This is a genomic window from Poriferisphaera corsica (genome assembly GCF_007747445.1).
Classification (GTDB): Bacteria; Planctomycetota; Phycisphaerae; order Phycisphaerales; family Phycisphaeraceae; genus Poriferisphaera; species Poriferisphaera corsica.
On the sequence record NZ_CP036425.1, the window covers coordinates 2,018,503 to 2,133,845 of the forward strand.

General features: G+C 47.7%; 114 protein-coding genes, 2 tRNA genes and 1 pseudogene (1 of these 117 running past the window's edge). 52 read left to right on the plus strand and 65 right to left on the minus strand.

The features are described 5' to 3' along the window. Positions 1–107: the beginning of a hypothetical protein gene (locus KS4_RS08190; protein WP_145076903.1), read on the minus strand. 1,429 nt of this gene lie to the left of the window's left edge; 107 of the gene's 1,536 nt are visible here — the first part of the coding sequence; it begins with the start codon at positions 105–107; its stop codon lies beyond the left edge, outside the window. A gap of 36 nt (positions 108–143) precedes the next feature. Continuing rightward, a complete protein-coding gene (locus KS4_RS08195; protein WP_145076905.1) occupies positions 144–1,016 on the minus strand; it encodes a menaquinone biosynthetic enzyme MqnA/MqnD family protein in 873 nt (290 codons plus the stop codon). A 111-nt stretch (positions 1,017–1,127) separates the two neighbouring features. On the opposite strand from KS4_RS08195, the gene KS4_RS08200 reads away from it, so the two are divergent. The 3 genes from KS4_RS08200 (at position 1,128) to ispF (ending at position 4,160) form a co-directional block, all read left to right on the plus strand. Next, a complete protein-coding gene (locus KS4_RS08200) occupies positions 1,128–2,522 on the plus strand; it encodes a sigma-54-dependent transcriptional regulator (RefSeq protein ID WP_145076907.1) in 1,395 nt (464 codons plus the stop codon). A 34-nt stretch (positions 2,523–2,556) separates the two neighbouring features. Beyond that, positions 2,557–3,603 carry a hypothetical protein gene (locus tag KS4_RS08205; RefSeq protein ID WP_145076909.1) on the plus strand — a complete coding sequence of 349 codons (1,047 nt, stop codon included), beginning with the start codon at positions 2,557–2,559 and terminating at the stop codon, positions 3,601–3,603. 77 nt (positions 3,604–3,680) lie between these two features. Further along, positions 3,681–4,160 (plus strand): 2-C-methyl-D-erythritol 2,4-cyclodiphosphate synthase, encoded by a 480-nt coding sequence (gene ispF, locus KS4_RS08210; protein ID WP_234698870.1) that lies wholly within the window; start codon positions 3,681–3,683, stop codon positions 4,158–4,160. 76 nt (positions 4,161–4,236) lie between these two features. Here ispF and KS4_RS08215 read toward each other — a convergent pair whose 3' ends face one another. Beyond that, positions 4,237–7,050 carry a family 20 glycosylhydrolase gene (locus tag KS4_RS08215; protein WP_145076911.1) on the minus strand — a complete coding sequence of 938 codons (2,814 nt, stop codon included), beginning with the start codon at positions 7,048–7,050 and terminating at the stop codon, positions 4,237–4,239. 130 nt (positions 7,051–7,180) lie between these two features. Continuing rightward, entirely contained in the window at positions 7,181–7,828 is a 648-nt protein-coding gene (locus KS4_RS08220) for an acetyltransferase (RefSeq protein ID WP_145076913.1), read from the minus strand. 245 nt (positions 7,829–8,073) lie between these two features. Between KS4_RS08220 and KS4_RS08225 the strand changes: the two genes are divergently transcribed. Together KS4_RS08225 and KS4_RS08230 are read left to right on the plus strand one after the other, a co-directional pair. Beyond that, positions 8,074–8,799 (plus strand): NAD(P)H-hydrate epimerase, encoded by a 726-nt coding sequence (locus tag KS4_RS08225; RefSeq protein ID WP_200761709.1) that lies wholly within the window; start codon positions 8,074–8,076, stop codon positions 8,797–8,799. Positions 8,800–9,016: 217 nt separating this feature from the next. Beyond that, complete coding sequence (locus KS4_RS08230) at positions 9,017–9,334, plus strand: hypothetical protein (protein ID WP_145076917.1); 318 nt, start codon at positions 9,017–9,019, stop codon at positions 9,332–9,334. Positions 9,335–9,447: 113 nt separating this feature from the next. On the opposite strand, the gene KS4_RS08235 is transcribed toward KS4_RS08230, so the two are convergent. From KS4_RS08235 to KS4_RS08245, 3 genes are all read right to left on the minus strand, one after another. Then, a complete protein-coding gene (locus KS4_RS08235) occupies positions 9,448–10,197 on the minus strand; it encodes a class I SAM-dependent methyltransferase (RefSeq protein WP_145076919.1) in 750 nt (249 codons plus the stop codon). A 105-nt stretch (positions 10,198–10,302) separates the two neighbouring features. After that, positions 10,303–12,309 (minus strand): methyl-accepting chemotaxis protein, encoded by a 2,007-nt coding sequence (locus KS4_RS08240; protein WP_200761710.1) that lies wholly within the window; start codon positions 12,307–12,309, stop codon positions 10,303–10,305. Between the two features lie 195 nt (positions 12,310–12,504). Further along, on the minus strand, positions 12,505–13,371 hold the full coding sequence (locus KS4_RS08245) for a hypothetical protein (protein ID WP_145076923.1): 867 nt from the start codon (positions 13,369–13,371) through the stop codon (positions 12,505–12,507). Between the two features lie 807 nt (positions 13,372–14,178). Here KS4_RS08245 and KS4_RS17575 point away from each other — a divergent pair. The 4 genes from KS4_RS17575 to rplI all read left to right on the plus strand — a co-directional run bounded on the left by KS4_RS17575 (position 14,179) and on the right by rplI (position 17,443). After that, on the plus strand, positions 14,179–15,372 hold the full coding sequence (locus KS4_RS17575) for a lipoyl synthase (protein ID WP_200761711.1): 1,194 nt from the start codon (positions 14,179–14,181) through the stop codon (positions 15,370–15,372). Positions 15,373–15,629: 257 nt separating this feature from the next. Beyond that, positions 15,630–16,088: a 30S ribosomal protein S6 gene (rpsF, locus tag KS4_RS08255; protein WP_145076924.1), complete on the plus strand. Its 459-nt coding sequence runs from the start codon at positions 15,630–15,632 to the stop codon at positions 16,086–16,088. 148 nt (positions 16,089–16,236) lie between these two features. Next, complete coding sequence (locus KS4_RS08260) at positions 16,237–16,785, plus strand: single-stranded DNA-binding protein (protein ID WP_145076926.1); 549 nt, start codon at positions 16,237–16,239, stop codon at positions 16,783–16,785. A gap of 142 nt (positions 16,786–16,927) precedes the next feature. After that, entirely contained in the window at positions 16,928–17,443 is a 516-nt protein-coding gene (gene rplI, locus KS4_RS08265; RefSeq protein WP_145076928.1) for a 50S ribosomal protein L9, read from the plus strand. Positions 17,444–17,539: 96 nt separating this feature from the next. On the opposite strand, the gene KS4_RS08270 is transcribed toward rplI, so the two are convergent. The 3 genes from KS4_RS08270 to gyrA form a co-directional block, all read right to left on the minus strand. Further along, positions 17,540–18,151: a PEP-CTERM sorting domain-containing protein gene (locus KS4_RS08270; RefSeq protein ID WP_145076930.1), complete on the minus strand. Its 612-nt coding sequence runs from the start codon at positions 18,149–18,151 to the stop codon at positions 17,540–17,542. A gap of 310 nt (positions 18,152–18,461) precedes the next feature. Next, a complete protein-coding gene (locus tag KS4_RS08275; RefSeq protein ID WP_145076932.1) occupies positions 18,462–18,803 on the minus strand; it encodes an STAS domain-containing protein in 342 nt (113 codons plus the stop codon). 141 nt (positions 18,804–18,944) lie between these two features. Next, positions 18,945–21,611, minus strand: a complete 2,667-nt coding sequence (gene gyrA, locus KS4_RS08280; protein ID WP_145076934.1) for a DNA gyrase subunit A — start codon at positions 21,609–21,611, stop codon at positions 18,945–18,947. A 735-nt stretch (positions 21,612–22,346) separates the two neighbouring features. Here gyrA and KS4_RS08285 point away from each other — a divergent pair. Next, entirely contained in the window at positions 22,347–23,813 is a 1,467-nt protein-coding gene (locus KS4_RS08285) for an aldehyde dehydrogenase family protein (protein ID WP_145076936.1), read from the plus strand. A 75-nt stretch (positions 23,814–23,888) separates the two neighbouring features. Here KS4_RS08285 and KS4_RS08290 read toward each other — a convergent pair whose 3' ends face one another. Beyond that, positions 23,889–24,242: a DUF488 domain-containing protein gene (locus KS4_RS08290; protein WP_145076938.1), complete on the minus strand. Its 354-nt coding sequence runs from the start codon at positions 24,240–24,242 to the stop codon at positions 23,889–23,891. A 20-nt stretch (positions 24,243–24,262) separates the two neighbouring features. Next, positions 24,263–25,279: an adenosine deaminase gene (locus tag KS4_RS08295; protein WP_145076940.1), complete on the minus strand. Its 1,017-nt coding sequence runs from the start codon at positions 25,277–25,279 to the stop codon at positions 24,263–24,265. A 150-nt stretch (positions 25,280–25,429) separates the two neighbouring features. On the opposite strand from KS4_RS08295, the gene KS4_RS08300 reads away from it, so the two are divergent. The 3 genes from KS4_RS08300 to ychF all read left to right on the plus strand — a co-directional run bounded on the left by KS4_RS08300 (position 25,430) and on the right by ychF (position 29,866). After that, a complete protein-coding gene (locus KS4_RS08300; protein ID WP_200761712.1) occupies positions 25,430–27,196 on the plus strand; it encodes a tetratricopeptide repeat protein in 1,767 nt (588 codons plus the stop codon). Between the two features lie 16 nt (positions 27,197–27,212). After that, positions 27,213–28,595 carry a tetratricopeptide repeat protein gene (locus tag KS4_RS08305; RefSeq protein ID WP_145076944.1) on the plus strand — a complete coding sequence of 461 codons (1,383 nt, stop codon included), beginning with the start codon at positions 27,213–27,215 and terminating at the stop codon, positions 28,593–28,595. A 182-nt stretch (positions 28,596–28,777) separates the two neighbouring features. Then, positions 28,778–29,866, plus strand: coding sequence for a redox-regulated ATPase YchF (gene ychF / locus KS4_RS08310; protein ID WP_145076946.1), 1,089 nt, complete (start codon positions 28,778–28,780; stop codon positions 29,864–29,866). A gap of 122 nt (positions 29,867–29,988) precedes the next feature. Here ychF and KS4_RS08315 read toward each other — a convergent pair whose 3' ends face one another. Genes KS4_RS08315 through KS4_RS08330 form a run of 4 tightly spaced genes read right to left on the minus strand, consistent with a single transcriptional unit; the run spans position 29,989 to position 35,170 of the window. Continuing rightward, complete coding sequence (locus KS4_RS08315; protein ID WP_200761714.1) at positions 29,989–32,121, minus strand: ArnT family glycosyltransferase; 2,133 nt, start codon at positions 32,119–32,121, stop codon at positions 29,989–29,991. 19 nt (positions 32,122–32,140) lie between these two features. Next, complete coding sequence (gene hemA, locus KS4_RS08320) at positions 32,141–33,514, minus strand: glutamyl-tRNA reductase (RefSeq protein WP_145076949.1); 1,374 nt, start codon at positions 33,512–33,514, stop codon at positions 32,141–32,143. Beyond that, entirely contained in the window at positions 33,515–34,495 is a 981-nt protein-coding gene (gene ccsA, locus KS4_RS08325) for a cytochrome c biogenesis protein CcsA (RefSeq protein ID WP_145076951.1), read from the minus strand. Positions 34,496–34,525: 30 nt separating this feature from the next. After that, a complete protein-coding gene (locus tag KS4_RS08330) occupies positions 34,526–35,170 on the minus strand; it encodes a precorrin-2 dehydrogenase/sirohydrochlorin ferrochelatase family protein (protein WP_145076953.1) in 645 nt (214 codons plus the stop codon). 154 nt (positions 35,171–35,324) lie between these two features. Between KS4_RS08330 and KS4_RS08335 the strand changes: the two genes are divergently transcribed. Continuing rightward, positions 35,325–36,677, plus strand: a complete 1,353-nt coding sequence (locus KS4_RS08335; protein WP_145076955.1) for a replication-associated recombination protein A — start codon at positions 35,325–35,327, stop codon at positions 36,675–36,677. Between the two features lie 389 nt (positions 36,678–37,066). Then, the gene (locus KS4_RS08340; RefSeq protein WP_145076957.1) at positions 37,067–38,293 is read left to right on the plus strand and encodes a L,D-transpeptidase family protein; all 1,227 of its coding nucleotides are present in this window, start codon (positions 37,067–37,069) and stop codon (positions 38,291–38,293) included. 67 nt (positions 38,294–38,360) lie between these two features. Here KS4_RS08340 and KS4_RS08345 read toward each other — a convergent pair whose 3' ends face one another. Next, the gene (locus tag KS4_RS08345) at positions 38,361–39,149 is read right to left on the minus strand and encodes a phosphoadenylyl-sulfate reductase (RefSeq protein WP_234698871.1); all 789 of its coding nucleotides are present in this window, start codon (positions 39,147–39,149) and stop codon (positions 38,361–38,363) included. A gap of 282 nt (positions 39,150–39,431) precedes the next feature. Here KS4_RS08345 and folK point away from each other — a divergent pair, with 282 nt between their 5' ends. The 4 genes from folK to upp all read left to right on the plus strand — a co-directional run bounded on the left by folK (position 39,432) and on the right by upp (position 42,072). After that, positions 39,432–39,986, plus strand: a complete 555-nt coding sequence (gene folK / locus KS4_RS08350) for a 2-amino-4-hydroxy-6-hydroxymethyldihydropteridine diphosphokinase (protein ID WP_200761716.1) — start codon at positions 39,432–39,434, stop codon at positions 39,984–39,986. Continuing rightward, positions 39,979–40,671, plus strand: coding sequence for a radical SAM protein (locus KS4_RS08355; RefSeq protein WP_145076963.1), 693 nt, complete (start codon positions 39,979–39,981; stop codon positions 40,669–40,671). Before folK ends, KS4_RS08355 begins: the two co-directional genes overlap by 8 nt. Before the next feature lie 206 nt (positions 40,672–40,877). After that, positions 40,878–41,240 (plus strand): 6-carboxytetrahydropterin synthase QueD, encoded by a 363-nt coding sequence (gene queD, locus KS4_RS08360; RefSeq protein ID WP_145076964.1) that lies wholly within the window; start codon positions 40,878–40,880, stop codon positions 41,238–41,240. A 202-nt stretch (positions 41,241–41,442) separates the two neighbouring features. Then, positions 41,443–42,072 carry a uracil phosphoribosyltransferase gene (upp, locus tag KS4_RS08365; RefSeq protein ID WP_145081543.1) on the plus strand — a complete coding sequence of 210 codons (630 nt, stop codon included), beginning with the start codon at positions 41,443–41,445 and terminating at the stop codon, positions 42,070–42,072. 165 nt (positions 42,073–42,237) lie between these two features. Here the strand turns inward: upp and KS4_RS08370 are convergent, their stop codons facing one another. After that, positions 42,238–42,771, minus strand: coding sequence for a shikimate kinase (locus KS4_RS08370; RefSeq protein WP_200761717.1), 534 nt, complete (start codon positions 42,769–42,771; stop codon positions 42,238–42,240). A gap of 55 nt (positions 42,772–42,826) precedes the next feature. Between KS4_RS08370 and KS4_RS08375 the strand changes: the two genes are divergently transcribed. The 3 genes from KS4_RS08375 to KS4_RS08385 all read left to right on the plus strand — a co-directional run bounded on the left by KS4_RS08375 (position 42,827) and on the right by KS4_RS08385 (position 44,708). Further along, positions 42,827–43,198, plus strand: coding sequence for a DciA family protein (locus KS4_RS08375; RefSeq protein ID WP_145076966.1), 372 nt, complete (start codon positions 42,827–42,829; stop codon positions 43,196–43,198). A gap of 194 nt (positions 43,199–43,392) precedes the next feature. Beyond that, the gene (locus KS4_RS08380) at positions 43,393–44,205 is read left to right on the plus strand and encodes a hypothetical protein (protein ID WP_145076968.1); all 813 of its coding nucleotides are present in this window, start codon (positions 43,393–43,395) and stop codon (positions 44,203–44,205) included. 269 nt (positions 44,206–44,474) lie between these two features. Next, entirely contained in the window at positions 44,475–44,708 is a 234-nt protein-coding gene (locus KS4_RS08385; RefSeq protein WP_145076969.1) for a hypothetical protein, read from the plus strand. Positions 44,709–44,809: 101 nt separating this feature from the next. Here KS4_RS08385 and KS4_RS08390 read toward each other — a convergent pair whose 3' ends face one another. Continuing rightward, positions 44,810–45,376, minus strand: coding sequence for an FHA domain-containing protein (locus tag KS4_RS08390; protein WP_145076972.1), 567 nt, complete (start codon positions 45,374–45,376; stop codon positions 44,810–44,812). A gap of 65 nt (positions 45,377–45,441) precedes the next feature. Between KS4_RS08390 and hemW the strand changes: the two genes are divergently transcribed. Next, positions 45,442–46,656: a radical SAM family heme chaperone HemW gene (gene hemW / locus KS4_RS08395; RefSeq protein WP_200761718.1), complete on the plus strand. Its 1,215-nt coding sequence runs from the start codon at positions 45,442–45,444 to the stop codon at positions 46,654–46,656. 91 nt (positions 46,657–46,747) lie between these two features. Here the strand turns inward: hemW and secA are convergent, their stop codons facing one another. Continuing rightward, positions 46,748–50,785 (minus strand): preprotein translocase subunit SecA, encoded by a 4,038-nt coding sequence (secA, locus tag KS4_RS08400; RefSeq protein WP_145076976.1) that lies wholly within the window; start codon positions 50,783–50,785, stop codon positions 46,748–46,750. 299 nt (positions 50,786–51,084) lie between these two features. After that, positions 51,085–51,426 (minus strand): hypothetical protein, encoded by a 342-nt coding sequence (locus tag KS4_RS08405; protein WP_234698872.1) that lies wholly within the window; start codon positions 51,424–51,426, stop codon positions 51,085–51,087. A 564-nt stretch (positions 51,427–51,990) separates the two neighbouring features. Here KS4_RS08405 and sucC point away from each other — a divergent pair. Next, complete coding sequence (gene sucC, locus KS4_RS08410; protein WP_145076980.1) at positions 51,991–53,193, plus strand: ADP-forming succinate--CoA ligase subunit beta; 1,203 nt, start codon at positions 51,991–51,993, stop codon at positions 53,191–53,193. A gap of 134 nt (positions 53,194–53,327) precedes the next feature. Then, on the plus strand, positions 53,328–53,531 hold the full coding sequence (locus KS4_RS08415; RefSeq protein WP_145076982.1) for a hypothetical protein: 204 nt from the start codon (positions 53,328–53,330) through the stop codon (positions 53,529–53,531). A 492-nt stretch (positions 53,532–54,023) separates the two neighbouring features. On the opposite strand, the gene KS4_RS08420 is transcribed toward KS4_RS08415, so the two are convergent. Both KS4_RS08420 and KS4_RS08425 read right to left on the minus strand, forming a co-directional pair. Further along, positions 54,024–54,992 carry a mechanosensitive ion channel family protein gene (locus KS4_RS08420; RefSeq protein ID WP_145076984.1) on the minus strand — a complete coding sequence of 323 codons (969 nt, stop codon included), beginning with the start codon at positions 54,990–54,992 and terminating at the stop codon, positions 54,024–54,026. A gap of 104 nt (positions 54,993–55,096) precedes the next feature. Further along, positions 55,097–55,306: an NINE protein gene (locus KS4_RS08425; protein WP_145076986.1), complete on the minus strand. Its 210-nt coding sequence runs from the start codon at positions 55,304–55,306 to the stop codon at positions 55,097–55,099. 131 nt (positions 55,307–55,437) lie between these two features. On the opposite strand from KS4_RS08425, the gene KS4_RS08430 reads away from it, so the two are divergent. Then, positions 55,438–56,727: a glycosyltransferase gene (locus KS4_RS08430; protein ID WP_145076988.1), complete on the plus strand. Its 1,290-nt coding sequence runs from the start codon at positions 55,438–55,440 to the stop codon at positions 56,725–56,727. Here the strand turns inward: KS4_RS08430 and KS4_RS08435 are convergent. The 3 genes from KS4_RS08435 to KS4_RS08445 all read right to left on the minus strand — a co-directional run bounded on the left by KS4_RS08435 (position 56,721) and on the right by KS4_RS08445 (position 59,834). Continuing rightward, positions 56,721–57,986: a hypothetical protein gene (locus KS4_RS08435; RefSeq protein WP_145076990.1), complete on the minus strand. Its 1,266-nt coding sequence runs from the start codon at positions 57,984–57,986 to the stop codon at positions 56,721–56,723. The two genes, KS4_RS08430 and KS4_RS08435, sit on opposite strands and share 7 nt — an antisense overlap. 23 nt (positions 57,987–58,009) lie before the next feature. After that, positions 58,010–58,852 (minus strand): type II secretion system protein, encoded by an 843-nt coding sequence (locus tag KS4_RS08440; RefSeq protein WP_145076992.1) that lies wholly within the window; start codon positions 58,850–58,852, stop codon positions 58,010–58,012. A 169-nt stretch (positions 58,853–59,021) separates the two neighbouring features. After that, positions 59,022–59,834 carry a PEP-CTERM sorting domain-containing protein gene (locus KS4_RS08445; protein ID WP_200761719.1) on the minus strand — a complete coding sequence of 271 codons (813 nt, stop codon included), beginning with the start codon at positions 59,832–59,834 and terminating at the stop codon, positions 59,022–59,024. Between the two features lie 296 nt (positions 59,835–60,130). On the opposite strand from KS4_RS08445, the gene KS4_RS08450 reads away from it, so the two are divergent. Beyond that, positions 60,131–60,742: a LysE family translocator gene (locus KS4_RS08450; protein ID WP_145076995.1), complete on the plus strand. Its 612-nt coding sequence runs from the start codon at positions 60,131–60,133 to the stop codon at positions 60,740–60,742. Positions 60,743–60,747: 5 nt separating this feature from the next. Here the strand turns inward: KS4_RS08450 and KS4_RS08455 are convergent, their stop codons facing one another. The 3 genes from KS4_RS08455 to KS4_RS08465 all read right to left on the minus strand — a co-directional run bounded on the left by KS4_RS08455 (position 60,748) and on the right by KS4_RS08465 (position 62,951). Beyond that, on the minus strand, positions 60,748–60,993 hold the full coding sequence (locus KS4_RS08455) for a TM2 domain-containing protein (protein WP_145076997.1): 246 nt from the start codon (positions 60,991–60,993) through the stop codon (positions 60,748–60,750). Between the two features lie 235 nt (positions 60,994–61,228). After that, entirely contained in the window at positions 61,229–61,936 is a 708-nt protein-coding gene (locus KS4_RS08460) for an ABC transporter ATP-binding protein (RefSeq protein WP_145076998.1), read from the minus strand. Between the two features lie 88 nt (positions 61,937–62,024). Continuing rightward, complete coding sequence (locus KS4_RS08465) at positions 62,025–62,951, minus strand: AAA family ATPase (RefSeq protein ID WP_145077000.1); 927 nt, start codon at positions 62,949–62,951, stop codon at positions 62,025–62,027. Between the two features lie 408 nt (positions 62,952–63,359). Here KS4_RS08465 and cdaA point away from each other — a divergent pair, with 408 nt between their 5' ends. The 8 genes from cdaA to polA all read left to right on the plus strand — a co-directional run bounded on the left by cdaA (position 63,360) and on the right by polA (position 75,165). After that, entirely contained in the window at positions 63,360–64,268 is a 909-nt protein-coding gene (gene cdaA / locus KS4_RS08470) for a diadenylate cyclase CdaA (protein ID WP_145077002.1), read from the plus strand. Positions 64,269–64,282: 14 nt separating this feature from the next. After that, positions 64,283–65,326: a YbbR-like domain-containing protein gene (locus tag KS4_RS08475; RefSeq protein ID WP_145077004.1), complete on the plus strand. Its 1,044-nt coding sequence runs from the start codon at positions 64,283–64,285 to the stop codon at positions 65,324–65,326. A 78-nt stretch (positions 65,327–65,404) separates the two neighbouring features. After that, positions 65,405–66,679, plus strand: a complete 1,275-nt coding sequence (locus KS4_RS08480; protein WP_200761720.1) for a glutamate-5-semialdehyde dehydrogenase — start codon at positions 65,405–65,407, stop codon at positions 66,677–66,679. A gap of 46 nt (positions 66,680–66,725) precedes the next feature. Further along, positions 66,726–67,334, plus strand: a complete 609-nt coding sequence (locus KS4_RS08485) for a hypothetical protein (protein ID WP_145077006.1) — start codon at positions 66,726–66,728, stop codon at positions 67,332–67,334. 80 nt (positions 67,335–67,414) lie between these two features. Then, positions 67,415–68,110 carry an HAD-IA family hydrolase gene (locus KS4_RS08490; RefSeq protein ID WP_145077008.1) on the plus strand — a complete coding sequence of 232 codons (696 nt, stop codon included), beginning with the start codon at positions 67,415–67,417 and terminating at the stop codon, positions 68,108–68,110. A 72-nt stretch (positions 68,111–68,182) separates the two neighbouring features. Next, the gene (locus tag KS4_RS08495; RefSeq protein WP_145077010.1) at positions 68,183–68,992 is read left to right on the plus strand and encodes a hypothetical protein; all 810 of its coding nucleotides are present in this window, start codon (positions 68,183–68,185) and stop codon (positions 68,990–68,992) included. Between the two features lie 96 nt (positions 68,993–69,088). Then, positions 69,089–72,187 (plus strand): phosphoribosylformylglycinamidine synthase subunit PurS, encoded by a 3,099-nt coding sequence (locus tag KS4_RS08500; RefSeq protein WP_200761721.1) that lies wholly within the window; start codon positions 69,089–69,091, stop codon positions 72,185–72,187. Between the two features lie 104 nt (positions 72,188–72,291). After that, positions 72,292–75,165 carry a DNA polymerase I gene (gene polA / locus KS4_RS08505; RefSeq protein WP_145077012.1) on the plus strand — a complete coding sequence of 958 codons (2,874 nt, stop codon included), beginning with the start codon at positions 72,292–72,294 and terminating at the stop codon, positions 75,163–75,165. A 2-nt stretch (positions 75,166–75,167) separates the two neighbouring features. Here polA and KS4_RS08510 read toward each other — a convergent pair whose 3' ends face one another. The 4 genes from KS4_RS08510 to KS4_RS08525 are packed head-to-tail and all read right to left on the minus strand — an operon-like array spanning position 75,168 to position 82,672. Next, positions 75,168–76,298, minus strand: coding sequence for a type II asparaginase (locus KS4_RS08510; protein WP_200761722.1), 1,131 nt, complete (start codon positions 76,296–76,298; stop codon positions 75,168–75,170). 39 nt (positions 76,299–76,337) lie between these two features. Beyond that, positions 76,338–78,011, minus strand: coding sequence for a hypothetical protein (locus KS4_RS08515; protein WP_145077014.1), 1,674 nt, complete (start codon positions 78,009–78,011; stop codon positions 76,338–76,340). Continuing rightward, on the minus strand, positions 78,008–81,325 hold the full coding sequence (locus tag KS4_RS08520) for an efflux RND transporter permease subunit (protein WP_145077016.1): 3,318 nt from the start codon (positions 81,323–81,325) through the stop codon (positions 78,008–78,010). The genes KS4_RS08515 and KS4_RS08520 overlap by 4 nt, the downstream gene beginning before the upstream one ends. A 27-nt stretch (positions 81,326–81,352) precedes the next feature. Next, positions 81,353–82,672: an efflux RND transporter periplasmic adaptor subunit gene (locus KS4_RS08525; protein ID WP_145077018.1), complete on the minus strand. Its 1,320-nt coding sequence runs from the start codon at positions 82,670–82,672 to the stop codon at positions 81,353–81,355. 185 nt (positions 82,673–82,857) lie between these two features. Here KS4_RS08525 and rlmN point away from each other — a divergent pair, with 185 nt between their 5' ends. Further along, positions 82,858–83,952: a 23S rRNA (adenine(2503)-C(2))-methyltransferase RlmN gene (rlmN, locus tag KS4_RS08530; protein ID WP_145077020.1), complete on the plus strand. Its 1,095-nt coding sequence runs from the start codon at positions 82,858–82,860 to the stop codon at positions 83,950–83,952. Positions 83,953–83,974: 22 nt separating this feature from the next. Here the strand turns inward: rlmN and KS4_RS08535 are convergent. Continuing rightward, positions 83,975–84,048, minus strand: a tRNA-Arg gene (locus KS4_RS08535). A gap of 462 nt (positions 84,049–84,510) precedes the next feature. Here KS4_RS08535 and KS4_RS08540 point away from each other — a divergent pair. Then, positions 84,511–85,230 carry an RNA polymerase sigma factor gene (locus tag KS4_RS08540; protein ID WP_145077022.1) on the plus strand — a complete coding sequence of 240 codons (720 nt, stop codon included), beginning with the start codon at positions 84,511–84,513 and terminating at the stop codon, positions 85,228–85,230. A 153-nt stretch (positions 85,231–85,383) separates the two neighbouring features. Here KS4_RS08540 and KS4_RS08545 read toward each other — a convergent pair whose 3' ends face one another. The 26 genes from KS4_RS08545 to KS4_RS08670 form a co-directional block, all read right to left on the minus strand. Beyond that, a complete protein-coding gene (locus KS4_RS08545; RefSeq protein WP_145077024.1) occupies positions 85,384–86,973 on the minus strand; it encodes a hypothetical protein in 1,590 nt (529 codons plus the stop codon). Continuing rightward, positions 86,970–87,608, minus strand: coding sequence for a hypothetical protein (locus tag KS4_RS08550; protein ID WP_145077026.1), 639 nt, complete (start codon positions 87,606–87,608; stop codon positions 86,970–86,972). The genes KS4_RS08545 and KS4_RS08550 overlap by 4 nt, the downstream gene beginning before the upstream one ends. A 9-nt stretch (positions 87,609–87,617) precedes the next feature. After that, the gene (locus KS4_RS08555) at positions 87,618–88,397 is read right to left on the minus strand and encodes a hypothetical protein (RefSeq protein ID WP_145077027.1); all 780 of its coding nucleotides are present in this window, start codon (positions 88,395–88,397) and stop codon (positions 87,618–87,620) included. A 196-nt stretch (positions 88,398–88,593) separates the two neighbouring features. Then, a complete protein-coding gene (locus tag KS4_RS08560; protein WP_145077029.1) occupies positions 88,594–90,144 on the minus strand; it encodes a phage tail tape measure protein in 1,551 nt (516 codons plus the stop codon). 3 nt (positions 90,145–90,147) lie between these two features. Continuing rightward, on the minus strand, positions 90,148–90,342 hold the full coding sequence (locus KS4_RS08565; protein WP_145077031.1) for a hypothetical protein: 195 nt from the start codon (positions 90,340–90,342) through the stop codon (positions 90,148–90,150). 167 nt (positions 90,343–90,509) lie between these two features. Next, entirely contained in the window at positions 90,510–90,800 is a 291-nt protein-coding gene (locus KS4_RS08570; RefSeq protein WP_145077033.1) for a hypothetical protein, read from the minus strand. Between the two features lie 48 nt (positions 90,801–90,848). Beyond that, positions 90,849–91,268 (minus strand): hypothetical protein, encoded by a 420-nt coding sequence (locus KS4_RS08575; RefSeq protein WP_145077034.1) that lies wholly within the window; start codon positions 91,266–91,268, stop codon positions 90,849–90,851. Beyond that, positions 91,268–91,660 (minus strand): DUF3168 domain-containing protein, encoded by a 393-nt coding sequence (locus KS4_RS08580; protein WP_145077036.1) that lies wholly within the window; start codon positions 91,658–91,660, stop codon positions 91,268–91,270. Before KS4_RS08580 ends, KS4_RS08575 begins: the two co-directional genes overlap by 1 nt. Continuing rightward, positions 91,653–92,108 carry an HK97 gp10 family phage protein gene (locus KS4_RS08585; RefSeq protein WP_145077038.1) on the minus strand — a complete coding sequence of 152 codons (456 nt, stop codon included), beginning with the start codon at positions 92,106–92,108 and terminating at the stop codon, positions 91,653–91,655. The genes KS4_RS08580 and KS4_RS08585 overlap by 8 nt, the downstream gene beginning before the upstream one ends. Further along, entirely contained in the window at positions 92,086–92,427 is a 342-nt protein-coding gene (locus KS4_RS08590; RefSeq protein WP_145077040.1) for a hypothetical protein, read from the minus strand. Before KS4_RS08590 ends, KS4_RS08585 begins: the two co-directional genes overlap by 23 nt. After that, positions 92,424–92,978, minus strand: coding sequence for a head-tail connector protein (locus KS4_RS08595; protein ID WP_145077042.1), 555 nt, complete (start codon positions 92,976–92,978; stop codon positions 92,424–92,426). Before KS4_RS08595 ends, KS4_RS08590 begins: the two co-directional genes overlap by 4 nt. A gap of 74 nt (positions 92,979–93,052) precedes the next feature. Then, the gene (locus tag KS4_RS08600; RefSeq protein WP_145077044.1) at positions 93,053–94,150 is read right to left on the minus strand and encodes a hypothetical protein; all 1,098 of its coding nucleotides are present in this window, start codon (positions 94,148–94,150) and stop codon (positions 93,053–93,055) included. Between the two features lie 102 nt (positions 94,151–94,252). Next, positions 94,253–94,849 (minus strand): HK97 family phage prohead protease, encoded by a 597-nt coding sequence (locus tag KS4_RS08605; protein WP_145077046.1) that lies wholly within the window; start codon positions 94,847–94,849, stop codon positions 94,253–94,255. Between the two features lies 1 nt (position 94,850). Beyond that, complete coding sequence (locus tag KS4_RS08610; protein ID WP_145077048.1) at positions 94,851–96,311, minus strand: phage portal protein; 1,461 nt, start codon at positions 96,309–96,311, stop codon at positions 94,851–94,853. Positions 96,312–96,345: 34 nt separating this feature from the next. Beyond that, positions 96,346–97,998, minus strand: coding sequence for a terminase large subunit (locus KS4_RS08615; RefSeq protein ID WP_145077050.1), 1,653 nt, complete (start codon positions 97,996–97,998; stop codon positions 96,346–96,348). A gap of 14 nt (positions 97,999–98,012) precedes the next feature. Further along, positions 98,013–98,441, minus strand: a complete 429-nt coding sequence (locus tag KS4_RS08620; protein WP_145077052.1) for a hypothetical protein — start codon at positions 98,439–98,441, stop codon at positions 98,013–98,015. A gap of 161 nt (positions 98,442–98,602) precedes the next feature. Further along, on the minus strand, positions 98,603–98,998 hold the full coding sequence (locus tag KS4_RS08625; protein WP_145077054.1) for an HNH endonuclease: 396 nt from the start codon (positions 98,996–98,998) through the stop codon (positions 98,603–98,605). Between the two features lie 10 nt (positions 98,999–99,008). Beyond that, positions 99,009–99,278 (minus strand): hypothetical protein, encoded by a 270-nt coding sequence (locus KS4_RS08630; protein WP_145077056.1) that lies wholly within the window; start codon positions 99,276–99,278, stop codon positions 99,009–99,011. 19 nt (positions 99,279–99,297) lie between these two features. Beyond that, entirely contained in the window at positions 99,298–100,014 is a 717-nt protein-coding gene (locus KS4_RS08635) for a LamG-like jellyroll fold domain-containing protein (RefSeq protein WP_145077058.1), read from the minus strand. Next, complete coding sequence (locus KS4_RS08640; RefSeq protein WP_145077060.1) at positions 100,011–100,445, minus strand: hypothetical protein; 435 nt, start codon at positions 100,443–100,445, stop codon at positions 100,011–100,013. Before KS4_RS08640 ends, KS4_RS08635 begins: the two co-directional genes overlap by 4 nt. 61 nt (positions 100,446–100,506) lie before the next feature. Then, positions 100,507–100,971 (minus strand): hypothetical protein, encoded by a 465-nt coding sequence (locus KS4_RS08645; RefSeq protein ID WP_145077062.1) that lies wholly within the window; start codon positions 100,969–100,971, stop codon positions 100,507–100,509. A gap of 288 nt (positions 100,972–101,259) precedes the next feature. Further along, the gene (locus KS4_RS08650; RefSeq protein WP_145077064.1) at positions 101,260–101,577 is read right to left on the minus strand and encodes a HigA family addiction module antitoxin; all 318 of its coding nucleotides are present in this window, start codon (positions 101,575–101,577) and stop codon (positions 101,260–101,262) included. 15 nt (positions 101,578–101,592) lie between these two features. Then, positions 101,593–101,871 (minus strand): type II toxin-antitoxin system RelE/ParE family toxin, encoded by a 279-nt coding sequence (locus KS4_RS08655; RefSeq protein ID WP_145077066.1) that lies wholly within the window; start codon positions 101,869–101,871, stop codon positions 101,593–101,595. A gap of 135 nt (positions 101,872–102,006) precedes the next feature. After that, complete coding sequence (locus KS4_RS08660; protein WP_200761724.1) at positions 102,007–102,258, minus strand: hypothetical protein; 252 nt, start codon at positions 102,256–102,258, stop codon at positions 102,007–102,009. 23 nt (positions 102,259–102,281) lie between these two features. Further along, a complete protein-coding gene (locus KS4_RS08665; RefSeq protein WP_200761725.1) occupies positions 102,282–103,220 on the minus strand; it encodes an exonuclease domain-containing protein in 939 nt (312 codons plus the stop codon). A 347-nt stretch (positions 103,221–103,567) separates the two neighbouring features. Beyond that, positions 103,568–103,777 carry a helix-turn-helix domain-containing protein gene (locus KS4_RS08670; RefSeq protein WP_145077070.1) on the minus strand — a complete coding sequence of 70 codons (210 nt, stop codon included), beginning with the start codon at positions 103,775–103,777 and terminating at the stop codon, positions 103,568–103,570. A 149-nt stretch (positions 103,778–103,926) separates the two neighbouring features. Here KS4_RS08670 and KS4_RS08675 point away from each other — a divergent pair, with 149 nt between their 5' ends. From KS4_RS08675 to KS4_RS08715, 9 genes are all read left to right on the plus strand, one after another. After that, positions 103,927–104,340, plus strand: a complete 414-nt coding sequence (locus tag KS4_RS08675; RefSeq protein ID WP_145077072.1) for a hypothetical protein — start codon at positions 103,927–103,929, stop codon at positions 104,338–104,340. Between the two features lie 547 nt (positions 104,341–104,887). Further along, positions 104,888–105,220 (plus strand): hypothetical protein, encoded by a 333-nt coding sequence (locus KS4_RS08680; protein ID WP_145077074.1) that lies wholly within the window; start codon positions 104,888–104,890, stop codon positions 105,218–105,220. Beyond that, the gene (locus KS4_RS08685; protein ID WP_145077076.1) at positions 105,220–106,068 is read left to right on the plus strand and encodes a hypothetical protein; all 849 of its coding nucleotides are present in this window, start codon (positions 105,220–105,222) and stop codon (positions 106,066–106,068) included. The genes KS4_RS08680 and KS4_RS08685 overlap by 1 nt, the downstream gene beginning before the upstream one ends. Then, complete coding sequence (locus KS4_RS08690) at positions 106,061–106,414, plus strand: hypothetical protein (RefSeq protein ID WP_145077078.1); 354 nt, start codon at positions 106,061–106,063, stop codon at positions 106,412–106,414. The genes KS4_RS08685 and KS4_RS08690 overlap by 8 nt, the downstream gene beginning before the upstream one ends. Further along, entirely contained in the window at positions 106,398–106,787 is a 390-nt protein-coding gene (locus KS4_RS08695) for a hypothetical protein (protein WP_145077080.1), read from the plus strand. Before KS4_RS08690 ends, KS4_RS08695 begins: the two co-directional genes overlap by 17 nt. A 33-nt stretch (positions 106,788–106,820) precedes the next feature. Next, positions 106,821–107,555 carry a hypothetical protein gene (locus KS4_RS08700; RefSeq protein WP_145077082.1) on the plus strand — a complete coding sequence of 245 codons (735 nt, stop codon included), beginning with the start codon at positions 106,821–106,823 and terminating at the stop codon, positions 107,553–107,555. Further along, positions 107,552–108,034: a hypothetical protein gene (locus KS4_RS08705; RefSeq protein WP_145077084.1), complete on the plus strand. Its 483-nt coding sequence runs from the start codon at positions 107,552–107,554 to the stop codon at positions 108,032–108,034. Before KS4_RS08700 ends, KS4_RS08705 begins: the two co-directional genes overlap by 4 nt. Before the next feature lies 1 nt (position 108,035). Next, the gene (locus KS4_RS08710) at positions 108,036–108,512 is read left to right on the plus strand and encodes a hypothetical protein (RefSeq protein WP_145077086.1); all 477 of its coding nucleotides are present in this window, start codon (positions 108,036–108,038) and stop codon (positions 108,510–108,512) included. 113 nt (positions 108,513–108,625) lie between these two features. After that, positions 108,626–109,804, plus strand: a complete 1,179-nt coding sequence (locus tag KS4_RS08715) for a DNA cytosine methyltransferase (RefSeq protein WP_234698880.1) — start codon at positions 108,626–108,628, stop codon at positions 109,802–109,804. Between the two features lie 15 nt (positions 109,805–109,819). On the opposite strand, the gene KS4_RS17580 is transcribed toward KS4_RS08715, so the two are convergent. After that, on the minus strand, positions 109,820–109,987 hold the full coding sequence (locus KS4_RS17580) for a hypothetical protein (RefSeq protein WP_200761726.1): 168 nt from the start codon (positions 109,985–109,987) through the stop codon (positions 109,820–109,822). Between the two features lie 92 nt (positions 109,988–110,079). Between KS4_RS17580 and KS4_RS08720 the strand changes: the two genes are divergently transcribed. From KS4_RS08720 to KS4_RS18150, 6 genes and pseudogenes are all read left to right on the plus strand, one after another. After that, positions 110,080–110,490, plus strand: a complete 411-nt coding sequence (locus KS4_RS08720) for a hypothetical protein (RefSeq protein ID WP_145077090.1) — start codon at positions 110,080–110,082, stop codon at positions 110,488–110,490. 66 nt (positions 110,491–110,556) lie between these two features. After that, positions 110,557–110,691 carry an SEC-C metal-binding domain-containing protein gene (locus tag KS4_RS18145; RefSeq protein ID WP_390620476.1) on the plus strand — a complete coding sequence of 45 codons (135 nt, stop codon included), beginning with the start codon at positions 110,557–110,559 and terminating at the stop codon, positions 110,689–110,691. Next, entirely contained in the window at positions 110,691–111,143 is a 453-nt protein-coding gene (locus KS4_RS08730; RefSeq protein ID WP_200761727.1) for a hypothetical protein, read from the plus strand. Before KS4_RS18145 ends, KS4_RS08730 begins: the two co-directional genes overlap by 1 nt. Then, entirely contained in the window at positions 111,121–111,312 is a 192-nt protein-coding gene (locus KS4_RS08735) for a J domain-containing protein (RefSeq protein WP_145077096.1), read from the plus strand. Before KS4_RS08730 ends, KS4_RS08735 begins: the two co-directional genes overlap by 23 nt. A gap of 23 nt (positions 111,313–111,335) precedes the next feature. After that, positions 111,336–111,536: a helix-turn-helix domain-containing protein gene (locus KS4_RS08740; protein ID WP_145077098.1), complete on the plus strand. Its 201-nt coding sequence runs from the start codon at positions 111,336–111,338 to the stop codon at positions 111,534–111,536. Between the two features lie 591 nt (positions 111,537–112,127). Beyond that, positions 112,128–112,667, plus strand: a pseudogene (locus tag KS4_RS18150) (tyrosine-type recombinase/integrase); the annotation flags it as partial. A 306-nt stretch (positions 112,668–112,973) separates the two neighbouring features. Here the strand turns inward: KS4_RS18150 and KS4_RS08750 are convergent. The 4 genes from KS4_RS08750 to KS4_RS08765 all read right to left on the minus strand — a co-directional run bounded on the left by KS4_RS08750 (position 112,974) and on the right by KS4_RS08765 (position 115,318). Beyond that, a tRNA-Asp gene (locus tag KS4_RS08750) sits at positions 112,974–113,047 on the minus strand. 209 nt (positions 113,048–113,256) lie between these two features. Beyond that, positions 113,257–114,417 (minus strand): Gfo/Idh/MocA family protein, encoded by a 1,161-nt coding sequence (locus KS4_RS08755; protein WP_200761728.1) that lies wholly within the window; start codon positions 114,415–114,417, stop codon positions 113,257–113,259. Positions 114,418–114,545: 128 nt separating this feature from the next. After that, positions 114,546–114,968 (minus strand): 3-hydroxyacyl-ACP dehydratase FabZ family protein, encoded by a 423-nt coding sequence (locus KS4_RS08760; RefSeq protein ID WP_200761729.1) that lies wholly within the window; start codon positions 114,966–114,968, stop codon positions 114,546–114,548. A gap of 173 nt (positions 114,969–115,141) precedes the next feature. After that, positions 115,142–115,318 carry a histone H1 gene (locus KS4_RS08765; RefSeq protein WP_145077114.1) on the minus strand — a complete coding sequence of 59 codons (177 nt, stop codon included), beginning with the start codon at positions 115,316–115,318 and terminating at the stop codon, positions 115,142–115,144. Positions 115,319–115,343 lie beyond the last annotated feature (25 nt).

Here is a 115,343-nt window from a genome sequence, read left to right on the forward strand (position 1 = left end):
TTTAGCGTTTCTAATTCTCTGCAAAGAAACCCTTTGTTGCCAGATGCCGCGATACGCTGTCTACGCGGATGTCCGATATTATCTTTTGCGTTTTTCGCTTTCGCCATACCCGTTTCCGCTATCCATCATGTCGCTACTTGGCGCTAAAAGCGTTCGCCCGCATAGATCGTCATTTTCTTAAGCTCAGTAATTAAACCTAATTCGTGTGCATACTCCGCAAACATTTTTATCCCCTCTAGTTCTTTTTGGCCAATTGGATATTTCAAGATTTCTCCTAAGTATCTTTCAGCCCAATCCATAGGCCAACCATGTGGTTCAGCATATTTTTCAGCAAGTTCCTTGATACGTCCGCTATTTTTGATCTGGATCTCAGACAAGATCAAGGGCAATTGGCCAAGCGATTTATTCTTCTTAGTCATCCACAAAGCAAAGACAAATGGCTTGCCCGTCATCTCCCACCATGCCTGCCCAAGATCTAGTTGGTGTTTATAAGCGCATCCGCATGGCGCATCATTGACCACCTTGTCTCCAATCAGCAGCATGGCCTCAGGATCAATAGCATCTTTCCCATCTGCCTTCCGGTCTTTCGCAATATAACTAACTAGCTTGGGTTTGATATGAAACGTTTTTTGTAGAATTACTTTAAGCAGCGCAACACTCGTGTGGCTTTCCGTGTCCGCATACACTTCCGTAATCTCTGGAATGGGGACACGACTAAACAGCCTTACTGTCAGTGTTTGCCCAGCACATCCAATCCCACTACTAGGCACCATGACCAGATCCTCCTGCGAGCGGAAATAGTCAATCACCGGGCATAGAGCAATATCCACCTTATCTTCTTCTAATTCCTCAATCAGGTCAGCAGGAACACGATATGAAACTCCTACCCCCGTAATATCCTCTAGCCCTTCGATCAGCGGCTTAGAATTGAGATAACTCACGCAACCCACGCGACATATCTGTGCACTCATTTCCTCTTTCGTCGCCCCGACTGTCTGCAAATTAGGCTCAGTCATGATATCCTCTGTATACTTTGGGAGTCCTTTGCAGCTCCTATTGACTGCTGCTGACACCCAGCATAACACGAACCCTTCCTGCACGTAAGGGCATCACAGAATCAACCGATCATGAACACAAAAGATGAAAATCCCACCGCTCAGATACTTGTAGTCGATGATGAAGTCGGACATGCGGAAGTCATGGCTGAAGGCCTACGCCGTCTTGGTCACGTCTGCACCATTGTCCATGACCTTCCTTCAGCCAAAGATGAACTCAGTCACGGCCAGTTCGATCTCATCGTCACCGATCTCTCAATGGATGGTGAAAAAGATGGCCTTGACGTTCTAGCAGAAGCGCGCAAAACCCAAAACAACGCTGAAACCATCATGGTCACAGCTCACGGTGATGTGCCTACCGCGAAAGCTGCGATCAAAGGCGGCGCCTTTGACTTTATCGAGAAACCCATCGATTTAGATGTTCTTCGCACTTTGTGTTCAAATGCCATTAATACAGTTTTCCTTCGTGACGAGAATACCTCACTTCGTCAACGCATTGACGAACACTACGGCTTCGAAGGCATCATCGGCCACTCCCCTGCCATCCGTAACCTGATCCAAACCATGCGTCAGGTCGCGCCGTCCAACATCCCTGTTCTCATTACCGGCGAATCAGGCACAGGTAAGGAACTCGTAGCTCAAGCGCTTCACAACAACTCCAAACGCGCAAAAAAACAATTCGTTCCTCTCAACTGTGCAGGCCTCTCCGAATCCATCCTCGAAGACGAACTCTTCGGCCACGTTCGCGGTGCATTTACCGGTGCCGATCGTGAACGCGAAGGCCGTTTCGAGTACGCCAACAACGGCACACTTTTCCTCGATGAAGTCGGCGACATGCCACTTCCAATGCAAGCCAAACTTCTTCGTGTGCTTGAGTCCGGCGAAGTCGTCCGTCTCGGTTCAAACAAAGTCCTGCATGTCGATGTCCGTCTCATATCTGCAACCAACCGCGATCTCACGAATAAGGTTAAAGAGGGTACATTCCGAGAAGATCTTTACTTCCGCATCAAAGGCGTTGAACTTCACCTCCCCTCACTGCGTGAACGCCGTGAAGACATTCCGCTTCTTGTGAGTCACTATGCGAATCAGTTCGCACAGCAACTCGAAAAACCAGCACCCGAGATCGCAGAAGATCTCAATATGATGCTTATGCAATTCGATTGGCCCGGCAACGTTCGTCAACTCATCAATGTGGTCCAGAATATGGTCATCATAAACACCGAAAACCGTCTTGATCCTCAGCACCTTCCACAAGAAATCAAGCAAGCACTCGGCTCGGATTCATCCTCAGATACCACATCATCCATCATTAACGATTCAGCCGGCCTTCGACTCGATCAGATCGAAAAACAAGCGATCCGCAATGCACTGCGCATTAACGCAGGCAACCGCGAACAAGCCGCAAAAATGCTCGGCATCGGTGAACGCACCCTCTACCGTAAACTCAAAGAATACGGTTTGAAATAACGATACCATTTTTACAAATATTCAGAAAGATATTATGGGGCAATCAACTGAAGTGGATAGATCAGGTATTTATTTTACCTCATCAGGTAAAGCGGCGTTTACATCACTTATAGTCATATTTGGTTTGGGATACGTGGGTATTATTTCCAAAGGTGAATATGATGAGTTGTTTAAAATGACATTATCCGTCGGAATGGTTTTTGCAATATTACTTGTTCCATTATTTTTAGCTGGTAAGGTTTTTGGCAGCAACAAAGTATTTAACAAAACTTTTGCATCACTTACTGCAATACTCTGGATTATTTTTGGAATTTTAGTAATTGTAACACTCTTTACTCGGGTTTATGACCGAGATTATATTAATCTAGAGATCCAAAGTTTTTTAAGTAAAGAAGAAGAACTTCATAGTGTTGTATCTAATTTGCATTTCAAAAACTATGATGAGCAAAAAGTAACTATGCACATGGATACATTGCATAATTTACAGCGTAAAAAATACAAATTGATAATGCAACAAACAAATAGCTTCGATGAACTATCGAAAGTTGTATTCTATGATTTGCGCAATGAAGTTAAGATTTTTACTTCTCAAATAGACCCGATTGGTAAAAGTCTGTATCCCAACAAAAACTCAGGACTATTTGATCATTGTAATACACAAGAGAAATTACAAGTAGTCATTGATAGAATTACAATGATTGACCATCTTAATACCACTTCTATTAATTTGATTGAAAATTACCAAAAAGATTTTGAAGTACGTTTGTTGGATCTCGGGCTATCACAAAATGAAGTTGATTATCAAAAAACCAATTTATTCGATGAGCAGATGAATAGTGCGCTCGATCTAGTAACTGGTCTTTTAGAGCTTGATCATAAAATTACAATGGAGCTATTGAGTCTAGCTAGAAAATTGAATCTAGATTGGAAAAAATGGCGGTATGATAACAGTTCGAATATATTAATATTCGATGATAAATTATTACAAATGATTTATATTGGATCATTAAGGCAAGTTGATTCATTTCATCGTGATAAAGATGACTTGCAGTTAATTTACGACAAAGAAAACGGAAGCTAAATTTTCATAGATACCTTGGATGATCGAGGTAAATTCAGCTATATATTCTTTATAACACCATGGCATACGGAAATGTTATGAAAATCAGAATCGGACACGGCTTCGACCTGCATCGCCTCGAACCCGGCCACAAACTTATCGTTGGCGGCGAGCACCTCGAACACGACCGTGGTTGCGACGCACATTCCGACGGCGACGTTGTCTATCACGCCGTCACAGATGCCATCCTTGGTGCTCTTGCTCAGCAAGACATCGGCCAGCTTTTCCCTGATAACGATCCAAAGTGGAAAGGTGCTGATTCATATATCTTTGTCGAGGAAGCCGTGAAACGCATGCAGCAAGCTGGCTATGCAATCGGCAATATGGATATCACCATCATCCTGCAACGCCCAAAGCTTTCGCCCCATAAAGATGAAATTCGAAATAACCTTGCAAAGCTTCTTCAATGCAATCTTGATCAGGTTAACATCAAAGGCAAAACTCATGAAAAGGTCGATTCTCTCGGTGAAAACCGGTCAATCGCTTGCCATGTTGTGACGACATTGATTGCATCCTAATTTCCCATCAAATCAGAATAATAAAAGGCTTGCTGAATCATCAGCAAGCCTTTGTTTTTTACGATCTAACGCTTAATTACTCGACAATCGTCATCCCCGCCAATATCCAACCCACCTGTTTCGAGCTTGGAGCAAACTTTATGGACTTCACTTTTTTGCTCGGCATTTCATTCACCCAGCTTGAGATAAACAGCACCATACGGCCGCCCTCACCTCCTTTACCCATCCACCCCGCATTCAGCGTCGTTGATGTCTTACCAGCGATCAAACCACTTGTGTTTACATCCGACATCAATGGATAAACCACTTCATTGCCATCCTCGAACACAACTGTCATCTTCGCGATCTCTGTGCCAGGCATCACATTCGATGCGCCAGCATTCAAGAGTGCAATTTCCTTCGCTGCGACACCACCAAGATCAAACGTTACGTCTTCATAAGCTTTAGCAGAGGTTGCTGAACTATTACCGATCATCAGTAATTTCTTGCCGCGCATATCAAACGAGTAGCCTTTCATGTTTACCACATCGTCCGGCAACACACTCAGATTATAACCCGTACCCGCCATCGGCCAGGTCGCACGCGAGACATTACCAACTTGACTCATGTCAATCAGTTTACCACCTTTGACCTCAACAGCTTTCGGTGCATACAACTGATTAAACACATCGCCTTGCGTGTAAGGCAACTCAGAAGGCTTCTCCTTACGATTGCCCCACGCATACTCAGCGGTTAGCACATGACCCGCAAATTGATTGAATGCAGCTTTGATTGTCGCTTCATTCGGGAAGAAGCCGCACCACATGGTCTGCAATTGCCCCAGATTGCCAGCAGCTTTCACATCCATCGCCATCTGATAAATATTTGCGGGTGTCGCCCACACGCAACCAACAGTATCAGCACCAGTTTCTTTGAAGATCCACTGACTCTGATACTTTTTAGCCGCCGCATAATGCCAATCGCCAATGATCACATTCTCAGGCAAATTCTCCCGGCAATAATCTGCTTCCTCTTGCGATTCTGCATTCGTAGCATCCGGACTTTCACCTTTAAACAGCATCATGTCACTCCACACCATCGAACGAATACCACGCTCTTTAAGATATGAAGCACTCTTATTCATGAAATCCATGAATAGTTCAGCAACCTTGTCATCACTTGAATATTGCGGACATGCAGGATTCGGGAATATGCCCGCAGCATCAACCTCATCATGCCCGATGTGCATGATCTTAGGTTGGAACATTTCAATCGCTTCATCGAAAATCGAGAAGACAACTTCAAATGTTTTCGGATTCTTTGTACAGACCGCATACTTTGCATCCCAGTCTTCACAAATATCTTTGTTCTGATCATTATTGAACAGCCATCCACAATGCCCCGGCACATTGACCAACGGCATCGGCTCAAGAAAATTCTCTCTTGCTAACGCAACCAATTCGCGTACCTGAGCTTTTTCCATTGAGTCCGGATACGCCATCGCAGGATTTGTATCCCACTTTATTTTGTCGATTTCGATCACAACCACATTCATTTTTAGCGGTGCAAATACGCGCTCAATTAATTTGCGATCCATCTCATAACCAGATTTTGCCGGGAAGAAAAGCGCTCCTCTAAACTTCATGTCTGGCCAGTCAGTTACTTCAATTGCAGGCAACTCCAAGCCTTGTTCATCAATACGAAGTAACTGCTTCAAACTCTGCAAGCCAAAGAACGCGCCACGCATCGTCGAAGATACGATCTTCACTTCATCGCTTGTCGCTTGAAGCATGTAGCCTTCTTCGTTTTGATACCAACGGCTACTCGTTTGGCCTGCAATCGCTGTTTTTCCTAGTTTTTTGCCAGACAAGCGAATCACGACACTGTCATCAGCACTCTTAACCCACTGTGTTTCTGATAGCTCAATTCCATCAAACATCGCAATGGTGCGAGCAACCGCACGATCCAAACGCTCATCACCTTCAGGACGCTGTATGGCGCAGAATACTTGATCACCCAAAATGACCGTCCCATGACCTTGTTTCATTTTCTTAGGCTTAGGCACGATCAACTCACCAGTTTTCGCATACCCTTTCACCGCTTCCGATTGAACGCCGTCTAACTTTCCACTGTACGATTTGCGTTCAGTAGTTTGTTTGTGAGCATCAAGCGTTAGACGCATCGACCATTTCAGATTCTTCGCATCCTTCATTCCTGCCGGCTCAACGTTGTAGCCACCCCAGAACAAAGGCATTACTTTCGACCAGCCTGATGTATAGTTTCTTGCGTCAAAAAATAGCACGCGTTGCGGCGCATCAAAATCAATGGTTAATTCGCCAAGTGTACTGTCGAATACATATTTTTTGGCACCATTAACCAAGTCAGATTCCCACATCCCGCTTTTCGTAGGATATACATCGACTTTGCCTTTGAATGAAGACCCATCTTTTTTCTTGCCCCGATACTTCTTGCCACCGATCAGGTTCGCATTGAAATACCCCATGTTAAACTCAGCTTGGCAAGCCTGATTTGTTGTCAACTTGCCAGAAAATGTAATCTCAACGGTTCTCGCATCCACCACAGTCATGGTGTACTCCGCGGTGAACGCATCAGATTTCCCAACAGCTTTCACAACCTGTTTACCGTTCGAGTCTAATCGCTCGATAGTTGTTTTATGGGCACCTTCGCCGTAAAGCGTTCCCAACCAGCCCGGCTTAACGACATACAACGATGACTTCCAAATCACCGGCACCCCGTCATACGAAACCGACAACCCCGATTTCTGATTGAAATCGATCGCCCAACCTTCTCCCTCAGCCGCAACCGCTTGGCTCATGACATTAAAAAAGCACGCCATTGCCAATATCGGCAATATGACATGCGACCAGACGACTCGTCTCTCTAAATTCATCAGTTATCTCCAGCGCGTTCAGCGCAATGCATAAAGCACCTTCTCGGATGCTGCAGGGAACAAACAATCCAAGGAACCCACTGGTTAATAACGATTTAACTAGTTTTTCACCCCTCCGTCAACCCGATAGTCAGCTCGCACTCACTTGAGACAATTCTTTTGCTGGCATCCCCACAACACGAGCGCTCTCTCGTACATCCGTTGTGACCACTGCCCCCGCACCAATTGTCGCATACGCCCCAATCTTGACTCGTGGTAATACCCTGCTGCCAAGCCCTACCATTGCGCATGTTCCTACACTCACGCCACCGCCCATCACACATCCCGGCCCTACATGCGCGTATTCATTCACTTGGCAATGATGCTCTACCACAGCTCCGCTATTGATCACCACGCCATCTCTTAAAAATGCACAGCTATTGATGATCGAGCCCGCTCCTACAAATACGCCCTGCCCCATACCAACGCTCTCGCTCACCATCGCACTTGGATGGACCACATTGGCAAGATGCCGCCCCGAAGCAACCAAATCACTCGTGATCCGTCTTCTCGCCAGATTGTCTCCCACCGCCACAATAATCGCTGCTCCCACAACCCGCTCATCATTCAGCTGAAATAGCGGCAAACTCATCTCATCACCCAGCTTTGCTTCATCATCCACAAAACCCAAAACCTGAAACCCCGCCAACTTTGCCGCCTCTGCGATCACATGGCCATGTCCACCAGCACCATAAATCAGCAGCGCCCCCTGACCCTTTTCTTTAATCTGATCTGTCATCGCTTCATTCCTCGTTCTACGTGATCCTTTTCATACCAACTCTCAGCCAATTATCGGCTCATCCCACACACGCTCATCATAACCCTCTCCTAAACATAACCACCATCCCGCATCCCAATCCCTTTATATCCCCCAAATCCTACAACCCACACCTTACCTGCAAGAATCATTCATCCACATCCATCCATTGCCGCGATATCATGTATTGTCGCAATCATACTTCCAGTTTTTCACGGACCGCATCCATGACCTATCTCACACGCGCCCAAGTACGTTCTGTTGATCAGCTCGCCATCTCCCAACTAGGCATCCCTTCCATCGTCCTGATGGAAAATGCCGGCCGCAATGCCGCCAATATCATCCGCAAACTCATACTCCCTGAGCATGACATTACCCCATCTGATGCCCAGATTGCCATCATTTGCGGCTCTGGCAACAACGCTGGAGACGGTTACACCATCGCTCGCCATCTCCACAACAACCAACTCAATTTAACCCTCTACGCAGTAAAACCGATCAAAAAGCTCACCGGCGACGCCCTGACCAATGCCAAAATATGCCAAAAAATGGACATTCCCATCATCCCTATTCAATCCAAACCCCAGATTGAAGCCGCTCGGCCAACCTTCGCCCATGCTCATATTGTCATCGATGCCATCCTCGGCACCGGTTTCACTGGCTCCGTCCGATCTCCAATCGACACGCTCATTAACACCATCAACTCTCTACAGCACCCCACCATTATCGCCATCGATACCCCTTCAGGCCTTGAAATCGATGCCGGGGCCCCCTCAAACGCCACCATTACCGCTCATCACACCATCACCTTCGTGGCACCAAAAATCGGCTTTAAACAACCCTCCGCCACCCCTTTTCTTGGTCATCTACACGTCGCGCCCATCGGCGTGCCACCGCAACTCGTTGCGTATATTCTGCAATCCACCACCATCCCCCCAAACGCCGCCTCTTAACCCCCCAAACTTGACGACCCTTCCTCCTTCTGCCAAAATACCCCGCTCACTGGCTTTACATACATCTGTACAGCCTAAAATAGTTACGCTACAAACCCACGGGACGCCCCCGCCATCAGCAATCCTGATCGCCTCAGTCCCGCGTACTGACCAACAGGCCACGGCTAACCAGCCTCTAATATGGTCAAAAACACAGAATTTTCGAAAGACGCTGAAAATGTTGGAAAACATCGCAACCGGTTCGACCATCAATATTAAAGTCGTGAAGCAACCTACTTCCGAAGCCGCCCGCAAGACACTCGTTCGCATCCTTTCCAAAGACGCTGACGCTGTCGCCGACAACAAGCGCCTCAAAGACACCCGTAAGGCTAACTACAATCCACAGCCTCGTGGTGGCCGCCTTTACTCGGGTCGCATGATCAAGATCCGCAACGTTAAGGGCAACATCGGTGAAACCGGTACAATCAAAGCAACCTACGACGTCATCAAAGACCTCGGCTCAGTTGCTCGCTTCCTCGAAATCGCTTCTGCATAATCTGCAGCAAAACAGATAAATTTAAAACCTCGCAGCGTGAAGCTACGAGGTTTTTTTATGCCTTATTTCAAAATTCATCCGTGAGCAATATTCTTCATCTCTACTTCCGTTGCTCAAATCTTCTGTGCGACATAGACCCCGTAGCTATAGTACGAGTGATATTTCTCATACAACGCTATCTCTTCTTTCTCCGCCTCAACAATCGCTAGCGATTCATCATTTTGATCGTACCGCTCGATAAAACTTGGAAAACGATCACGCATCGGCATGTAATAATTTTCCAACCAACAATGTGGCTGCAAGTAGAAGTAACCTTTCGGGCAGTACCCATGACGTTCCAATGCATTTATCTTGGCTGAAGCCGTATCAATCTCAGCGTATGCGCCTTCCCAATACGCCTGTAATTGATTTGGCCGGGTTTCACTTAACCAGGTAATCTCAGAAACAACCATAATCCCGCCTGGTTTTATTAACCGCTTCCATTCTGCAATCCCATTCTCAAACCCCATGTTGTAAATCGCCCCCTCTGACCAGATCACATCAAACGCTTCATCCTCAAATTGCAACGCATCCATCGAACAATTCAACGTTTCAATCCGATCCGCAACACCATGCCCATTCGCCCGTTTCTTAAGTGCCTCGAGAAAATCCTCCAGGAAATCCACCGCAACAACTTCCGCATCTAACTCTTTCGCCAACTGAATCGTAGACGCGCCTGTGCCGCACCCAATATCCAAAATCCTTAGTGACTTTGATCGATCAAGACCAGCCAATGTCATCGCCAGATTTGTTTCCGCTTCACCGCCCGGCCCCTGTCTTGTGCCATCAATATGAAGATCAATCAACAGTTTATAGTCATCCATATGTCGCTCCATTCTCAACACAATACATTGTATAACACAAAACCTCGCAGCTTCACGCTGCGAGGTTTTTTAATGGCATACATCAAACACTGATGCAAATAAAACTTACGCAGAAATCTTGAACTGCCCAACAATACTCTGAAGCCGTTCACTCTTCTCGCTCAGCGTCAGAGCCGCTTGAGACGCCTGATTCGCTCCCTCTGCGCTCTGCTGGATCACTGCAGAAATACTCGATATGTTATTCGAGATTTGCTCGGACGCCGCCGATTGTTCTTCAGCCGCCGCCGCAATATTCTGCACCATCGCCGTTACTTGGCCGCTGCCTTCAACAATCTGATCCAATGACTGCCCTGCACGTTGCGCTAATTCCACACCACGCGTTGCGATCTCATCACCACTATTCATCCGTTCAACAGCAGAGTTCGTACCCTCCTGAATCGTCTGAATCATATTGCTGATATCATCCGTCGCCTTGGTCGTGCGGTCAGCCAACTTCCTCACTTCATCTGCCACAACAGCAAATCCTCTGCCATGCTCCCCTGCCCTCGCCGCTTCAATGGCCGCGTTCAGCGCCAATAAATTCGTTTGATCTGCTACGTCATTAATCACTTCAACGATCTGCCCAATCTTCTCGCCTTGCTCACGCAATTCCCCCACAGCAACCGAAGATTCGCTCACAACCGTTGCGATTTCATTAATCCCCTGAACCGTATCCTGTACCACACTTCCGCCCTCATCTGCCGTACGATTCGCTTCCTCCGCCAATCGATTCGCATCCGCAGCCTTCTGAGCAACCTCGATTACGCTGCTGCTCATTTCTTCAACAGCAGTCGAAACCTGTGTCACCTGATCACGCTGCTCCTGCATCCCCTGCGCCATTTCCTCAGCACTCGCAGCAATCTCCGTGGATGTCGCTGCGACATCACCCGTTGCATCAGAAACCTCAGAAACAATCCCTCTCACCTTCTCTACAAATGTATTAAACCATCTAGCCAGTTCGCCAATCTCATCCTTAGAATCAACCTCGACGCGCTTCGTTAAGTCCCCCTCGCCCTGTGCGATATCCTTAATCCGATCAACAATCGATTCGATCGGCTTCACAATGCCTCTCGTAATAACAAACGCAATCAACATCGCGATAACTGAAGCCGCAATCAAACCAATGATGTTCAGTGTATTTGCCCATTGGACTGTTTTTACCGAGTCTTTTGAGAAGGTTGTTGCTTGTGCCAGCCCACTACTTTGAGCGCCGCTAGTCAATTCCTGGATACTCACACCCGACTTCACACACATCGCTAAACCATCATTGATCAATTTCCATGCTGCAATAATCCCAGATTCCGCAGCGCGGCAATCAACCGCCGCCTTCCTCATTTTATTCAAACACTCAAGATTCTCCTTCTTCGTCGTATTATCCCGGAGCCGATCAATGTGCTTCATAATCTCGTCAAGTGTTTCGAGACCCAGTTTCATATGCTCCGGATCACGATTCGCAATACTTTCAAGATTGATAATTCTGCAAGATGCGCCCAACGCCCCGATCTCTTTCGCTTCGACAATTTTCAAATGCCGATCGTGTACTTTCTCAACACTGCCCGACGCGATGTCATCTTGAAGCCCACTCTCTTGCATCTCAAGGTATTGGTTCAACCCTCCCAAAAACGCCATATACAATGCGCCCATTGCCTGTGAATCTTCCGCAGATTTTTGCGCGCCTTCTTCAATCGTGGCTATACCCTGCATGTATTCGACCAACAAGTCTTCCGCGATATTGATCGCATCACGCAGATCTTCTGCCCCTGTTTCCTCCGCGATTTGAAGCCCCTTCTTGTTTGAAGCCTGCATCGTAGATGCTAATTCTTTCGCTTTCGCCAACACATGTTCATCAAAACTATAGGAGTACTTCATCGTTTCGAATCGCATCAACCGCGTTGTACGCTCCGCTTCTGAGCCAATATTGATCTTCGGGATCGTCATATTGGACATGATCTGTGCTTCACGTGAGATCCCGTTCATCTCGTATATGGTCAACCCGCCAAGCCCCAGAATCATTGCAATTACAACTGCAAAACCCAGAATCATTTTCTTCTTGATATTCATTTTCTTCAGCATGATGTTTGCCTCCATCCTACCCCTGATATTTAGATAAATTAGTAATGTCATCTAAAGTACTTGAGCTAATTTATATGACTTGCCTGTTCCGAATAAAGCCCACCGAAACAGTAAATCTTACGACACTCCCATCCCCGATATTTTTAAAGGCGACTCAAACAGCCCGGCCACCTCACGAATAGAAATCTTCGATTCTCAATAACTCATCGCAAAACCAATTACACCTATCGGTTTGAATGAGTCATGTCCATCGTTGTAACTACGTGGCGAATCACCAATCAAAACAAAATCCACGCCCGCATTAACTTGCCAGTTCCCATACGACTTCGGCAGCATCGTCAAAGGCATGTCTGTCGAAACCCCAAGTTTTGCAAAACCAAAACTCGAATCATTCGTTCCGTAGTAATCGCGTAAACCAAACCCAATCGTTACCGGCAAATTCAACCGCATCGGCATAGATTTGCTATCACTCAATGTAAAACCTGGTGTGATACCCAGATCGACAAACCCACTCTTTCTTTTGCCCGGGATCCCCATAAACGTGTTGTCCACTTCAATGCTTAACATCCCCCATGGCTGCAACCCATTAAACCCTTCTATCTCAACACCCCATGCCTCCCATAATCCGCTATCGTCATAGTTAAATTTACCATACAACTCCGTCGCCGCATCACGCGTACCACTTGGCCAACATATCGTGTGCACGCCGCCTTCAAGCATCCAGCCGCCATCCAGCACAAATTGCACCCCAGCAAAATAATCATTCTCATAAAACTTCTCCGGCGAATTCTTCGCCGTCGTCCGCTTCTCGTGAATGCTTCCCCATCCCATCAAGTTGATATTCACCCCCTTAACCCGATCGCCCTCGCTCCCTTGATATACGTTAAAGCTTGCCACCGCCCATGGCTGCAGGATCACACCATCATCCTCAAAAATGAGGCCGCGTAAGTGATACGCGCTCACCGTATTCGCACCAGCCATCACATGAAGTCGACCTGTATTGATAGCGGCTTCTGTATCCTGTGCGTTTAAATCGATGTCCCCGATCAAACCCGTAATCATGACCCCCAACCCTATTGCCCTGAAAATACTCTTACATGAAAAATACATCGTTATGCCTCCGAACAATGAGATAGCTGACCGTCATATAGCGGTCTAACTTACAGTTAGTTAGATAGTAATTTCTTATCTACACTACGTTGAATTATGAACGCGCATTGCCCATATATTTTTTGCGCGTGATGTTGAACACAGACGTGTAAGCATTTCCCCTACCTCTTACGCCAGCTTTTATCGTCGCATTTTCGGTTCCACATAACAGTATTAATAATTTTTACATAGTGAAACCCCGATAATATCGCTTCTGCGGCTCATTGATTCGGTATTAAATTGATACTAAAAGCCATGTTCGAATGATATTCTTAGTCGAAAATCACACATTGCTGCCTCAGCATAAAGATGTTTAGTAAAGCTGAAATTGATGCGATAGCAACAAAAGTTGCCTAGGTAAAAAAAATGTTGATGCGCAAAATCACGTTTTTCAGCCTCAAAACCTCACCATACTTGTCCATTCTTTGGTTGTTTCTTGCCAAAGTTTCTGATTTTTGACCCAAAACTTATTCGTTTTGGATCAGTTTTTATAAGGGTAAATCACCGAATTCGAGAATTCGTGCGCACAGAATCGATGAGCATACAGGCAATTGACGATGCCGTTTCCCTCTCCCCACATCAGACCTTCAATTTACCCGAGCCACTTTCGTCGATAAACTTCCATATCAAAGGCAACACGAATAACTTCCTCGGGTAGCAGTTGTACACTTGGAAGTTCAGAATGTATTTGTACTTACACACTGAGAGAGCAACATCACTGTGAAAAGCATTAATCTTTCCAGTCAGATCCTAGAAAACGGCGGCGCCGAATTTATCAAGCGTAAAAAACCCGATTGGCTTCGCGCAAAGCTCCCAGGCGGCAAGGGTTACGCTGATACACGCACCCTCGTCGATAAGTACAAACTCAACACCGTCTGTGAATCCGCCATGTGCCCAAATATGGGTGAATGCTGGGCTCGCCGCACCGCCACCATGATGATTCTCGGCGATGTCTGCACCCGATCCTGTGGCTTTTGCCACATAAAGACTGGCAGGCCCCCGGTTTATGATCTTGACGAACCGCGACGCGTCGGCGAAGCCGCCGCACTCATGAATCTCAAGCACATTGTCATTACTTCCGTGAACCGCGATGAACTGCCCGACGGCGGTGCTGAGATTTGGGCCGAAATGATCCGAGAAATCCGTCGTTACAGCCCGGAAACGCAGATTGAAGTTCTCATCCCCGATTTCTGTGGTGACTGGGATGCATTACAACTCGTACTCGATGAGCGTCCTGAAATTCTCAACCACAACCTCGAAACCGTCCCCCGCCTCTACTCGGTTGTCCGTCCGCAAGCGACATATGAACGGTCAATCGAATTGCTCAAACGTGCTAAAGTACAAGGACTTACAGTCAAGACCGGCATCATGGTCGGTATCGGCGAGGAAGATCATGAAGTGGAAACACTCATCAACGATCTTGTCGAGGGTGTCCGCATCAAAGGTATCGGGACAAGCAATCCACAAACCGATATTGCTGGCCACGCACAGCCACCGAACCCAAACCGTAACTTCCCTGAAGGAGCTAGTTTAGAGCGATCTATCTCAGGGATCGGCGCTCCCGAAGATCACCGCGATAACATCACCAAGCGTGGTGCCTCGCTAATCGAGCATACCAATCCGTATTGGAACCATTCGGGCCCTGCCCCAGCTCCAGACATGACGCAGCATATCGCAGATATTTCGTATCCAAACGCCACATATCCCGGCGTACACGAGACTTGCGACATTCTTACCATTGGTCAATATCTGCAACCGACCCGAAATCACCTGCCTATTTCGCGCTGGGTGAAGCCAGAGCAGTTTGCCGCATTTAAGGCTTATGGCGAAATGCAAGGCGTGCGTCATGTCGAATCCGGCCCATTGGTCCGCTCTTCGTACCATGCTGATGATCAGGTTTTGCAATTGAGCTAAGTACGGCTCTGGTTGATGGTTGCGATTGTCGATCTTTTCGATTTGCACGGCTGCAATCGTCAAATGGTTGCTTTTCCCCAGCTTGCCAAAATGATGGCTTCGGGGTGGTTGCGATTTTGCCCTAAAGGCTTAGTGCTGATATCATTACCCCCTCAAATTTGCCGCTCGGCAGCAGGCTGTATGTACGCATGGCCTCCCTGTCCAGGGTCCCTGAAATTGTAAAAACGGGACGACCGAGCCGCTGGAGAATATGAACGATGTCTGAAACAAACTACCTCTACGAAGGCCTTTTCTTGATGGGACAATCCGCTGGCGCAGATCTATCTGGCGCTATGGATCACATCAAGGGTTTGCTTGATCGTGCAAGCGCTGATGTTGTTGCGATGCACAAGTGGGACGAGCGTAAGCTTGCATACCCGATTGGCAATATGAAGCGTGGTCTTTACGTACAGGTGATCTTTAAGGCTGAAGGCCAACAGCTTGTTAAGCTCGAGCGTGACTGCAATCTTTCTGAGCAGGTTGTGCGTGTGATGTTTACACGTGGCGAACACCTTGGTGAAGTTGAATTGAAGAACTTCATTGAGTCTGGCAGCATTACGGCTATTGAAGCAGAGCTGACGTCTGATGACGCGGAAGCAGCACCAGTGCCAGTGAAGGAAGAAGTTGCTCCTGCGAAAGTAGAAGCTGCGCCTGCAAAAGAAGAAGCTGCTGAGTAATCTAAGCGGCGAATAGAAGCCTGATATATAGCATGCAATGAGAATTGTGTGTATGACATTGAACGCGAAACGAGATCTGAGTTTCACTGTAATCGTGGGAAAGAGAACGTACGTACTCAGGTCTAAACAATGATTTGGAGAATATCCCATGCCGAATTTGAATAAAGTCTTTCTGATGGGCAATCTGACGCGTGATCCTGAATTACGTTATTTGCCTAACAGCAATATGCCGGTTGTGAATTTTGGGCTGGCGATCAATCGTACTTGGTATAACAAGAATACGAATGAGAAGCAGGAAGAAACGACCTTTATTGATGTTGAGGGTTTTGGTAAACAGGCTGAGATCGTGAATCAGTACATAAGCAAGGGCCGCCCGATTTTTGTGGAAGGTCGCTTGAAGCTTGATCAATGGCAAGACCAGAACGGTAATAACCGTTCAAAGATCAAGATTATCATGGAGAAATTCGAGTTCTTGGGCAGCCGGGATAATAACGGCGGCGGCGGGAACCGAGGTGGCGGTGGTGGAGGTGGTGGGTATAACCGCGGCGGAAATGACGGCGGCGGTTATGGCCAGCAGGGTCAGCAGTATGAGAATCCTTCACAGGGTTACTCAGGCGGATCTAACGGTGGTGGTGGCGGAGGCGGTGGTGGTGCGGCTCCGGCTGTTGATGTCAATGATGATGATATTCCATTCTAGAGAATGGATGATGCTGGCTGCGATTAAATGTTGTGGCTGGCGTGATAACCATGTTGGTGTACCGCTGAGGCCGATGTCGGCTTAAGGCAGGCGCCTAACTCAAAGTTAGTGCGAGAGCACTGTAGAAAGTAAAGAGGACAACATGAAACAGATCGAACTATTGCTGCTCGATAATGTTGCAAACTGCGGGATTGTTGGAGACGTTGTGAAGGTGAAGGCTGGTTACGCTCGTAACTACCTGGTGCCTCGCGGTCTGGCGACGATTCCATCAGAAGGCGCGATCAAGCGTTTGTCTGCACGTCGGGCAGAAGTTGAAGCAGAGATGAAGGCGCTTCGTGAGAAACACGAAGGTATCATTGGTAAGCTTGATGGTCATGAAATCACGATGATGCGTTCTGCCAACGAGCAGGGTGTGTTGTATGGTGGTGTGACTCAGCATGAGATTGCTGAAGAGCTACGTGGTGCGGGCTTTGAGATTGAAGATCGTCACGTACGTATTGGCGACCAGATCAAGCGTTTGGATTCTTATGAAATCCCAGTTGTGATTGATAAGGATCTCAAGGTTGATATCAAGCTATGGGTTGTTTCAGACAAGCCAGCAGAAGAGCTTGAAGAAAAAGCTGAAGTTGAGGCTGAAGTTGAAGCAGATGCTGAGTAAAGCAAGCTGTTAGGCTAAGTCTCACTTTGAGATAGATAATAAAACCGCTCGGTGATTACCGAGCGGTTTTTGCATGGGTGCGTGGATTAGAGAGGTTTATCTTTTACGAGAAAGCGTGAGCAGACCGGCGAGGCTGAGCAGTGCGATTGAGGCAGGTTCTGGGATTTCGACTGCGGTGAAGGAGAAATCGTCGCCGAAGACAGAAAGGGCGCCGCCGGGTAGTTGCTCGCCAGGGTGCGTGAAAACAAAGCCGACATCAGCTTTATTGGCTGTATCGGGAGCCGCTGCTAAAAGTGAAGAGAGGCTATAGACGTTTGCGGCGGCCGGGAAATCGATAGCTGCTTCATCTGAAGAAAGAAGCGTGTCGTCGTTGAGCCAATTGATGATGAGCTTGCCCGACAGGCCAATGATATCTGCGGTGCTATCTTCGAAAAGAAAGTTGGCATCGAACTGATAGCCGGAGCCAGCTGTTACATCGACAGATTGGAAGGCGCTTGTGTTTGATAGGAAAGTTTTGATGAAAAGTGTGTTGGTGCCGGTTTTTGCCTTGTCGTCCCAAGGCTGAACTTCAGATTCAACAAGAACCCAAGGATCAGTTCCGTCCTCGAAGCCTGCATTAACAAATAGATTGCTGGCTTGTGCTGAGTGCGCGGTTAGTAGAGCGGCGGCACAAATGGCGTGTGTGATAATTGGTTTGATAGATAACATTCTGAGCCTCCATGAAGATTTGAAAAAAATAGTAGGAGAAAAAGTAGAAACGTTCGAAAGCTGAAATTAGTGATAGATCAGTTATTAAAAAGTTCTCTGCCTAGACGCATGCAAATGAAAGCGGTTACATTAATATATTTAAAATAGTATGATCGCGAGGAAAGTCAATCGTAATATCATATATAGTTATAAAAATCAGATATTTATATGATATTGTGATTCGTCGAGATGAGAATTTGGGCAGATTGAGTGGGATGTGTGACCGTGTATTGATGTAAGCGATTACAGAAAGGAGGGGGATGAAAAGGTGTTACTGTTCGAGAAGTTGCAACTCGGCGAGTGCGAGGGCACTGTTTTCGGTGAAGTTGAAAACCTTGTCGAGGCTGGTGCTGATCATGACAGCCCAGATGGCGTCAATGGGGGAAACGACGCGGAGTTTGGCGTCTGCGTCAATAAGTTGTTTACGGAGCCTAAGGAGAAGTGAAAGATTCGAACTGTTGATCGTGGTGAGTTCTGATAGGTCAATAATAAGGTTCGGTAGCTTTATCAGACGGGTGAGTTCGACTTGTAGGGATTGCACCTCTTCAGTGAAATCGGGGTCATCTTCGAGAGCAAGTATCCAGATTGTGTCAGACCAATGTTGAATGGGCATGCTGAACCTTGTGGGGTTGAAGTTGTGTTGAATCACTGCAAGGCTATACACGTATCGCCTTGTTCTCTAGTTGAGATATAAAAAAAGACAGGCTGCGTGTGCGGCCTGTCTTAGGTGTCTATTTTTTGTTAGGTTTAATGCTTATTCAGCAGTGGATTCGGTGCTGTCTGTATCGTCGGCATCATCCTCGTCAGACTCGGCGATACGTGCGATGGAGATGAGTTGATCATCTGCTTTGACATTGACAACTCGGACGCCTTGCGTATTGCGAGCGGTTTTTCGGATTGTGCCAGCGTTAATCCGGACAATCATGCCTTCACGCGTGATGAGCATCAGGTCATCTTCCTCGGAGACGAGTTGCAGGGAGACAACGTTGCCGTTTCTTGCATTGACGACGATGTCTCGGCGGCCTTTACCGCCGCGGCCTTGAGGTTTGGGGCCATCAGCGGCTTGGACGAGGTATTCAGATGTGTCGGTACGTTTGCCGTAGCCGTTCTCGGTGACGGTGAGTAATTCAGCTTCGCAATCTTTAGGAACTTTGATGAGGCCGACGACTTCATCGCCAGACTTGAGGTCGATGCCTTTGACGCCAGAGGCGGTTCGGCCCATGAGTCGTGCGTCATTTTCATTAAAGCGGATGGACATACCGTTTTGGGTGCCCAGGAGGACGTGGTCTTCGCCGCTGGTCCAGGTGACGCCGATGAGGGAGTCGCCATCTCGGAGGTTGACGGCGATGAGGCCGCCAGAGTGGACGTTGCGGTATTCTTTGAGGGCGGTGCGCTTTACGCGACCAAGCTTGGTGGCAAAGAGTAGAAAGTCTTCGGATTTTTCAAAATCGCTGATCGGCATGAACTCACGGATGCGTTCGTTGGGCTGGAGGTTGAGCATGTTGATGATTGCTCGGCCTCGTGTGGTGCGTGGTGCTTCGGGGATTTCAAAGACTTTGATCTTGAAGACGCGGCCTGTGTTGGTGAAGCAGAGAAGGTCGTCGTGGGTTGAGGCAACGAATACTTGTTCGCTGAAATCGTCGTCCTTTGATTTGGCTCCAATGACGCCTTTGCCGCCCCGTCCTTGCTGCTTGTACTGTTCAACGGGGAGTCGCTTGACGTAGCCAGCATGTGTGATGGTGACGACGACTTGCTCGACTGGGGTGAGAGCGGCGAGGTCGAGTTCGCCGACTTCACCTTCTTGGATTTCGGTGCGGCGGATGTCGCCGTACTTGTTTTTGAGTTCGAGTGTATCGTCTTTGACGATGGAGAGAACGCGCGTGTGCGAGCCGAGGATATCTTCGTAGTCTTCAATTTGCTCAAGGAGTTTTGAGTAGTTTTTGACAAGCGTTTCGATTTCGAGTCCGACGAGTTGGATGAGTTGGAGCCGGCCGATGGCTTCGGCTTGGACCTTGGTGAGGATGACGTCGTTATCTGCAGATTGTGAGAGGAAACGATCGGGGATCGTTGGTGCGGCAGGGTGGTCGGTCGGGATGCGGAAGCCGCGTAACATCAGCTTTTCGATGGCTTCGTCGCGTGTGCGTGAAGAGCGGATGAGTTTGATGACTTCGTCGATGTCGCAGACGGCGTAGATGAGGCCTTCGATGCGGTGCGCTTCTTGTTGAGCTTGCCTGAGGCGGTAGGCGGTGCGTCTACGGATGACGACGATGCGGTGTTCGACAAAAAGGCTGATGAGTTGCTTGAGTCCGAGGGTTTCAGGGCGGCCGCGTACGAGTGCGATGTTGATGATAGAGAAGGTGCTCTGGAGCGGTGTCATTTGGTAGAGCTGGTTTTCAACGGTGTGCGGGTCGCCGCCGCGTTTGAGATCGATGACAACACGCATGCCGCCACGGTTGGAAGATTCGTCAACAATGTTGGCGATGTCGGTGAGTTTGTCGTTCTTACGGAGTTGGACAATTTTGTCGACGATGCCGTTGTTTTTGGAAACTTGATATGGGATTTCGGTGACGACGAGAACATCGCGGCCGTTTTTCTTTTCTTCGTGGTGGATCTTGGCTCGGACGGTGACGCGGCCACGACCAGTGGCGTAGGCTTGTGCGATACCGGCTCGGCCGCAGATGATACCGCCAGTCGGGAAGTCTGGGCCGGGGATGATTTGAAGAAGTTCTTGGAGTGTGATGTCGTGATTTTCAATATAGGCGATGATGCCATCACAAATTTCGCTGAGGTTATGGGGAGGCATGGAGGAGGCCATGCCGACGGCGATACCGGTGGAGCCATTGACGAGGAGGTTGGGGAATTTGGCGGGAAGGACGCGTGGTTCGTCGTACTGCTCGTCGAAGTTGGGTTGCCAATCGACGGTGTCGAGTTTGAGGTCTTCGAGCATTTCGACCGCATGGCGGTGAAGACGGGCCTCGGTGTAACGCATGGCGGCTGGTGGGTCTGGGTCGATGGAGCCGAAGTTGCCTTGCTTGTCGATGAGTAGGCCACGGGTTTTCCATTCCTGGCCCATGTTGACGAGGGTTGGGTAGATGGCGCCGTCACCATGTGGGTGATATTTTTTCATGGTCTCGCCCACGATACCGGCGCACTTGGAGTGCTTTCGGCCAGGGGTGAGATTGAGGTCATTCATTGCAACGAGGATGCGGCGTTGGGAAGGTTTGAGGCCGTCACGGACGTCTGGGAGGGCGCGATCGACGATCGTGCTCATGGCGTAGGTGAGATAGCTTTCAGCGAGTTCTTGTTCGATGGGCAGGTCAACATCGTAACCGCCGATAGCACTGCCAGTGTCCTGGTTTTCTGGTGCGTCAGGGTTTTGATTGTTGTCGCTCAAATCTTCAGGTTTATTTTCATCAGCCATTGTATTGTCTCAAGGTTCTCGCTGGTGCGATACTCGGTCTTTGTCCAGCCCCATTCCCACTGATATAGACCATCTATTATACCGGAAATGACGTTGGCCTGCTTGGGTTCGGTTCAGTAAATGGATGGTATTTAAGTGTATTTATACAAAGTATTTACGATGCTTGCCGGATGGGGTTGAGAAGGTGGTGAAAGAGGGAGTGTGAAAAGAGGTTTCTACGGGCAATCAAAAGTCATCAATTGCAGTATCGATCGACACAGCAATATGGCTGGCGGCTTTGATACGGGATTCGATCTGGATTGAATGAATTGTTAGATGTGACGTTGAAGAGATGAATACGCGGCTAGATAGAGGGTAATTGGAAATTCGAGATTACATTGGGGTATTTCGCGAATGCCACACAAAATTCGGTTTGCTGAGAACGACAACATATTGAGTCAGATGGTGATGCGGCACACTATCTAGCGGGCGATTGAAAAGCATATCTAAAAACATTTGCGTCTTTTAAATATTGGGTATTAACATCGGGATTCTTCCACTTTTAGAGTGTCTTGCGTAGACACTTGCCGCGTTCACCAATAGGTCGTTGCGCATTCAATACTGTTGATGGTGGCTCGACTTCTACAGCAAGTAACGATGCAAACTGCTCTAATCCTCCGTGGTTGCTTATTTGTTCTTGTTTATAAGTATCGATTCATGTTTTCGTCTATCTAACGATAAGATAGGAATATCGCTATGACAGCAATGACAACAATTGCAATGCCAACTGTGAAACAAACGAAGAACCTGATTGATGGAAAGTGGGTTGATGCTGCATCGGGTAGGACATTTAACGCTTACAACCCATCGACATCGGAGGTTATTGCGGAGGTTGCTGAATCGGATGCAAATGATGTGGATCGCGCGGTTCGGGCGGCGCAAGATGCGTTTCAAGGGTCTTGGTCAAAGTTCACTTCGCGTGAACGAGGCAAGCTGCTTTATAAGTTGGCGGACTTGATTGAGGATAATGCGGATGAATTAGCGGCTTTGGAGACGTTGAATAATGGGAAGCCGATTTCGGAGGTGAAGGCTGCAGATGTGCCGTTGGTGATTGCGACGTTTCGATATTATGCGGGCTGGGCAGATAAGATTTACGGGGAAACTGTGCCGATTGATTCGAATGATTTTTTTGTTTATACGAAGAAGGAAGCGGTGGGGGTTTGTGGGCAAATTATTCCTTGGAACTTCCCGATGTTGATGCTTGCGTGGAAGTGGGGGCCGGCTTTGGCCGCGGGTAATACGATTATTTTAAAACCAGCAGAGCAGACGCCGTTGACTGCTTTACGGATTGGCGAATTGGCGATGGAAGCTGGTTTTCCTAAGGGTGTGATCAATATTGTGAATGGGTTTGGTGAGTCGGCTGGTGATGCGTTAGTGAAGCATCGAGGTGTCGACAAGATTGCATTTACTGGACATTATGAAACAGCTCAGCTGATTATGAAATCAGCTGCGGATACGCTCAAGCGGATAACGTTTGAGTTGGGAGGTAAATCGCCGAATGTTGTGTTTGCCGATGCGGACATGGAACAGGCGGTTCAGGGGGCGATGATGGGGATTTTCTTTAATCAGGGGGAGGTTTGTTGCGCGGGTTCGCGGCTATTCGTCGAGCAATCATCGCATGATGAGTTTATTGAGAAGTTTAAAGTGGCTGCGGAGTCACACCGAGTTGGTGATCCGTTTGATCTAAAAACGCAGCAAGGAGCACAGGTTTCAAAAGAGCAATACGAGAAAATTCTGAGCTATATCGATATTGGTAAGAATGAGGCTGAGCTTGTGACGGGTGGTGAGCCGGCTCAGGATAAGGGTTGGTTTGTAAAGCCAACGATATTTGCTGGAGTTTCGAATGACATGCGGATTGCCCAAGAAGAAATCTTTGGGCCTGTGGTATCAGTGATTCCGTTTAAGGATCATGATGATCTTATTAGACAAGCGAATGATACGGTTTATGGTTTAGCGGCTGCAGTTTGGACGCAGAATATTTCAAAGGCGATGCGCTTAGCTAATGAGGTCAGGGCTGGTACGGTTTGGGTGAATTGCTATAACACGTTTGATCCGGCTGCACCTTTTGGTGGGTATAAATTCTCCGGGCACGGTCGTGAATGCGGTAAGGATGCGATTCACAATTATGTTGAAACGAAAACAGTTTGGGTGTCGACGAAGTAACGCATATATCTGAACAGAAAAAACCGAGCTTATAAAAGCTCGGTTTTTTATTAGTAATTGGCTGATCGTTGTAGATTACAGGTTGACAAGGAAATCCTGCAAAACGTTCGCGTGGTTATGGATCTCGTCTTTGGCACCATAGACGAGGGTAAGAACTTTGTAGGGTTCGGCTTTGTTCATGAGGAGCTGAGCATCAACTTCTTTGTGTTCCAGCTCAAGGGTGTAGCGTTTTGCGAAAGAGGCGAATTTTTCGGGCTCGTGATTAAACCATTTCCGTAGTTGAGTGCTGGGAGCAAGCTCTTTGACCCATGCGTTTAGTTTGGCGGCGTCACGAGAGACTCCACGAGGCCAGAGACGGTCGATAAGAACACGGAAACCATCGTCAGGTGCTGGTGGGTCATAGATGCGTTTTATGGCGATTTCGAGCATGGTGATTTTGGATGCAAAGGTTATTGGGGCATGAGTTGAACATAATTATCGATCATATCGAGATATGTTTCAATTTCAGTATCGGGGAGAAATGAGGTTTGGAATGAGTTTTTCGCAAGTTGGATGATGTTTTGCTCATTGAGGCCGATGGGTGTGATGAGATCTGTGAAATTTTGGTTAATGTATCCACCAAAGTATGCGGGATCATCGGAATTGATAGTTGCTTTTAGGTTATGCTCAAGCATGGTTTTGATTGGATGTTCGGAGAGGTCTGAGACGACTTGAAGTTTATCATTGGAGAGTGGGCAAATCGTTAAGCCTATCTGGCGATTAGATAATTCCGTAATGAGTTTGAGGTCATCAAGGCAGCGGTTGCCGTGATCGATGCGGTCAACGTTGAGGAGAGTGAGTGCTTCCCAAATGTATTCTGCTGGCCCTTCTTCTCCAGCGTGTGCGCAGAGTTTGTAGCCTTGATCGCGGGATAGAGAAAATACTTCGGCAAATTTACTAGGCGGGTTGCCGAGCTCGCTGGAGTCGAGGCCTACAGCGGTGATGTGATCACGGTATGGGAGGGATTGCTGGAGTGTTCGTATCGCGTCGTCTTCGTCAAGATGGCGGAGGTAGCTCATGATGAGATAGCTGGAGAGATCAAGGTTTTTACGGGCATCATGAAGCGCTTCAAGAATCCCTTCGATCACAGTCTCGAATGAGATGCCGCGGTGTGTATGGGTTTGCGGGTCAAAGAAAATTTCAACGTGTTTGACGTTGTCGTTAGCGGCGCGGCAGAGGTAGGCATAAGTGAGATCGTAGAAGTCCTGTTTGTGAATGAGGACCCCTGCCCCGGCGTAATAGATGTCGAGAAATTCCTGGAGGTTATTAAAGTTGTAGGCAGCTTTGACTTCGTTGATCGAGTTGTAAGGGATAGGGATGTTGTTTCTTCTGGCGATCTCGAACATGAGTTCGGGCTCGAATGAGCCTTCGATATGGAGATGCAGCTCTGCTTTGGGGATACTCTGAGCGAATGTAATAAGGTTCATGGGATTGCGGCTCCTTGTGCATGCGGGGCTGAGGCAGTGTTGCGGTAATGCCTCAAGCTCTGAACTTTTCTATTGTTATAATGCGTGGGAATCTGTCAAATGTTTTGTGAAAACGAGCTAATTTGAGGTGCAATGACCGGAGCAAAAGTCATGAGAGATGGGTTGAGACAAGGGAACGTGTGTGGTTGGCTGGTTGTTATTTTAGTTGGCATCATGATGGGGCATTTGGGCGGTATTGCACGGGGGGATATTGTTGGCGCGAAAGAGCGATCGATTGTTGATGCTGGCAAAGTCATGATTGAGGGCGGGGAGTATACGGAGGCGAGGGCATATTTTGAAAGTGCGATTGAATCGAATCCAGAGCTTGTTGATTTGCATGTCCAATTAGGGTTGCTGCATTTGATGCTTGAGAATAAGCGGGATGCTGTTCGAGTTTTTCGTGATGGGGATCGGCTTGGCTCGATGAAATCAACGAATATGCTGGGTCGGTGCTATCAGTCAGGTTTTGGTGTTGGGATCAATTATGAGAAGGCGTCGATTGCATTTGGAAAAGCGGCTAATGGCGGTGACTTGGATGGGATGATCAATTTAGCGTATATGTATTTGCGAGGTGAAGGGGTTGGATATGATGTGCAGAAAGCGGTGGATTGGCTAGAAAAAGCGGCGGATGCGGATGAAGGCGATGCGATTTATATGTTGGGGAAGTTGAACCTTTATGGTGGGCATTTCCCAAAGAATGTTGTCAAGGGAATGATGTGGTTGAATAAGGGAATTAAGATCAAGCATACGCTGTCGATGTTGGAATTGGCGCGGTGTTACCAGGAAGGGGTGGTTGTTGAGAGGGATGAAAAGAAGGCGCTTGAGCTGATTCAGGAAGCGGCAAAATTAGGCGAAGCTGAGGCCTACAAAAAATTGGCGGATCAAGCTGCGGATATGGGGATAGATTCACGCGATACGAATGAGGCAATTATCAGCAATCTGACTGCGGCGGCAGAATTGGGCAGTTACGATGCAACATATGAGCTAGCGCGATTGTATTTGGCTGGTGAGATTGTTGTGGGTGATGTTGAGGCTGCGCGCAGCATGTTTGAATCGTTAGCAAAGCAGGAATATGCTCCAGCTTATAGCGAGTTGGGGCTAATGTACTTGAGTGGGGTCGGATTTCCGCGCGACTACAAACAGGCGGCTGAAAATTTCAGAGAAGCGGCGGAACGTGGCGATCCGAGAGGGATGCGATTGTTGGGTATGGAATACAAGCGTGGGATGGGTATGGAGCAAGACCTTGATAAGGCAAGGTTGTTATATGAGAGGGCTATTGAGGGGGGCGATGCGAAATCGTTCTATATGCTTGGAGCTTTATATCAGCATGGGGAAGGCGTTGAGCAGGATCGTGTTTTGGCGAGGAAGCTCTATGAACAGGGCGTTGCGTTGGTTGATGAGACGGCGATGTGCGGCTTGGGATCAATGTATTTGGAAGGTGAAGGAGGGGTGAATCGGGATGTAGATCGAGCGATTGCTTTGTTTGAGCGGGGGAGAGATCTAGGTGAGTATGGGGGAGCTCTACGGCTCGGCTTGATGTATTGGCAGGGTAATGGTGTTAATCAGAATTTTGCCAAAGCGCGGCGGCATATGGAAGATGCTGTGCGTTTGGGATCGGCGCGTGCGTTGGTTCTCCTGGGAGAAATGGCGGCGAAAGGGCTTGGTGGAGAGCGTGATTTTTATTTAGCGAAAGCACTGTTGAGGCGTGCTGTGCTCCTGAATGAAACTAGTGCTTATATTCTTTTGGGATCCATACATGATGGAACGGAAGGCCACCCAACGGATTATCAGATCGCGAGAAAGATGTACTACAAGGCGTATTTGTTGGGTTCCGCTGAGGCTTGTCGAATGCTGTCCAAGTTAGCGATGAAGGGGTAAAGATGCAGAGAAGACGTTGGCCTATCTAGAAGAAGGTGTTAAGCGGGGAGATGCGAAGTGTGCGACGAGTCTTGGTTACTTGTATGTGACAGGGAAATATGGCATTGGGGTTGATGCAGAAAAAGCATTGAAGTATTTGAAGATTGCGGAGAATCGTGGGGATCTGGACGCGGTTATAATAAGGGCTGAAAGTTACTTTGACGGGCAAGGTGTCGAGGAGAATAAAGGCAGAGCATTAGAGATTCTTCTGGATAATGAATACCATGAGAATGCTGCCATTTTCGAGAAAATCAGCGAGTACTACTATCACGGAGCTAGCGGGCTGCAGGATTTAGCAAAGGCGAGAGAGTATGCAAAACGTGCGGTTGATATGGGAAACCCGGAAGCATGCATGATGATGGCACGTTTGGAGCATGAGGATTTTGCACCAAACAAAGAGAAGGTTGCCTATTGGCTTAATCGGGCTTCCGAATTGGGTGAACCGAACGGTCAGTACCGGTTAGCGTTGATGTATGTTCAGGGGGTTATGTTTGAAAAATCATATCTGGAAGCTGTGAATATATTGAAAAAATTGGGGCTTAAGAATTACACACCTGCGTATCGGGCTATGGCTGATATTTATATGAAGGGTGATCAGACGCTTGAGAAGAATGAAAGGATTGCGCTTCGGTATTATCTTAAGGCTGCCCAGGCGGGTGACCTGAGTTGCGCGTATCGGCTGTATACGCTACAGCATGAATTGACGCAGTTTAAATTCACGGATGAGGAGATTGCAAAAGGGTTTGAGATTTTGAAGGCTGCTGCTGATACGGGGGATGTGATGGCGATGAGTCGTGTTGGGCGGATATCGTGGAGTAAGACGTATCGGCATTACAACATTGCCCGAAGTGTGCGGTATTTTAAGATGGCAGCTGAGCGGGGAGATATGAAATCAGCATTTGCTGTGGGCATCGTGTATGACCTGTATTTGAAGCCAGCCCAATATGAGAAAGCGAGACAATGGTACGAGATTGCAGCTAAGGGTGGTTCTCATGAAGCACTCAATCAGTTGGGGCGGATATATCAACATGGTTTGGGTGTGGAGAAGGATTTGCAACAGGCGTTGGGGATTTATCAGATGGCGATGAAGAAAGGTGTGCCGATTGCGATGGTGAATGTGGGGTGGTTCTATGAGAATGGCGTTGTGGTTGAGAAGGATGTACGACGTGCGATGACGTTGTACAAGAAGGCGGCGCATACTGGGAGTGCAGATGGGATGATGTCGCTGGGTAAGCTATATTACAAGGGTATTGGTGTGGCGCGTGATCAGAAAAAGGCGTATGAATATATCAGGCAGGCTGCCCGGTTGAAGTTGGCTGAGGCGCAGACATTTTTGACATCTAACGATGTGGCTTGGTGATATGTTTGGGTAGGATTTGACTTGCGTGGAATCTAAGGGACAATCTGCCAATCATTTAGGGGGCTGGGAGGGGGTTATCGTATATGGATTTTGTGGCATTGCGGCTACATAGAATGTTGTTTTAGATGTTAGTGCGGGCGTGAGAGCGGCTGCGTGTTAAGAATCCCTGGAAGGCAGTGATTATGGAAGCAGGCATTGTTGGCCTCCCGAATGTCGGTAAATCGACATTGTTTAACGCTTTAACGGCGGCAGGTATACCGAGTGAAAACTATCCGTTCTGCACAATTGAGCCCAATGTCGGTGCAGTTTCTGTGCCAGATCCGAGATTAGCAAGGATTCATAAACACATTGAAACAGATCGGATTTTGCCTGCAGTTCTGAAGCTGGTCGATATTGCGGGTATTGTGAAAGGGGCGAGTGAAGGCGAGGGACTTGGCAATAAATTTTTGTCGCATATTCGAGATGTCGATGCAATTCTGCACACAGTTCGTTGCTTTGAAGATGAAGATGTGACGCATGTCGATGGCTCAATTGATCCGATACGTGATATTGAGATTATTGATATGGAATTGATGCTGGCTGATATGGCAACTGTTGATACTGCTATCAGCAAGGCGCAGCGCTTAGTGAAATCGGGTGATAAAGAAACTAAGGCACGTCTGGCTTCACTTGAAAAATGTAAAGCTCATTTGGATCAGGAGAAGCCACTTCGTGGCTTGGATTTGGATGAAGAAGAGCAAAGGCTTCTGAAGAGTTATGGCTTGCTGACGGCGAAGCCAGTTCTATATATCGCAAATGTTGATGAAGATGCCATTTTAGAAGACAACGATCATGTTCAAGTGGTTAAAGCAAGAGCCAAAGATGAGGGTGGTGAGGTTGTTAAGGTTTGCGCGAAGCTTGAAAGCGAATTGGCAGAGCTTGATGCTGAAGATCGAAATGAACTTCTGGAATCGGTTGGTTTGGATGAACCGGCTTTAGATCTTCTGGCTAGAGCAGCGTATGAGTTGCTAGGGCTGCAAAGTTACTTCACCGCTGGTGAGATAGAAATTCGGGCATGGACAATCCCAGTTGGAGCGACAGGCCCGCAAGCTGCGGGTGTGATTCACAGCGATTTTGAAAGAGGTTTTATTCGGGTCGAAGTCTTTTCACTCGAAGATCTTGAAGCTCATAAAACTGAGAAAGCGATTCGTGAAGCTGGCAAGTTGCGGGTTGAAGGCAAAAACTACATTGTTCAGGATGGTGATATTTGTCACTTCCTTTTTAATGTTTAGTGAACCTGAAATAGTATGATTAAGAGCTTGGAAGAAATTCCAAGCTCTTTTCGTTTGTAGATTAATGCATGAACGAACGGAAATAAGATTCGGTTTGAGTGATCATTGAATACGATGAGTGATTATTGAATTTTGTAGAGTGTATAGATCGGTGTGTTGGTGACTATTGTCCATTTTGCTTGCTGAGCAACCTTAGTAATTGATTGTTCATTGACAGCGGGATCAAAGCCGTACGTCTCTTGTAGTCGTTTAATCTCAGGGTGGTGAACATATATATGGGTAATACCTTGAGATTTTAATGCGCTTGTTATTTGTATTGGATCATTGTTATATTTACGCATTAGCTCGCCAAGTGGGTTGATGTCGAATGCGGTGTTATATGTGATTTCAGGCTTGATAAATAGTAGTGAAGCGTTGTCAGCAATGAGAAGAACATGTGAATCAGAGGGAAGATTATTCAAAACATGATTTGGGTATAGTTCAGAATTTATTGAAGTAAAATCGTAATAACCTGTGATGTAATAAGGGGGAACTTTGACCATTCTCCCTGTTTCGTCTTTAACTTTTGTTGTTTGCGACCAAAGCGTCATTGCTTGTGTTGCAAAGAGCATGAGAATGACAATGGAAGCAGTTAGTGGGGCAATATATGCCATGCGGTGATATGTAATACGATGCAATCTAGAAAAACCTAATGCGATAATGAGTGAAATTGGGATAAGTGTTGGGATTAAAAATCTGGATTGAAGATGCGTGCCGAGGGACCAGAACAAAAACTGGCATAACAGGAGAAGCAGGAGTGTTATTGCCGGGCGGCGAGTTTGTGAAGACGAGAGGGAGAGAATACACGCTGCGAATAACAGAATTGTTAGAAGCGGTACGCCGTTTTCAACTGTAAAGCGTGCAATGTTGTTCTTTTCAGGCGGTGTGGGCGTTCCAGACCAAGAACCATAACCACGGTTGGTGATGAATTGGCGATTGAGTGCTGTTAGATAAGAATCTGATGACATAGCCAAGCTGTGGCCGCGTTCCCATCGTTCGTTTAAATCAGGAGAATTGTCTGAAACTGTTCCCCAATGAGCTTGACCAAATGTTGCTGTTGCAAAGGGAAAAACTGGATTGCCTGTCCAGATCGTATTACGGATCAGGTAGGGTGATAGCGTTAGGATTCCTGTGATTGCAACAATTGAAGCTGATTTGAGGCAGATTTTGGTTTGGCCATTATTCTTGGCAAAGCGTGGGTGAAGATACGGTATGAGGATGATTAAGCCAATCGGAATCGCAAAAAAGAAGCCTGCTGTCGGTTTAGCGAGCGTGGCGAGTCCAAGAAAAAAACCAATGGCTAGTAATGTAGACTTGTGATACTGATGGGAAAGTGGTTGACGTAATACTAACGCAAAAGCTGCTGAGCCGAATGCGGTCATGAACATTTCATTGTATGCAAGCGATGCTGTAATCAGTACCCAAGGTGTGGTTATAAAAATTGCAGTTGCGATTAGTGCATACATCCTGCCTGTGTATGGACGGATCGCAGTCGCAAGTAGTGCTGCGGTCAAGATCGCAAATGATGCATGGAAGAGTTGGATGGTATAGATCGATGTGATAACTGAATTGTTTAACGTGCCAACTAAGTAATAAAGTGATTCGCCAAGCGATGGTAAAAAAGAATATACATTGTGTGTGAGACCACTCATTTGGCCGTTCTGTAGCCATTCATTTGGTATTTGCAAATGGTATGACGTGACATCGTAACCAAAGGCTTCAATTTGCCATAGCGTACCCGGTGGGCAGGTAGCCGCGACTAGCAAAGCCCCGATCGCAGGTGCCGAAAGTAAGGCTAAATAATTGGGGATTTTGGGCTTAGCGGGTCGTTTAAAAAGTAGTGGTATTACGCCTACGATAAGAAATATATATGCGATTGACTGTGTCAGTAAGCCGAATGCCGCAAGGATGTAAGTCGTAAGTGCAATAAAGCCTAAACCAGTCACAATTTGTAATGTAAATGGGATTGAGATTGTATTTGTCGTGTGTAAACGGAGTTTAGAAAGCAGAAACGAAAATAATCTGTTATAGCCGAGGGCTGAGGCGTAGATCAGTACAATTAATGGTAATGCTGATATAGCGACCGTCATATTTTTGACGAGTGCTTCGGTATTAACAGGAATGATGCTCGTTTGCTGTACAAATGTAAGGGCTATCAGTATGACCGCTATAAAAGCTATCAAGAAAGCAAAATAGTGCGTGTATGATTTTGTCATGAGCTCATGTTGTTTGCGTTTACGATGTTGAATGCCCGTTGCGATTTGGCGTGGGTGTTTGCGAGTTGGTGGGGGTAATGTGTGGCGTAGTAGATTGCTCATCTAGATCGAAGAGCCTTCGTAGCGCGGAGGCATAGAATCCGAGTGGTGCATCGGGATTGTTATGATCTAATTGCGAAAGCGGCATATGAAGGATTTTGTTGATGAGTCGATGCGTATGCTCATCAAGTAGCTTTTGTGCATGTGCACCCTCTTCATGCGGGTATAGGGCTGAGAGTTTATTGATTGTACGTTGGGTTTCGAGTTGGCCGATGTCTTGCAAACGATGACGAAGTTGACGTACGAGTTGCCCTAGATCACGGTTATTGATTTGTGTCATACAGGTTTTAGCAACCTGCTCAAGGTAGGATTCACAGGTTTGAATATGCTCAGCTCGCAGATCATGTGTTTCTGCAATGACAGATTGTAGATCATCAACGTTGTAGAGATATACGTTTGTGAGTGAGCCGATGGCGGGGTCAATGTCTCGAGGTACGGCAAGATCCAGCAAGAATAAGGGCCTGTTGCGGCGGCGTTTCAAGAACGGCTTAAAAGATTCTAATTCGAGTATAGGCGTTGGTGATGCCGTGGATGAAATGACGATATCTGCGGTTACGAGCAGTTCATTCATCTGTTCCCAGTTTCGCACGGGGTTATTTGCTGCAGGTAAGTGGAGTTGCTCCGCTAATTTAGTAGCATTATCGACTGATCGGTTAACGATACAGATTGATTTAGGTTTGAGATGACGCAGATGAGTGAGTGTTACTTTTGCTATTTCGCCTGCGCCAATGGCCAGTACATTTTTGTCTGTGAAGTCGGCAAAAATCTGCCTGGCAAAATCAACCGCAACCGAGCCGATTGAGATGCGCCCAGAATCGATGCCGGTTTGGGAGCGAATCTGTTTGGCCGCTGCGATTGCTTCCTGGAATACGCCGTGGAGGATGGGCCCGACTGTGTTGCTCTGTGTGGCAGTTTCGTAAGCTCGCTTTATTTGGCCAAGGATCTCGGTTTCACCGATCACCATCGAATCAAGGCCGGTTGCGACATGAAGCAGGTGTTGGATGGCTGCCTGTTGCTCACGATGGATTGATGATGCAGTTAGCTGATCTACCGAGATTTGCTTGAGTGTTGCGAGGAATTTGCGAAGCTCGTCGATTTGTGGCGCTTCATGGGTTGAACGGGCAAAATAATACTCAGTGCGATTACATGTGGAAAGGATGACCAACTCAGTATTTGGGAATGCTTCGTTAAACGTGGTGATATCTTGAGCGAGCGAATCGCCTGTTGCAGAAAGCTGCTCACGAATGTCTACCGGAGCTGTGCGGTGATTGATGCCGAACATGTGGATACGCATTTACTCACCCCCTTCCGATGCATGGGTTGCATTCTGGGAAGTATGAGTGGGTAAGTTTGATGATGTTTTGCTGGCATCATGCTCAGGCATGATATTGACGATGCCATAAACCGCGAGCAAAAGTACAAGCCCAAGAATAGAAAGCCACGCTGCTCGTGAACCTCTAAATAATGTTGCGTATCGCACATTCATGATGATCGCGTAGAGCGCCCAAGCGATCAGAGCAAGCAGGATTTTGGGAATCAGCCATAGCGTTGCGCCATCTGCTTGAAGATCTGCCAGGCGTGTTGTAATAATTACAAGTCCTGTGATTAAGCCTATCGTAAATAGTGCGAAGCCAATTCTTGCCGCACGGATAATGATGCGCTCTAATGTTTCCAATGATGTAAATCGGCCTAGTGATTTGAGAGTTGTTGGCGATTTATCTTTCAAGCGATATTGAATGAAGAGGTACATTGCACCCGTGATGGCTGCGATCGCAGCAAAAAGTGTGCCGAGGTAAACGCCGAACAGGTGGATGGTGAACCAGATCGTATCGAGCTGACTGGTGTTAAACTGTTTGTATGACCATGCTGATGCGCAGATACCCCAGCAAAGGAGTAATGCCAGCAAGGGGAGCGCGAAGGTTGCGATAGCTCGCAAGTTCGGTCTATTTTGAAAATAGAGGATGATATAACTAAACAACGAAGCAATCAGCAGTAATCCATCCACATGCGAAACCAATGGCTGCCATGTGTGATCTGACGCGATCCATCGATAGACGAATAAGATCGTGCTTACAATGGCGGTAAACAACACCAGCACATTTTGTGAGCGGATGGACCGCTCTAAAAAGATACGTTCCGATTCACTGCCTGTGTCAGGTTGATGGCGGAATCTGCGTAGTGCGATTAGCCACGCTGCAATGGACATCAGCGTTAATATCACAAGCAGTATGCTGGTGATATGGTTCGTGTAATGGTCAGTAATCGATTCAGTCATGGGCACTAGTACATTGTCTCTAATGAGACATTATGAATCTTGTTGATCATCTTCATTGGTGTCGGGCATGAGCGACTGGCAGAATGCCTGATATGCTTGGGCCCCCTGCTCTTTGAAGACCCGCACGGCATCAGCATTTGTAAGTTCTTTAATACGTTTGATCCTCGCTTTTGGATCGTTAATGGTAGATTGTAGCATGTGCCGGTACTTTGATGCGAGCGTGAGTAGCGGTGACCAGTCACGATCCAGATGAGTTTCCAGTTGATCTCGAATCTGGGCCGCAGCCGATGCTGATGCGCCCGAAGTCGAGACAGCAAGTGTAACGGGCCCGACCTGAGCAACCGCCGGCACAATGAAATCTGATTGTTCAGGCGAATCTGCGCGATTAACTAAAATATCTTCAGCCCGTGCGTCCTGATGTACCATTTCGTTTACTTTGGGGTCATTGGTCGCAATGACAACCAAGAACATCCCATGTAAATCGGAGCATTGATAGTTACGTTGGTGTAATTCAATGGGTAGTGCTGCAAGTTCAGGGGTAACATTTGGTGCAACGACTGTAACCGTTGCCTCAGCTTCAAGGAGTGATTTTGCTCTTCGAAGTGCCACGCCGCCGCCGCCAATGATGATGACGTTGCGCGTTCTCAAATTGAGCATGATTGGAAAGTCAGGCATGTCAACATTTTAAGTGAATCCGGGCTTGGGTCTAGCATATGCGACGGAAGATGGGGATAACATCATGTGCCTTGGGATACTTTTCGTATTAAAAGCTTAGTCGAATAGAGGCGATCAGATACCAAACATAACCCGAATGTGATATGATCAGGCGATGAGTGGATTATGGGAAGAGAAGCGACGTGCAAACCGTAAGGCGGCCGAGCCGCTGGCTGTTAAAATGCGCCCTCGCACACTAGATGAATTTGCTGGCCAAAAGCATTTTCTTGGTGAAGGAAAGCTGCTCCGTCGTATGCTCGAAGCGGATTTACTGACTTCAGTCATTTTCTATGGCCCGCCGGGCACAGGTAAAACCACACTCGCTGAGTTGATCGCCAAGCACACAAAACGCCGTTTTGAACGGGCCAATGCCGCAGCCGTAGGCGTTAAAGATGTACGTGAAGTACTTGAGCGAGCCAAAACTTCTCTGGAAAATGATGGTATCCGCAGCATTTTTTTCCTCGACGAAATCCATCGTTTCAATAAATCACAGCAAGATGTGCTCCTCGGCGATGTTGAACGCGGTGTCATCACCCTCATTGGTGCCACGACCGAAAACCCATTCTTCAGCGTGAACTCTGCGCTTGTGTCCCGATCACAGATTTTTCAATTTGAAAGCTTGGATGAAGATGAAATCAAAGCACTGATTTCGCGAGCGATTAAAGATTCTGACCGAGGCTACGGGAATCGTGAAATCAACATCACGGATGAAGCACTCGATCATTGGGCTGTGATGTGTGATGGTGACGCTAGGCGAGCACTGTCAGCACTTGAAATCGCAGTTCTTTCTCATGGGACCGGCGAAACTGACGGTGTCATCACAATCAATCTGGATGTGGCGCAAGACTCGATACAGCAAAAAGCAGTTAACTACGATGCAAAAGGCGATGGGCATTACGATGCAATCAGCGCTTTTATCAAATCTGTGCGTGGCAGTGATCCCGACGCTGCGGTGTATTGGTTAGCAAAAATGCTCCATGCGGGCGAAGATCCGATGTTCATCGCTCGTCGCATTGCGATACTTGCTAGCGAGGATATCGGCAATGCAGATCCAAGAGGTCTCCAAATCGCCGCTGCTGCGTATGAAATCACGCATCGCATTGGCATGCCCGAATGTCAGCTCACGCTTGCTCAGGCCGCCATCTATCTTGCATGTGCGCCAAAGAGCAATGCAACAGCAATGGCCATTTGGACTGCCATGAGTGATGTGAAAAAAGGTCGCACTGTCCCCGTCCCCAAGCATCTCAGAGACGGACATTACGCGGGTGCTAAAAAACTAGGCCACAAAGGCTATCAGTACGCACACAACTCAGAAACCGGCTTTGTCGACCAAGACTACCTGGGTGTTGACGTAAAATATTACGAGCCCGTCGAACGTGGTTTTGAAGTAAGAATTGGTGAATTCCTAAAATGGATTGGCAGCCAAAAACAGCATGTGCCCAACTCGAAACACGACAATTCTGAGTGATCTTGGTCGAAACTTGTGCCAAAATCAGGCATCTAAGTGATAGCGAGATAAAAAGTCCGAGAATATTGGTGTTTTACTGCTATCTCAGCCGATAAAAGCTATCAAATGGGTACTGCGCTTTAGGTTTAATGTGACAGTCTTGCGCGGCAATTTATGTTACATTGTATTTGGTGTCGTCACCCTTTTTTATCAGGCCAATTCTGCTTCATATATAGCGAATTTTTACCAAAAATTATCGAGTAGAGGCCCATCTGGGGATACAGAAAATTGGGTAAACAGTTAGAGTGGTGGCTAAGCCTGTGAGTCAGGGGTAATTTGTTTTGAGCCAGCGTTGATTTGGTCGTTTATCTGGCAGCAACGGAGGCTGACCAGTTCAGGAGACGCAACACATGGTACTTGGATCGCAGACAACTCGTGATGGAATGAGCCGTCGTTACATGGTTTCACGTAAACGTAAGCCTAGCCGTTGGCCGTGGGTGCTTTTCGTCCTCGTCATCGGTGGGGTTGTTACGTGGCTACTACTCAGCGGGAGTGGTGACAACACCACAACATCAGATCTGTCAGAGTCCTCTCAGCCGTCTACAGGTAATAATGTGATGATGCCTGTTTCGGAAGTGACACCCCAGCCATCACTACCCTCAAGAAATCCTTCAGAGATGCTTCCTTCTGCGCCGCAGCATGGTCAATTCACACTCGGTGGCAACACCAACACCGCATCAACGCCGCCTGCAATCAATCCCAATCCTCGCAGCGCGTATGAGCCGGAACCGACCCCCATTGTTGACCAGGAAATCCGTGATATTAATCGTGGATCAACTGTCAGCATTCCGCCTGCCAGTACACGCCCGCGTCCAGAGATGTATGACCAAGGCATGGGCCTCATTGCGGAAGGCAGTTATGTGGAAGGACGCAAGCTCCTCAGCGCACTTCTTTTTGAAGGCCGAGATCTTCTATCCTTGGCCGATGTTGCAGATCTTCGTTCGACACTCGACAGTGTCAACCAAGGGCTTATGTTTAGCGACAGCATCGACCCTGCCGACACGACACTCACCTGGTACAAAATCAAAAGTGGTGATGTTCTCAGCCGTATCGGCCGTAAGTTCGCCGTGCCATACCCTTTCCTTGAAAAACTCAACAATGTCAAAGCACGCACCATTCAGGCAGGCAAGCTACTAAAAGTAATCAATGGCCCTTTTCATGCACGGGTTCTCAAAAACGATTACATGATGGATGTCTATGTTCTGAATGCGGACGGTTCAAAAATATATATCGCCAGCTATATGGTGGGCATGGGTGAAAATGACTCAACCCCCAATGGTAACTGGGTCATTGAGCCAGGCCGCAAAGCAACCAATCCCCAATGGAGCAACCCGCGTACTGGTGAATACTTTAGCCCCAATGATCCCAAAAACCCGATCGGTGAATATTGGCTCGCGCTAAAGGGCATTGATGAGAATACCAGCAAAGCTCAAAGCTATGGCATCCATGGCACAATCGACCCCGATTCTATCGGTACACAAAGTTCAATGGGTTGTATCCGTCTAGGCAACAGCGACATTAAAGAACTCTTTAATATGCTCTATGAAGGCAAGAGTACCGTTCAGATTGGACCATAGACGTTTGTATAACGACAAAAAAAGCCCGCTTTAGAGCGGGCTTTTTCATTATATGTCTATCCGTAAATTAGAGCATCGAAGCGTCACGTGATTCGCCCTCTTCCTGCGAGGTCGGTAGATGCAAACCGCATTCCTGCTTCAACCCTTTGAACCGCCCGGCCCGCTCATCTTCATCCGCACCAATCGGCCGCGTCGAATGCCAATCTCCAATCGACTTGTAACCCTGTTCGTACAACGGATGTGTTGGCAAGTCATTTGCCTTCAAATATTCATACACATCTTTTTGCGACCATGTCAAAATCGGATGCACCTTATAGCGCCCATCCTGTTTTGCGACTGTCTGTAAACCCGAGCGGTGAGAGGTTTGTTGCCCACGCAACCCCGCTAACCATGATGCTGCTTCAAGCTCACTAAGCGCTCGCTGCATCGGCTCAACTTTACGCAGACGATCATACTTGTTCAGATTCGCAACGATCTCATCATCCGTCTCACCCGCCTCCCAAAGCTTCCCATGCTTTGCTTCCATATAGGCTGGCGAAATATTGGCTTGATAAATCTTCAGATTTAAATTCAAACGTTCAGCCAAATCGTCGGCGAACTGATACGTTTCTGCAAAGTGGTAGCCTGTATCAATAAAAATGACCGGAATGTTCGGCACCACGCGTGTAACTAAATGCAACATCAGCGCTGCTTGCGCACCAAACGATGACGTCATCACTAGGTTTGATTCGAAATTCTCATACGCCCATGCGATAATCTCCGTCGCATCCTTGCCATTCAACTGTTCGTTGACCTCCGGAAGGTCAATCGTGGCGCGTACCTCTTCTGAGCGATGATCGCTTATTGCTGGTGACACTGTTGTTTCTCCATAATCCCAGATGTTCTAAACCGCTTCAGCCATACAACGACAGGCACTTCAGTTCATATCAAGCATCCGACTCGGGACCGTGTATATCTCTCGTGTGCAGATATCATAAAGCAAATCCGCTGAAATTAAAGAACCCGTACTTACCCTGTCTTATTTCAAGTATATGACTTGTTTTACGAGAAAAGCACCTCCTACACTTCTGAGACGTATGATTGCACTGTTCGCGCCATGCTTACGTTTGATTTAAGACACACAAACCATAAGAATGTCATGCTTATGACGGATTACTACCTCGCTATCGGCAGCAACCTCGGCAATCGACAAGCTCATCTCGATTTTGCTATTGAGCAGCTCACTGAGATCGATACTTCCGATGTCATAACTGTCAGTCCAATCTATGAAACCGAACCCATTTCTGGCGACGGCATTCCGGATGACCTTCCTTCATTTCTAAATGGTGTTGTTCATATCAAAAGCTCACTTACACCTTTAATCCTTCTTAATGAACTCCAACGCATCGAAACAGAGGCCGGGCGGCCGCCTAAAAAAGATCGCGCCTTCTGGGGCTCACGTACCCTCGACATCGATATGCTCCTCGTAGAAGACCTTGTTATCGACAAGGGCCCCGAACTTATCATCCCACATCCACGTATGTGTGAGCGATGGTTCGTTCTCAAACCACTTGCAGACATCGCACCCGATCTCATCCACCCAACCCGTAATACCACGATTCGCACCCTTCTCGCTCAATTGGATCACCAACCCGCATCCCGCTATTCTGGCGGCAGACAAACCGATTCCTCTCCGGATCAACAACATGACTGAAGCGACTTGCCGTATCAATGAAATCTTCTACTCCGTCCAAGGCGAAAGCACTTGGACCGGCGAACGCTGTGTCTTTATCCGCCTCTCAGGTTGCCATCTTCGCTGTAATTACTGTGATACCGAGTACGCCTTCCGTGAAGGCTCAACCATGACTCATACTCAAATACACGATCAAGTCCGCAGTATGGCCCCTTCTTGCAACCTCATCGAAATCACAGGCGGAGAGCCACTTCTTCAAAAATCTATCCATCCATTGATGACTCAGCTCATCGATGCAGGCAATACCGTACTCATCGAAACCTCAGGAGCCTGCGATATCAGTACCTGCGATCCTCGCGTTATCCGTATTATGGACATCAAAACCCCCGGCAGCGGCGAGTCCCATCGTAACGATTGGAACAATATTCAACATCTCAATCAAAACGACGAGGTTAAATTCGTCATCTGCGACCGTGTTGATTATGAATGGGCCCGCAACATTCTCGAAAAATATGATCTCAGTAACCGAGCTAAAGCTGTCCTTTTCAGTGCCGCCGGTCAAATGCCCAAAAGCTCCGAGATTCAAGGCATCGAGGGCCTCAATCTCCGTCAACTCACTGACTGGGTTCTCCAAGATAACCTCCCAGTAAAACTCCAAATCCAGCTCCACAAGATCATCTGGGATCCCGCCGCACGAGGTGTGTAACGCCGTTAATCACACTAGATTTGATTCAAACCTCCAAGACTGCGATGATATCCCGCCTGTGCTAGACGCAATGGGTGGATGCTCGAGGGGTGATGCAGGGGACAAACAGGGGTGCGGGGATTGACTAATTTCGCGACTCAACAATCCGCAGTCATCGCTGCACGCTGTGTCGTTTTCTCGCTGACCCACGCTAACAGGTATTCGTGATGAAGATTGCTCTAACCAAAAAAATTGACTTCGAAGCCGCTCATTGGCTCCCCAAATTCCCTGACGGCCACAAATGCCGCCGTCTTCATGGCCACTCCTTCAAGGTCGACATCGTTGTCGAAGGCGAATGTGACCCTGAAATGGGCTACCTCATGGACTTCGGCGACATCAAAAAAGTCACCGCCCCTCTCGTCGATCAACTCGATCACTACTGCCTCAACGACATTCAAGGCCTGGAAAATCCCACAGCCGAAACACTCGCCAAATGGATCTACGACAAACTTATCCCTCACCTCCCCATGCTCAAACTCGTTCGCGTCCATGAAACCTGCACCTCCTCCGCAGAATACTGGGGTGAATAATCACCCTCCCTCTCCACTTTTCTGACAACCAACCAAAATTCTCAAGCGAAGCCGTCCCCACGCTTCGCTTATTTTATGTCTTAACCTCACCCCACCCATTTAGTCGATTTGTTTACCGTACCCTCATGCGTGTAACATAACTCAGCCCCATAAAGACCGATTACGCCTTTGTTCAGGAATGCCAAAAATGCCTTACGGAACCATGCTTCAGGTTATCAAGCACCCCCTCATCGACCACTACCTCACTCGTATTCGTGACATCGATACCTCTTGTGCACGCTTCCGTGACCTCGTTGGCTGCGTCGGCACGCTCCTTGCCTACGAAGCGACCCGTGACGTCAAACAAGAAGAAGTGGAAGTCCAGACCCCCATGGAAAAATGCACGGGTCTGCGCTTCGCTAACAACGTCTGTATCGTCCCCATCCTCCGAGCAGGCATCGGCTTCTCCGACGCCATCGTCTCGCTCTTCCCCGACGCCCACATCGGCCACATCGGCCTCTTCCGCAACGAAGACATCCTCGAGCCTGTTGAGTACTACAAATCACTTCCCATACAGATCGGCCAAGGCCCTGTCCTACTCGTCGACCCCATGCTCGCCACCGGCGGATCTGCTATCGCCGCAGCCAAAATGCTCAAAGAAAAAGGCTGTAAAGATATCCGCTTCATCTGCTTGATCGCTGCGCCCGAAGGCATCGAAAAATTCCACATCGCTCACCCCGATGTTCCCATCTACACCGCAGCAGTCGACCGCCAACTCGATGAGAACGGCTACATCCTACCCGGGCTCGGCGACGCCGGTGACCGCATCTTCGGCACACTCGAAAAGCATTAACCCTTACCCCCCCCTCAAAAAAATAGAATAATCACACCCGAATTGCTCTACCAAGCCCATGACCGCCGGTCATGGGGTGTCTTCCGAACCCACAGCCTGATGCCTGTAAAACCTGCCGTCATTGGTCTAAAGATTGTTGATGAGCCTACATCTCAAAGATGTGGGTTATTGTTGACCTATCAGCCCAATAATCTCATCACTCACCTGCTCAAGTTCAGGCGCTGCCACATCCACAATCACATCCGAAGCCGCTTGATACGTTTCTACTCGCTTCGCCAAAATTTCCCTCACCTCATCCAGCCCCGTGCCCTTCCCTGTCAGGCTTGGCCGTGTCTCATCTGATTTCACATCTCCACTGATACGCTCATATAGCACTTCAGCCGGTGCGCTCAGATACACTCGCACCGCATCACAGCAACCCACAACCGCATCAAACGCGCCCTTTTGCATCACTGCCCCACCCCCTAAAGCAATCACCGCATCCCCCTTTCCATCGCAAGCTTCCTTCACGACTTCAACTTCCTTCTCTCGAAACGCCCTTTCGCCATATTCCGACCAGATCTTGGCAATACTCATCCCCCCAAACCGTTCCACAATCACCTCATCCGTATCCACAAACGCCCACCCAAGCTTCTTGGCCACATGTTGACCGACCGTGGATTTCCCCGAACCTCGATAACCAAGCAGAATAATCTTCATCCCTCCATTATAATGGGCTTCAGACGAATTACCCATCCACAGGAACAATACCCCGATGGACGAGCGTGTCAGCCAGCAACACCTCCAGCAACTCCGTGACAATCGCAACTTCAGAGATCGCGATTTCTCGCTATCGTTCCTCCAAAGGCAATTCAAAAACGAGATCGAAAAGCCCTTCAAGCAGATTGCCGGCCTCGTTGAAGTCTGGAACAGGCTTGTCCCCGAACACATCGCCACACACACACGTCTCGAATCTCTCAGCCGAGGCATCCTCCGCGTCTCAGTCGAATCCAATAGTTGGCTTTACGAACTAGATAAAGCGCTCCGCAGTGGTCTGCAAAATCAAATCATTTCTGAATTCCGTGGTAAAGCCTTCCGACGTGTCCAGCTCAAAGTCGATCCCGCCCCATTCTTCCATGAAGAATAGTATTTTTACATATTCTCAAACCCATGACCGCTAGCCATGGGGTGTTCTACAACAAAATCAAAACCTGCTATTCGAATTCGATATCACACAACACAAATTCCACGCTTTACACTCAGGGAAATTCGCCCTAACGTCTGTTCAGTTATACGTCGATTATCATCACAACCGTCTTTCTTGACCACGGGGAACAACCAATGCGAACCACATCTATTCTTCTTCTCGCACTCAGCGCTGCCGTTCTGATAAGCTGCGAAAACCAACAGAAAATCCCCGATGCTGGCATGGGCTACGGAACCCCCATCAGTGAAGATGCCACACCATCCCAAACTGCCACCACATCGACCACAGCGCAAGCCAGTACAGCAAATTCAGCCAACAATACAGACAACCCGAAAACCAAAACCACGCTCCCCCCGCTCCAATCCATTGACGCTAAAACGCTTCTTCCGATTAAAAAAATTGTTGGCTCATTCGCATACACCAAAAACAATGACCCAACACGCACCCTCAATTTCACCTCAGAACCTACCCGTAACGGCTTCATTCAGACCATCGACGGCCTACGCCGCGTCTATCTCGAATGGGATACCCAAGGCAATCTCGTCTTAAAGCGTGATGATGATTTCAAAGAAAACGTTCGTGTCATGTACACGCCCGGCATCATCGTTGTCCCCGTTAAACTCGAACAAAACGAACCCAACATCACTTCCAAATCTCGTGTTCAAGTTTTCAATCTCTCTGACGGCCACCCTCGCGCTGCCGGCACAATCAACAGCCAACTCATCGCCATCTGGCAGTCCCGTATCGAAACAAATGCCGGTCCATTCGACGCATATATCATCCGTGAAAAACGAAGTCTCGACCTCGATATCGCACAAGTCGATCTCACGCTCGACACCGCCTACTCGCCCGGCAACGGTGAAATCTTGCAAATGGAATGGCGCACCCAAAAAACACTCGATCTTTTCATCGACAACACCAAAGCCAAACTTCTTCGAGAAAAATAACCCAATCTGCCCAATCAATACAAAGCAAGCTCTCCTGTTATCGGAATACCAACTGCCCGTAACTTTGATTCCGATATTTAAGTCTTTCTTGCACGATTTGATAAAGTCTTCTCGCAACCTAAACGATATCACTTAGAGTAAGGCACGGCCGATCCATGACCTTACTCATTCAGTAACGCCACATGTCTATGTCATGATTAGTCAACCAACCAATCTGACAGCGAATGGTGTGAGAGAAAGAACCGTACCCCCATCAGGAAGATGAGCGTATGAGCTCCAGTGTAATCAAACTGATCTGCCCCAATCTCCAATGCCGCAAGGTACTCTCTGTACCATCGCATGCTCGAGGTAAAAGTGTCCGTTGTCGTGCCTGTGGCATACGTGTAACTGTACCCGGCAAAAGAGCTCCTCAAATTGCACAACCCGCAACGACAGATGATTCGCAAATCATCGAAGCGACCACAGAAACAACCGAGCAGTCAGAAGCAGAAACCCAAGAATAATCCACAGCACAATCAAACAATCAAAAAAGCACCAGAATCTCTGGTGCTTTTTCATTTGATATTTATACATAATATTTCAAACCTCAGTTTGAAATAACCCCTCAAGATTCATCGTCATCAGCCAACTCAATATCGATCTTCTTCAAATCTTCTTCTGAGAGATCAATTGGCCCTGTGTCTGAATCATCATTGGCTAACGCTTCAAGTGCCGCAATTTGAGCATCAAGATCATTCTCCGCAATCGCTGTAGTCAGCTCAGATTCACCTTGAGCAACCATCGTGTGGTCTCCGCCCTCTTGCGGCTTCTCAGCCGCTTCTCGCTGGCCTGATCCACCACCTGTCAGCATCGTCTTGATCGGCTTGATATTCGTTGGTTTGCCATTCACCACAACCGTAAACACAACCGGCCCTATCGTGATCTCATCGCCAGCCTTTAGCAATGACTCCTGAACACGGTTATCATTCAGCAGCGTCCCATTACTCGAACCCAGATCCCGCAGCAAGACCTGATCACCATCAATCGTGATCTCACAATGCTGCCGCGATACGGACGAAAGAGGAATACGCAGGTCGCAAGTGTTCTTGCGGCCAATGACCACTTTGCCTCGCGTGATCGGAAAATCACGACGAAGCCCGTCAGATTTGAACATCGCCAGTGAGACGTTCATCAAACGACCTCTTTTCGCCAATAATTCAGTTAATGAGACACGAAAATTTTAACGGAGTACCGTTCGTGCAGCAACCTAAGCAAGTCATTTCTGGGCACAGAGTTACCTTATTCCAACCTACGCAGAATGCGCTCGGGCTTTACCTCCATATCCCTTTCTGCTTCCATAAGTGCCATTACTGCGATTTTTACAGTATCGTCGACTCTGACCTCCAGCATAAGTCGCGACAGAAGCATTTTACTGACGCACTCTGTTGTGAATTATTAGCTGCTAACGACCAGTCCCCACTCCCTGTTCGAACCATTTTTGTGGGTGGTGGAACCCCCACACTCTTAAAACCTCATTTTTGGCAAAAAATCCTTGAAACACTCCACAAAATCCTCGATTTCGACCTCATAGATGAATTTACCGTCGAGGCAAATCCTGAAACCGTCACACCGGAACTAATGCGACTTTTTTCCTCCCAGGGCGTCAATCGCATCTCAATCGGGGCCCAATCTTTCGACACCTCCCTCCTCAAAGTCCTCGAGCGTTGGCATGACCCGCAGAACGTCCTAAAAGCCATCGACACCGCTCGAGACGCCGGTATTCACAACATTAATCTCGACATGATCTTCGCCATCCCTTCCCAGACTCTCACCCGTCTCGAGTCCGATCTAAGCGCCGTCCTTGCCCTGCAGCCCGACCATATCTCAGATTATTCGCTCATTTTCGAGCCGAACACACCCCTCACTCAAAAACGCAATATGGGGCTCATCGCCCCGCTCCCCGAAGACGCAGAGCGTGATATGTACCAACTTGTGATCGATCGCCTCACTTCCGCAGGCTACGACCATTACGAAATATCCAACTACGCAAAATCTTCTAACAACCCTGATCTCCCCGCCTGGGGCAATCAGTGCCTCCACAATCTTCTCTACTGGCATAACGCCAACTGGCTCGGTTTCGGCCCCGCCGCCGCCTCTCATATGAACGGCCATCGCTGGAAAAATCTCCCTCATCTCGGCAAATATATCGAGGGCTCACCCACGCCGCCAACCACCGACCATGAATACCTCTCACGCCGTGACCGTCTTGGCGAAGCTCTCATGTTAGGCCTCCGACTCCGTCAAGGCGTACCTATTACATGGATAGATTCAAATATCCCATCCACTGATCCGCGTCACCAAACCATTGCAGAACTCAAACAAATCAACATGCTCGAAGTTCGTGATCAATCACTCCGTCTCACCGATCAAGGGCTTTTTGTTGCCGATGCCGTGATCGCCAAACTCTTATAACCCCAACTTTCTTTGCATTCCAATAGTTCAAAAAAAAAAGAAGCCCGCATGTTCATCGCATACGGGCTTTTTCTGTCAATCTATTTAGCGATTAGCGTTTTCTGCGCCGTTGCTTATAGGTCTTTCCAGCTGGTTTCGATGATTCTCCCCCTTCACCGCCATGCCGTCCTCTTGCCTGTTTCGCACGCCGCGCTCGGCGTGAACGTGGCGCCTCATCCTCACCACCAGCTTTATCCGCCGCAGCCATATCCTGCTGTTGCGAATCAGTACCCTGCCCTGCAGCAGCCGATGCAAACTCTTCATGCTTCTCCTGTTGCCCAGCATAAGCATTCTGCACCTGAACATTCGGCGTCAATCTTGCTCTGAATATCAAATCCGTCACACGATCACGCACATTCTTCTGCATTTCCAAGAAGTGGTTCGCACCTTCACGCTTATACTCAATTCGAGGATCCTTCTCAGCATACCCACGTAGACCCACCGAATCTTTCAGTTGGTCCATTCCGTACAAATGATCCTTCCAAGCCTGATCGAGAATCTGCAGTAGTACATATCGCTCCAACTGCCCTAATTCCAATCGCAGAAGTTCTTCTCCCTTCTCGATCATGAACCCTTCAATATCTTCTTTCTCTTTAAAGAGTTCATCTTCCATCTCAACATTGAACCGATCCCTGAACCACTGTGCCAGCAGCATTGGATCGTTATTTTTCTTCGAAATTTCCTCTTTAATTTGCGTCTCAAGCTTATCACCCAAGATCCAAGGCTCGCCTTCTTTACGCAAATACTCAAACAGCTCTTTGCCATTCTTCCCATCAACCTCTTCAGCCGACAACTCAAAATCGTAACGCTGCTTCACCCAATTGATCAGCTGGTCAACCGCCCAGTTCTGATCCTGCTGAGCACCTTGATAAACAATATCCAAGATAAACTCAATCGGGTAATTGAGCTCGCGCTGTTGATACGCCTCACGCGCCTTATCCAAAATCATGTCCAAGCATTCTTCCGCAGGCATATCAACCATATCCTGAGGCACCAACTCCACACCAAATTTATTACGCGCCCAAGCCGCTAATTCTTTTTCGCCCAGATGCTTCTCTAAGTATTTCGCAACACCCGAGAAGTCCGTTTTATCAATCTGTTCGCAAGCCTTGTCACTCAGAATCGATGAAACCTCACGCGAGTTCATCTTTGAAACCTCGCCTTGGTTCAGCTTCACATCAAACCGCGATTTCGCCCAACTCACCAGCCCTCTCACATCCCACTCCGCAGGCGGCAAATCATCCGACAAATACTCACCAATCGTCACGTCAATAATCTGACCAATCTCACCCCGTGCATTCTTAAGCACGATCCCCTTCAACTCTTCCAAGTCCTCCAAATGCAGTCTGGATGGCTCGATCATCACGTCCATCTCACTCTTAACCCATTCAGCAACCTGACGTTTTGCATACAATTTGTCTTTATAAAAATCTACCGCATCAGCCACGGATTCCGTGATGTACTCAAAGATAATCTGTCTCACATTCTTGCCTTCAAGCACATCCTGCCTGATCCCATAGAACGTGTTTCGCTGATACTCCATCACCTCGTCATACTCAAGCAGGTTCTTACGGATCTCATAGTTCCGCTCTTCAACCTTTCTCTGAGCACGTTCAACACTCTTCGTCACCCATCGATGCTCAATCGCGTCCCCTTCTTTCATGCCCAGTTTCGACAGCGCGCTCAGCGTCGTCTTGCCTGCAAACATCTTCATCAAATCATCTTCAAGCGAGATGAAGAATCGTGAAGAACCTTGATCACCCTGACGTCCCGAGCGACCGCGCAACTGATTATCAATTCGGCGTGATTCATGACGTTCTGTACCAATAATGTGCAACCCGCCCATCTCTTCAATATTTGTGCAGATCGTCAATCGGTGAAGGTAATACTCAGGCAAACCATCAAGCATTTTCTCGCATTGCTCAAGGTTCATTCCCCGCGCCTTCTTGGGCTCAGTCCATGCATCCTTCGCACACAAATACCGCAGGAATTCAAGCTTCAACTCATCATCGCTCATCCCCGCCGCTTCTTTTTTGTCCAGTTCAGTCTCCGTTACAGCAAGATGACGATACGCCGCCGCGACAAGTTCCTCATCCCCCATCTCTGCATTCGCACTCTTAGGCAGCATATTTCGCAACTGCCAATGCTTCACCAACTGCTCACGACCAATCTGTCCCAAACGAATGTCCGTACCACGCCCCGCCATATTCGTTGCGATCATCACCGCACCAAGCTCACCAGCATTCGCAACGATATTCGACTCGCGCTCCGCCTGGTCAACCTTCGCGTTCAAGACCTCATGCTTAATCCCATATTTCTGTTTCAAGCCCCGAGACAACATCTCACTACGCTCAACCGAAGTCGTACCCACCAACACCGGCCGCCCCACATCATGCGTCCGCTTGATCTCATCAACAATCGCATTCCATTTATCTTTTTCTGAAAGATAAATCAGGTCATCCCTATCCGTTCTCGAAATCGGCAAGTTCGTCGGAATACAAATCACCTCAAGACCATAAATCTCAAGGAACTCCGTCGCCTCAGTCACAGCCGTCCCTGTCATACCCGCAAGCCGCTTGTACAGCTTGAAGAAGTTCTGGATCGTCACCGTCGCAAGTGTCTGCGTTTCTTCCTTGATCTTCACCGATTCTTTTGATTCAACCGCCTGATGTAGACCATCCGACCACTGGCGTCCAATCATCAAGCGGCCCGTGAACTCGTCAACAATAATCACTTCCCCTTCACGCACCACATAATCCTTGTCACGCTTATATACCACGTGAGCACGCAATGCATTTTCAAGCAGGTGTGGAAAGTCCATATTCTGCCCCACATAGAACGATCCAACCCCCGCTTCCTTTTGCGCCTCCGCAATCCCTTCATGCGTCAGATGCACTGCCTTCTTATCGATTTCTACCTCGTAATACTGCGTAAACTGATCACGATCCGCTTCAAGCTCAGGCAACTGTGTCTCCAGTTGCTTCATCTCATCCTTCATCGCAGGAACCGCCGCTTTGTCCCGAGCGTTACGGATATCGCCCTCCAGCCCCTTGATCTTCATAATCGTCTGCTGAACAAATTTATCCTTTGCGTCCCATTCTTTCTGCATCGCCACCAGATGAGCAGAAATCTTGTTCGCTTCACCATACTTTGGTGCATCCTGATGTGCCGGTCCCGAGATAATCAATGGCGTCCTCGCCTCGTCAACCAGAATCGAGTCGATCTCGTCAACAATCACAAAGTCACGCCTCTTCTGTACCTGCTCCTCAGCCGTCAGCTTCATATTATCACGCAGATAATCAAACCCTAACTCAGAGTTAGTCGCGTACAGCACATTACACTGATAAGCCATCACCTTTTCTTGTGGCGGCTGCATGTGATATGGATGGATCGCACCCACCGTTAAACCCAACGCATAGTAAAACGGGAACACCCAGTCACGGTCACGTTGTACCAGGTAATCATTCACCGTCACCACATGACACTTCAAATCATCCACACACGCCACATAACAAGCCAGCGGCGCAACAATCGTCTTGCCTTCCCCCGTCTTCATCTCAGCAATCTTGCCCTCACCCAAAACCATACCACCAATCAACTGTACATCGAACGGCCGCGCCCTGAACGGAGGCTTCGATAACGGATACAACTCCCGTACCGCATCGTAAATCGCGTTCGGCACATCAACCTGCAAGTACCCCGGCGCAGGAGCACCACCCAATACCGGCTCAGGCTCAAGCGCATCTGCCTTCGCCTTGATCTCAGCATAAACACCCTGCAATTCCGCAGGAAGTTTCGATGCATCAAACTCATGCGCATCATTAAATATGTTTCGCATACCCACCGCACGGTCCATTGCCTCACGCGCAACCGCCATCACCTCAGGCAGCATATCCACCGCATTCTCGCCACCCTTCACACGCTCCTGAAACTCCGCGGTCTTCGCCTTGATCTCCGAGTCCGTCAACTGACGAATCTGCCCTTCTAACTCATTAATCATCATCACACGCCGCTGATATTGCTTCAGCAAACGCTCATTGCGGGAACCAAATACCGAAGTAAACGCTTTACTAACGTAAGGAATAAACATGTCGTTGCCTCAATCTCTAATCGATTGGTTGTTATTTTTGTCAATCGCTGCTCATCAGAACCAAATGGCTCCGCCGCCGCTCAAATCGCACACCATTGAAATGCTCTGTATGACTCAACAGATACATCACGGGTATGATCACAGGACTATCTATCGAATAGTCCTATACAAATAGTATGTTGCTTTATTTTCGTTGCAGCCGCGAGAATCGCATCTGCTCCGCCGTAATCGGCCTGTTGTGATCACGCTGATCATGCTACGCGCATAAGCACAACACCACTCGCAATCACACATTCAACCTACATCGCAGGTGGCGGCAAATTCAGAAGTGTTTGATGTAACCGCGCCCCCGCATCCGCAGCGTTAACCCGCCGCTCCATTAACAATCTCATCCCGCCCGTTTCGACCACACCACGATCTTTGAAATCCATCAGCAAAGCGCGTGATACCATTCGCGGTTTGAGCTGCTGAACATTCTTAGCCAGATCGTTCATCAGATGCGCAATCAATTTCTCATCGCGCGTCTGCAGCCCCATCTCCCCGTTGCGAAGATTCAGATTCACCGTTGCCGATGACACATCCGAAAACGCGCCAAGACAGACAAACACCGACAACGTCAGTGTCAGGTAAGGCATCGCCATTTGTGATGATCTCTTCTTCACAACAATCATTATCGACCAGACCCTTCCATATGGTCAAGCCAGCTCCCCCGGAAAACCCCGGAAGTGTATTAATTCTCAAATCTACACCAGGTTAAATTGCCTCCCCTCAAGCCCGCCACTGTCGGTGGCAGGGTGTTTTCGATTGAAATATCAATCGCCTGCAATCTGATTAATACCGATCAAACCCCTTCCTCACCTACAATTAATCTGTTCGCAGCTTAATCCCCGCAACGCATCATGAAAGACACCTTTATCCTCTAATCAGACTAGATTTATGCACCAACCTGCCCAGAATACTTCATGAGTTGGCTAGCCCAGCCGATAACGATATCATCACTCCTACTGTAGGTTTATGACAATTTAATTGCCTCCTGAGCTGGGCCCCCTTCAGAAAACAGTCGCCCACGCAGCCGGTTACAGCTGCCGCAATTTTTATTTTTGCGATTTCTGTAATTAACTGCCAATCCATGAGTTACTGTCTTTTGAAGTCGGCCTCCAGTCAACGGTCGCGCTCTCACCCCTGTGTCACATGGAAGCAGGCTCATGAATATTCATGAATATCAATCGCGTGAAATGCTCCAAACGTTCGGAATCCCCGTTCCGCCCGGCATTTTGGTCCAGAACCCAGTCGCCGCTGAAAAAGCTTTCGATGAGCTTCAAAAACGGTACGGCTCCGCGGTTTGTGTCGTTAAAGCACAAGTCCACGCTGGCGGACGCGGCAAGGGTGGCGGGGTCAAACTCGTCAAATCAGCCGAGGAAGCGCGTAAAGCCGCAAACGATATCCTGAGCAAACCCCTGATCACGCCGCAAACACCACCTGAAGGTGTTCCAGTGACCAAACTTCTTGTCGCTGCAGGTGTTGAGATCGAAAAAGAATACTACCTCGCGATCACCGTCGACCGCGTGACCGCATGTCCCGTCCTCATCGCTTCCAGCGAAGGTGGCATGGATATCGAGGAAGTTGCCAAAACTAACCCCGAAGCCATCATCCGCGAGCCGATCAGTGCCGTGGCAGGTCTTCGTGCGTATCAGGCACGTAAGATCGCTTATTTCCTAGGGTTTAAAGGCAAACAGGTGCGTATGGCAGGCAAGATCATGCATCAGCTTGCCGATCTGTTCCTCAAGAATGACGCGAATCTTGCTGAGATCAACCCGTTGGTCGTCACCAAAGCGACTGATGAGCATCCAGACGGCACAGTTATCGCCTTGGATGCAAAGCTAAACTTCGATGAGAATGCGATGTTTAGGCAAGACGACGTCAGAAGTTTCGAAGACCCAACCGAAGAAGAGCCAGCAGAACGTCGCGCCAAGCAATTCGGCTTGTCCTACATCAAACTCGACGGCAATATTGGTTGCCTCGTCAATGGTGCAGGCCTCGCGATGTCCACGATGGATATCATCAAACTGCACGGCGGCGAGCCTGCCAACTTCCTCGACGTCGGCGGCTCAGCGTCGGAAGAGGCTGTCACAGAAGCATTTAGGATTATCCTTGGCGATGAAACCGTGAAGGGTATCTTGGTCAACATCTTTGGCGGCATCGCCAAATGCGATACGATTGCCAAGGCGATCATCACCGCGGCCAAAGAAGTCGGATTCAAAGTACCTTTGGTTGTCAGACTTGAAGGCACGAACGTTGAGATTGCCCGCAAGCTGCTCGAAGAAGCCAAGGGTGACATCCCGATGATGGAAATCGGCAAAGACCTCACCGATGCTGCTAAGAAGATTACCGCCCACATCGCGGCGTGATTTTAAGGCAATGCGGGATATTGAAGTGATTGATTCGGGGGGGGGTGAATTGTAAAAAATGTGGCGGGCGGCAGTTAAGACTGCCGCTCGTTTTTTAAGCGTAACCCAACCGGCTCTTAGGAAGGATAAGTCAGATGAAAGTTGAACCATTTTTGGCAGAATTGAACCGATTACGCCAGGACATTGATAAAGATGATACAGACATGGAGTGGTTGACACTTCATCATGTGTTCTGCTTCGTCAGTTATAAAATGGGTGATTTTGAGAAGTATCTCAACGAGCATGAAGCGATGGGCGAGTTCGAAGCGTACAAAGAAGAGATGGGTATCGAAGACTAATCCCCCCATCCCCCCCATCATCCCCCCTCCCCCGCATCCCTCTCTTTTTTTCTTCCCCCCATGCCCTCTTTTCTCCCTCCCTCCTCATTACCTACATAACTAATCAGCGCATAGGTAGGATTCATGTTTGTGCGCAAATTTGGTTTTATTTAACAGTGTTAAATGACGAGAAATGCGCGCTCAAATGCGCGTTTTTTTGTTTGTTTCGGCGCGTTTGCGCGCACAGATTCTTCAAATTAGTGATTTACCCGCAACCGAAATGACTCAAAATAGATGAAAAATCGCTAGAAAAATGATCATTTTTGGCGATAACCGCGCGCTAACTGAATAATCCACACGAGTGTGAAAATAGCAAAATGCGCGTTTGTGCGCGCATTCAAAAAATTACCGTAGGCAGATTGATAGATTTAGCGAATCCGATGATTGATGGGTTGATGCTATTTATAGCACGTCATGTATTGGGTGTGAATCATACAACTTAATGTCGACTAACTAGGAGTTAGACGTGTTGGGCTGTAGGAGCTGCTCAGCGTTTGACGCGAGGTGGAGGTCGAGTTGTGGGAAGGGGATGCCGATGTCGGCGGCGTCGAGGGCGGTTTTGACATTTTGCGTGATGGCTTCACGGACGGCCCAGTAGTCATCGGTTTTGGCCCAGACGCGGACAGACCAATCAATCGAGGATGGGCCGAGCTGGAGGAGGTAGATGGCGGGTTCGGGGTCGGTGAGGACGGCATTGGTTTGGGATGCGGCTTGAAGGAGTATTTGCCTTGTTTTTTCGAGGTCTGCGGTGTATTCGGTTCCGACGGCGACATCGACGCGGCGGGTTGGGTGATAGGTGATGTTCTCGATGGTTGAGCCAAAGATTGAGGCGTTGGGTACGATGATGCGGCGGTTGTCGGGGGTATCGAGTGTGGTGGTGAAGAGTTCGATTTCGAAGACCTTGCCGGTAGTTCCGGAAACGGTGATGACGTCGTTGACTTTGTAGGGTCGGAAGATGAGGAGCATGATGCCGGCTGCGAAGTTTGAGAGTGTGCCTTGGAAGGCGAGACCGATGGCGAGCCCAGCGGCGGCGATGAGTGCTGCAAATGAGGCGGTTGAGATGCCGAAGTATCCGAGGACGGAGATGATGGCGATGGCCATGATTGACCAACGCGTTGATTTGGCGAAAAAGCGTGTGAGAGTTTCGTCGATTTTGGTTTTTCGCATAGAGGATGCAACGATGCGTGCGGCATAGGACGCGATGAGGTAGGCGAAGAAGAGGAGGACTAGGAGGAGTGCGACTTGGGTGAGGATGGGGAGGAGGATGGCAAAAAGAGATTGGAAGTCACCGATTTTCAGTGCATCGTAAGCGGCGGTGAGTGTTGAAGGGTCAGCGATGGAGTTTGTATCGGGTGTGGGATCGGGGTTTATTTGCGAGATTGTGTTGGTAACTAATAGATGAATAGATGATGGTATGAGCATATTGTTCTCCTCAATGCTGCGATGTGATGGGTCATGCGCCTATGAAATGCTTTTAGAAGGCGCGATGAAGCAGCATTATAGAGGAGGTGTGTGTGTAATTGAAGTTAGCGTTTTGGGTTTTCACATTGTGAGGGAATGAGGAAGAGGTCGATGATTTGGCCGATGAGAAGTAGTCCGCCTGTGAGGATCCAGATGATGCCGGTGACCCAACGACCGGAGTAGAAACGGTGGATTCCGCATAGGCCAATGAAACAGAGACACCAGAGAAGATAGGCTGTGGGCGTTGATGGTTTGTTTAGGTTGTTTACTTGCATGATTTTTCCTTGTGTTTTTCAGTATTTCCTCAGTATTGTAAGTGTTGAGTAGATGCAGGTGTGAGAGAATGAGGCGTTTCTTCCCTGATGTTGGGAGATGTGTTGTTATTGATGTTTGAAAGGATCGTGGTATGCGAGTCATGATTGCGACGGTTGGATCACGGGGTGATGTGCAGCCATATGTTGCGTTGGGTGTTGGATTGAAGGAGGCGGGCCATGAGGTGGTTGTATGCTGTCCGAGTTCGTTCAAGGAGTTTGTTGAGGGGTATGGGCTGCGGTATGGGTATATGAATAATGAGGTGATCGATTTGATACAGTCGGATTTGGGAAAGGAGCTAACGGAGAATTTGACGAATATCGTGAAGACGATTAACGCGTTTTTCCGGTTATATAAGCAGATGGGGCCGATGCAGCAGCGGATGATTGATGATGGTGGTGAGGTGGCGAAAGAATTTGAGCCTGATGTTGTGGTGTATCATCCGAAGGCGAGCGGCGGGCCGTGGTATGCGGAGCTGGTGGATGGGAAGGCGATGATGGCTGTGCCGATGGGGATGATGGTTCCGAGTGGTGAGAAGCCTTGTATAGGGTTTCCTAACTTGCGATTAGGTTGGTTAAATCGGTTGACGTATAAGCTGGTGATGTGGCTGTCGATGAAGGGGATTCGTAAGCATATTGAGGCGTGGCGGGAGAATATGGGGTTGAAGGGAAGGAGTATCTATCGGAATTTAGTGTTTAAGAGAGATGGGGAGATGTTGCCGGTGATGCATTGTTATAGTGGACTGGTTGGAGATGAACCGAGAGATTGGCCTGAACAATCGGTGGCGACGGGGTATTGGTTTTTGGAGCGGAATGATGGGTGGATTGCTGATGAGGGGTTGGTGAAATTTTTAGAAAGTGGGGATGGGCCGATTGTGTATGTTGGGTTTGGGAGTATGTCGGGTAAAAATCCGGAACGACGAGCGAAGGCGGTGGTTGAGGGGTTGTTGAAGGCAGGTGCTCGAGGTGTGATATCGAAGGGTTGGGGTGGGATGGCGAGCGGTGAACTGCCAGACTCTATTTATGAGATAGATGATGTGCCGCATGATTGGCTGTTTGAGAAAGTGGATGTGGTGGTGCATCATGGTGGAGCTGGATCGACGGCTGCGGGGTTGAGAGCGGGGAAGCCGACGATTGTTTGTCCGTTCTTTGGTGATCAGCCGTACTGGGGTAAACGGGTTTGGGAGTTGGGTGTTGGACCGAGGCCGATTCCTCAGCGAAAGATAACGGGTGAGAAGTTGACTCAAGCGATAAGAGAGGTGCTGAGTGATGAGAAAATGAAACAGAAAGCGAAGGTTCTTGGAGAACAATTGCGTGTGGAGAATGGGGTTGGTGAGGGGGTGAAATTTGTAGAGAAATATGGAGCAAATGAACGGGTTTATTGAAGTGAGATTTTGACAAATGAGATGGTGCCGGGGCCGTATTTACCTTCGTCGCCGGTGACAGCGATGATGTGCTGTTTGTTGGTGTTGGGGTCGGTGTGTTTGATGAGTGTGAGGCCTTCAGGACGCTTGCCTACGTCAACTTTTTTGATGAATTGTGGTGAGGTTGGGTCGGTGAAATTGTAGACGAGGATGCAGTCGCCGCGTTCGACGGCGAGGACGCCGATGATGTATGAACCGAGGCGTGCGAGTTTGATTGCTTCTGGTTCACGGCGTTTGTTGGACTTTTTCTTTGATACGTCAGGACGGATATCGTGATGAGCGAGGAAGATGGGGTCGGCGGTAAGGTTGTTCGGATCGACCCAGATGAGTTCGAAGGATTGTCCACCGAGGTTGCCAAGTTTGTCGAAGGTGCCTTCTTCGGCGGCGGCGATAAGAGCACCGAGTTGTGATGGATTGTGAGGGTTTGGAATGTTGTGGAGGATATCGAGGCCATCGGGGCCAGCGTTGAGTGAAAGTGGGGTGGCGAGCGCGATGGCGGGCTTACTTTGAAGATCGACGAGGACGAGTGAAGATTGTTCTTGAATGGTGATGGCTGCGAAGCGGGAGAGCGGATCGACGGCGACAAATTCGGGCTCGATGATGCCCAGGGGTTTACGGAGGTGTTTGGCAAGGCCGGGTAGGTCGAATGCTGGGAGCGGTGGATCGTAAGCGCGGCGTGTGGTGGTGAGATTGGTGATGTCTATGAGATGAATAGAAGCGTCGGTGGTGGTGAGAGATTCGGCTTCGTTGGCGATGATGGCGTAGCGACCATCGGGTGTGATGGCGATGGAATCGGGGTGCTGACCGACGGTTTGGTTGAGTAGTATTGTGCCACGGTTTTGTGGGGTGAGATCGAAAGCGAGGACGCGCCCGGGTAGGCCGTAATCTTGAGAGAGTACTGTGACGATAACGATGGGACGTGAGGGATGGATGGCGACGCTGGTGGGCTCGTAGGTGGTGGGAAGGCCTTGATCGCCGGGGTGCTCGTCGTCGTGATCTTCTGCGATGAGGGTTGGGTTGAGTGGGTCAGTGAGAGTGAATATATCAAGCGTTTTCCAGTGTGAATTGGTGGAAACAAGTGTTTGAGAAGGCGCGTGATATTGGACAATCTCCGCGGTATAGGCGGAGATGTCGATGGTTTTGAGATGGGTTGCGGTGATGGCGGGCTGAGCGGCGAGTGAGGTTGTGAGTGAAAGTGTGAGGAGGATATATTTAAGCATGGGATAATCGGTCTAATTGAGGGTTAGTCGGTGGCTGGGCCGAAGGGATTCCAGATGAGGTTGGTTTTGTTCCAGTTGTTGATGGAAGGGTTTTCGGGGTTGATTGTCTCATCTTGGGAGAAGTGCGCGGCGTGACCATCGGCGAAGACGAGGTGTCCGCCATTAGAATGACGGCCAGCGAAACGCTTCCAGTCGGTGCGACCTCGGCCTAGTTCAGATTCGTTAACGCTGTCGTAGAAGGGGTTGTCTTTGTCTACTTCATCTTGGGTTGTGCGGATTTCGAGCATAATGATGGTTGATGATGCATTGCGGATGTTGTCGAGCATGACTCGGCAGTCCGGGTTGTGTTTGAAGGAGGATGATTCACCTCTGATTGAGGGAACTTCTTTGTTAAGCTCAGAGTTGGTGACATAGTTGAAGAAGTAGTGGCCAGAACCTGCATTGAAAGGTGCGTTGGCGGGTATGTCTGCGGAAGGGTCAAAAAAGATTGAGTCGGATCCTTCGATAAGAATCTCGGGTTTTGTAGAAGCTTTGGCGGAGAGTTCGCGGTACTTGGGTTGGCCAACATATGGGGGGACGAGGTTGCCCCACCACTTGTCATGGAGGAGGCCGTTGTAGCCTTTTTTGACGGCGCCGGGTTCTTTTTCACCTTCCCAAGGGAGGAGTCCGCGTTCGTCGTTTGTGGCCATGGTTGTGGCGAGGCCCCACTGACGTAGATTGGACATTGATTTGAGGGCGGCAGCGGTATTGCGTGCGGAACCTAGTGCGGGGAGCAGGATACCGATTAGCATCGCAATAATCGAAATGACAACTAAAAGTTCAATGAGTGTGAATGCGTTGTTTGATTTATTTGATATGTTGTGCATGTTTATCTCCGTGTTGTTGAGTGAGATTATGCGGTGTGAATGTTTGTATGGCGTTACGGGCATGTTAGGAGTGATAGAAATGTCTGTGATATGAGAGTTGGGGGTTAGGTTTGTAAGTAAAAACGCTGACCGTGAAGGCCAGCGTTTTGTTGTTTGGTTATGTGTGAGATTATTTGCGTCGTGAGAGGATGGCGAGTGTGCCGAGGGATAGTAGTGCGAGTGAGGCTGGTTCCGGGATGGTGACGCCGAAGGCTGAGAAATCTTGTGAGAATGCGCCACTGCCCCAGGTGTTGGCTGCGCCGAAGGATGAGGATGAGCCGTCGTTGTAGTTGGCGATATCGTAGGGTATTTGCAGTGAGTTTTCGTATTTGAAGACTTCTTGGCTGTTGACGCCGCCGGATGCGCCGCCGGTATCTTCACCGATGGGGCCGAAGAGGGTTGTGTTGTCGCTTGTGGTAAGGGTGAGGTTCCAGTTGCTGTTGCCGACGGAGAAGATGCCGCCGTCGTCGGTGGATGAGGAGGCGATGAGGTTGGTGTCGCCTGCGTAGATGTGCGCCCAGTTATCGCCTGATGCGAAGTTGGTTGTGGTGTCGGAGCCGTTGACGATGATTGAGCCGGATTCGTGTGCGATGGTCATTTCTTCGGCGAATGTGATGATAGTGCCAGCGGTGAGCGACGACCAGAAAGCGTTGTTTGAGAGGGTAAGTGAGCCTGAGGTGCCATCTTCTTCCCATGCGAGAGTGGCGCCGGTGAGGTCGACGGTCGAGCCGGAAGTACCATCGCCGAGGACGGTGAGTTCGAACCAGTTGCCACCGTTGCCGAGGACTGTGCCGAGGGTGGTGTCTGATTTATCGTTTTTAAGAAATTTGGTTGAGCCAACAGCGTTGTATTCGTTGAGGATGACGGAGGGGCCGGAATATGCAGCGAAGGCTGAGGTGGTGAGAAGTGCAGCTGTAGCAAGTGCGATTGATTTAGCGATCATCTTTATCTCCATTTTGATGAATGACAGCAAAAGTTTGCTGATCGTTTCCAAGAAAGTGGTGACATGATGAGCTAGTCGCGTTTGAGATGTGTCATAGGTTTGTGAGATTTTAATGAGCAAGGTGCAGACAGCGAAAAAGAAGGCTTTTTAAAGGATATACCTGATTATTTGTGATTGCTTATGCATTAAGTCTGGGTTCTTGTCGGAAGAAGGCTTTTATTGAGTTGTGATATTCACGTAAGATGATTGATGACGTGCTTTTTTTGTGATTGCGAGTCAGAGCCAGGAGCAGTGTGTTGTTTATCGAATTTTTAGTTACTTCGTTGATTGTTATTTTGCTGCCTGGGACGGGCGTGCTTTACACGATCACGGTCGGGTTGAGGAATGGTGTGAGAATGAGCATATTTGCTGCGCTTGGTTGCACATTTGGAATCGTGCCGCACGTGATTGCATGTTTGACGGGGTTGGCGGTATTACTGCATGCGAGTTCGGTTGCTTTCACTGCGATCAAATACATTGGTGTTTTGTATTTGTTTTACATGGCATGGATGACGTTTAAGGATCGTGAAGGGATGGTTATTGATGATGAGAAGTCGATGGTGAAGCGAGATTGTTTGGGTGTAGTCAGAAGTGGGGTCTTGTTGAATATATTAAACCCAAAGTTATCGCTGTTTTTCTTGGCTTTTTTGCCACAGTTTGTGCCGAGCTATGAGGTGAATCCGACGTTTCGAATGATGTGGATGGCGTTGATTTTTATGGGGATGACGTTTGTTGTCTTTATTGGATATGGTGTGTTTGCTGCGGCAGCGCGTCAGTATGTGATAAGCAAGCCGAGTGTGATGGCTTGGCTGCGGAGGGGTTTTGCTGCCACGTTTGGCGTTTTGGGTGTGCGGTTAGCGATTGATTGATGGGGTTATGTGTATTGCCATTTGGGGTGGCGACATTGCCCGGGGATGAGGACGAGGTCGATGATTTGTCCGATGAGAAAGAGGCCGCCGGTGAGAAGCCAGAGGATGCCGGTGACCCATCTGCCGGAGTAGAAGCGATGGACTCCAAATAAGCCGAGGAAGCAGAGAAACCAGAAGATGTAAGCAAACTCCGGTTTAGGAGTGTGGATGATGGGATCGGCGTTTGGACAATTGCAATTGGGGCAGTTCATGAAGGAATCCCGGAGAAATTTAGGTGTGAAGATAAGGGGGTTACGTGATTGTTTGCGAACGTACTATTGGAGTTATGAGCTTACGTTGTGACACATCACTCGTATGTATTATTGAAGTATGTGGATTTTCACGTCGCGATTAATTGTGGTGATTTTTGCAGGCACTTGATCATTGATTGGGAAGACACCTCATGACCGGCGGTCATGGGCTTGAAGTTGATCTGATGAACAATCCTTAGGCGGTGGTGGGTTGCATCATTTCGTCGCGGTCAAGTTTGCCGTCTTTGAGGCGGATGATGCGCTGGCAGCGGTCGGCGACGGATTCGTCGTGGGTGACCATGATGATGGTGAGGCCACCGCGGTGAAGGTCGTCGAACATGTTGAGAATGTCGTTGCCGGTTTTGGAGTCGAGGTTGCCGGTGGGTTCGTCTGCAAGGAGGATGGCGGGTTTGTTGACGAGTGCGCGAGCGATGGCGACACGCTGCATCTGGCCACCTGAGAGTTGTGATGGGCGGTGTGTGAGCCGATCGGAGAGGCTGACTTTTGAGAGTGCGTCTTTGGCGGCTTCCTCGCGTAGGTGTTTGGGTAGGCCTTGATAGAAGAGGGGGACTTGTACGTTTTCGAGAACGGTGAGTTGTGGGATGAGATTGAAGGCTTGGAAGACGAAGCCGAGTTTTTGGCCGCGGATTTGTGAGAGATCTTCGTCGTTCATTTGGGCGACATTGGTGCCATCGACAAGATAATCGCCTTTGGTGGGTCGATCGAGACAACCAAGCATGTTCATGAGGGTGGATTTGCCGGAGCCTGAGGGTCCCATGATGGCGAGGTATTGGCCTTCGGGGATGGTGACGGATACGCCGTCGAGTGCGTGGACTGCAGGGGCGTCTTTGTTCTTTTGGTAGATTTTGTAGACGTCATTGATGACAGCGACTGGCTTGGACACGGAATGGCCTTTCGTTGGAAGCGGGCGAGATTTTTATTATACAGGCTGAGGCATGGGGATGCGTGCGACTTTTGTGCGGATTTTGGGTTTAAACGGGTGCTGCAACGGATTCGATGATTTGTTGCATGATGCGTTGCGAGGTGATGCCGCCGGTGTCGTGGATGTAGTTTTTGGGTGTGATGCGGTGAGCGAGGACGGGGATGATGTTGTCGGCGATGTCGTCAGGTGTGACGTAGTCGCGGGAGTTGAGGAGTGCGGTTGCTTTGGCAGCGTGGATGAGTGCGAGTGAACCGCGGGTTGAGACGCCGATTTGGATTTGGTCGTTGGTGCGTGAAGCATTGGCGATGGCGACGATATAGTCGATGAGTGTTTGATCAATGGTGATGTTCTGGGCTTGTTGCTGAAGCTCGATGATGGTCTGGATGGACATGACGGGTTTGAGGCTTTTGAGTTCGGTGCGTGAAGGGTCGCGTGTGAGGACTTGTGCTTCGTCTTCGGGTGAGGGGTAGCCGAGGGAGATGCGCATGAGGAACCGGTCGAGCTGGGATTCGGGGAGGAAGTATGTGCCTTCGAATTCATAGGGGTTTTGTGTGGCGATGACGCAGAATGGTGGTGGGAGGTGGTGTGTCGTGCCGTCGATTGAGATTTGTGATTCAGACATGACTTCAAGGAGGGCTGATTGGGTTCTCGGTGTTGTGCGGTTGATTTCGTCGGCGAGGACGATGTTGGCGAAGATGGGGCCGGGCTTGAAGTTGAATTCAGTTTTGTGCTGATCGAAGATGGTGACGCCGAGGATGTCTGCGGGGAGCATGTCTGGGGTGAGTTGTATGCGGGCGATGGAGCCGTCGATTGATTTGGCGAGTGCGGATGCGAGCATGGTTTTGCCAACGCCGGGGACGTCCTCAATGAGGAGGTGTCCTTGAGCGATGAGGCAGGTGATGATTCGGTCAACGGCCTTGGGGTTGCCGAAGAAGCATCGGGCGATATTGTCACGAAGTGGTTGTAGGCTTTGCATGTTTGTGGTGTCGTCCCGGGGAAAAATTACAGGCTAAGAACACTATCGATGATTACTGACGTCAATAGATGAGGGTGTGCGTTAATTCGCGTGAGGAATTGGGTAGATTGAGGATAATGAAAAAGTGGGAAAGTGTGAAGAGGTAAATCGTTTGCGGATTACCGGACGGGTGTGGTGTGTTATCGGGCGAGAAAAGTGGTGTAGTGGTTGAATTTAGGGATGGTTGGGGGGAATTAGGGCCCAAGGGAGGGAGGTTGCCGATAGAATGATAGTGAATGGATTCAATTATTGGGGCGAGAATTGTATCGATCGGGGATGGCGAAGGATCGCATTGTTGGGAGGGGAACCAGTCTAGGGCAGTGAAGATGTGAGAAACTGTCTACAAAAGGATGCAAGTAAGAGGCGCGCGTGTCAGAACGTTTTAACCAGCTTTGGGGGCGAATTGAGAGCTATGTGAGCACCCAGCCGTTCCAGGTGTTTGTGGAGCTGGCGATCATATGGTTGGTTGTATACGTGATATGGCGATTTTTGAGGGGTACGAGGGGGGCGCGTGTAATTAAAGGGCTGGCGGTCATTCTTGTTGCGGTGGTGTTGATCAATTTTATTAGTAGCGGTAGCAAGTTTGAGCGGCTGGATTTTTTGTCGAGCAACTTTTTGACGGTCGTTTCGTTGATGCTGGTGATTGTGTTTCAGCCAGAATTAAGGCGAGCGTTGGTTCGGTTGGGTGAAGCGAATTTCTTCAAGCAGACAGGTCTTAGGAAGGCAAGGTTGATTGAGGAGGTTTTGGCGTCAGTGGCGTATATGTCACGGAACAAGATTGGGGCACTGATCGCGATTGAGCGCCAGGTAGGATTACGCGGGGTCGTTGAGGCGGGGACGAGCTTGAATGCAGAGATTAGCCGAGAGTTGCTGCAGACGATATTCTGGCCGGGGAGTGCGCTGCATGATATGGGGGTTGTGATTCGGGGTGATCATATTGCAGCGGCAGGTGTGCAGTTCCCACTAGCTGAGGGGGAGAAAATACCTTCAGAATTGGGTTCACGGCACAGAGCAGCGATTGGATTGTCACAAGAGGCGGATGCGCTGGTAATTGTGGTGAGTGAGGAGACGGGGATCATCGGGCTGGCAGAACGGGGGGAATTACGTCGCGGCTTCACGATTGACGAGCTACGCCCTGTGTTGACGAAAGAACTTGGGAAGCTGAATATTGATGTGGTGGATGATGAGATTGCAGCTGGTGTGGGCGGGGTCGAGAGTGGTGGTGTTGAGGGGAAGAAAAAGAAGGTGAAGGAAAAGAAGACTGAAGAGGGTGGATGATCCAGGTTTGTAACATGAAGAAAAAGTTGCTGGACAATCTGACGACGATATTTGCTGTGACGGCGATCACACTACTTGTGTGGTTGTGGGCGGAGAGTCGTAATATTGTGCAGGACAAGTTGCCGGATGTGCGGGTGAGGTTTGTGTCATCGCAAGCAGATGAGCCGTTACGCATTACGGTGGACGGAAAGTCAGGCGAGAAGGCTGACGAGCAGACGGTTTCTGTGACGTATCGCGCATCGAGGGGAGAGGAATCACAATTATTAGATGCGATTTCGAAGATGGGCACGATCATGTTGCCGGTGCATGAGGGGGACACGGTTGTGTCGTTGAAGACGTTGTTGAGTGAGAGTGAGGTTTTTAAGCCTTACGTTGTGAATATTGTGTCGACGGATCCGGCGTCAGCAGAAGTGACGGTATTGCCATTGGTGACGAAGATTGTGCCAGTGAAGGTGAAAGCGAATGGGCCGATCAAGCTTGAGGCAACGGCTGAACCGAGTGAGGTTGCGGTGACGTTACCGGGGATGTATGCATCGCAGTTGACGGAGATGACGGCTTATTTACAGCAAGAGGTTTATGGCGATGCTGAGGAGAATGTGCCGCAGAGTGAGCGTGGTGTGCCGTTGAGTGGGCCGTATTGGTTCCATGAGGTTGACCCGATTGTGAACCCGAGTACGGTGCAGGTAAATTTTACGGTGACGAAGCAGACGGAGAAGTACACGTTGCCGACGGTTCCGATTTATGTGAGCGCGGCGCCATCACTGTTGCAACGGTATGAGATTAATTTGCCTGAGGATCAGCAGGTATTGAAGAATGTTGAGTTGGAAGGGCCTGCGGATGTGATTGGGATGATCAAGCGGGGAGAGAAGCGAATTGTGGCGGAGATTCGGCCGACAGCGGCTGAGTTGGAGGGTGGGATTAAGTATGTGGCATTGCATATCAATACGCCGGATCAAGTGAAGGTGATCTCGCCGTTGCCGCAGATTCCGGTGACGGTAGTGGTGAGAGAGGGTAGCGGTGCGGTGCAGGGATTGGGAAGCAGTATGCAGTTGCGGTGATATGGGGTGTGTTGGGTTTATTGTGGTGTAGGGGCGTGATGTGATGCGTGGGGGCATGTCTGCTAGAATGTTGCTGATATGAGTACAGCAGCAATGAATATACCGGCTTATTGTGAAGAATTGGGATTGAAAGCTCAGGCGGCAAGTCGTGCGCTGGCGGATGTGTCAGGCGCGAGGCGTGATGATGCGCTTCGGGCGATCGCAGCGGCGATACGTGCGAATGCACAGACGCTGAAGCGTGAGAATAAGAAAGATCTTGAGGCGGGTGAAGCGAACGGGCTTAGCTCGGCGATGCTTGACCGGCTGAAGATTGATGATGCGGGTGTGGAGAAGATTGCGAAAGCGGTTGAGGAAGTTGCGGCTCAGGGAGATCCGCTGGGTGCTGTGCTTGAGGGGAAGGTGTTGCCGAACGGGATCAAGTTGCAGAAACTTCGGGTGCCGATCGGTGTGGTGCTGATTATTTTTGAAAGTCGGCCGAATGTTACGAGCGACGCGGCGGCGCTGTGTCTGAAGAGTGGGAATGCTTGTGTACTGCGCGGCGGTAAGGAAGCGGTGCACTCAAATAAGGCGATTGCGAAGTGTGTACAGGAAGGGCTGTCGAAGGCCGGCCTTGATCCGAATGCTGTGCAGTTGGTTGAGACGACAGATCGTGCGGCGGTGGGTGAACTGCTACGCCAAGAAGAGACGATCGATTTGTGTATACCACGCGGTGGCAAGAGCTTGATTCGTGCGGTTGTTGAGCAGGCACATATTCCTGTGATTAAGCATTACAACGGGATCTGCCATACGTATGTGGATGGGGATTGTGATGAGCAGATGGCTGTTGATTTGTGTGTGAATGGCAAAACGCAACGGACGGGTGTTTGCAATGCAACCGAGACGATCTTGCTTCACAATGATGTGGTTGAAAGCGGATTAGCGAAGAAGATTTGTGATGCACTTGTTGCGAAGAGTTGTGAGATTCGCGGATGTGAGAAGACTCAGGCGATTTGCAGTGCGGCGAAGGCTGCGACGGAAGAGGATTGGGGTGAAGAGTATCTGGACCTGATCGTGTCGATCAAAATTGTGGACTCGATTGATGAAGCAATCGGGCATATTAATCAGTATGGTTCAAAGCATACGGATGCGATTGTGACAACGCAGATTAAGGCAGCAGAGAAGTTTACGAAGCTGGTTGATACGGCGAATGCTTTTGTTAATTGTTCGACGCGATTCAGTGATGGTGGTGAGTATGGATTAGGTGCTGAGATTGGTATCAGTACTGACAAACTGCATTCACGCGGGCCGATGGGTGCGGCGGATTTGACGACGTATAAGTGGGTGGCGTATGGCGATGGCCAGATACGTGGGTGATTAAAATTTCAAAGATGAATCAATTGATTAACCATCGGAGTCGTGTATGACAAATGCCGAATCGTCGACTATAGCGCACATTGGTGAGCAGAAGTATCATGTCAAACGGAAGATTTTGAAACTCTTTGGTGGCGAGTTTTATGTTTGGAATGAATCTGAAGATTTGGTGATGTATTCGAAGATGAAGGCCTTCAAATTGAAGGAAGATATTCGGATTTACACTGACGAAGGCATGCTTGAGGAGTTGCTCACGATCAAAGCCCGTAATGTGATTGATCTTGGTGCGACGTATGATGTGGTTGACGCGAAGACGGGTGATAAGATTGGCGCTTTGAGGCGGAAGGCGTTGAAGTCTTTCATCCAAGATGAGTGGTTGATTCTTAATGAGGAGGATGGTGAGGTTGGGAAGATTGTTGAGGATTCGACGGTGTTGGCGATTATCAGGCGTTTCGTGAGTTTTGCGACGTTATTCATGCCGCAGAAATATCACATTGAGATATGCGGAGAGATGATTGCAACGTTGCAGCAAAACAGGAACCCCTTGGTTTACAGGCTCAATGTCGATTTTTCGATGGATGCTTCGCAGCAGTTGGATAAACGGTTAGGAATAGCGGCCGCGATTTTACTGGCTGCAATCGAAGGCAAACAGGGGTGATTGAAGTTTGTTTGAGTCTTATGACAATAGACGCAGTATGCTGAGTGTGTGCTGCGTTTTTTTTATTGAGGAATCCGGTGATGTGTGATTGTAAGATTGAGCTTGTGGTTTTTGATTTGGGGCGGGTGTTGGTGCGGATTTGTGATGACTGGGGGGAAGCATTTGAGCGGGCGGGGTTTGTGGTGCCTGAGGAGGTGAAGGGGCTATTGGAGACGGGGGTTGTTGGGGAGGCGAAGGAGGCGTTATTGAAAAATGAAGTAGGGGCGATTGGCTCTGAGGCTTTTTATGAAATCTATGGGCAACTGTTTGGGGTAGAGAAGGATGTAGTTGCAAAGGTGGGCAAGTGTTATTTGCAAGGGAAGTTTGAGGGAGTGGATGAATTGATTGCGGATTTGAAGGCTGTCGGGGTAAAGACGGCATGTTTGTCGAATACGAATGAAGCGCATTGGGAAATTATGATGGGGCGGGATGTGGGGTGTGGGTGTGATGAGGATCAAGGAGGGGAACTGGGTGGGAATAGTGCCCTGCCCTTGGGGGAATTGGATTTTGCGTGGGCGAGTCATTTGATGGGAGATCGGAAGCCGAATGAGAGTATTTACTGGATGGCGGAGAGCTTGGCGGGCATAAAAGGGGAGCGGATTTTGTTTTTTGATGATCTGCTTAAGAATGTGGAGGCGGCGAAAGGCTGCGGATGGCGGGCGGAGCGGATTGGTGATCGGGATGATCCGGTGGGTGAGATGCGTGGGCATCTGCGGGCATATGGGTTGCTGGATTGATAAGATGTGGAGACTGGTGTGGGGCGTTTACGGGGCGATTATTGAGGAGGGGGATCATGATGGAGATCAGGCATGGTGAATAAGCGAGATGATGAGATTCAGGGGCTGAAGAGCGGGAAAAAGGTGTTTTTATTGACGCTTGTGATCTGTGTGGTTGTGCCGCTGCTGGGGGTGGTGGTTGCGTTGTATATGAGTAATGACCTGAAGGGTGTGAGTGATGTGGATGAGATGAAGGTCGAGCCATTGATTTGGGGCGAGCGGGGGGCATGGGAGGTGATGAAGGTGAATCCGACAGAGATTGTGAAGAAGCCGGGGCACCGACCTCCGTTTGAGGGGCGGGTGCGGAAGAATTTGGATTTTGAGATTGGAGCGGATGAGCTGGCTGTGATTGAGGAGGTGAAAGGTGGTGAGGGCATGGGGATTGAGGGGGCGGAGGCTGAGTTGGAAGAGGTTGGGCTAGGTGATGGTTTGTTTTATGCGGAATATGTGGCTGGGCGAAGGCTAGAGCGATCTGGTGATGTGGAGAAGGGGCAAGAACGGCTTGAGAGGGCGTTTGCTTGGACGGAGAAGGTGCTGCGGATTCGATTTAAGGATGCTGCTGGGCGTCCGTTACGGGGTGTTGAGGTGGGGTTGGTGAGTGTGATTTGTGCGCAGAAGCGTGGTGGTGTGCTGAATGAGGATGTGGAATTGGTGTTCGCGAATGAAAAGACGGACGAAAAAGGCTATATTTACTTGCCTGTGTATGACACGGTGCTGCGGTTTGGTGAATTTCCGGAGCAATTGGGGGCGGGAGAGGTGATCAAGCGGGGTTGGGGGTATGAGTGGTTTGAGGTGCCGGGGCGTGTGGGTGATGTGGGGGACGCGGTTGTGGTAGGACGGTGAGAAAGCAAACAGACAACAGTGATCGTGGCTGCGAGGCTATGGTCAATCAAAACGCAATAATCCAACAGTGATCCGTGAAAGGATCAGGGAGCAGTGATGACGACCCCGACCGATGCTGATCGTGCAAATGTGAGTGAGATGATGAAGGTGGCAAGGGTCGAGGTCCGGCCGAAGGCTGGCGAGATTGATCCTGAGGGGATGAAGGTGCTGGCTGAGGCGCAGGGTGTGCTGGCGGGTGTGAAGGAAGTGAAGGCTCGGGGATTGTATTTGGTTGAGGGGCCGCTGAGTGACGAGCAGATTGATAAGGTGGCGGGCGAACTTCTGGCAGATCAGGTCAATCAGCGATATACGATTGGCGCGGATGCCATTGGTGATGATGCTGTGAGTGTTGAAGTGCATTTCAAGCCAGGTGTGATGGATCCAGTCGCTCAATCGACCAAAGATGCAATTGTTGAAATGTTGAATGGGGTGGATGTTGATACGGTTGATGTCAGCACAGGTAAGCGGTTTGATTTTGTGATGGAAGCTGGAGCGGCGAAGCTAAGTGAAGCAGAGCTGGATGCGTTTGCTGAGCGGTATCTGGCGAACCCGGTGATTCAGGATATTCATCATGATCAATATCACCCGAGTGAGTTTGTTCACGGTCATCGATACGAATTGAATCTGGGGCATGTGGCTATTCGTGAGTTAGATGATGAGGGGCTGATGAAGCTGTCTCGCGAGGGGCATTTGTTCCTGAGCTTGACGGAGATGAAGTGTGTCCAGGAGTACTATCAGAAGGCAGATCGTGAGCCAACGGATATTGAGCTTGAAACGTTGGCACAAACGTGGTCGGAACATTGTGTGCACAAGACGCTGAAGTCGTCTGTGAGATTAAGTGAAGAAGGTGGGGTTTCGATTCCGACTTTGAAGAAGGAAACGATTGGTGATCGTAAAGGGCATAAGGTCAATGAAGATGGGTCGGTGACAGTTGATAATTTGCTGAAGTATACGGTTGCTGCGGCAACGTTTGAGTTGATGGAGGAGGAGCCGTATAAGAGTTGGTGTATCAGCGTGTTTGAAGACAATGCGGGGATTGTGAAGTTTGATGAAGAGGATGCGGTCTGTATTAAGGTTGAGACGCATAACCATCCCTCGGCGATCGAGCCATATGGTGGTGCGGCGACAGGGATTGGTGGGTGTATTCGAGATATTATGGGTACGGGGTTATCTGCGAAGCCTATAGCGAATACGGATTCATTTTGTGTGGCGATGCCTGATACGGCGAAGTTGCCGAAAGGTGTGATTCATCCTAAGCGAACATTAGAACAAATTACGGCTGGGGTACGCGATTACGGGAATAGGATGGGGATCCCAACAGTGAACGGGATGGTTTATTTTCATGAAGATTTCGTTGGTAATCCGCTGGTTTTTGCGGGTTGTGTTGGGCTGATGCCAAATGATAAATGTTTTGGTGATGCGGCACCGGGTGACAGGATCATAGCGTTGGGTGGCGCGACAGGACGTGATGGGATTCATGGGGCGACGTTCTCAAGTGCGGAGTTGACGGATACTCATGCGGATGAGTTTTCACATGCGGTTCAGATCGGTAATGCGATCACGCAGAAGAAGACGATGGATGTGATTCTGCAAGCGAGAGATCAGGAGGATGGCCCGTTATATAGCGCGATCACAGACTGTGGTGCTGGCGGGTTTAGTAGTGCTGTTGGTGAGATGGGTGAGAAAGTCGGGGCTAATGTCCAGTTAGACCAAGCGCCATTGAAATATCGAGGGCTGAGTTATACTGAGATTTGGATCAGTGAGGCTCAAGAGCGGATGGTGATGTCGGTGCCGGTTGAAAAAATTGATCGGCTAAAGGCGATGTGTGCTGCTGAGAATGTTGATTTCTGCGATCTCGGTGAGTTTGGTTGTGTTGAAAATGACGAGCCGATGTTGACGCTGAATTATCGGGGGACAGAGGTTGGCAAGCTGAGTATGAAGCTGATGCATGAAGGGATTCCGACGCCGTTACGTGAGGCGAAGTGGGATTCAGAGAAGGCGGGTGGTTTTGCTTCCGGTAAGGGTGATGTGAAGGACTTGCCGGGGGAATTGAAGGGTGTGTTGAAGGGAATGCTGGGGTCGCCGAATATTGCTTCGAAGCATTGGATCGTGCGGCAGTATGATCATGAGGTGCAGGGCGGCTCGGCGGTGAAACCGTTGGTTGGTCCGTGTCAAGATGGGCCAGGAGATGCATCTGTTGTGCGGCCGAAGCTGGGTAGTATGAAAGGGATTGCGCTGTCATGCGGTATGGGGGCGCATATGAGCGAGAAGGCAACGGCGGCTGGTGTTGCGAAGGATGGTGACTCCTATTGGGCGACGCTTGCTGCAATCGATGAAGCGGTAAGGAATGCGGTGTGTGTGGGTGCTGATCCAACGCATATTGCGATTTTGGACAACTTCTGTTGGCCGGGTTGTGATGATGCATACTTGATGGGGTCATTGGTTAGAGCGGCTGAGGCTTGTTATGACGGTGCGATGGCGTATAAGACGCCATTCGTTTCGGGCAAAGATTCGCTAAACAATCAGTTCACGACCGATGAGGGTGTGCGATATACGATCCCGCAGACACTCTTGTTGAGTGCGATGGGGATGGTCGAGGATGTGCGGAAGTGCGTGACGATGGATGCAAAAGCGGCGGGCAATGTATTGCTCGTTGTTGGCAAAACGGATAGTGCAATGGGCGGGTCGAGCTACTGTACTGTTTATGGGGATCAGTCAAGGAATATGATGATTCCGAAGGTTGATCTTGAGATTGGGCCGCGAACGGCAAGAGCGGTGGCGGGGCTGATTGATCGTGGACTAGTGAAGTCGGCTCACGACTGTAGCGAGGGTGGTATGCTTGTTGCGGCGGCAGAGATGGCTTTTGCAGGGCGTGTGGGATTGGATCTTGAAATTAAAGGCGTGCCGAGCGATGAAGCACTAGACACGATAGCGGCTTGTTATGCGGAGACGCCGAGCCGCTACCTGATTGAGGTTGCGAGTGAGGATGTGAATGCTGTTGTGAGTCAGCTCAAAGAGGCAGGTATTGCATTTGGGCAGGTTGGCGTTTTTGGCGAAGGAGACCGGCTAACGGTCGCGTCAGAGAAGGACGGTCGGGTGATGGATGCGTCGCTGGCTGAGCTTGTTGAAGCTTGGCGTGAGACGCTGGATTGGTAAGTTGAATTTTTGGAATGTAAAGGCTGACGCCAAGGTGTCAGCCTTTTTTCATGGACGTACGGTTGGGATGACATGGAAGATGCTGGTGTGGTTATAATCTTGGCATGACAGCAGAGAAGAACAAGAAACGTACGTTGTATTTGATTGATGGTCATGCGCAGATTTTCCGTGCGTACTATGCGATTCAGAATGGGATGACGAGCCCTGTAACTGGGGAAGCGACAGGTGCGACGTTTGCGTTTACGAACATGCTGTTCAAATTTTTTGAGGGTAGTCAGCCTGAACATGTGGTGATGGCAATTGATATGCCAGGGAAGACATTTCGTGATGATTTGTTTGGAGAGTACAAGGCGAATCGCAAGTCGCCACCAGAGGATTTTGCGGAGCAGGTGCCGCGTATACTTGAGGTGACGGAAAAATTTGGAATCCAGGTGATCGGTGTTGAAGGTTTTGAAGCGGATGATGTGATTGCAACGATTGTTCAGAAGACACTTGATGATTCGTCGCTTGAGGATGTAGAGATCAAGATTGTGTCGCGGGATAAAGACCTTGAGCAGTTGCTTCATAAGCGTGTGAGTATGTATGACATCCATAAGGATGAGACGATTACGATTGATGATTTGATGGCTAAGAAGGGGATCAAGCCCGAGCAAGTGGTGGAGTTGCAAACATTGACCGGTGATAGTGTAGATAATATTCCGGGTGTTGAGGGGATTGGGCCTAAAACCGGGATTGCATTGGTACAGCAGTATGGAACGGTTGAAAATCTTGTGGCACATCTTGATGAATTGAAGGGTAAGCGGAAAGAGAAGATTGAGGCTGCAAAAGAAATGCTCCCTGTATATCGAGAGTTAGTGACATTGAAGCGTGATATGTCATTGGAAGAGTATGCATGGGAAGGAACAACACCGAAAGCGATCGAGACGGAAGAACTACGAAAAATATTCATGGATTTGGGATTTAAGCGGCATATAAACGACTTAAATAAGCTGAGTGGAAAAGAAATTGTGACGGAGCCGGTCAAAAAGAAAAAGCCAGTGAAATCAAGTGGCAGGTTTGGTGGCACATTATTTGATATGGTTGATGACGTAGAGGAGGTTCAGCAAGCAACACGGACGCCGGGGATGACGTACACAGAAGATTATGCCTATCGTGCTGTCGTGACGAGTGACGAATTAAATGAGGTGATCGAGGAACTGAAGAAGGCTGGCCGGTTTAGTATTGATACTGAAACGGTGGGGCTCGGGCATCGCACAAAAATATGTGGGATCTGCTTGAGTTGGAAGGTTGGTGAAGGGGTTTATGTTCCGATTCTATCGCCTGAATCCAATGGACATTTGAATGAAGCAACGGTACTGAATGCACTTCGAGATGTGTTAACGGATGAGAAAATTCTGAAGTTTGGACACAATATTAAGTATGACTATCTGGTGCTTAGATATGCGGGGGTAAAGATGGAAGGGGTGGCTTTTGATTCGATGATTGCGGCATGGTTGATGGAGCAGCCAGGATTAGGGATGGATGATTTGTCGTATGCGATCTTGAATCATGAGGCGATGCCGATCAGCGATTTGATTGATACGAAAGCAAGTCGGGGAAAGAAAAAGACGAGTGATAAGCCGAGTACGATGGATCTGGTGCCACTAGAGCAAATTACGCGCTATGCTGCAGAGGACGCTGATTTGACTTTGCGGTTGTGTGAGCATTTTGAGAACGAGCTGAAAGAGCATGATTTGATAGGGCTGGCAGATGACCTAGAGATGCCGTTGATTGAAGTGCTTGCAGAGATGGAATTTAATGGGATTCGTGTTGATCCAGAAGAACTTGATCGGCAGTGTGAGAAGTTACGTAAAAAAGTTGATGAGCTACGGATTACGATTTTAGATTTATGTGGGTGTGATTTTAATGTGGATTCGCCGAAACAGTTGGGGGATGTGTTGTTCAATCAACTTGGGTTCCCGGTAATCCGTAAAACTAAGACGGGAGTATCCACGAGTGCGGAGGTGCTTGAGAAACTGGTTGGTCATGAAAAGTCGCCTGAGGGTAAAGAAGCGTTACCTGGCATGATTATTGAATATCGGCAGATGACGAAGTTAGTGAATACATACTTGATTGCACTCAAGGACGCGATTGATCCTGAAAGTAAGCGGATTCATGCTTCGTTTAACCAAACAGGTACATCGACGGGACGACTATCTTCAAGTAATCCTAACTTGCAGAATATTCCTATCCGTACAGAGATGGGGCGTGAGATACGCAAAGCATTTAAGGCTGAGGATGGTAGCGTATTGGTGAGTGCGGATTACTCGCAGATTGAGCTGCGGGTTTTGGCTCATCTCAGTGGCGATGAAAATCTAGTAACCGCGTTTAAAGACGGAGCTGATATTCATGCAGCGGTCGCATCACAAGTCTATGGGGTTGACGTGCACGAGGTGAGTAGCGAGCAGCGTAGTCATGCAAAAACGATTAATTTTGGGATTATCTATGGCATAACGCCGTATGGTTTGGCGAGGCGAATTGAATCTCTTGATAATGATGGCGCAAAGCAGTTGATTAATGATTATAAGCGTAAGTTTCCTGGCATTGATTCTTTTTTGCAGCAATGCGTTGAAGAGGCAGAAACGGATGGGTATGTAAAGACGATCATGGGACGTCAGCGTTCAATTGGACATCTTGATTCGAAAAACCCACAAACCCGTGCATTGGGTGAGAGGCTTGCGATTAATTCAGTGGTTCAAGGGTCGGCCGCGGATTTGATTAAAATTGCGATGGTGAATTTGCAAAGACGGATTGAGCGAGAATCGCTACCCATGAAGTTACTGCTACAGATTCATGACGAACTGGTGATTGAATGCGCAGCAGAAGATGAGAAGGCTATGGCGAGTATTCTGAAAAAAGAGATGGAGACAGCGATCGAGTTGCACGTCCCGTTGCGTGTAGATGTAGGATCTGGACCAGATTGGTATGATGCTAAATAGTGTTAGTAGTTATAGAAATACTCTTGTAATTGCTTTGGATTTTTGGTTTTAGTAATTGCGAATTTGAGGAGTATGCGTGCTTTTTGTGGGAGAAGATCATCAGCTGTAACAGTGCCGATCTCGTCATCATTAATTTCGTTGTTGCGTTTGATAAAACCACTTGGGATACGAGATGCCCTGACAACAGGGACGCCTTCCTGAATAACGTCCTTAACCGCATCAAGTGCGGATTCTGACATGTTACCATCTCCAACGCCAGCAATAACGAGGCCATCATAGCCTAAGTCTGCTGCAGACCTAATGATATCGCCGGACATATTCTGATTGGCATAAATGATTGCAACGCGAGGCAATGAGTTTGTGTCTTTGGAAAGCGTGAAGCCACTGTTAACTGTGTGCTTTTTGCTGATGATGCGAAGTTCACGAAAATCGCCGTAGTTAATTTCACCGAGATAGTTGTCATTCGCGGATTGGAATGTATCGGTTTGGTGAACGTTACGTTTGGTCACATCGCGTGCTGCAATGACCAAGTCATCCATTGCGACTAGTACGCCCTTACCTTTCGCTTGCGGGTTCGCTGCGAGTGCGACAGCATTGTATAGATTGAGTGGGCCATCGGCTGATAGCGATGTGGCTGGACGCATGGAACCAACGACGATGATTGGTTTGTCGGAGTCAACTGCAAGATTGAGGAAGTATGCTGTTTCTTCTAGTGTATCTGTGCCATGTGTGATGACGACGCCATCAATATCTGAATGCGAAAGAAGCTCGTTGACTTGATGGGTAAGCTTAATGAGATAATCATCCGTCATGTTTTGTGAAGAAATTTGAGAGAACTGAATGCCTGAAATATTGGCTACATTTTTAATTTGTGGTACGGCTTCTATGAGTGTGACAATGCCGAGCTGTCCGGGCTGGTAAGTAGCAGATGTATTGCTTTCGCCCACACCAGCAATCGTCCCACCTGTCGCAATAATCGTGATATTAGGTAAATCGGGTTTTGGGTCTGGCTGCTCGTATCGAGTCTGTGACTCAACAGAGTCTTGTGCGTAAACATAAACGACACTTAGGACGATAGCGAAGCTCAGAGCAGTCATGAAGGCTGCTTGTGCGTGCGATTTGATGTAATGCATGCGTTTTCCTCATCGAAGGCGTTCAACATTATCAGAGACTCATGTTGATTGTATTTCATTGAGGATGGTCTGAGTCAATTCCCAGAAGTTCTTTTCCCTATAAGTGGTCGGGGAACCCGGTAGTGTAGGGATTCGTTGCGTGTGATGATTCCAATGATTTTGAGCAGCCAAAATGTGTTGAGATATCTGGGATTTATCGGATGTAACTTTATTCTTGTATCGATGATGGTAGAGAGATAATGCTGCGGACAAATGATAGATGGTCTCGGCTAGTGATTCTATATACAAGAATGATGTTATGAGGGGGTCTAAAGTAGTGTGATTTTCTGTATTTAAATGTTGCTGAAGTTGTGTGCGGAGTTTGGCGATGGTTTGAGATGCATGACGCTTTTCTTCAATAAGATCTGCTTGTACTTCTTGAGGTAACTTTTGGATGATGCGTGAGAGTGCGTCTACGTCAATAACATCGTCCTGTAGCCAATGCTCATTTGGATACCATGCGTCAATATGCTGCTCAGCGAGTGGTTTGATATAGAAGAGGTCCCTGCATATCGCATGCGACTGTGTCGTGATACGAGATAATAAGTCAGTTAGTTTTGGATCATGAATATCCAAGCGTTCTGTGATCCATTCATGGATCAATTGCCCCTGATCGAGTTTAGGATTGTCGGTGAGTTTCGGGGCGGAGAACACATTCAAATCAATCCAGCTTTCATTCTTCACGAATGGGCCACCCCAACCACCACCACGAACCCATGCAAGCGATCCCGAAAATTCTATTTGCTTAGCAACCGTTGCAAGCCCCTTGGTATTTTTGGTTTCAGGCATTCCATGCTGCCATAGAGGCAATTGCCAATTGGCCACTGTTCCTTTACCTTCGAATTCACGTTGACATTGGAATTCATAAATAATGGAGTAGTCATTGAATTCCAGTGATGCTTGGTTCCAGGATTGATATCGCCAAAAATCAGTTTGCGTGGATTTGAAAGAAATCATGAACTGGTCATTGGGTTTTGCAACAGAAGGGAGTTTTTCAGCCAAGCGGCTTGCAAGATCTGTTGAGTCGTGTAAGCCGTTTGGTCTTACATTCCACGCACGTACAATAAGTTGTTTGTTAAAAGTCGATACGACGGTGTTGTATGAGTGTTTTATTGCGTAAAGAATACGATCTAGCTTGTTAATTCCACTACATTTTGGGCAATAGGGGGCATAGATGTCGTTGCCACTAAGGAAAGGAAGCCGTGTAGCATCAGAATCGCCAAAGCGGAGCACAATGCCACAAACTTCGGGCCAACGTGTTAAGTGTGCTGATAAAGCTTGGATGCTAAGCTCGTAAGCTTTCTTACTCGACGGGCATATTGTGTCGGTTCTGTTCTTGCAGCAAATGCTATTGCGATCCATATCAACAAGATCAGTCGGCAAAACAAGCATGTCGTAGAAAAGATAAACAGATAAGCCTGCGTCAACAGCTGATTTGATCTCTTGATCAACACGCTGGAAATGTGAATTGACCCAGCGTTTATATTCGGGATCGATGATCACATCAGGGTTCGGAATTCCAGAGAGAGCCGTCGTGTGATAAACGACAACGCCATTATAGCCGAGGTCTTTGAGTTCGTGCGGATTATGGTACCGTGAATCAATTAATGGTTCACCGGGATTCTCAATGAGTGTTGCAAGCTTAAGCATGTGCGGCGTGCTTTCATGAATCATGACGAATCAGAGTTTAGAGGGTTCGAGAGCGTCTTGTTGGTGAGTGGGTCGAGGAGGCTGGCATTGGTTTCGCTTATAAAAGTGTAATATGAGAGCGGGATTATGAACAGTTGGAGGAGTGTCGCGAAACCTAGACCAAACATGATGGAGATCGTGAGAGGTTGCCAGAATTCACCGCCGCCAGAGATATTAAGTGCGAGTGGGATAAGGCCGCCTATGGTCGTGACGGTGGTCAAGAAGATTGGGCGAATACGTAACTGCCCTGCTCTAATACATGCTTGTTCAGAGGATAAACCAGCTTTTTTAAGACGATTAATGAAATCCACAAGGACGATCGCATCGTTGACGACAATACCAGAAAGTGCGACAACGCCGATCATAGCAGATATTGAAAAATAGAACCCGCAGATCATGAGGCCAATTGATACGCCTACAAGTGAGAGTGGAACAGAAAAAAGTATGATGAGTGGCTGAATAAAGGAATTAAATTTTACAGTCAGGATAATGAGCATCGCGCCAAAAGCAATGATGAGAGCGATTGTCAAATCTTCTAAAGCGTCATCTCGAATCTTGTTCTCGCCGCCAAATCTAATGGTCAGCGCCGATGAAGATTGGATAATATTCGTGCTTCGATCATTCAGAAGCTGACGCTGTTCAGATAATGAAAGATCTGTGCGTAAATATTCAATGAGCTTCTTTTTGATGTCGTCTGGTATGACATCGTCATCTAGGTGACTGCGTATATTAATGACACGTTGCTGATCGTAGTGCCGGATAACATTGGCATTATACTGGTGGTCGATATCAGCAACTTGTGAAAGTGTGACAATACGACCGGTTTCGGTGCGGATCGGTAAATTGTTAAGGTCACGAAATTCATCCCGCATGTTTGGATTATTACGTATACGTATGTCAATTTCCTCATCGCCACCGAAATCAACATCACTTACGCGAACGCCTTCGAATGCAAAATTAACTGCTGATGCGATCTGAGCTGCATTAACATCATAGAGTGATGCAGTTGCTCGATTTGGTTCAACGACGAGCTCGGGACGCATGCGATAATCATTGGAGACATCGTATGTTCCGGGCAAAGACCGGAGGAATACTTCTATTTCAGCGGCCTTTTCGGCAAGTGACTCCAGCGGCGTATCGCTATTTCCAAGTAAGCGAATTAGAACAGGTGAACCTGTTGGTGGGCCTTCTTCTGGAACGCTAACACGCGTTTTAACACCAGGTATAATTGGCAGTTCATCCGCAATGGCTTTTCGAATTTCACTTGCAGAGCGATCACGATTTTCAGCTAACTCGAGTTCGACATAAACCATCCCAAATTCAGGGCCTGCACTATTATCGTTGTCTAGATTAATGTTTAATGCCCCGGGTTCGCCAATCGTTGTGACTGGTTTAACGCGATTCGAGGCTCCACTTGGAAGATACCATTCATCTGGATGGACAGCTTTCAAAATTGCTGATTCAATACTCGCAGCGACTTCTGTAGTTTTTTGTTCCATAGAGGAACCTAAAGGTAGCTCAAAATATACTTGGACTATTGGCACGTCTGCCTTTGGAAAGAATTCAAACTTTATCGCGCCAATACGAAACAAAATGACGGGTGTAATCGACATGAGTATGGACAGGATTAATACTGTGAATCGATGGTGAATGGCATACTGAATCATATTGCCATAAATTTGACGGATACGACTGTCTTGAACAAATGTATTGGCTGAGCGAATTTCAATTTGAGCAGGTGTTAGATTTTCCGGATTCATTTCAGAAAATGATTTTTGTAATTTACGTTTTGGTACTTTCATAACATACATGCTCATGACCGGCAGCAGGAAATGGTCAACGAGCATGGCCGCTAAGAGGGCAAACATAACAGTTGTTGGTAGTAAGGACATGAAATCGCCCATCACGCCTCTCACTACAAACATTGGGCCAAAAGCAGCAAAAGTTGTTAAATAGGCACCAATTAATGATGGCCCAACTTCGTTAATACCTCGTTTTGCGGCATCTACAGGCGATTCGCCTAATTCACGGTGACGGAAAATGTTCTCGCCAACAATAATACAACCGTCAACAACCATACCAATGACTAAAATCAAAGCAAAGAGAGTCATATTATTAATTGATATGTCCGGCATGATGGTGCGTTTTGCAAGCCACATAAAGGCGCCCGATGCTAAAATAGCAAAAGGTACAGCAATACCAATTAGAAAGGCGTTTCTGTAACCGAGCATGATCCACAGGATGATAATGACGAGAATCGTGCCATACACCGCAGACATGCCAAGTTGAGAGATCATGTAGCGAATCTCGCGAGCTTGTGATCGAACAGTACCAACCGTAGTATTTTCGCTTTTACCATCAGCTACAAAACGATCAACGATCTCTTGAATACGATCCGCTGCTCCTAAAACATTTACATCAGTTTTCGCTCGGGCAAGCAATACGACAGCATCATCACCGCCATAACGTGCGATGCTGTCAGGGTCTTTGTTGCCAAATTCAACATGCGCAACATCATGTAGAAGAATTGGCTTCCCATCTCTAGTTCCAAGAGGAATTGTTTCAATTGCTTCAAGTGATTCAATTTTAGTTTTAGCTCGAACACGTGCGTCATTGCCCGTTGCAATTGTTATGTCTCCGGTTGGAGAGTCGATATTTGACGATGAAACCGCTAATGCAATTTGGCCATAACTAAAACCATACAAGGTCATACGGTTTGGATCGACATTAATGATGATCTCATCTTCTAGACCACCGAATATGTCAACTGCTGAAATGCCAGAAACTTCCTCGATATGTCTCTGCAATTGATCTGCTATACGTCGACGTTGCTTTGCGGAATCGCCCCCAGCAATGAAAACTTGGATTATTGGCCAATCTTCAAAAGCGATATCAGAAACTAATGGCCCTGGATCTGTTTGAGCATCCTCTGGAAATTCGCCTTTGATTCTATTGATCATGCTCTCGACGTCACGTTTAGCTTCTTTGACGTCTACACCATCATCGAAAACAAACTGAACGAGTGCTGCGCCATTTACTGCTTGAGACATGACCGAGCCTTCATCTCGCAAGTCGCTAAGTGTCCCGACTTCTTCTTCGATTCGTCTTACTATTTGCGATTCATTCGTGGCCGGTGAACCGCCCGGATTGGGTATAGCAACAAGAATGACGGGTAGCTTAACACGAGGCGTTCTCTCTTTAGGGAGAGATATTGCCGCAACCAATCCCACCAAGCACATAATTACGGCAGCCAAGATTACAAGACGAGGTTTTTCAATCGCGCAATCGCTGATTTTCATCTTTTTCTTTCGATTGATATACAGCCATTATGGTGTGTTACTCGCTTCGCGTTCATTAGCAGTAATCGTGACCTCGTTCATGCTGGGGTCTTCCGATTGAGTATCACTGATACGAACCACCTCGCCATCAATTAAAACTGAATTACCTTCAGTGAGAAGTGTAACATTGTCCATTGGAAGATCGATGATTAAATAGTTTGCGTTATCTATATAATCTGGCTCAATTTCTAGACGTTTTGCTCTGACTGTGCCTGCACCGGTATCCGCTTCTGCGACGAATGCAATAATTCTACTTCCCTTCTTGCGGACTGCATCTGCGGGGATCGCATACGCTTTAACTGTTCGGATTTTTACATCTGCTCTGCCGATCATTCCCGGTCTGAGTAAGCCATCGCTATTGTCAATATCTACATCAATATTAAATAAACCTGAAATATTGTTTGCCATTGGTGGGATCGTTGCGACCACACCTTTACGTTTGATCAAACCATCGTCATTGCCTTTCCGGCGTGTATCACTTCTCAACGCTTCAATGTAAACATCAACTTCTTGGCCTAACTTGAGTAAGCCAAGTTTGCGCTCAACTACACCGATATCAAGCTTAACTTTGCTGATATCAACTAAAGTGACAATATTGTCTTGCGGCGAAACCATTTGACCTAATTCTGCGGGGATGGTCGCAATCGTGCCATCAATTGGCGCTAAAAGAGTCGTGTCTTGAAGATTAACTTTGGCCACTTCATATGCAGCAGTTGCGGACTCTTTCATAGCAACGGCTTCAAGTTTTTTCGCCTTCGCATTTTCGACCGCAACTTGAGCTAATGTTTCCGCTAATTGAGATCGTTCCATTTCACGTTGAGTTGCAGCATTACTTTTTTTAAGTTTGACGACACGTTTGCTTTCAATAATGGCATCGGCAAGTCGAGCTTCAGCGTCCGCGATTGCGGCATCACATGCGCTCAGTGCTGCCTTTGATTGTTCTATCGAAGCTTTGGCGGCGGCTAACTGAGCGATGTAACGATCCTGTTCAAGTTTCGCAAGCGTCTCGCCTTTGGAAATGGTATCGCCTCTGCTGAGTAAGTTTTGCTGAAATTGATCGCCAATCTGCGCGATTCGGCCGGAGATTTGAAATCCCATTTCAACTTGTGAATCTGGCTCAATCAGACCGAAGAATGATTCAGTCATGACATATGGGCTTTTCTTAATTTGGAGACTTTTGACTGGAACTGCATTTTTAATTTGAGGGGGTTGTAAATCATATGAATTACCAGATCGCAGGTATCCAATCAAAACGATGATTGCGATGAATGCACCAAATACTGAAAAAATCAAAAGTCTGGCTTTCATGTTTGAAAACCCCGTTTATTTCTTGCAGACATACCCATGTAAGGATTGACTATATTTGCTGATAGGTTACCGATAATAGTGGCGAATATAACAATATTATTATATCGACTTTTTTGAGATAGCTGACTTTGCATGTGTATCACCAATGCGTAGCTTTCCAAACTACGCTAGAATATCGGGCACTCATGAGTCAGCAAATACATTTTTTCGATCTAACGGATAAAGAATTAGCAGAGACTTTCCAGAGCTTTGGCCTGTCAAAGTTTCGTGCAAAGCAAATATTGGATTGGGTTTATGCGAAGGGTGTTATTGACCCAAATCAAATGACTAATTTATCTGTTAAGGATCGTGAACTTGTTAAGAATAAACTTGAATTCTTGCAAGGGGTGGCTGTTAAACATCAAGTCGCGACTGATGGGACACAAAAATTACTGATCGATTGGGCGCTCTCGGGCAATTCCTTGAGTGTGCTGAATAATCAAGAAGGTGGCTCCGAATCGCAAACAGAATGCGTCATGATCCCAGCAGTGTCTGGAGTCGGATCACACAGAAAGACGGCATGTATTTCCAGCCAAGTGGGTTGTCCCGTTGGCTGTTCATTTTGTGCCTCTGGTATTGGTGGACTTGACGCAAATCTGACTACTGGGCAAATTGTCCAGCAGGTTTGGCAATTGGCTCAGCTCGATCAGGTTGGCCGTATAAGCAATGTTGTGTTCATGGGGATGGGTGAGCCTCTATCTAACTTTAATGCGGTTACAAAGGCGTTGCGGATTATTAATGCCCCGTGGGGCCTTGGGGTCAGCGCCCGAAAAATCACTGTAAGCACTGTTGGCTTGCCAGCCCAAATTAAGAGATTGGCTCAGTTTGATCTACCAATCACACTCGCGATCAGTTTGCATGCTCCCAATGATGAGATCCGAAAAGAGCTCATACCTTGGGCTGAGTATGTCACGATCGAGCAGCTCAAAGACGCTGCGAACACTTATTTCGAGCAATCAGGCCGTGAAGTTACGCTTGAGTATATTTTGATTGGTGGTGTGAACGATCAGCGTGAGCACGCCAAGGAATTATCTGTTTTAGCCCGCAGTATGCGATGTAACATTAACCTGATTCGCTATAACGAAGTGGATGGGATGCCATACCAGCGTCCATTAAATGATGATGTCTTACTGTTTCAAGCAATTCTACAGAAAGCTGGGCTTAACGTTCACATCAGGGCTAGCCGCGGTCGGGATATATCCGCAGCATGCGGGCAATTGCGGCACGAGCACAGCAAGTAAGCTATTGAGCGCATTAAAAAAGCGTACCCGGCAGGATTCGAACCTGCGACCTGCTGATTAGAAGTCAGCTGCTCTATCCAACTGAGCTACGGGTACACTGTGCAACAATCATAACGAGAGACATCTTTTCTTCAACTGCCAGCTGCTGGTGTTGACGCTTGTGAAGAGAGTGATGCCGAGGTCATTCAGCGCATAAAAAAAGCTCAGCATTTTGCTAAGCTTTAATGAGAACGAGAGCGACGGGGATCGAACCCGCAACCTCTGGATCGACAGTCCAGTGCAGGAAAACCTAAAACTATTAGTAACAGTGACTTAAAAACCTTGTACCATATTTGTACCAAATATGCGCCAGAGGCGAGCGGCAATGATTTAATCGGCATATTGGATGGGTTAAGGAAGATGTCACGGGACGAGGTACGGGGGGTTCACGATCTAATCGGCAATCTAGCCACCCTGCCCCCTGCAATGCGGAGGCGTGCATTACTTCAAGATTAAATAGGGCAATTGGTATAATCCCATGTGTATCTGAGGCGGTACAGCTTGGGGACTGTACCGGATATGACAAAATCAATAAACGATCTTGCGATCATGACGAAATCGGGGTCGAATGACGCAGCGAATGAACTCTATTATGAGCTTCGCCGATATTTAGCTGGCACAATCAAGTCACGTTCAATCCCCGGTATGGACGAGGACGATATTTACCACGAAATTTATGCCCTCATCATCACAAACGGCCTAGAGCAGTGGCGGGGGGATTCATCGTTCGGGACATACTGCACATCAATTGCGAAAAGAAAGCTGATTGACCTTTGGCGAGCATCACACGCCGCGAAGCGAATCACGCTTGATATTGCTCTGTCGATTGATGCTGAGCGTGAGGGTGATGGGGGGCGCATCGCGGACAATATTGTGGATAACTCGATCGGCCGTAGCTGCGATGAAAAGCTGGGGGAGTTGGCTGGGCTGTTGGAGCGAGTGCGCGACCTTGGGGTATTGAGCGATTATGAGGAAGAAACGATTCTGTATCGAGGAGAAGGGTGGAAGGTGAAGGAGATAGCGGGCAAGATGAGCAGAAGTCGCCGTTCGGTATCGAATGCGATCCAAAGGGCACGCCGCAAGTGTGTTTTTGTATCGAAAATTAGCTCTGAAAATAGCTCAGAATTGCTACAGCAACGGAAACAACGGTCACGACCAATGGCAAAGCCCATCTCACCCAGACGGAGGCGGCTTTACGATCCGCATCAGCTCGTCTTTGATTTTCTTCTAGCATCGTAAGTCGGTGTTTGAGTCCCGGCTTACCATTCCCATACAACTCAGTTTGTAGCTTCGTTGTAGATTCGTTGTTTACATTCAGTTTTTCCTCTATGCGAGCGAGGCGGTCGATAATGTTCTTTTCTAGTGGCGTATACATATTATTCTAGACGTTCGTTATGCTGACGTGTCTTCTTCGGAAAGATCACTAATCACGAAATTCATAATCTCTCTTTTATCTCCGATATACAAATAACGGATTGGTATTTGTCTCAGTGCTTTGTAATCAAATTCAAATACGTACCCACCGGCTGCGAGATATAAAAGTCCGCCGTAAATACACACTTTCGACTGTAACAGGTAGTTTGATATGTCAATAAAATCTATAAGCCCCTCAGATAGATCGAACTCTGCAACAGCGTGATCTAATTCGTGATTGAGCCAAAGTAAAGACCATTTTTGACGGCCTGCATATTTTTTGGGTACAACAACAAATACGCCATCATCGTCCGCACATATGGGATAATGTTTTTGTATGACGTAGTTAATTCCCGACTCATAGAATCCGTAGCCAGTAAGGTTGAGATTGTGGGATGAATATGATGCTGTTGATATGTTCGCTTTCGTGATAGACAACTTGTGATAACTATCATTTGGCTTGTAGTACTCCATGCACCAATAAGCCTTTTGATTATGGGTATTTTGGTCGTTTGCTTGATGTGCGTAGTCGCTTTCATACATAGGCACCACATGCGAACGGCGATTAAAATCAGTTGGTATGCTTGATTCGTATGGTGCAACGCCGGTTTTGTCGGAACTAATAAATTTCGTGCCGTTGTATGAAAGAAATCTCCCACCATCGCTTGCAAGAATAGCAAGGGCGTGTTTGATTGGCTGAGCAACCGGGTATGACAGATAATCATTAAGCCGCCGTTTACCTGTATCAGGGTTAATGGCTGTATGGGTGGCGTAGTGTGTGACCGGAAAACCATCATCTGCATACTGGCGCCGCGTATTGCTGTCTATCATTTCGACAGTATCAAAATCATGTGGCACATAAAAACGGCCATTCCAAAACCCATAGTTATGAAATTCATCGTATCGATAGTTGGCCCACGATATAAAGGGTTTTTGGGGTTCGATTGAATGCTTCCAAAGGAATTGTCCGTCCCACGAATACTTAACTATGTTGTGGCGATACGGCAGGTAGTATTCCCAGTAGTTTTCATCCAAATTGGCTTGATCATTTTTACGACCATTCCAACCTGTCAACGTGCGTTTGTTTTGTTCTTCGGAACAATCAACATGATTAGAGAGATTATAGTAATACTCATTAACACAGAATTCACGATCATCACGTCGCGGATCCGCTTGCGCTTCTAGTAAATAAAAACCAGATGGATCGCAGTGCATACGATTTCGGGCTGGGAATTTTGACAGACCGTATTCATTCCACTGTCTCGCTGGCTTGTCATTTGTGTTGATGGACGTTTTAAGATTGATAATTTCAGATGTATCTGGGTCAGTGAATGGATTAAATGCAGCCGCATAATCACCGCTTGGCATACCGTCCTTTGTTATTGACTGCCGGAACCTGACGGCAACATGCTTGTTATCAATACGACCGTAGGATTCCCGGCCACAGTTACCGCGGCTATCACCCATGACATACGCGCCTGCAAGTCCAACCGAATGTTTAACATCGTAGTTAACATTGCTTGGTATAGCCTCAGCCGTAAAGTGTCGTCGATCATAAACATTGGTCATGGCTCAAACACCTCAAGATCGCCAGTGATGTTATTCTCGGCGAAGTAACGATGCGTCCTAGCCAGCGGATAATTCATACCGCGCAGCCAAAGATACTCACTGTCGTAGCCGTCTTCAGCGTGAGACACTGCTGCGATTATTGATACATCTGGCATGAGCAGAGAGACTTTATACTCAGCTTGAGAAACAAAACTTTGATCATCAGTCTTAAAAATTTTACTATCTAGCCGATTCTGAGTATTGATCACATGTATTTCTTCGTAGTGATCCTCACCGAAAGGGAATTTGATAAAATCAAACTGTTCATTCTCATCATCGTCTAAGACTGGTTCGCCATCTTCATCAACGCGCAATTCTTTGTACGACGATTGTCGCAACTGGGGATCTTTAAGGATGAGAATGTCGCCTTGTGAGTGTGCGGAAGCTGGAGGCGATCCAACCTCATAGCAGGTGATGTAATCACCAAGTGTACTGCGGAAGACGAAGAACGATATGCTTGAGGGTTCATCTGTTTGCGACTGTAATCGCGGAATTGTGTTTAGATATTCAGGTGATCGTGATAGCTGCTGTGTTGATCTTACTGCGGTGTTAAGCTTGTTGATACTATTCGTTGTGAATCTTGTTTTATTGATCATGACGGCACCCTATACCAGCATAGATGAGATCGTAGACCACGAAACATAAGGTTGCGGCGCTCGCACCATCATATGGCCGAAATCAGACACTTTGTCTTTCTTCGACCCATCTTCATTAAGTGGCCAACCATTTGGCAAGTTTTTAGTATGAGGGATTGGCTTCAACCCACTTTCTGATTCTGGGTCATTGTCTTTTTCATGGAAACCCAGTGATTGGTATTTATGAAGATGTAAATTCTCTGAATCCTTCTCAAACTCAAAAGTTACACGAACTAAATCAGTGGTGTTGTTGTCTTCGTCAATGTGGGATACCTGCTCGCCAAACGTGATCCGAGTACAGAGTAACGTGCCTACTGCAAATGCTCCGAAATAACCCAATACTACCGATGTTTTATTCACAGTGTTCTCGAAATCTGAGTTTGCAAGCTGGGCAGCAGCAGATATGGTGATCGCCTTACTTACTGCATACAACGCCTTGCTTTTTCGCCTGACAGGTAACTCTTTCATCATTTCACCGGCCGTATTTTCAATTTTCTTATTTTCAGTTTCGTCCGGTAGCGTTGACGAGTAATCAATGTCATATGGCTCGGTCTGTGGTTGAGTTGACTTTGTAACCTTTGCAGGCTTGGATAGATCAGAGGGGGTTAGTGTGCTGTCATTTGATGGAGGTTTTGCGTAACTAGCCGATACCTTATAGATAACAATTGTCTCATTGCTGCCCAAAGCTAAACCAGCATTCATTTTCTTTAAAGTTTGTGCCGACGTCTTTTCTTGACTGTCAATCGACATACTTTGCCATCGTAAAAATGGCTTCGATATGATGTAATTTGTACCGCTTGGAAGGCTGGATGATTCGGCGTACTCAAAAACCTCCTTATGCGTACTATCTATGGTGCCGTACACTTCGTACGAGCGTGTCGCCGATGTGGTGGAGGTTGTGTCATTTTCTTGAAGATGTGTATGGTCAAATATTGCCATCTTATTCCTACGCTAAATCAAGTTCAGAAGGATCAACACCAAATGCCGCCTCAACCTTTCGGGCGAGCTTCCCAACAGTGTCATGTAATTTCTTTGTTTCTTCTGCAGCTTGATCTTTCTTTGTTTGATTAACTATATCTAGCCGCTGAGAAGCTTGGAGTCTAGCATTAGCACCGAACCCCATTATGCTCGCATAACGTTTTTTTTCGGATTTTTCGATTTGTTTATCGAGTTCTTTTGTCTGTTTGCTCGATTCGTCTGTTATTTTTTGTGAGGATTTTTGCGCTTCCTTTTGAAACTTCGCCATTTTTTCAGCATTCTCAACTGTTGCTTGAGCAGCCTTGATGGATGATTCCTCGATCTCGATTGCTTTTACACTCAGTTCATCAAAAGTACGACCATTCCATGCTGATGAAAATGAATCGGATGATTTTTTACCAGCGTCGGACGCAATAGAAACAAGATCATCAGCAAAAATATTCACCGCATCGAAGGTCTTATCCGCCACGTCCCCGAAAATATCACCAACACCATCTAAGCCTAGAAAACCTCCAAGTTTATTAAGAAGCGGTTCAATAACTTTTCTAGTAAATGAAAAGATTTTCTCTTGTAACCATACAATACCTTTTAACCCATACCCAATCACTGAAAACACAACCGCTCTCACTCCATAAAAGGCTCCCCGCAACACATCCACGACGCGAGTTACACCGCTGATGGTCTTGCCCACATATTCGAAACCTTTACCAACAATAGTTTTAATACCGCCGCTTTCGGTGATGAAACGCACTACTTCATCAGCAAGATATGTAACATACGGCGCGACCTTGATCGCAATCTGCTTACCTACACCTGAAAATGCCGCCTTAAGGGTATCAAGCGAATCGTTCATTCCCTCGACTTGTGCGCCTGCTAATCGTGTAAATGATTCGCCGAGGATTTCTTGCTTCTCGATGTAGGCGTCAATACTCCCCTCCCCCTGCCTGAACATCCGTAGCATTTCGACGCCGGCCCCACCAAACAACTTATTCGCAACCGCGGCCTGCTCTGCTGCTGAACCCATCTCGTCGATAGCTGTTGTAACGGCTCTATACTGTTCTTCGGGGTTCATTTGTTCGAGCGAGCTGATTGACAAACCAAGTTTTTCAAATTCGGCGGCTTTTCTGGGCATGTCTCCCATTGAAATAGCAAACTTTTTCATAGCCCCCTCTAGCTTGCCAGTTTCAACACCCGCCTCAGATGCTTGCCTATTTATCGCAGAGTAAAATTCAGTCGATACACCGACAGTATCGCTCATCTTACTCATACGGTCGATTACGCCCGCCTGTGCGCTCGCCAACGCGCCCAACCCCGCAACAGCCGCGAAGCCTGCCGCGCCAACTGCCGCAATACCGACAGCGGCGAGCTTGAGAGGCCCGCCAGCGACGGCCTTAAACTTGCCCCCCATGCGTTTCATAGAGCCACCAAACCCCTCAGCTTTCTTGCGTGAGCGGTCTACGGCTTTCGTGAAGCCTTTATCATCACCATTAATGTAATATGTGGTACGTCCACCGGCCATGTATTACTGCCTTTGCTGAGCGTTTGCTCTAGACAAAATAAATTCAGCTTTTTTCCTTGCTACTATTTGCTCATCTGTTAGTTCCGCAAGCTTGGCGTCCTCTGCAATCTGATTTTCAATATCAAACCGCCATGTATTTACGCAGCGTCGTATAAACTTTTTGTAGTTTTCATAATTCCCCGCGCAAACATTAAGCATGTAAAGAATATCCGCGGCCCTTCTGTCTTCCTGATACGCTTCATCTTGGATCGCAAACCTTAGCTCATCCAATTGCCTACTAGTAACACATTCATATAGCTGCGACCGATCAAGCAACCCTATACGAAGACATATCTTCACATCCGTAAGCAGATGCGGCCGCCGAATTAGTTTTTTACTGTTTCCTCACTATCCCCGTTTAGTTCTTTAAAAACTTCAAGAATTGCGTCGTATTGACTTTTCCTGAATGCAAATTTGCCAAACTGCTCATCGTCAATCAAGCGTCTGCCATTTTCATCGCAAAGACATGCACAAAGAAAAGCTTGATCAACATCGTCCATTTTTGAATACTTCCGAAACTCATCCATGAACAACTCACCAACGTAAATTTTTTCGCCATCAATAACGACTGGCTTTACTGCACGTCGTTGGTTTTCTTTCAGGAACATATCAACCATGTCAAATTTTCCGATCAATTTTTTTTATAAGCAGGACGATGGGCATTATTAACCGCTACTTGCGCTCGCAGCAGTCACGGTCATTTGGCCGGTTGCCTGAATTGTAAAACTGTTCTCAAATAAACCAGCAGCAGGCGCATTAGGTGTACTGGTAGTCATAATTCCATCGACTTTCTGCACTTGACCTGTTTTAAGCGTGACTTGATAAGTCACAGCTTTCCCCAGGCACGCATCAAGCATTGCCTGTAGATGCGTAACATCCTCATCGGTGTCGCACACAAGCTGTCCGCTTGCATCAGTTACAGGCTCTTTGATCACCCTTTTGTGCGGTGAAAGGTGATTGTCAGTTTGCTTCATTCGCTCGCCAGTTTCAAAGGTCTGGCTGAATGGTGTAAAATCATTGTCGATCTTAATAACCTGAAAGGAGCTACCATCCGTACTATACTCAAGCTTTGTATGCAGATTCATTACAATTCCTCTGTAAATGTGGTCAAGGCATTAATCGTAATCTCGACCGATTTTTCACTTACTTCTACGCTGTAACCCTCATCAGATAGGTAAAGCGAATTCAAACGTATGTCATCATCATTAATAGACGGATCGAAAGAAAGAATGTGTTTCATAATCAACTTACGTATAAGATGCGCTCCGTTTTTTGTAGAGGCCACAACACTTATTTCGCAAGCTCCAGTTCTGTTAGAAGATCGCCCGTTGTTTTTCAGTTTTGCAGAAACACCATCAATGATAATGCAAGGGAATGTCAGATTACCTCTGGGTGGTGAAGTGTAAACTCTCTTTGTCACCTTTTGAGTAATTGTCTGACTTTCCAGCAAGAACTTTTGAATCAAATCTTCAAACATTCTTTTCGATTTCCCGTTTAATTGACTTCAATCTACCAGCTCGCAATTCGCTGTTTATTTTGGACTGATTTCGTCGCCACGCCTTGTCATAGGCGCCATTCCCTTTAACCATTCGCTTTGATTTCCAGTGTCTAAAACCTTTGTCTGCAAAATGAGCGGTATAGGCTGGGTATCGTTTCTTACCGCCCTTTGCGAAGCGCTTTTTAGGATTTGGGCGTACCTTGACCGTTACGGATTCGGTTTTTCTGTCGTACTTCAATTGGACGTGCCACGATTTTTCCAGCGTCTTCGTGTCGCTAGGTGACTCCGACTTCATCACCTTTTTAACCACGTTTCCGGCTGCTCTGCCACCTGCTGAGTTAATACGTCTCATTTGCTTCGCGTCTAAATCAAGCTGCCCCATCATCCGCCTAAACTCTTTGCTGTCAGGTTGAATATCGAATTCCATACGAATCCTCCTTACACCGCAAAATCATTTCTTTATCAACTTCGTTCTCTTCAATCTTCGTGATATGGAGACGTTTATTGCGTTTGCCTTTAACCTCGATTTCACAATCTGTTTCAATTAGGCTTGATGGCCTCAGATACACCTTGTAAGCGGCCTCATTGATTGCATAATCGCCATGCGACGCATCATCAGCAGAAATCGGCACCAACTTGCATGTGCATGTGTGCAATAATTCATAATGATCTTCACCACTGACGTTTTCATCTGCATCGATTGGGCGATAGATTTTGCAGTAGTCAGAATACACCTTCCTGCTCATTCAAACCTCCCGCGTTTACGAGATGTATGATTCATGAGCAAGTCGGAAGCACGTTTACCGGGATTATTTTCAGCTATATCGCCCCGGTATTGATACATCGTACTTGCGCGTAAGATGATCGCTTGGATTGCCGTGAGGGGTATTTCCTCAATTGAGGCATAGCCAACTGTGAGATTGAATTTCAAACGCCACGGCACGTAAGATTTGACTTGTAAAAGCGTCTTTTTGCCTTCATAAGACGTGTATCTATCTGGATCAATAAGCGTTTCACCAAAGCTTGAATTAACAGCATAAACTGAATCTATCGATTGGATAGGCCCGATCGTAAGCATATTGCTACGCTCTGGTTTCGTTTCGATACACGAAATTTTACGTGTGAAAAGAATATCGTTCGTGGTTTCTTCGTAAACTTTTTGGCTTGTGAGCAGGTAACGTGTAAACAATTCATCGATTTCATCAATGTAAACATCACACTGCTGCTTAATCTGATCTAGTGACACGGCAAGCGTATTTGCGTGATTATTTTCGATTGTGATGAAATCTTGAAGCATGAGCGTATCCTAGATTGAAATAAAATCCTCTCCCTCGTTTCCGAGAGAGAGAACTGAGCAAGCAATAGCAGTTATCACGCTGATCCATCAATATTAGTGATATGAAGAACGTGATTGTATCGCAAGAACAAGACATCGATATGTGCTACATACGTTGCCTTTTCATCGCCCGGCGATGAAATACCGTCAAAGACCGCAAGCAGTTTCCCGAACTCGTAGAAATCTAACGTCCTTGGGTCACACAACACAGCTTCATAGTCAGGCATATCTTCACAGAGGATTGTTTGGACGCCAGCAATGACGCCGTTGTCATTGCAAAGGAATTGGCCGGAGCCTTCGTCAATTTTGATACCTTGCAGGTAGCTTTGAGTGGCAAGATTGCAAACCAAGATCAACCCCCCAGAGGTCGCAGACATTTTAGCCTTGCACTTCATGAATTCGGCGCGATCGAATTCGGTACTCTCTGCGACTGCATATTTCCGTTCAGCAGGGAGTTCACTCAGTCTTTTAACAAATACCGTATCATAGTACTCCTCAGCAGCGCTTAGTCCGTCTTGACCAATTGCCTTTTTGAGTCCCGGTATAGTTCGAAGCGCGTGAGAGGTTGAATCATATGATACTTTTCCGCGCACTGGGCGAGCTTCTTTCATTCCCAGCGCCGCTGTCGAGTTAGGCCTGCCGCTATCGTTCTCGCCAGATTCCGTCATTTTTGCGCCACCGATAGCCGGTATAGCTTGTATGGTGTCAACGGGATGAACAATACGACCAACTCGCGACGGTAACGACCTGAGACGGTCAGGTGACTGGAACCCCTGCATTTTCGAGCCTACGCTATCGTTGCCCATTGTAAATCCACGGACAACGTCATAGTCAAGCTGTACTTTTGCTGAATTCTCGGAATTGACTACCTGTTGCAATTGCTCTTCAACCGCATCCGACACTTTATATGAACGCTCAACCTCCTTATCATCATTATCCTTTTCTTCGTACTTACGACTGATTACGTCTTCAGCAGCTTCAGCAGCCTTGAGTTCTTTGTTAAGAGATTCATCAATCTCTTTGAGTTTCATGATTTCATCGGTAGTATCGTTGTCGTCATCGGTTGTAGCCAACTCTTTCATTTTCGCCTGATTCGCGGCGAGAGCTTCTTTAATTTCTTTAGCGGTCTTCACTGGTTTTCACCTTGTTTTCAGTAGTTTTTAAAATCTGGATACAAAACACATCGCGTATATCTCAAGCGAATCACGCCGGTTGGCTATGGCCCCAATATTCGTTCATGCTTTCAGGTACGCTTTGATGTTATTGACCTGCACTTTAAGAGACGCAACATCCGTCTCAAGTGCTTTTATTTTGTTGTTAGCTTCTGCAAGCTCGCCACTATCGGCTGATCTTGCTGCCGCGTAAGTAGCAGGATATGCCGCTTTGGTCACAAGTGAGATTTCACGCACATGGCCTCCGACAACTTCTCGCTCCTCGGCGTCTCTGTCTTTGTATCGCACGCCGCCGTTAAATGAGAATCCCTCATATTCCCCTCTCTGAACGTCGTCGTAGATAACCTTGTGTTCTGGGTCGGTCAGGTCAAGCTGGCAATCGACATAAACCCCATCTTCTTTAACTTCGATTTTTAGGTTTGGATTTGATGATCGCATGATTTCCCGCGATAGGTCATGATTGATACACAAGGGAACATCAAAATCACCCTTAAATGAATCATCAAAAGCACCACGTTTAATCGTCTCGTAATACTCATTCTCACGATCAAATTTTGTAGTAACCCGCCGAGATGGTGACTCATAAGGTATTGCTAATCCAAAAATTCGTCCCTTATCGCCGGTTTGAATTGAACGCGTAATCAGTACAGTGTTATCCATGTCAAGTGTTCTCTTTATTGTTGTTTTTAATTAGTTGCAGAATTTGCGACCAACGCGCTATCATGTATTTAGCTTGGTTTTCTGTGTCGAAATCAGCCAACGGCGTCTCATATATTGCCTGTTCAGAAATCTTTTTTGCATCAAAACGATGTGTTGGCTCAAATTGCCGTAATACTTCGTAAAGCTGATGTTGCGAGGTCGCCTTCGTCTTCTCATCCATCACTTCGTAGTGTTTCCCGCTCTTGAATTTCTTGGCTATGGCGTTTGTTTCACGACGCGCGAACCGTTCAACTTCACTTTTTAGTAACTCCCCAGACAATCCTCTCTCGTCCGCGTAGCCAATATTAAGCGGGCTTCGCATTATGTCCCCGGACGCCCCGACGCTAGGCTGATTCATCATTCCCCGGACCTCATTTTGCGTGAGAATACCGTTGTTTAATTGCTTTTCTAAAACCTCAACCTGATCCTTCAGATTGACACGGACTAATGCGTCATAGTTGTAACGAATAGAGTGAGTGCGTCTTTCGGTAGGCGTGAGAAGTTTTAAGCCAAGTTCACCGCACCAAATTTTACCCCACGGTATTAGCTTATTTTTGTAACGATTCGTTTCAATTTCAAGTGAGTTATATGAAGCGTTGCCCGCAAAAATATTAAAATAATGAAGGGGAAATTTAAAACGATTAGCAAGGCGCTTTTCTGACGATGAAAGTAATACATCAATCACATTATCTTTTAATGATGATTCTGTCCGATCGATCTTAACGCGTTCATCAAGTACTGGGATTTTGTCACGATCATCGCGATACTTCTTCATAATCTCACGAACCTGCTGAACCTCATCGGATTGCATTTCCTTTGAATGTGAAGCTGTAACACGATCAGAAAAACCATCACCAACCTTGTTTTTAAGGAACTGCCTGAGGCCCAAATTTAACCTCAAGTCTTCTTCACCGCGTTTTAGCAAACCCTCCCCAATCCCTAAAGAACCGCGAGGATTCCATCGCAGGTGTATAATATCCTTATGCCAAATTTTCTTTGATGCAGTATTGTCGCCAATTTTGAAGATATAAATATGCTGTTTGGTTTTTGAATCAAATTTTATATCACCAAACCATTTCGAATCAATCTGATTCAGCATCACAATTTTATTGCCCGAACGTACGATCTCGGCAAAAGCATTACCGTGTAAAACAAGATCCGTATTCATAGCCCTAACGAAGTGCTGGCGAGTCAGGATGGGCGTAGGGTAGTTGAGTAAGGTGTCGAGTTGATGGTTAATAACAACAGAACGGCCGCTTTGTTTCTCATAAACATGTAGCGGTAGCGTCTCATGAGGGGAACTCATAGCCTCGATTCCAGATTCAACAACATCTAACGAAAGCGTTGATTTTTCATCTACTGTAACGTGGATATTGCGCTGAATTTGGCTGAGTACATATTCGACAACTCTGTTATCATCCATAAAAGATATGACGTATTTGCCAAAAAATATCTTTTTAAACGAGTGCCATTTGAACAGGAGTATATTCTTTACTGTTTTTGGGTTCGCAGTTATTGCGATGAATCAACTCACAGCACATTCCTAAGCAAACCGCCCCATCAACTTTCTTCTTTTTTTTACTCTCATCTTTATCAATCCACAAATCGTTATAACTATTCGTTTTCGCTTTAGCATTGATTATGCAGCGGTTCATTAATTCGTTATTGTCGTGTGCAAACCGATGCTCACCGACAAGCTTTTCCATTTCCCTGTAACCATTGCTGAGGAATTTGGCTTGCTTCAAGGGAATAAAGATCAAACCCGCCGCTTCAAGCTCAATCTGAACCGGATGTGACCAATTAATATCAAACCCAACTTCATCTAGTTTGTAATGCTGCATTATCTCGACTATGTCTGTACCAATTTGCGTATGGTCAACAAATCTCTCACCGCTAAACCGCAAATCACCCATTTTTTCAAGGGCACGGTAGCCAATACCATCCTTCCCCTCACGACTTGCAATATCTTCTTCTGGTAGCCAGAACCATGATTTGACTCGATAAAACGGATCTTCATCAGTAGGCAGAAACACAATTACAAATGAATTCCAGTCCCCAATTTTGGCCAAGTCAAAAGCGGAATACGCCGGCCTTCCAATCAATAAATCATCATCGAATGACTCGGATCTGCACTCCGTCCAATCCGCGGACGAAAGCCAGCTTGTCGCGGTATCAGTCCATTGATTGCAGTAATAACGACGAAAGTCTAATTCTTCGGTAGCTGATGTTTTCGCCGCCTCTGCTTTTTCTAGATAACGCTGGTGCTTGATAATGACCCCGTAGTTGGGGTTGGCCTTTGGCCAATTGGCGGGATCGAAAATATCATCATCCTCAGCAACTTCATAGATGATGGATAGGAAGTAATCTTTCTTGATCAAGCCATCTCTCACTCCGCAAGCTTCTTGATAAAGATCATAGCCCGGCCCTGTCTTATCCTCTCCCGCGGTTGTCGTGTAGAGCGTGAGGGGCTGATTTCTCGCAACTGGCAATTGTCTGATTAATCGCAGTAACTTTTTTTGATGAGAAGGATATAAGTGTGTTTCGTCTACACTTTGCATATGAGGATTGCAACCGTCAATCGTTGTGTGGTTGGCCGCAAGTACCTCTGCGAAATTGTCGGCGGTTGCTGTCTGGTAATAAATTTTCTTTTTATCGATTCGGCAGCGTTCACTGATGCCACATGATGCCTTGCCCATTTGTCGCATCACGTCAAACACCGTTCGGCTAGCCTGATTTTCATTGTTCGCTACGGAGTACACTTCCGCGCCGCCCTCACCATCAGCGCACAGCATGTACCACATTAGAGCTGCGGCAAACAATGACTTACCTTGCTTCTTGCCGATATGCATGAAGACTTCGGTAAATCTACGGAACCCAGATTCGATGTGTTTGATACCGAAAATGACATGGATAACATCAATCTGCCACGGCGCAAGGATGAACGGCTTACCTTTAAATTCGGCTTTGATGTGTTTACATTCTGCCTGAATGAAATCGACGACTTTGTCGGCAGCAGCGGGATCGTAGTAGTACATCGCCGCAAGCTTCGCGTCAGAAACACTGCTCGGCTGGATCAAGGGATCTATATATTTTTTGCGTAAATCCAACATAAGACCCACATGATTTAATCAAACCGACTGTTCCGTTTATCTTCCTCCTTAGAGGCTTGTTTCTTCCCTTGCTTCTTATCTTGTACTTGTGCCTGTAACAATTTGGATAGAGACACTGCGTACCTCTGCTTGGCTTCTAGGATTTGCTGTAGTGGATGCTTTTTCATACCCGCTTTCGCGTCATCAATGATGTACCGATGCTCGATCGGTAGCGTTGATTGATGGGCGACGATTTCTTCAATCTCAGCTTGTAGTAACGCAAGATCGGCTAGCCTGTCGAGGTTGATTTCTCCGACCAGCCCATCACATTCGATTTTATCTTTGAGTGAATCATATTTTTCTTTTGCTCGATCGCTATTGCGCAGCAGCGCCGGGTATGACCGGCTTTTCGATCCCCTTGGGCGTCCGGTTTTTTTTGCTGGGTTTCTATCACTTTCCTGCATATTAATCAGATATTTTTCAGTAATTTTTTAGAGTTTCCAAAACCTCAAAATCTGCGTTTCTGTTAGGTAAAGAATGTTTTGGGAGGTATTTGCAAAAATCTGGTGCGTAAAAAAATGGAGGGGAACAGGCGGTGTAGAGCAAATGCCGATTTATGGATTTTCTAACCCCCCTCCCCTTTCCTGCTGCGCTTCTCACGTCCATGTAGCCGGTTGTGACAGGCCGCGCAGACGCTTTCGAGGTTTGGCAGATGCGTACGTAGGTCTGGACGCTCGCGGGCTTCTAGGACGTGGTGGACGATCGTAGCGGGGGTGAGCTTCCCCGCCTTCTCGCATTGCTTACAAAGATGATTGTCTCGCCTCAATGCCTTAACCCTAACCTCCCTCCATTCTTTCGAGTGGTAGAAGTCAGCAGCTTCTTTGTTGCGGCGATTGTCGTCGTATTCTTTGTGTCGTTGAGTCGCCTGTTGTTCGCCCTGCTTGGTGTGTCTGTCACACCACCCGCGCACCTGTAAGCGTGCGCCACAACCCGGGTTGTTACAAAGAAAGACCTGAGGCATATGTAACACCCTATCGTGCGAGAATATCGTAAGTCACTTTAGCTGTGCCGCCCTTGGGGGTGAAGACGAACCCAACAATCTCGCGGTAGCCGCGACACCACGGACGTTCTTCACCACTTCGAATAGTCTTTGGTGCGGTGGTGGTCGTTTGGCCGCGTGATCTCACAACTAACGACACATCAAGATCGCCATCATCACTACGTACTAGTACCGTGGTCGCTGGATCAATCGCAACAAGTGTTTCTGCATCGATTGTTTTTTCGTATTCAGTTTCAGCCATTACAATGGCCTCCTGTAATTTAAAAGCCCATACCCATACTCATACCGGGCATAAGCAAGATATTCTGTTTTTCTTTTAACGATTCGTGTATCGCTTTTACCTCATCTACCGTGAGTACTCGTTGCGCCTGACCGAAACAACAAGCACGGGCATGCGCTCTATTCGAGGCGCCCTGATAGATAGTTCCTAGAAACCAATGGGTATTCGGCGTATTCTCGCTCGGTGTATATGAAAGTGGTGATTGGTGGATCTTGTTACCATTGCGATAGAGCGTCCAAACCTTAGAAACTCCATCATAAGTTGACAGAATGTCATGCCACTGACCAGCAGTAGAGGCGATTTCAATACGTTCTGGTACATTGTTGTACCGCGTAACCATCAATCCAAAATCGCGCGTCTGTATTCCAATGTGCTTGCCATACCAAGTAGAATCGCCATCAGCAGCACAAGATAGAAACTCCTTATTTGCCAGCGTCATCGGCGCCAAAAGAACGCCCACAGAGAACGAATCATTCAAGCCCACATTGATTGTGCGGGAAATGCGTACCTCAGATTGAATACCATCGGTTTCGACTGCCGTAACGCCCGGTTTTGGCCCCGTGGCAACACGATCCGATTGCGGCATATTAATAGCTACAGCAGGATTTCCACCCACTGTGAGCGCATCGAGCGTTGGTGAAAGCGGGTGGTACGTGTCATAGACGTTAGTTCGAACCTCATGCGTCAGATGCATCATTCACCTTCCAATTCTGCCTCGCCCCATACATCTTGATGCTCATGCAAATAAGCAATGATTGCATCATCAGTATCAAACCCGTAAGCGTTTTGAGCATGGTCAGTCATGTACGTCGCACACAAAGTGCTATCAGGTGAACCTGAGCTATTAGGCTGCAAAATTAGACCAGCACCATTCATACTCAAGCGTGGCCTGATCCTGCCGGGATGTCCGGCCATCTCGCAAAGTAGAACACACGCCCCGTATCGCTCAAAAGAGACGCCTGAATAGATGGCAGGGTCATACTTGGCTGCAACCAATCCATGCCGCAGCGCCGCTCCTATCGCCATATCAACGGTAAGCACAAGATCACCACAAACCAATCCGATCTCCGGTGTCGGTACGATGTACCATTTCTTTAGCTGGCTTGGGTGATTGACTGGTGTGATCATTTCGGTAATTCCATAAGCAGTAGATTAAAACCACAGACCGCCGTTAAGCGGTCGGCGATGATTAACTATCGTTTTCAATCTTGGCTTGACGTGCGGCCGAACCATTATCATCGTAGATGGTCGCCGCGATTTTCTTCACTTCATCGGCCACAGTCCGAAGCGTAGGAGCGAAGTAGCCACGGCCAAGCCAACCGATAATAAAACCAATTGCGATAAGCCCAATTTGGGCGATTAGAAAGAAATAAAACTCATACATGATCAAATCTCCGTTTTTGTTGTTGGAGGTGGTGAGTGAATCAGTTTTTTGTTGTCGAACATGCCCCATAGGTAGAACGCTGTTATCAATCCGATTGGAATCCCAAGCCACCACACCTCTTGAATCAATTTGGGCATCACCATCAGCACCATCCCGCTCAAGATCATCGCCGCCGACGCCATCCCCGGTATTAGCGGGAATTGGCTTCTCATGATCAGCGATCCCACCCCCAACAAGATCAGGCCCGCTCCCACCCACGGCACAAACCACAGGTGTTTCATCGCGGTATCCTCCTTCCGTGGCGGGGATGCGTGTAATGTGATTTCCCCCGCTTCGCTCATGTGGGCTGTTGCGGGGGCTTTCGCTTTTGGGGGGTTATCTACCATCGCCTCTACAACGCGCCCATCCGGGCGGCTATCACGCAGCCATACGGAGCCGTTGCGATTGGTCGCACAACCCGCCGACATAGCGAGGCTGATAAACAATAAAAAAAGGCATATGCTTTGTTGCATATGCCCTTAGACGTTGAATTGTAAAAATGCTCTTTATCTACTTCATCTAGGCGGCCTGATACGTTTCGATACCGTCCAGCATGTCGCCATTCTCAATCAGAACCAAATCAAACTCATAGCGTGTCTGCAAGTTTGACCAGAATTCAGGCTCCATATTGAAAAACTTTCCGAGCCGCAAAGCAGTATCCGCTGTTATTGAAGTCCTGCCCAAACAGATATTTGAAATCCTCGTTTGCGGAACGCCAATAGATTTAGCAAGTCGATACATACTAATTCCCATTGGGTCTAAAAATTCTGATTTCAGAATTTCACCCGGATGAATCAGCAAACTCGGATCTTTTTGTTTTTTCTTTTTCTTTGCCATAATCCACCTTCATACTTAATGGTAATCGACGATTTCGACGTTGTAGGCGTGACCGTCACGCCAAACAAAACATACACGCCATTGCCTGTTAATTCTGATGCTGTGTTGACCCTTACGATCACCTTTAAGGGCTTCCAAACAATTCTTTGGAGGGATACGCAATGAATCAAGCTTACTCGCCGCATCAATGGCCATCAGCTTCATACGGGCTTGCTTGCGGATTGAACCGAATCGCTTTGATTTATCAAGCTCGAAAAGCTGTTGTGTGTGTTTGCATGAGTAAGTCTTAATCATGAACACAATAGTAACGTATCAAAGTACTAACGTCAAACGTTATTATCAAGTTTTGATGGAAAATATAGAAATAAAAAACCGGCATCAATTGACGCCGGCGTAATCTATTAAATCAATCACGTACCTCGAATTAGCTTATTTGCTCGCCTTCGATGCTCCGACGATACAGCAAATGTGCAAAATGACTCCCGGCACGATCAGGCAAACGTAGCCAATCGCAACCACAAAAAACCAAACTATGCCGTTTAAGATTTGGCCTTTGCATAGTTGACCCAAACCCGGAAAAAAGAAACTAAGAATTGCCGCTACGCCGGGGCTGATACCTGACTGTCCTTGTTGCACATAAACTACCTGCGGCTGCTGCTGTTGTTGTGTTTGCTCGCTCATTATTACCTCTCAGTTAATATGTTTTATTCGATCATATCTAGAAAATCAGATTCACTAACAATTTCAATTGAACCGCCTGCATCATTAAGCTGAGCGGCTTTTGACAATTTCCCCGTCGTTTTTCCCGATTCTTCGTAAGCTTCGTAAACTTCATCCCCAACCACGACAATATCAGTTTTCTTCGAGACAGATCCAATAACTCTACCACCCTGAATTTCTACTATTTCCGTAGCTTCCGACCTGTTCAAAAACATCAATTCACCTGTAAATACAAATTTTTTACCATCAAATCGCCCATCAGGTGCAGCTACATCAACCGCATCGCCTTCACCAGTATCAAAGTCAATATGGCTCACTCCCAATTCGTTGGTTGAGATTTCAAGACATACCGCATTTGTGGAATTTTTCTGTGACATACCAAATTCTGCGAACTCTTTAATATGTCCTTCAAGCTGTTTCGGCCCTGCCAAACGGAATAGACGCATGGCTAACTCCGCGCAAGTGATCGCATCAGACAGAGCGTCATGATGTTTTAGGTTTAAACCGAATACTTTTGCAAGTGTGCCTAATTTGTGGTTTCGCAAGCCCGGCAACAGTTTCTTTGCTAGGTTGCACGTGCAGCAATATTTTCCTGACAAACAAGACAAGTCCCCGTTATAAATATTATTCTGCAAAACGCTTATATCGAATGCGGCATTATGCGCGACTACAAGTCCGTCAGCACAAATCTGATGCACCTTCGGCCAGATTTCCTCAAACGATGGAGCATCAGCCACGTCTTCAGCTGTAATGCCGTGTATACGAATAAACTCAGGTAGAAAATTCAAAGATGGGGGACGTATCAGCGAAGAGTATTTTTTAGCAATCTTTCCATTCTCTACGATAGCAATACCAACAGCGCAAGCACTGTTCCGACCACGATTCGCTGTTTCGAAATCGATAGCTGCGAAGTTATTTATCATTGTCATTCAACCTGATTTATTGGCGTGTCATTTTAGTCAGTTAAGAAATGATAATGGACTGCGTGAACTTGCGGAAGTGGTATATACAAGAATGACAACATTATGACATATCAGGCTAAACTATTCTTGCCTGTCGCAAATGATATGTTATATTTGGTAAATGTTAGGGGTTCTGTTTGGGTCAGGAGGGCTTGTGTATTCGGCGGTGCTACAAGGACGGGGCACATTTCTTAAAACCAATATTACATAACAAAACAGCCACTTAATTCGGTTCTACGCTATTTCTGCGCTCATATTTTCGGAGGTGCATGATGAAGGTTGCCGTACGCGCTAAAACGGGCTTGGGGTTATTTCTTTTTCAGCTTTCCAGCTTTGAGGGTTCTTCCAAATACATTCAAGAGGGATTCGAGGTTTTCAGAGCCGAGATCAGAGGTTCCATCAAAAAAGTTATAAAGCGTCTTTTTTGTAACTTTGCCCGCAGCCGCTACCTGCTCCATCGTCATAGACGAATCATTGCAGCATTTTCTGAGTGTTTTCCTGATTTCATCAATAGGCATTTCATTCTCTCCAAAAAGTTGACGATTATATACTTGACTATCGACAGTATAATATATTACACTCAAGTGGACAATAAAAATCCCTCAAAGGTGTTGGTATCACCGATGAGGGGACAGTCTCACACTCATCTTGGAAGGAGGATGTGAGCATGCCTAACCCAATTATACATGATGAGGGCGGCGGGGGGCAGCAGGATCACACTTCACTATTGCGTGGTTATTCGACCGCCTCGGTTGAAGAATACCGTGGTGTACGCATTCTGATCCCTGACGATTTTAGAACGGACTGTATGGATAAAGGTGATACCGAAATCACCCTTACAATCAAACTGCCTAAATCGACCCTAAAACAAAGAAATCTCAGTGATACGCAAATCGCAATCCTTGATGCGGTCGAGAACAGCAAAAAGGGTGAGCTACCAGCCAAAGAAATCGCCCGCATATCTGGCTATTCGTACGGCAGTGTCAGAAACGAACTCACAAAAGAGGGTGTTTTACTGTCATATTCATATCTGACAAAGCACAAAGATGAAGATGGAACTGTAATGTTTACAGTGATTTAGACCACTGTCATATGATTTATGACAGTGCATATGACAGTGGTCTCGAAATTTTAGATTACATTTACACCCATGAAATCACACGCCCCACAAAACAAGATCCTGAATGGCGAACGCTGCGGCTCACATTGGCGTGTGATTAGCTGCGGCGCCAACGCCACAAGCGGCGGGGACTCTCCCACCACTCTCCTCCCGTCTCCGTCGCTTTCTTTCAACAACACAGTACCGCCTCAGGTACATGCCAGCCTCGCCACCGATCGTATCGACGGCGGGGTATTTTGCCCCCGGAAGCCATCGCCGTTTATCAACATGGGCGGCGGTGGTTTTTACTTTGCAATTTCTCGGTCACTGATGCGGCCGCTTGTCGCCCAATGCCTAATCGTGTTGCGCGGCTTTCGTTCTCAGGTTGATCCGGCTTGTTGCCGGGCTTACCACGGTTACATGATGGCGGCGTAGCCATCGACCAATACCTTCGCTGTCTGCGAAAGTCGGCACGAAGGTTTACACCAAACGTTAGATCAAATGAAGCGCAATGCGTGAAGGTTATCTAATGCAATCAACAGTCAAACAACCAATCTCACGCCAAGACTTGAAGAATGACATCGTTGTGTCAGTTGCTAGAGAAATGCGTTTGCGTCCACATCTTTTCGCGCTTAGCAACGCAAATATTCAGCTACTGGCAAAGGGGCGGCAGGCGATCGCCATCATCATGCGGCGCCGCATCACCGGCATCACCCAAACCGAAATAGGCGAGTGCTTGGGCGGCTACAAACAGCGGCGCGTGAGCAAATGGATTGAGGATGGGAAGGATAACCCGGAAGTGATGGAGATTGTGGAAAACGCAGCGAATTTTAAAAACGCTGATTTTGGAACAGGGATGTAATGAGCTGGATACAGGTAAAACTTAAACCAGATAGCCCCAAAGTGAAGCTTGTTGCTGCATTGGTTGGGGAAGATAGATGGACTGTTTACGGCAAGTTAATTGGGTGGTTTCATTATGTCGATGCGAATTTTTGCAGCGAGGAAACCATTCTTGACCGTGACCTGTTCAACTTACAGCTTGAATCACCAGTGGATGCAAAGGCTGATTATTTCACCGCTATGTCAGATCCAAGAGTGAACTGGATACGCGAGAGCGAGGATGGGCAGATATGTGTTGTTGATTATGAAGGCAATTTCAGCACATCAGCAAAGCGCAGGCTGAAGGATTCAAAGCGTAAAGCAGATCAATCCGCAAAGGTTCGGAAGAATTTCCGCAAAGGTGCGGAAAAAGTTCCGCAGTCGTGCGGAAAAAACGCGGAGCTACATAAGAGAAGAGAAGAGAAGAATAAACATCATGATGATTGTGATTCAAAATTGCTGCTTTCGGAGATGGGTATCGACAAGCAAGCATTCAACGTCATCGACTTCTCGAAGGTTGATACTGATCGAATCAACAGGCTATGGGCCACGAAGGGCAAGCCAAAGAAACCGCAAGGTTATCTCGTCAACGCGCTGAAGGACGACCACGTACCTGAGAGACAACCACATCCCAAGGAAATTTTAGAACTTTGTAAAAGCGGTTATGTGACAGCTATCGCATTGCCTACGGAAACCATTGCCTGTCGAGATCGGAAGATTCTGTACAACGAGCATGGCATTACGGTTGATGGGGTAGGTGTACCCAAAGAAACGTTCGGCGAAGCAAAATTTGTTTATCGAAGTGACTCTGAGGAGGTGCTAAATGCGTAGACGACTTCTGACTTCTGGTGATGTGTTAGACGTGGCTGGCAGGTTTAGCCGGTACAGCGTTGAGGAAATCATTAGCAATGATCGTCGTTTAGAGCCACGGAGGATACGTCACGCTTGTGCGCACATCATGAGGGAGCGTTGTGGGATGACTTTGCAAGAGATTGCGACCTCACTAGGTCGTAAGAAACACAATGCCGCACTCAACATGATACGCCGAGCAACAGAAGATTTTGATGTTCAATGTTATGTCAGGGAATTCGAGTCAGAACTCAGAAATATTAACGCCGTCTGGTGGAGCCAGACAAAAGAAACACATCGGAGATGTGAAGATGAACACACTGTTTGACAACGTACCCGACGAGCTACAGGAAAAGCCGTCGATACTTGCCGCAACAACACGGCCGCCAGTAGCGAGGCAGAACCAGCGAGCAGGATTACGCAAGGCGAATAAAGAGCCATGCGTCCGCGCACACGTCGCCTCTGAGTTGCTGAAGGCGGGGCCGGTACGTGTTTTAGATGGAACGGTTGTAGGCGGCGCCACGATCCAAGAATTGCGGCTCCTCGTCACCGAACGGCGGGACAAAGAAACGAAGGAAACCACGATCACGCAACCGCTCAAAGATTTACGGGAGTCGGGACATGTGATTGATTCGGGGTATTCGCGGGTTGGTAATTCGGGCGTCATGAACACTGTGTGGGCGCATCGAGCAGCAAAATAATAGACGAATTATCGAAGATAACGGTACAGATAAATGACACATGAAGAATTAGTAGAAGCTTGCCGCCGTATCGCGCTCGATCATGGGTGCTTGGAGCCGATCTTAGACCCCAGACGCCGCAACGGAAACGGCGAACACCCCGACGCGTTCGCAGTTTACGAAAAATATCATGAGTGCGCGTATCAAGTCGATAGTGGCCCATCGATCACAACCTACCCCGGTATGTCGCTGTGCCTTGAGTGCAAAGCAACGCTTGCAGATTTGCGTAAAGATCGCGAAAAGCCGTGGCGAAGTCAGGAGTATGCGGTCGGTGACGTGCGGTTGTATGTCGCGGAAGAGGGCGGTGAGATTGAATCACGCCACATCAAAGATGAGTGGGGGTGGGGTTTGGTGTTAGTACGTCCCGATGGATCGCATTATCTAGCGGTGCATCCGAGATTGATGAAGCATGCACGACAGATAGAAATGCAGATTCTCGGCTTGTGGGCGCATCAGACCATGATTGCCGGGAGAGAAGCTAACGCCGGCACATCCAGTCATAAGAGCGAACGCAGACGAAACACACAGCAGCAAAGTGAACGCGAGGCGATCTTGCATCACTTGCAGGAATACGGCGATGCAACAGCCAAAGAACTAAACAAGGCTATTGGGTTTGGGATCAAATCGACGCGATACAAAGCGATACATGACCACCTCGAAAAGCTTGGAATTAAGCCAGTACCGAACACATCTCCAACGCTTTACGCATACGGAGATCAGAAGACATGAAACACCCCGACGCAAAGCCGGATTGTGAGAGGTGCAAAGGTAAAGGCATCCTCGACGATGGTGAGACGTCCCCCGTTTATATCGATTGCGAATGCACGAAACGACATAAGAAAGGTGATGAAATGAGTGAGATAGAGGACAAGAAAACCTACGTATTTTACGGATGCAGTGATGACACTTTCGGAGAGTACAACATTACGAATGATGACTACGACAATTGCGCTAGCAATGAGCCGATCCGATGGAGATTGAAAGATTCGAACGGTTATGGTTACTTCATTGATGGGCAGTACAGCGAGAAGCAATCAGGTTGTTGGTCAATACGAGTAGAGCCTATCGAGGAAAACAGGAATCCTAACTGGCCGATGAGGTTTGCTAATCCATCGGAATATCGCGCCACGCCATATTCGATGGTGTTGGTCGTAGATGCTCCGTGTGATGCAACTTTGGTGTCCTTAGAACGTGAGGGAGGTGAGTGAGATGGGTGATCTAATCACAAGACAAAAAGAGAGTTGTAGAAAAGCGTTAAAGGATCATGTATTAGCTAAAGCCTCCGAAGGCATGATTGAGTCGTACCGTATGGGCCAAGAGCAAGGTAGCAGTTTTTGCGTCTTTATCATGTTCACGCCCGCGGGCATCGTTATCACGGGCGATGCGTCGGTTGGTGGAAACAACTTCAATAATGTAATCCGTTCAGAAGCGATGTACGGGAGGGCATGGTTTTTAGAGGCTATGAGCGACGATTACTTGGCTGAAAAGTTCCTGCGGAGAGTGCGAAGGTATAGCGAAGGCGAAATTGATGAATACGAAATTCCAGAATGGAGGATAGCGGAAAAGGAAAATGAATTTGGTAGCTACGAGACAAGTATTGCGATGCTGTCGGTAGTACGTGAGAAGTTCACGGAACTCTACAACGCCAAGTACGCCTCCCACCCATCAGAGGAGGGAGAGGGATGACCGCAAGGGCAGGAGCAACATTTAGAGAAAAGGAAGGATGAACAGTTGTGGTATCACATACCCCCGATATTAAAGAAACAATTGGATACCTTGATTTCGCAACAGGAAGCGGAATGCTCGGAGTCGGACTTGAACTCGCCCTTGAGTCAATCGGAATCGGAGCCGCACCTTTGGTGTACGTTGAACGGGAAAGCTACGCAGCGGCCAATCTCGTGGCGAGGATGGAAGGCCAGGCCTTACATCAAGCTCCTGTCTACAGCGATCTTAATTCCTTCGCATCAGAAATTAGCCACTTCTATCGTGGCAAAGTCGATGCAATCGTTGCAGGATACCCATGCCAGCCGTTCTCAACCGCTGGCAAACGTCTTGGCTTCCGCGATGAACGAAACTTATGGAATGCGATCCGTAAAACAATTAGCCGAGTTAAACCCAAATTCTGCTTTTTTGAGAACGTGCCTGGTCACACCTCTCTTGGGTTTGATCAAGTCGGAAGCCAGTTACAGCGATTGGGTTATCGAATTGAGGCGGGACTATTCTCGGCGGCCGAAGTGGGAGCCAGTCACCAACGAAAACGTTTGTTCATTTTGGCTATCGCCTCGAGCGAGCGAGCATTCGGAGGACAACCAAAGATTTTTGGAGCGAATGGGGGATCGAACGGGCAATTGCTGGGCAACGCTCTCCAACCAGAGCGAGGCGTGGGCAACACCTGCAGCTGCGGACGCGGTCGGGACAACGGGAGGGAAGATGATGAAATCATTGCGCACGGATGTCAGCCAATGGCGGACGCCGACAGCAAGCGAAGCGGATCACGGGGGGCCGAACGCGAGAGATTCGAGCGGCAATCCTCATCTGTCATCACAAACAGCAAATTGGGCGACGCCAACAGTGAAAGGAAATCACAATCGCAAGGGTGTGAGCGAGAATGCGGGGGACGGACTTGCAACGATGGCAAAAAACTGGCCCACACCGACAACCAGCGATACGAAAGGGAGCGGCAAGGTTGTTGTGCGGATGGATGGCCGGAGCCGAATGGATCAACTCAAGTATGTTGCAGAGCAGAGTTTCCCGTGTTCGCCCCTGGCCCCCAAAAACGAGAGTGGGCAACCATCCTTAAAGTCGCGCCGACGATTGAACCCGCGATTCGTGGCATGGCTAATGGGATGGCCTCCCGATTGGACCAGATACGACTCGGAGGTAACGGGGTGGTGCCTTTACAAGCAGCGTATGCGTTCACATCTTTGCTCGCTTGTGCAATCAACGACGAAGAGCAACTGCATAACAAAGGACGGTGAGTGATGAGCAGTAGGTCATACATGAATGTTTGGAAACAGACATGCGACGCCGAGAGACACGCAGATAAAGGCGAATTTGAAGAGGCTTTTGATTGTCTCACATTGGCATGTGAAGAGCATGGCGGGGTTAAGGATGGCGAACATCACGACAGCCGTTCGCACATTTTCTTCAGTCTGAACCATGTGTTGTTGCGTCGAAGAAATGCTAAGAAAGCGAGTGAGTGATGGGACTAGATACTACACATGATTGCTGGCATGGATCATACGTTTTATTTATGCATTGGCGTAAATGGTTGGCTCAGCAAATTGGTTTGCCCTTACGCATGATGGATGGTTTCTGTGATGCGCTTATTACTGAAGAAGAATTTGATGATTTCCCAACTTCCAATATGGAGCTTTGGAAAGCTGTAAGAAACAGTGTGGCCGACAGGGCTATTCCGTGGGCAGTTATCGACGATCCGCTAGTTCCTCTTCTTTCGCATTCTGATTGCGAAGGCCGTCTCCACTGGTATGAATGTAAAGCAATTGCGATTCGTCTTGGACAGATCTTAAGAACAATCGAGAACGATACTAACCCAATTTTACCACAACGCGCATGCGCAGATGGCATGTACGCAGCGACTAAACGTTTCGCGGTCGGTTGTATGAAAGCATACAGATCTCGCGAAGATGTTTTGTTTGCTTAGAAAGGTCAGAGAGTAATGACACCAAGAGACAAAATTGAGCAGTTATTGGGGATCGAAGATTTGAGGATGAGCTATGGGCGTGTGGAATTCAAATACAAAGGCTCGCACATTGGCGAAGGCCGGAAGCGTAACAAACCGTGTGAATGTGGATCAGGCAAGAAATACAAGAAGTGTTGTTGGAACAAGAAAGCGAGTGAGTGATGAGAGTTCGTCCGAATGATGTTCAATTTACTTTTAGGCCGTTGTCAGGAATGTGGCCAAGTGATGGGAAAAGTGAATTTGATAATTGCCGATTCAGATCCAAGTACTCGGCAACCTTGTCTGAATTAAGGAGCGAGTTGGCAATGATCGGTGTTCGTGACGCGATTATTGAAGCCGATGTTACAGAGAATCAAATCCGTAACGATGGGTTGCTACGTTCAACAGCAAGAATAAACGGTGAGAGAGTACGTCTGAGTTTTGTCCATCCTGCTGCTGGGCCGCTTCAATACCCCTGCGACACCTATAACGATTGGAGAGACAACCTACGCGGCATTGTCAAAACGCTCAGCGCACAGCGTGCTATGGAGCGATATGGAGCGGTACGGCAACACCAGCAGTACAGAGGCTGGGCAGCACTCCCATCGCCAGTTGAATTACCAACAAGCGGCTGATCTGGTTAGCGCCGGCGACACGATTACGGTCATTAACGACGCAGATGAGTACCGCAAGGCATATCGAGAAGTTGCCAAGAAGGTACACCCAGACGTAGGCGGATGTGCTGATGAGTTTGCGCGTCTGCAAAACGCGAAATCAATACTTGATGAACATCATGGCATCTAAGGCTGTGAAGAAAGCGAGCAATCATGAGCGTAGCAACTGAGATAATTCCCCGCTACTTGACGCCTAAATTGGCTGCGGTCTACCTCTGCACGCCTGAGCGCACCTTGCGGATGCTCAAGGCGAGCGGCGAGATACCGCATATCCAGTTAGGTGGGCGTATCCGATACGACCGGCATGATTTGGACGCTTACATGCGATCGCAAAAGCGTAAAGGTGTTGGTTAGGGATGGCGGTAGCGATATTATGTGTTTGAGCAGCAAAGGAGCGAAGCAATGGCAAGTGTGTTTAAGCGCGGCAAGGTGTATCACGCGAAATACCAAAACCACCGGGGGCAATGGGTTCGCAAATCAACCAAAACCAGCGATAAACGTGCCGCACAGATGATTGCCGCGGACTACGAGAAAGAGGCGATGCTGAGGTTTCGGGGACTCATCGACGTCGAGGACGAGCGAATCCAACAGGCCGCCAACTCTCCAATCGGCGGTTACATTGAGCAGTATAAAGAACACCTCAAAGCGAAATCCGCGAAAAGTCATTACTCTGCACAATTTACAAGGATTGACGAAATTATCAGGGTAGCTGATATTCGGCGATGGGTAGAGGTTGCCCCAGCAAAGATTGAGCGTGCATTGGCTACGATCAAAGATTCACGCAAAATATCGATTTCAACTCGTAATAAATATCTCACAGCGTTTGTGAGCTTTGGGTCGTGGATGGTGAAGCAGGGGAACACCAAAACCAACCCACTACTTAATGTGTTGCGGCTCACAGAAGACGAAACAGAACACAGACGGGCGTTGACGGTTGAGGAGGCTATGAGGGTAGTAGAAGCGGCCGAATCGGGCTTAGATGCGTTCAAACTCGATCGATCAGGGCGTGAGAGATGGCGACTTTCCGGCGCCGAGCGTGCTTTGCTTTACATTTTCACAATCGAAACCGGGTTAAGACGTTCGGCGATTGAGCGGTTGCGCGTAAAACACTTCACGCTTGACGATGAGCCGATTGTTACGATCGAGAAGCGGGCAAACACAAAATCACGCAAAACACTCAAGATCCCAATCAGGCAAGCAACTGCTGAGCAATTCAAGGCGATTTTTGCAAGCAAACTCCCAAACTCGCCAGCGTTCTCAATGCCTGCACGCTGGGAAACCGCCGACATGCTCAGGGAGGATATGACTGCGGCTAGATCGAAATGGATTCGGGAGGGGGAGACGCCGAAGGAACGCGCCAAACGAGCGGAGAGCGATTTTCTCGCTACCGAGGATGTGGAGGGACGACGCGTAGACTTTCACGCACTTCGCACTACGTGCGGGACGTGGCTTGATGACGCCGGCGTCTCGACATCTACAGCGAAACACATCACCGGCCACGCCAGCGAGCAAATTCTCGAACGCCATTATCACCGACACAATACGAGACGAATTCGTAAGGCGGTTGAAAAATTACCAGAACTAACACTCAAGGCAACCGGAACAGATGGCGATTCGTCTAATCAGCGCATTGTACCAAATATGTACCAAAATCATCGCCGGGGACTGCCACAAACTGCCGATTACTGCCACGGCGAAAATGATGTGATTTCAGAGTCGGCGCACAAAAAAACCCCTGAAATTACAGGGGTTTACAGTTCATTGCCGCATTCTGCCGGAGAATACAACCAACGAGAGCGACGGGGATCGAACCCGCAACCTCTGGATCGACAGTCCAGTGCTCTAACCAATTGAGCTACGCTCCCAATTTGCCAAATGCCGGAAGGTGTTTCCCTTAACCGGACGGGCGATAATTTAACCGCATATTTATTTATGTCAAGGCGGCCACTTGATTGTGAATAAATTGCGAGACTTATCCACATATGTGGCATGTGTTTAGCTATCGAAGGTGCTTTAATTGTCGGGCAGATTTTAGCCCGCAGTATGTCGCATATCGACCCATAAATGATGTGACTTACTTGACCTGAGAAAGAGGTATCGTGCAACCTTCTCGATTCGCAAGCATGACCGCTTCCAAGACGCGTTGTACTTCATAAGCATCATGGAAGGTTGGAAGTGGCGTTCTAGGTGGCAAGCCGTTCATATCTCGAACCATGTCTGCGAACTGGTTCACAAAGGTATGCTCGTAGCCTAAATTGTGACCAGCCGGCCACCAATCAGATGCATAAGGATGACCAGCTCCACCTTCACTCACATTGATCGTACTCCAGCCTTGTGTGTTCGTCGATGAGTCGCTGTCAAAATAATCCAGTTCCGTCATACGCTCTAAATCGAATCGTATTGATCCCTTATCTCCATGTATCTCAATCTTGTTGTGGTTTTTGTAGCCTTGAGGTAGGCGAGTCGCTTCGAAACTTGCCACAGCCCCGGATTTCAATGTAGTAAGGAATAAACTGATATCATCTACGTCCACGCGGCCCCATTTTTTCGTTTGTTCAGGCAGTAATCGTTTTTTATAAACAGTACTCAAAACGGCTCCGTTAACTGATTTTACTTCATCGCCCGTGAGGTAACGCATGAGATCGATACTGTGGGCAGCCAAATCACCCAACGCCCCAGAGCCAGCATATTTCTTCTGGTACCGCCAAAATAAGGGCACATCAGGTCCTCCCCAGTCTTGTAAGTAAACACACCTTACCTGAAGTACACGGCCAATCCGCCCGGCTTGAATTAGCTCATGAGCAAGGCTGATTGCAGGGCATCGCCTATAGTTGAACCACACATAAGATTTTAGTTTCCGATGTTTTTTGGCAATCTTAACCATCTCTCTTGCTTCGGATAGATCATTCGCAAGTGGTTTTTCGCAAACGACATGCTTGCCAGCCTCTAAAGCAGCAACCGCCGGTTCGAAATGCAAATGATTGGGTGAGCCAATATCTACAAGGTCAACTTCTGCATCAGTAACAAGTTTTCGCCAATCTGATGTCCAATTCAGCCAGCCCCAATTTTGCGCGAACGCCTTCAATGACGCTTCATTTCTCGCACACACATTTTGCAAAACGATCTTACGCTTTAAATCGAAGAATTTCGGAGCATTGATATATGCATTGGAATGTGCTCTGCCCATAAATTTAGAGCCCAACATGCCGATGCGCATAGATTGAGATATAACCATCAATGACTCCGTTCTATGATCACGTAAACCATGGTATTTGATATGCATCACCAATATATCAACGCAACATAAAATAAGCAGCATAAAAAATATGCTGCTTATCATTGGAAATTATATTTAATAGAGCGCTACATGGGCATACCGGTAATGATTGCCTCAAAGACAAGATTGCCATCCACCAGTCCCTGAGATTTGCAAACGCATCTTCTACGCCTGAATTCAGTTTCCTTGATCAGGATATGTAAGCGATCGCCTGGTCTGACTTGTCCGCGGAATTTAACACTGTCAACACCAGCAAATCCCATGAAATCTTGATCAACAAGCTTCTGCAAGCACATATAACTTGCAAGTTGAGCAGCAGCTTCAATCATCAGTACACCAGGGAATATTGGCCGTCCTGGGATATGCCCAGGCACCCAAAATTCATCATCACCAATATCTTTGAATGCAATCAATTCACCTGTAGGAATATCTTCATAGATAATCCCATCAAGCAATCGCATGCATCCACGGTGCGGGTTGATGCTTTCGATAAACGAAACATCACGCACAGTACTACTCAGATCAGTTTGACTGATATCGAAAAGAAGCGTTGGAGCCATAAGTCCTTGGATTCCATGTCTTCGTTTTAATCTACTAAACACCACATACTATTTTGAGTATGACTTAGCCTAGTATCTCAACCGGTTGCAATTTTAGTATTCACTGATTCGGCGGAATAAGATTATTCGCCATCACGGTTTTCTAGAATCTTCTTGCGAAGCTCCTGTGCCATATTCTTCACGTCCTGCATCTGCTTGCGAACGCGAGTACCTGCAGCTTTGTTGCCGCCAGCTGCTTTACGGATGTCATCTTCTACAGATGCGACCAAATTTTTAAGTTGTTCATATGTTTCGAGCATGCCAGTCTCCTGTTTGTTATTCTCA

What these genes read in the sequence shown, in the direction of transcription:
- KS4_RS08195 (WP_145076905.1), bottom strand. Translation starts at nt 1,016, where the DNA reads ATGACTGAGCCTAATTTGCAGACAGTCGGGGCGACGAAAGAGGAAATG.
- KS4_RS08200 (WP_145076907.1), top strand. Translation starts at nt 1,128, where the DNA reads ATGAACACAAAAGATGAAAATCCCACCGCTCAGATACTTGTAGTCGAT.
- KS4_RS08205 (WP_145076909.1), top strand. Translation starts at nt 2,557, where the DNA reads ATGGGGCAATCAACTGAAGTGGATAGATCAGGTATTTATTTTACCTCA.
- ispF (WP_234698870.1), top strand. Translation starts at nt 3,681, where the DNA reads ATGAAAATCAGAATCGGACACGGCTTCGACCTGCATCGCCTCGAACCC.
- KS4_RS08215 (WP_145076911.1), bottom strand. Translation starts at nt 7,050, where the DNA reads ATGAATTTAGAGAGACGAGTCGTCTGGTCGCATGTCATATTGCCGATA.
- KS4_RS08220 (WP_145076913.1), bottom strand. Translation starts at nt 7,828, where the DNA reads ATGACAGATCAGATTAAAGAAAAGGGTCAGGGGGCGCTGCTGATTTAT.
- KS4_RS08225 (WP_200761709.1), top strand. Translation starts at nt 8,074, where the DNA reads ATGACCTATCTCACACGCGCCCAAGTACGTTCTGTTGATCAGCTCGCC.
- KS4_RS08230 (WP_145076917.1), top strand. Translation starts at nt 9,017, where the DNA reads ATGTTGGAAAACATCGCAACCGGTTCGACCATCAATATTAAAGTCGTG.
- KS4_RS08235 (WP_145076919.1), bottom strand. Translation starts at nt 10,197, where the DNA reads ATGGATGACTATAAACTGTTGATTGATCTTCATATTGATGGCACAAGA.
- KS4_RS08240 (WP_200761710.1), bottom strand. Translation starts at nt 12,309, where the DNA reads ATGCTGAAGAAAATGAATATCAAGAAGAAAATGATTCTGGGTTTTGCA.
- KS4_RS08245 (WP_145076923.1), bottom strand. Translation starts at nt 13,371, where the DNA reads ATGATTACGGGTTTGATCGGGGACATCGATTTAAACGCACAGGATACA.
- rpsF (WP_145076924.1), top strand. Translation starts at nt 15,630, where the DNA reads ATGTCTGAAACAAACTACCTCTACGAAGGCCTTTTCTTGATGGGACAA.
- KS4_RS08260 (WP_145076926.1), top strand. Translation starts at nt 16,237, where the DNA reads ATGCCGAATTTGAATAAAGTCTTTCTGATGGGCAATCTGACGCGTGAT.
- rplI (WP_145076928.1), top strand. Translation starts at nt 16,928, where the DNA reads ATGAAACAGATCGAACTATTGCTGCTCGATAATGTTGCAAACTGCGGG.
- KS4_RS08270 (WP_145076930.1), bottom strand. Translation starts at nt 18,151, where the DNA reads ATGTTATCTATCAAACCAATTATCACACACGCCATTTGTGCCGCCGCT.
- KS4_RS08275 (WP_145076932.1), bottom strand. Translation starts at nt 18,803, where the DNA reads ATGCCCATTCAACATTGGTCTGACACAATCTGGATACTTGCTCTCGAA.
- gyrA (WP_145076934.1), bottom strand. Translation starts at nt 21,611, where the DNA reads ATGGCTGATGAAAATAAACCTGAAGATTTGAGCGACAACAATCAAAAC.
- KS4_RS08285 (WP_145076936.1), top strand. Translation starts at nt 22,347, where the DNA reads ATGACAGCAATGACAACAATTGCAATGCCAACTGTGAAACAAACGAAG.
- KS4_RS08290 (WP_145076938.1), bottom strand. Translation starts at nt 24,242, where the DNA reads ATGCTCGAAATCGCCATAAAACGCATCTATGACCCACCAGCACCTGAC.
- KS4_RS08295 (WP_145076940.1), bottom strand. Translation starts at nt 25,279, where the DNA reads ATGAACCTTATTACATTCGCTCAGAGTATCCCCAAAGCAGAGCTGCAT.
- KS4_RS08300 (WP_200761712.1), top strand. Translation starts at nt 25,430, where the DNA reads ATGAGAGATGGGTTGAGACAAGGGAACGTGTGTGGTTGGCTGGTTGTT.
- ychF (WP_145076946.1), top strand. Translation starts at nt 28,778, where the DNA reads ATGGAAGCAGGCATTGTTGGCCTCCCGAATGTCGGTAAATCGACATTG.
- KS4_RS08315 (WP_200761714.1), bottom strand. Translation starts at nt 32,121, where the DNA reads ATGACAAAATCATACACGCACTATTTTGCTTTCTTGATAGCTTTTATA.
- hemA (WP_145076949.1), bottom strand. Translation starts at nt 33,514, where the DNA reads ATGCGTATCCACATGTTCGGCATCAATCACCGCACAGCTCCGGTAGAC.
- ccsA (WP_145076951.1), bottom strand. Translation starts at nt 34,495, where the DNA reads ATGACTGAATCGATTACTGACCATTACACGAACCATATCACCAGCATA.
- KS4_RS08330 (WP_145076953.1), bottom strand. Translation starts at nt 35,170, where the DNA reads ATGCCTGACTTTCCAATCATGCTCAATTTGAGAACGCGCAACGTCATC.
- KS4_RS08335 (WP_145076955.1), top strand. Translation starts at nt 35,325, where the DNA reads ATGAGTGGATTATGGGAAGAGAAGCGACGTGCAAACCGTAAGGCGGCC.
- KS4_RS08340 (WP_145076957.1), top strand. Translation starts at nt 37,067, where the DNA reads ATGGTACTTGGATCGCAGACAACTCGTGATGGAATGAGCCGTCGTTAC.
- folK (WP_200761716.1), top strand. Translation starts at nt 39,432, where the DNA reads ATGCTTATGACGGATTACTACCTCGCTATCGGCAGCAACCTCGGCAAT.
- KS4_RS08355 (WP_145076963.1), top strand. Translation starts at nt 39,979, where the DNA reads ATGACTGAAGCGACTTGCCGTATCAATGAAATCTTCTACTCCGTCCAA.
- queD (WP_145076964.1), top strand. Translation starts at nt 40,878, where the DNA reads ATGAAGATTGCTCTAACCAAAAAAATTGACTTCGAAGCCGCTCATTGG.
- upp (WP_145081543.1), top strand. Translation starts at nt 41,443, where the DNA reads ATGCTTCAGGTTATCAAGCACCCCCTCATCGACCACTACCTCACTCGT.
- KS4_RS08370 (WP_200761717.1), bottom strand. Translation starts at nt 42,771, where the DNA reads ATGAAGATTATTCTGCTTGGTTATCGAGGTTCGGGGAAATCCACGGTC.
- KS4_RS08375 (WP_145076966.1), top strand. Translation starts at nt 42,827, where the DNA reads ATGGACGAGCGTGTCAGCCAGCAACACCTCCAGCAACTCCGTGACAAT.
- KS4_RS08380 (WP_145076968.1), top strand. Translation starts at nt 43,393, where the DNA reads ATGCGAACCACATCTATTCTTCTTCTCGCACTCAGCGCTGCCGTTCTG.
- KS4_RS08385 (WP_145076969.1), top strand. Translation starts at nt 44,475, where the DNA reads ATGAGCTCCAGTGTAATCAAACTGATCTGCCCCAATCTCCAATGCCGC.
- KS4_RS08390 (WP_145076972.1), bottom strand. Translation starts at nt 45,376, where the DNA reads ATGAACGTCTCACTGGCGATGTTCAAATCTGACGGGCTTCGTCGTGAT.
- secA (WP_145076976.1), bottom strand. Translation starts at nt 50,785, where the DNA reads ATGTTTATTCCTTACGTTAGTAAAGCGTTTACTTCGGTATTTGGTTCC.
- KS4_RS08405 (WP_234698872.1), bottom strand. Translation starts at nt 51,426, where the DNA reads ATGGCGATGCCTTACCTGACACTGACGTTGTCGGTGTTTGTCTGTCTT.
- sucC (WP_145076980.1), top strand. Translation starts at nt 51,991, where the DNA reads ATGAATATTCATGAATATCAATCGCGTGAAATGCTCCAAACGTTCGGA.
- KS4_RS08415 (WP_145076982.1), top strand. Translation starts at nt 53,328, where the DNA reads ATGAAAGTTGAACCATTTTTGGCAGAATTGAACCGATTACGCCAGGAC.
- KS4_RS08420 (WP_145076984.1), bottom strand. Translation starts at nt 54,992, where the DNA reads ATGCTCATACCATCATCTATTCATCTATTAGTTACCAACACAATCTCG.
- KS4_RS08425 (WP_145076986.1), bottom strand. Translation starts at nt 55,306, where the DNA reads ATGCAAGTAAACAACCTAAACAAACCATCAACGCCCACAGCCTATCTT.
- KS4_RS08430 (WP_145076988.1), top strand. Translation starts at nt 55,438, where the DNA reads ATGCGAGTCATGATTGCGACGGTTGGATCACGGGGTGATGTGCAGCCA.
- KS4_RS08435 (WP_145076990.1), bottom strand. Translation starts at nt 57,986, where the DNA reads ATGCTTAAATATATCCTCCTCACACTTTCACTCACAACCTCACTCGCC.
- KS4_RS08440 (WP_145076992.1), bottom strand. Translation starts at nt 58,852, where the DNA reads ATGCACAACATATCAAATAAATCAAACAACGCATTCACACTCATTGAA.
- KS4_RS08445 (WP_200761719.1), bottom strand. Translation starts at nt 59,834, where the DNA reads ATGATCGCTAAATCAATCGCACTTGCTACAGCTGCACTTCTCACCACC.
- KS4_RS08455 (WP_145076997.1), bottom strand. Translation starts at nt 60,993, where the DNA reads ATGAACTGCCCCAATTGCAATTGTCCAAACGCCGATCCCATCATCCAC.
- KS4_RS08465 (WP_145077000.1), bottom strand. Translation starts at nt 62,951, where the DNA reads ATGCAAAGCCTACAACCACTTCGTGACAATATCGCCCGATGCTTCTTC.
- KS4_RS08475 (WP_145077004.1), top strand. Translation starts at nt 64,283, where the DNA reads ATGAAGAAAAAGTTGCTGGACAATCTGACGACGATATTTGCTGTGACG.
- KS4_RS08480 (WP_200761720.1), top strand. Translation starts at nt 65,405, where the DNA reads ATGAGTACAGCAGCAATGAATATACCGGCTTATTGTGAAGAATTGGGA.
- KS4_RS08485 (WP_145077006.1), top strand. Translation starts at nt 66,726, where the DNA reads ATGACAAATGCCGAATCGTCGACTATAGCGCACATTGGTGAGCAGAAG.
- KS4_RS08490 (WP_145077008.1), top strand. Translation starts at nt 67,415, where the DNA reads ATGTGTGATTGTAAGATTGAGCTTGTGGTTTTTGATTTGGGGCGGGTG.
- KS4_RS08495 (WP_145077010.1), top strand. Translation starts at nt 68,183, where the DNA reads ATGGTGAATAAGCGAGATGATGAGATTCAGGGGCTGAAGAGCGGGAAA.
- KS4_RS08500 (WP_200761721.1), top strand. Translation starts at nt 69,089, where the DNA reads ATGACGACCCCGACCGATGCTGATCGTGCAAATGTGAGTGAGATGATG.
- polA (WP_145077012.1), top strand. Translation starts at nt 72,292, where the DNA reads ATGACAGCAGAGAAGAACAAGAAACGTACGTTGTATTTGATTGATGGT.
- KS4_RS08510 (WP_200761722.1), bottom strand. Translation starts at nt 76,298, where the DNA reads ATGCATTACATCAAATCGCACGCACAAGCAGCCTTCATGACTGCTCTG.
- KS4_RS08515 (WP_145077014.1), bottom strand. Translation starts at nt 78,011, where the DNA reads ATGATTCATGAAAGCACGCCGCACATGCTTAAGCTTGCAACACTCATT.
- KS4_RS08520 (WP_145077016.1), bottom strand. Translation starts at nt 81,325, where the DNA reads ATGAAAATCAGCGATTGCGCGATTGAAAAACCTCGTCTTGTAATCTTG.
- KS4_RS08525 (WP_145077018.1), bottom strand. Translation starts at nt 82,672, where the DNA reads ATGAAAGCCAGACTTTTGATTTTTTCAGTATTTGGTGCATTCATCGCA.
- rlmN (WP_145077020.1), top strand. Translation starts at nt 82,858, where the DNA reads ATGAGTCAGCAAATACATTTTTTCGATCTAACGGATAAAGAATTAGCA.
- KS4_RS08540 (WP_145077022.1), top strand. Translation starts at nt 84,511, where the DNA reads ATGACAAAATCAATAAACGATCTTGCGATCATGACGAAATCGGGGTCG.
- KS4_RS08545 (WP_145077024.1), bottom strand. Translation starts at nt 86,973, where the DNA reads ATGACCAATGTTTATGATCGACGACACTTTACGGCTGAGGCTATACCA.
- KS4_RS08550 (WP_145077026.1), bottom strand. Translation starts at nt 87,608, where the DNA reads ATGATCAATAAAACAAGATTCACAACGAATAGTATCAACAAGCTTAAC.
- KS4_RS08555 (WP_145077027.1), bottom strand. Translation starts at nt 88,397, where the DNA reads ATGTCGATTGACAGTCAAGAAAAGACGTCGGCACAAACTTTAAAGAAA.
- KS4_RS08560 (WP_145077029.1), bottom strand. Translation starts at nt 90,144, where the DNA reads ATGGCCGGTGGACGTACCACATATTACATTAATGGTGATGATAAAGGC.
- KS4_RS08565 (WP_145077031.1), bottom strand. Translation starts at nt 90,342, where the DNA reads ATGCTTAATGTTTGCGCGGGGAATTATGAAAACTACAAAAAGTTTATA.
- KS4_RS08570 (WP_145077033.1), bottom strand. Translation starts at nt 90,800, where the DNA reads ATGGTTGATATGTTCCTGAAAGAAAACCAACGACGTGCAGTAAAGCCA.
- KS4_RS08575 (WP_145077034.1), bottom strand. Translation starts at nt 91,268, where the DNA reads ATGAATCTGCATACAAAGCTTGAGTATAGTACGGATGGTAGCTCCTTT.
- KS4_RS08580 (WP_145077036.1), bottom strand. Translation starts at nt 91,660, where the DNA reads ATGTTTGAAGATTTGATTCAAAAGTTCTTGCTGGAAAGTCAGACAATT.
- KS4_RS08585 (WP_145077038.1), bottom strand. Translation starts at nt 92,108, where the DNA reads ATGGAATTCGATATTCAACCTGACAGCAAAGAGTTTAGGCGGATGATG.
- KS4_RS08590 (WP_145077040.1), bottom strand. Translation starts at nt 92,427, where the DNA reads ATGAGCAGGAAGGTGTATTCTGACTACTGCAAAATCTATCGCCCAATC.
- KS4_RS08595 (WP_145077042.1), bottom strand. Translation starts at nt 92,978, where the DNA reads ATGCTTCAAGATTTCATCACAATCGAAAATAATCACGCAAATACGCTT.
- KS4_RS08605 (WP_145077046.1), bottom strand. Translation starts at nt 94,849, where the DNA reads ATGGATAACACTGTACTGATTACGCGTTCAATTCAAACCGGCGATAAG.
- KS4_RS08610 (WP_145077048.1), bottom strand. Translation starts at nt 96,311, where the DNA reads ATGGATGATAACAGAGTTGTCGAATATGTACTCAGCCAAATTCAGCGC.
- KS4_RS08615 (WP_145077050.1), bottom strand. Translation starts at nt 97,998, where the DNA reads ATGTTGGATTTACGCAAAAAATATATAGATCCCTTGATCCAGCCGAGC.
- KS4_RS08620 (WP_145077052.1), bottom strand. Translation starts at nt 98,441, where the DNA reads ATGCAGGAAAGTGATAGAAACCCAGCAAAAAAAACCGGACGCCCAAGG.
- KS4_RS08625 (WP_145077054.1), bottom strand. Translation starts at nt 98,998, where the DNA reads ATGCCTCAGGTCTTTCTTTGTAACAACCCGGGTTGTGGCGCACGCTTA.
- KS4_RS08630 (WP_145077056.1), bottom strand. Translation starts at nt 99,278, where the DNA reads ATGGCTGAAACTGAATACGAAAAAACAATCGATGCAGAAACACTTGTT.
- KS4_RS08635 (WP_145077058.1), bottom strand. Translation starts at nt 100,014, where the DNA reads ATGATGCATCTGACGCATGAGGTTCGAACTAACGTCTATGACACGTAC.
- KS4_RS08640 (WP_145077060.1), bottom strand. Translation starts at nt 100,445, where the DNA reads ATGATCACACCAGTCAATCACCCAAGCCAGCTAAAGAAATGGTACATC.
- KS4_RS08650 (WP_145077064.1), bottom strand. Translation starts at nt 101,577, where the DNA reads ATGGCAAAGAAAAAGAAAAAACAAAAAGATCCGAGTTTGCTGATTCAT.
- KS4_RS08655 (WP_145077066.1), bottom strand. Translation starts at nt 101,871, where the DNA reads ATGATTAAGACTTACTCATGCAAACACACACAACAGCTTTTCGAGCTT.
- KS4_RS08660 (WP_200761724.1), bottom strand. Translation starts at nt 102,258, where the DNA reads ATGAGCGAGCAAACACAACAACAGCAGCAGCCGCAGGTAGTTTATGTG.
- KS4_RS08665 (WP_200761725.1), bottom strand. Translation starts at nt 103,220, where the DNA reads ATGATAAATAACTTCGCAGCTATCGATTTCGAAACAGCGAATCGTGGT.
- KS4_RS08670 (WP_145077070.1), bottom strand. Translation starts at nt 103,777, where the DNA reads ATGCCTATTGATGAAATCAGGAAAACACTCAGAAAATGCTGCAATGAT.
- KS4_RS08675 (WP_145077072.1), top strand. Translation starts at nt 103,927, where the DNA reads ATGCCTAACCCAATTATACATGATGAGGGCGGCGGGGGGCAGCAGGAT.
- KS4_RS08680 (WP_145077074.1), top strand. Translation starts at nt 104,888, where the DNA reads ATGCAATCAACAGTCAAACAACCAATCTCACGCCAAGACTTGAAGAAT.
- KS4_RS08685 (WP_145077076.1), top strand. Translation starts at nt 105,220, where the DNA reads ATGAGCTGGATACAGGTAAAACTTAAACCAGATAGCCCCAAAGTGAAG.
- KS4_RS08690 (WP_145077078.1), top strand. Translation starts at nt 106,061, where the DNA reads ATGCGTAGACGACTTCTGACTTCTGGTGATGTGTTAGACGTGGCTGGC.
- KS4_RS08695 (WP_145077080.1), top strand. Translation starts at nt 106,398, where the DNA reads ATGAACACACTGTTTGACAACGTACCCGACGAGCTACAGGAAAAGCCG.
- KS4_RS08700 (WP_145077082.1), top strand. Translation starts at nt 106,821, where the DNA reads ATGACACATGAAGAATTAGTAGAAGCTTGCCGCCGTATCGCGCTCGAT.
- KS4_RS08705 (WP_145077084.1), top strand. Translation starts at nt 107,552, where the DNA reads ATGAAACACCCCGACGCAAAGCCGGATTGTGAGAGGTGCAAAGGTAAA.
- KS4_RS08710 (WP_145077086.1), top strand. Translation starts at nt 108,036, where the DNA reads ATGGGTGATCTAATCACAAGACAAAAAGAGAGTTGTAGAAAAGCGTTA.
- KS4_RS08715 (WP_234698880.1), top strand. Translation starts at nt 108,626, where the DNA reads ATGCTCGGAGTCGGACTTGAACTCGCCCTTGAGTCAATCGGAATCGGA.
- KS4_RS17580 (WP_200761726.1), bottom strand. Translation starts at nt 109,987, where the DNA reads ATGGTTCAGACTGAAGAAAATGTGCGAACGGCTGTCGTGATGTTCGCC.
- KS4_RS08720 (WP_145077090.1), top strand. Translation starts at nt 110,080, where the DNA reads ATGCATTGGCGTAAATGGTTGGCTCAGCAAATTGGTTTGCCCTTACGC.
- KS4_RS18145 (WP_390620476.1), top strand. Translation starts at nt 110,557, where the DNA reads ATGAGCTATGGGCGTGTGGAATTCAAATACAAAGGCTCGCACATTGGC.
- KS4_RS08730 (WP_200761727.1), top strand. Translation starts at nt 110,691, where the DNA reads ATGAGAGTTCGTCCGAATGATGTTCAATTTACTTTTAGGCCGTTGTCA.
- KS4_RS08740 (WP_145077098.1), top strand. Translation starts at nt 111,336, where the DNA reads ATGAGCGTAGCAACTGAGATAATTCCCCGCTACTTGACGCCTAAATTG.
- KS4_RS08755 (WP_200761728.1), bottom strand. Translation starts at nt 114,417, where the DNA reads ATGGTTATATCTCAATCTATGCGCATCGGCATGTTGGGCTCTAAATTT.
- KS4_RS08765 (WP_145077114.1), bottom strand. Translation starts at nt 115,318, where the DNA reads ATGCTCGAAACATATGAACAACTTAAAAATTTGGTCGCATCTGTAGAA.